The sequence below is a fragment of the Bordetella tumulicola genome, from assembly GCF_054779135.1.
This window is the reverse complement of sequence record NZ_BAAGYU010000007.1, coordinates 1320852-1435151: the sequence shown is the minus strand read 5'-3', so window position 1 is coordinate 1435151 and position 114300 is coordinate 1320852. Positions and strand designations below refer to the sequence as shown.

Here is a 114300-nt window from a genome sequence, read left to right as displayed (position 1 = left end):
GATATCGATTTGGTGGTGTACCAGTCAAGCGAGAATCTTGCTGATGCCGCCATGTTGTTGTCGCAGGTGCAGCGGCGGCTGCCTTGTGTCTATATCGAACACAATCCTCCTGCACTGCTGGCCGCAGAGACGGTCCATGAGTTTCGGCACGAACGGGGTCTGCTGGTGCACGTGACGCCGTACAACGCCGTCATGTGGGACGCGGGCGGCATGCCTCAACGCGTGGTTGAACACGGTTTGCCAGATCCGGGCCTGCTATATCGCGGCGATCTGGCGCGTGGCATTGTTGTGGTCAATCATCTCATGCGGCGGGGCCGCCGCGTCGGCGCAGACCTTTACACCGAGGCAGCGGCGCAGGTGCCCATGGACTTGATTGGCATGGGCTCGGAAGACGCCGGAGGACTAGGTGAAATTCCCAACATGGAAGTGGCCGCGTTCATGGCGCGCTATCGCTGCTTCTTTAGCCCCGTGCGCTATGCCAGCCTGGGCTTGTCGCTGGTCGAGGCGATGCTTTGCGGGTTGCCGGTGGTGGGCTTTGCGGCCACCGAATTGCCCTGCGTCATTACCAGTGGCCGGGACGGTTACGTGGATAGCCGGCCGCAGCGGTTGCACGAAGTCTTGCGGCAGTTGTTGCAAGATCCTGAACTCGCGCGCGAATGGGGCCGGGCCGGTCGGCGTACGGCATTGCGGCGATTTTCGATCAGTCGCTTTGTAGCCGACTGGAACCGGGTGTTTACGACGTTGACGGAGACATCATGAAAGACAACATAAACAACGCGTCGCGAGCGCTTGTCGCCGGCGGGGCCGGATTCCTGGGGTCGCATTTGTGCCAGCGCTTGTTGTTGCAGGGCGCAGAAGTCGTCTGCGTAGACAACTTTCATACGGGACGCAGCGAGAACCTGGCCGAGTTGACTGCACATCCCAATCTGACCATATTGCGTCAGGATATCGCGCTGCCGCTGCCGGACGACATTCAGGTTGATCACATTTATAACCTGGCATGCCCGGCTTCGCCTGTACATTATCAAGCCGACCCTGTGGCCACGCTGCGCACGTGTGTTGAGGGTGCTACCCAATTATTGGAACTGGCGGCCCGCACCGGAGCGCGTATCTTGCAAGCGTCGACCAGTGAGGTTTATGGCGACCCACTAGAACATCCGCAGCGCGAAGCCTATTGGGGGCACGTGAACGCGGTCGGCCCGCGTTCGTGCTACGACGAAGGTAAGCGTTGTGCCGAGACACTGTTTACCGAATACGGCCATCGTCGCGGCGTGACCGTCAAAATCGCGCGTATTTTCAATACCTATGGGCCACGCATGGCTGCCGACGATGGTCGCGTCGTTTCAAATTTTATTGTCCAGGCATTGACCGGCCGCCCGCTGACGATATACGGTGATGGAAGCCAGACTCGATCATTCTGCTACGTGGACGACCTCGTGGACGGTCTGGTTCGCTTGATGGAAAGTCCCGCCGACTTGAGCCAGCCCGTCAATCTGGGCAATCCGTGCGAGATCACGGTCTTGCGCATGGCCGAGCTGGTGTGCAAGCTGACCGAGACACAAGTGCCCATGCAACTTTGCGACCTCCCGGAGGATGATCCCATGCAGCGCTGTCCCGATATCACTTTGGCCCGTGATCGCTTGAACTGGCAGCCTTCTACGTTATTGCACACCGGTTTATTGCGCACGATCGAGTATTTTCGTCGGCATCCGTCAGACGTTGTTCGGGATGCCGCGGCCGTTGTCAGTCACTGAACGGAGTTGCGGATGGACTTGCAGGGCAACACCGTGGTGATATCACCGCATTTTGACGACGCCGTACTGAGTTGCGGCGCCTGGCTGGCGACGTACCCGGGCAGCACGGTCTTGACGGTGTATTCAGGCGTACCGCCCAGTACTGTGCCGTTGCCGGATTGGGACCGACGTTGCGGATTCGAACGCGCTGATCAGGCGGTCATGGCTCGCCATGAGGAAAATCGTACCGCCATGGAAATTCTGGGGGCACGTGGATTGGGCTTGGGTTTACTGGATAGTCAATACGAAGGCGCATCCCGCGAGACCGGCCGGATTACCGGCATGTTGGCCACGGCGCTGACCACGTTGCGGCCCACTGTGGTACTGATGCCGTTGGGGTTGTTTCATGCAGATCATCTGCGGGTGTCGGACGCGGCCTTGACAGTATGGCGGCTGTTTCGGCAGGCCATGCATAACACCTGGCTGGCCTATGAAGAAGCGTTGTATCGCCGCAAGCCCGGATTAGTACAGCAGCGTTTGGCCGATTTACGGGCGCAGCACATCCAGGTCACGCCCAAAGCGGGTCCGCCCTACGACGGCGGGCGTAAAACCCGAGCGGTCGCCGCCTATGCCAGCCAGCTGGAGCCTCTGGGGCTGACGCCAGGGCATGGCGACGACGCGGCACCGGAGTGCTATTGGTCCCTCGATGCGGAGTGAGGGACGCGGCAACGAGTTCGCCGCAACCGGACAGGCGTGGCGTCGCGGTGGGTGGTGGTACGGCAGGCGTCTGCGTGGGTAGATATACCCATTAACGGCGCTAATCTGCCTCAGGCACGAGAATTGCGTACCTATGCGCAACGCCAATGTTCGCTAGCAGGAGGCCATGATGTCATTGATTGTTGCCGCGCGATTCCAGACTTTCGAGCAAGCCGAGGCCGCAGCGCAGAACCTCTACGACTCGGGCTTTCGCGACGAGGATATCCATACGTTTTATGTCGGCATCGCGGGAGAGCATGCGCGGTATCCCATCGGCGGCGATCGTACGGCGGATCCTGATTCGCATGGGGGGTCCGTCGCTGCGGTGATCGGCGCCGCAGTGCTAGGCATCTTATTCGCGGTGATTTGCGGCATTATCGTCTTGCAATTCGATCCTTCGGCGATCGTCGTGACGGCGGCGGGCGGGGTGGGCGCCTATATCGGCGCGCTGGCCGGTGCCCTGTGGGCGGTTGGCAAAGGGCGCCGCCAACGCCGGGGGAATACCGAGCGCGTCAGTCACCCCGAAGTACGCCAGGCCGGTGTGTTGCTGGCGTTGCACATTCGGCCCGACCAAGAATCCCGTGCCGTTGCCCTGTTGCGTGAGGCGGGTGGCACCGATGTAGAACGCGCCAACGGGCGCTGGATGAACGGCAAGTGGCAGGACTTCGACCCGCTGACTCCACCACAGCGCGAGCCGCAGTCCGAGCCTCAGGCCGCCCATCCCGGCACCCCTTGATACGGAGAGATCTTCATGGGAAACGTTCGAAAGCCTGCTCAGGGCACGTCTTCTGAATCGTCCGCCCGGCCAGGTACACCCCGCAAGACTGTTCGTCCTGAATCGTCTGCTGACGGCAAAATACTTCCGCCGCGTGATGTGGTCGACGTGCCGCGCCAACCTGCCGTCCCCGATGCCCGCACACCCAATGAAGCCGCCAAAGACAGTCGGCCCGTACGCGACAATCAGGATGAGTCCAATTGGGCTGACGGCGCCAAACCCAAGCCGCATGCCAAGAATGCGCGCTCGCATTTGTTGTAGCGCCGGGCTACGGTCGATCGGGCTGATAACCGCGCAGAAAATGCCACAAACGTCGTTCGTCGGCATTCAGGCCACGGGGCGTCGTCGGCGCCGGCGTACGAGCCGGCAGCGCGCCTCGCAGATAAGTTTCTAGAATCGCTGGATGGATGTAGCACTTCCGGCAAACCGCCGGCGTATTACTCAGGCGTTCCGCGACTTGCTTTACCACTTGAACCAGCGTGCGTTTTGCTTGTGCCTCATCGGCAGCCGGCTGATCCTGCAGCAGAGCGAAGGCCTGTACTGAACCCGCCCACGTGCGGTAGTGCTTGGCGGTAAAGCCCCCGCCGCCGGCGGTTTTCAAATACGTATTGACCATGTCTGAATCGATCGGCCGGGGCTGCCCCTCGGCGTCGCGGTAATGGAACAGCTGTTGACCAGGCAGGTCCATGCAACGCTTCACGATGCGGGCAATGCGGGCGTCATTGACGGTAACGTCGTGCGCCACGCCGCTTTTGCCCGTGAAGCGCAGCCGCAGCCGCCCGCCGGTCACGGCGGTGTGGCGGCGTTTTAGCGTGGTCAGTCCATAGGAATGGTTGGCGCGGGCATATTCGCGGGTGCCGATACGGATCAGTGTAATTTCCAGCAGGCGCACCAATACGGCCAGTACTTTGTCCTGTGATAGCGCCTGCAGATGCATATCACGCATCACTCGACGGCGGATGCGTGGCAGGCTGGCCGCAAAATCAAGTAATTGATCGTACTTGCCGGCGTCGCGCACGGCCACCCAGTCCGAATGGTAGCGATATTGCTTGCGACCACGCGCATCGCGTCCCGTGGCTTGCAGGTGGCCGTTGGCCGAGGGGCAGATCCATACCTCTGTATAGGCGGGCGGAATCGCCAATGCATCAATGCGCTGGATGACATCGGAATCCACGATGGGCTTGCCCCGAAGATCCAGATAACGAAACTTTCCCGACGGCATGCGCTTACGCGTAAAGCCTGGGCGTCCATCATCGACGTAAATCAGGCCGGTGTCTCGCGGGGGCGGGGTCACGGGTTGCTTCCGATCTGAATAGTTTGGCGGGATTGGCCGACCCTTAATGATCGGCCGCCTCGCCGCCTACCCGAGCGCCGACAATCATTTCGGTGGCCCAGTTCAGCAGAATCGAGGTATAGGCCCGCTGGGCTACCTTGTCGGTCAATGCATGATCGGCACCGTCGACGATGCGATGGGTCAGCGAATGGGCGCGGAGAAAGGCGGAGCGGTAATTCATGATGGTCGAATGCGGAATGAAGGTGTCATGCTGGGATTCCACGATTAACACATCCCCTGTAAAAGCTTCGCACGCGGCCAGCGCGCGATTCTGGTCCGGCGTCACTTGTGTCAGGCGGTACGCCGCCAGGCTGTCTCGGCTGAGCGAGCCTTTCGGGAGATCCCATTCCTCGTCGCGATAGAGCGCCGGCACGTGCAAGGCCAGCCATCTCACAGGACGCATGGTCGATAAGATGGTCGCCAGATAACCACCATAACTGCTACCCACGACCGCTATCTCTTCACTATCTATCGAAGGATGGCGCAATAACTGGTCGTAGGCTGCCACGACGTCGCGCAAGTTGTCGCTGCGCGACACGCGCGAGCGCTGAGACTCCGTGGCGGCATGGCCACGCAAGTCGAAGGTCAGGCAGATGCAGCCCAGGCCGGCAATGTTGCGAGCGCGCACCAAGTCGAACTTTTGGCTGCCGCCCCAGCCATGGATGAACAGCACGCCGGGGATCTTGGTCTCTGGCGACAAGAAGGTGCCGGACAAGTCCACGCCCTCTACTTCGATGGAAATGGGCTCGCTATGTGTCGCCATGCGATACGACTCCGGCTGATTTGCTGATGCGGCCTACATGGGGATCATCATCGTCATAGACGATACTGGCTTCGGGGGGTCTTGAGTCATCGTCGCCGTAGCTTTCGGTCGTGCGCGCGCGGACTCGCTGACGGTCAGGGTCGTGACTGAACACCTCGAGCGCGCAGGCTTCTGCCATGCTCGCGCCACCGGCCCGCCACGACTGCTCCAGCACACCACGCCGACACTCACCCGCCGCGCCCAGGCCTTCGGCGACATCATAGTTGCGACGCGAGGCGAAGAAGTCTGGATAGCATTCCTGTACGACCGCATCATAGCGTCGCGCGAGTTCGATAGCGTGCTGTAGCGGGGCGGGCCAATGCTGTGCCGATAGGGCATCGAAACCGCCACGTACGAACAGCATGTCCGAGCCACCATAGACCGCAGTGCCTTGATTATCGCGGGTCAGTTGCTGCGTGCCGACGTAACTGGCAGACATGCCGGGCAAGCGTACGGTGCCGACGCTGTACGTGACGACATCGTCCAGATGCTCTTCCAGTACCAGTCCGAACTGGGCCGTCTCGAGCTCGTCTTGCGCACGCAACGCCTCGCGTAGCCCGGCTTCGTCAGTTACTTTCACCTGACCGCGGCCTGCCGTGGCCTGCACCGGTTTGATGCGCGCTGCTCCGCTGCGTAGCAGCAGGGCACCGGCATGCAGGGCGTCCTCGATTGAAAATACGGTGTATCCGGCCAGTACGGCATCCTTCAATCGCGCGCCCATCTGGGGGGACCAGCCTGCGGGTGGGGACGCATGCGCTTCGTTCAACATAGGGTGCGTGATGGCTTTGGTGGCGACGAATTCGTAGGGCACGACCCCGCCATACAAGTCCGCTTCGCTATGAATGGAAAGCCGGGCTGCGGCTGAACTGCTTAGCGTCGTATTCGGTACATAGTAGATTTTCTCGTCAGCGCGACGGTGAGACTGTTGGTCAGGCTCATAGTCCACGGCGCATGCACACCCCAGTAAATTGGCCAATTTGCTGGCTAATGCATGATGACTGGCGATTTCGTGTGCGGAAGCGCCCAACCGTCGCGGGTAGGCAACGACTAGATCAGCATGGGAATCGGACTCGGGTGCGGACAGCGTCGGCATGGGCGGACCTTGTGAAGTCGGTGGTCGTCTGGCCCACGCACGTAGCGTGCCTGACGGGTCAACCGTTCAGCCAACGCATGACCAGTGCCAAAGCGGTCAGTAACAAAATTGCGCTGATCCAGGTGACGACAATTTTTCCGATGCGTTTGCGTTCCGCCTCTTTCATTGGTGCCTTCCTCGCTGCAATGGAATGAAGGAATTCCCGCTCGCCGGCAGGGCCAACGGCGTGCCGCAGTTTTCATGCCTGGGGGTTGTCGCGAGGGGCGTGTGCTGCCCAGAATGGTCCTTAAATGTTTTGAGGGGCTTGCAGGTCTGCTGTTGAGTACGCGTCGGCATAAACGTCGTCACCGCTCGAATCTGTCGTCAGATCAGATAGGGGCTAGCGGCAGATCGCCTTCAAGTCATCCCCAACATATCCGCCAAACTCAGTTCCGTCTGATCCTCCACCAATTGAATATGTGACTCCAGTTCTCGCAGGTGGTGATCCATTTCGACCACTGCTTGTGCGATCTTTCCTTGCTCTAGATAGTCCACCACACGCACGTGTTCGTCGTGTTCGCAGTGCGCGTTGCCCGGCGGCTGAAAGATCGCCACGACGAGTGAACAGCGAGAGATGACCTCCATTAGATAGCGCGCCAGGAGCGGGTTGCGTGACAGCTCGCCCAGTTTTAAATGAAAATCGCTAGCCAGGCGCGCCCATTCGGTTTGCGGCACGTCGTGCATGGCACGGTGCTCGTCGCGCAATTGGCGGCGCAGTAACGCGTAGTCGGCTGGCGTGGCCCATTGGGTCACGAGTGGCAGGATGGAGGCCTCTAGCGCGCGGCGGGCTTCGAAGAGCTTGCCGATTTCTTCGCGGGTGGGCATGGCGACGATCGCGCCGCGGTTGGGCCGCAGTTCGACGACGTGGTCGTGAGCGAGGCGATGAAGGGCCTTTTGCACGATGCTGCGACCTACGCCGAAGAGCTCGCACAGTGCAGCTTCCGGCAGCTTGGTGCCGGGACGCAGGCGCTGGCCCATGACACCGCTGACGACGGCTTGGTAGATACGTGTCTCGGTGTCGTCCGAATGTTTTTTCATCGTTTGATTCGTTTCAAAAAATTCACTCGACTTGGGTGCCAACGGCGCCGAGTTGCACACCGATTTCGGTGGCCAGGCTGATGAGCGCCAGGTCGCTGCCGGCGGGACCTAGCAGCGATACGCCGGCGGGCAAACCGTTGACATCGATGAAGGGGATGTTGACCTGCGGTAGCCCTGCAAGGCCGGCGATCGACGTGATGCGAAAGGTATTGGTGCGGATCGTGTCGACGGTGTTGGGCGCCGCCGTACGCGCAATCGCGGCGCTGGAGGCGGAGGGCAGGATGGCAATGCGATCCTCACCCAGGAGCGCGCGAATTTGGTGGCGCAGGCTGGCCTGCGTGGCCTGCGCTTTCTGCGCCGTGTGCGTGCTGATCCGGGCGGCGGCTTGCCAGCGCCCCTCGATGGCGGGGCTAAAGGCAGGGCGCGTACCGGTGATCCAGTCTTTATGTGTTTGCCAGGCATCGTAGGCGGACAGGGTGATATAGGTTTGCCGCCAGATTTCCAGGGGCGTGTCCGACGAGAGTGTGTGACTGACAGGCAGAGAAAAGCGGCCTTTCAGGGCGTCAGCGACCTTGTCGATGAGCGGGGCGAATACCGTGTCTGCCTGGGCGCAGGCATCGGTCAGCACGACGGCGCCACGCCAGGCGCGGGTGTCGGCGCCGGCCAGCAAAGTCTGGCCGACGCGTTTGAATACCGATGCGTGTGCGGCCAACCAGGTCATGGTGTCAAACATCGGAGAAAGGGGAACAACCCCTTTGGCGCTGAGGCGTCCGTGCGTGGTACGCAGGCCCCACAATCCGCAGTAGCTGCCGGGCACGCGGGTTGATCCGCCTGTATCCGTGCCCAGCGCGAAATCGACCAGACCGGCGGCGACCGCGGCCGCAGACCCGCTGGATGATCCGCCGGTGACGCGGTCTGGAGCACGAGTGTTGAGTGGGGCGCCATAGTGGATGTTCTCGCCGTGGATGCTGTAGGCGAGTTCGTCGGTCACAGTCTTGCCGTACAACTGTGCGCCAGCCGCCAGCAGTTGGGCGACGAGCGGGCAATGCTCGGTGGCTGGGTCGTGGGTATCGAGCCAGGCGGGATTGCCCGCGCCCGTGCGTTGGCCCGCCACATCGAACAGATCTTTGGCGGCAAAGTTCAGGCCGTCCAACGGACCGTTACCGGAAGGTGGGACGACGAAGCGCCCATGCGGTACCCAGGCACCGACGGTATCTTCAAAAGGCAAAACGGCGAGTTCAACGGGAGCGGCTGTCATTTGTGATTCCTGATTTAAGCGTATCGACATGGGCGCAGATCGCACCCGGTGTGGTGAACCAGACCTCGCCGCGATCGCGGTGCTCGGCGATGTGGGCCAGGGCGCGGCGCAGATGCCGCAAGCGATAAGGCTGTCCGACGAGATAAGGGTGCAACGCAATGCCCATGACGAGCGGCTGATGGCGCGATTGCTCAAGCATTTCATCAAAGTTGTCGATGATCAGTTGGGCAAAGTCCTTGGCATCCATGTGGCGCGCCACCATCATGGGGATGTCGTTGACTTCCTGGGGGTAGGGCACTGACCAGAGGGGGGATCCATTGCGGGTGCGTAGTGGGGTAGGCTGGTCATCGTGGCACCAGTTCAGGGTATAGCGGTAGCCGGTTTCGGCGAGCAGATCCGAGGTGAGGCGCGATTCGGCAATCCAGGGGGATAACCAGCCGCCGGGGCGTACGCCGGCGACGCGTTCAAAGCGTTCGGCGCAGTGGCGCAGCAGCGCGTGTTCCACGGCCTCGGAGTAGGCGCCTTGCTGTTCGGCGTTGGTGTGCCCGTGCGCGATCAGTTCATCGCCGCGCGCGATGCACGCCTGGATGAGTTCGGGGCAGTGATCGAGGATCGCCGTATTGGCTACGATCCCGGCGGGCAGGCGCAGGCTGTCAAATAACGCCAGGCAGCGCCAGGCGCCGACACGATTGCCGTACTCTCGCCAGCTATAGTTCAGCACATCGGGCTCACCAAAACTGGCTCCCAGTTTCGCGCCCATGCCACTGCCGAATGCGAAGTGTTCCAGATTGAATCCCAGATAGACGGCTAATCGGGCGCCTTGTGGCCAGTCATAGTCAGGTCGGCCGTGGATCGGGGAATAGTCGAAGCGATCATGACTGTTGAGCGGTCCGAATGGGGTATCTGTCGTTGATACGCTGTTCATCGTGAGTAGGAGGATCTGTGTATCGCGGTGTTCACCGCTGGGTGTGCATTGACAGTGGTGTTGGGCGCGTCATTGTGTGGCGAGCCCTGCCCGGACCAACATCCATTCGGCGCTGTCGTTCCAGACGTCCATTTCTGTGATCAGGCCATGGTTGACGACATAGCGGTCGACGTAGCGATTGCCTTCGAAAGGAGTCCCGTCGAGCCATTCTCCATACAACGTGCCGCGGTTGTAGACCACGGCATGTGTGTCGGTGGCGCCGGCCACGACGTCAGTGGATTCAAAACGCTTCTTTACCCATGCATAGCGCGCCTTGTTAAAGGCGGTGCACTCCGAGGGGTCGCGCATGGCGCGTCCACCCGTGAAACGAATACGCAGGTCGGGACTGACATAGCGACGCGCGCCGTCGGGGTCCGGTTTCATGAGCGTGATCAAGTAGGCGTCGACCAGGGCGCCGGGGTCAGTCGTGCTGACGGGCATGTTCGGGTTTGGTGCGTCGTGCATCGTTTTCTCCCACGGATTGCGCCGATGTGGTGCATAGAAACTGAAATCGTGATGGACATCGAGGCGTGATGCGATAGGCATCCACGCCTTATTGTCCTGACGAATTCATTGGATTGTCGTCAATAGAACCCCAGAGATTGACGACAAAAACTCATACGAGAACAAGCAAACACCATGCCAGGATGGCAACAAAATTTTTAATTGGCATGGGTTTTGCTTGAGTGGAGGGCAGGGCGGCTTTCGCGCCTTTGCCATCGACCACTTTTGGGAGCACCCCATGTCTCGCTTTTCTCGTCGCACTTTTGTTTGCTCTTCCCTTGCTTTGTTTTGTGTGGGATTGGGCGCAAGCGCTCAGGCCGCCGAGCCGATCAAGATCGGCTTGATTACTGCGTTGTCCGGGCAGTCGGCTCTAGCTGGGGAAGCCATCACGCGAGGGATGATCATCGCGATCGACGAAATCAATGCACAGGGTGGCTTGCTCGGGGGACGCAAGCTGGAGCTGGTGCGCCGTGACGACGAGGCGAACCCGGCCAAGGGCGTGGTCGCCGCGCGTGAATTGATCTACAAAGAAAAAGTGGCGGCGATTTTTGGCGGGCTGGATACACCGGTCTCGCTGGCGATTGTCCCGCTGGTCAATCAGGCCAAGATGCCATTCATCGGTCCCTGGGCCGCGGGCACGCCGATCACGAAGAACGGCGCCAAATCCAATTATGTATTCCGCGTATCGGCGGTCGATGAGATCGTCGATGTCGGCATGGTGGACTACGCGCAAAAGACCTTCAATAGCGCGAAGTTTGGCCTCATCATGGTGAATAATCCCTGGGGCGAGTCCAACCAAAAGGGCCTGGTTGCCGCGCTGGACGCAAAGGGGATCAAGCCGGTGGGCAGCGAGAAGTTCGAGGGTAGTGACGTAGACGTGGTACCGCAGTTGACACGTCTGAGGGCCGCCGGTGCTGACACCTTGTTGATGGTGGGCAACGTGGGCCCATCGGCCCAGGTCGTGAAGTCGCTGGACCGCATGGGCTGGAAGGTGCCTGTCGTATCGCATTGGGGCCCCGCGGGTGGTCGCTTTACGGAGTTGGCAGGTCCCAATGCCAAAGACGTGCATTTTGTGCAGACCTATAGCTTCTTTGGCAAACAGTCGCCCGTGGGTGAGAAGGTCGTGGCCGCGCTCAAGGCCAAATATCCCAATATCAAGGGACCCGAGGACATCACCCCGGCCGTTGGCGTGGCGAACGCCTATGACGCGATGCAATTGACCGCGTTGGCGATTCAGCAGGCGGGCTCGACCGACGGTGAGGCGATCCGCGACGGTTTTTACAAGATCGGCCACTACGACGGATTGATCAAGCAATACCGGCAACCGTTCTCGCCTGACGTGCATGACGCGCTGACGGCGCAGGACTATGTCTGGGCACAGTTCATTGATAACCGCATTCTGCCCGTCGGGCAGGCGAACTAAGGCCATTAGCGGAGCATGCAATGCAGTTAGTCGCGGCGCTAATCAGTGGCCTGGGCCTGGGCAGTATGTACGGTCTGATGGCACTGGGTTTTCATCTGACCTATTCGGTTTCGGGAACCGTCAATTTTGCGCAGGGCAGCTCCATGATGTTGGGGGCGGTGCTGTGTTTTACCTTTGCTCAGACACTAGGGTGGGGCATGGCACCCGCGATCGTGCTGGCGTTGCTGTGCTGCGCGCTATATGGCCTGCTGGTGGAGTTTCTGGCGGTCAGGCCGTTTGCGTCGCGCGGATCCAACGCATGGCTGATGTCTACCGTCGCCTTGGGCATTGTGCTGGATAACGTGGTGATGCATACCTTTGGCAAGGAACCGCGCAGCCTGCCTTCGCCCCTGGCCGTGGCACCCATTGACGTGGCTGGACTGGGTTTTGGTGTTTATCCGCTGCAATTGCTGATCCCGTTTATTGGATTTGCGCTGGCGGCCGCCTTGCATGGGGTGGCTCGGCGTACCCGCTGGGGCACGGCGCTGTTGGCCGTGGTGCAAAACCGTGACGCGGCGCGCTTGATGGGGATTCCGATCAAGCGTGCCGTGGCGGGGGCCTTTGCGCTGTCCACGTTGTTTGCCGGCGTGGCGGGCATCTTGATCGCACCGCTGTTTAACGTGAATGCCGATATGGGTACGTTGTTTGGCCTCAAGGCGTTTGCAGTCGCGATCTTGGGGGGGATTTCCAGTGCCTGGGGCGTGATGTTCGCCGGTCTGATTTTCGGTATGGCCGAGGCGCTTATCACCGTCACGCTGGGTTCGGGGCATACGCAGATTATTACGTTCGCACTGGTGATTGTGGTGTTGGCCGTCAGGCCCAATGGATTGTTTGGTCGGGCCGAGGTCAAGAAGGTATGAAACTCAAATCTCTTGCGGTGGGGGCGGTGATTGCGGCGCTGACGCTGATGTTGGCGTTTACGCTCAATAGTTACTACGTGTTCGTGCTGGCCAATATTGCCTTGATTGCGATCGTGGGTATCGGCCTGAATGTGTTGTTGGGGCTGACCGGCCAAGTGTCTTTCGGGCATGTGGGATTTTATGCCGTTGGTGCGTATACCGTCGCGATCTTGACGACCAAGGCGGGTTGGGATTTCTGGTCGGCGTGGGCGGCGGGCACCGTGTTGGCGGCGGCGCTGGGGACGGTGCTGGCGTTGCCCGCGTTGCGGGTCAAGGGACCTTATCTGGCAATGGTCACCATTGCATTCAGCTTCATCGTGCAGCACGCCATTGTAGAGATGTCCGATCTGACCGGTGGGCAAAGCGGCATCATGGGCATCATGCCGCCGCTGCTGGTAGCCAGTTGGGGACCGGAGCAAACCGTGACGGTATTGGCGGTGGCGGCGGTGGTGGTGCTGCTGATCGGATATCACCTCTTGTCGCGAGGGACATGGGGGGCGGCGATGCGGGCCGTCAACGATAGCGAGACCGCCGCGCAGTCGATCGGATTGAATCCGCTGGTGATCAAGGTGATTGCGTTTACCTTGTCGGCAGCCACGGCAGGTCTGGCGGGCGGGTTGTTTGCGCCGTTGTCCAGCTTTGTGACCGCCGAGACCTTCAGCTTCATGCAGTCGATCTTGTTCGTCCTCGTGGTGATTGTCGGCGGTGCAGGTACGATCGCGGGACCGCTTGTTGGCGCTTTGATCGTCGGGGTATTGCCCGAGTTGCTCGCTTCGCTGGAAAGCTATCGTCTGCTATTTTTTGGGGCGATGTTGCTGTTGGTGCTATGGGTCGCACCCGATGGTTTGGTCGGATTGTGGCGGCAGGTTTACGGCAAATTTCAGACGTCGATCGAACCCGTGCGCGAGAAGGCCGTTCAGGGTTCGCTGACCTTGCCACGGCGTGCGCGAGCGGTGTTGGCCGCACACGATTTGGGGATCACCTTTGGCGGCGTGCGTGCCGTCAGTGAACTGGAGATGCGGGTACCCAATGGTGCCGTGACGAGTTTGATCGGCCCGAACGGCGCGGGCAAGACCACGGCATTGAATATGTTGAGTGGTTTTTATCGTCCGTCGGACGGCAAGGTGATACTCGGGAATGATGCGCTGACGGGCTTGTCCGCGTTTCGTATTGCCCGCAAGGGTGTTGCACGCACTTATCAGACCTCGCAATTATTCGGCACGCTCAGTGTCGAGGACAACGTGGCGCTGGCGATGAGCCGAGGCCGATTGGGGGGCTTGTTTGCCGCGCGTCGTTTTCGCGGGGATGCGGCTCGTCAGCGCGCGCGGGCGCTCTTGGCCTTTTGTGGGTATCAGGGCTCGTCTCAGATCAGCGCGGCCGCGCTGGCGCACGTGGATCGTCGCTTGGTCGAAATCGCGCGTGCGCTGGCCACGGATCCCGATGTGCTGCTGCTGGACGAACCCGCGGCAGGTTTGTCACGCGAAGACAAAGATCAACTCGCCGCGCTGTTGCGCCGCATTGCGGAGTCGGGCGTGGGCGTTGCCTTGGTCGAGCATGACATGGCCCTGGTGATGTCGATTTCGGATCAATTGGTGGTGCTGGACGCGGGCAAGCGTTTGGCGGTGGGAACGCCTGCCGAGGTACAAAATGATCCGGCGGTCAAGCAGGCCTATCTGGGCGAGTCGCTCGATGCCCGCGTGAGCGAATCGGACCACTCGCGCACGCCCGGTCCGGAATTGCTGGGGGTTGATCGTCTGGTGGCGGGGTATGGTGCGGAGCCGGTATTGCATGGCATTAGCCTGCAGGTGCGTGCCGGTGAAATGGTGGCGCTGCTAGGCGCCAATGGCGCCGGCAAGTCGACCTTGATGCGTACGTTGGCCGGCTTGCATCATAGTCAGTCGGGCGCGATGCATATCGATGGTCATCAATTGGAGGGTCGTGCCGCCGAGGATATTGTCGGCCTGGGTCTGGTCCTGGTGCCTGAAGGCCGACAGGTGTTCCCGGAGCTTTCGGTGTTGGATAACATTCGCCTGGGCGCGTTTCTGGATCCCACGGATCGCGAAGCCCGCGTGGAAACCATGCTGCAACGTTTTCCGCGACTGCGCGAGCGACTGCATCAGCGTGCGGGTCTGCTGTCCGGGGGAGAGCAGCAAATGCTGGCCGTCGCGCGCGGCCTGATGAGTCGTCCTCGTGTGCTGCTGCTGGACGAGCCGTCACTGGGCCTGGCACCGAAAATCATCGCCGAGTTGTTCGCGGCGCTGGATCGCCTGCGCGACGAGAACATGACCATTTTGCTGGTGGATCAAATGGCGGGCCTGGCGCTCGCGTTGGCAGATCGCGCTTATGTCATGGAAAGTGGTCGCGTCGTGGCGCAGGGCACGGCAGAGGAGATCGCGGCAAATGACGAGTTGGCCGAGGCGTATCTCGGCGGGCACGGTTAGGTTTTGGTTTTGTTTGTTCGTCCGGTATGGCCACCGCCCGTCGATGTTTTATACCGACGGGCGGTGGTTATTTAGGGTTTTCCATGATGTAAAGCCACGATCGATATAAGTAGGATGTCCAACATCCTACAAATAACAATCGAGACAACAGTCATGATTTTTGCCCCGCTGGATCGCTTTACCGTGCTTGATTTGTCCCGCGTTCGTTCTGGTCCGACGGCGGTGCGCCAGTTTGCGGACTGGGGGGCGAATGTCATCAAGATCGAAGAGCCGAGCGAGGTTAAGGACGACAAGCCGGGCGGCGCGGCGAAATTCAGTGATTATCAGAATACACATCGCAATAAGCGCAGCCTGACGTTGAATCTGAAGCACCCGGAGGGCAAGGCGATCTTCCTGGAACTGGTCAAGCGGGCGGACGTGGTGGTGGAAAACTATCGTCCGTCGGTCAAACGCAAGCTGGGTATTGATTATGAGTCCCTGCGTCAGATCAATCCGGGTTTGGTTTATGCCAGCATTTCGGGGTTTGGCCAGGACGGGCCCTATGCGGATCGACCCGGTCTGGATCAGATTGCCCAGGGCTTGAGCGGACTGATGTCGGTGACGGGGGAAGCGGGGCGGGGCCCGATGCGGGCCGGGATTCCCATTGCGGATCTGAGTGCGGGCCTGTTCGCCGCCATCGGTATCCTGATGGCGTTGCTGGATCGGGAGCGCACGGGACAGGGACGGTGGTTGCATACGTCGCTATTGCAGGCCCAGGTCTGGATGATGGATTTTCAGGCAACGCGCTGGTTGATCGATGGCGAGGTGCCTGGCCAGTCGGGCAATGATCATCCCACTAGTTCGCCCACGGGCGTGTATCCAACGTCCGATGGTTATATCAACATCGCGGCCATGGGATCCAGTATGTTCGCGCGGTTATGCGATGTGCTGGGCATGCCGGAAATCAATGACGATCCGCGTTTCGCATCGGCGGGCCTGCGCGTCGAGAATCGCGCTGATCTCAATCGGGAGATCATTGCACGCACGATGACCGGTACGAGCGCGCAATGGATTGAGCGCCTGAATGCCGCCGGCGTGCCGTGCGGGCCGATCTTGTCGATGGACGCCGCGTTCGAAAACGAGCAGGTGCGGCATCTGGCGATGACGCGACGGGTGGCCCATCCGCAGCGCGGCGATATCGACATCATGGCGCCACCTGTGGTGTTTGACGGCGTTGAACGGCCGCCGGTGCACGCGGCCCCGGAAACGGGGGCGCATTCGGACGAAATTTTGAACTGGCTAGGTCTGGATGCGGCAGCGTGCGATCGTTTGCGCGCCGCGGGTGCCGTGTGACACCATCAGGCCCCCCGTACGCGACGTTCGACTCGCGGCTTTTCCAGGACTGTCATGGCCAATCCCAAACCTGCATTTGAATCTGCTTTGTTCGATAGCCTGAACAGGCCCGACAACTTGCCCGACGAGATTGCGCAGCAGATACGTCAAAAAATCGTCAGCCAGGCTTTTGAACCTGGCCAACGTTTGCCGACTGAGCTGGAGCTTTCTCAATCGTTCGGCGTGAGCCGTAACGTGGTGCGCGAGGCGATTGCCCGCCTGAAACTGTCCGGCTATATCGAGACCAAGCGCGGGGTGGGAAGTTTTGTCGCGTCGGAACCGGGGCCGCACAATTTCGAGATTTTGCCGGCCGATTTGCTCCACGCCGACGCCCTGGAGCAGGTGTACCAATTGCGCGTGGAGATCGAGGCGGGCGCGGCGGCACTGGCGGCGCAGCAGCGCACGGAGGCCCAGTTGGAGACGTTGCGACAGGCTTTGTTGCGCGTGGATGCGGCCGGTGCGGATTGGCGCCATGGTGCCGATCGCGCTCTGGATTTTCATATGGTCGTTTGTCAGGCGACGAATAATCCGTACTTTGTTCGTTTGCTGTCGCTATTTGGCCGGGCCATTGGTGATGCGGTACGCACGTTGCGGTACGCCAGCGCCGGCACGGATCGCGTGGCGCAGATCGAGGCGGAGCATCATCGCATTTTTGATGCGATCGTGGCGCGTGACAGTGACGCTGCACGCGCCGCGATGCGTGAGCATCTTTCAAATGGTATGCAACGCCGGCGCGCGCTATTGCAAGACGCCGCGACGAAATCTGAATAGTTTTTATAACGTTCTTTCGCCGAGTGTCGCGTGACATGGGGCGCAGATCATCGATCAGGGAAAAACACTCATGAGCACGCAGCGCATTTTGCAAGGCCGCATCACGGAAAATCTGATTGTCGAAAAACGCGGGGCGGCGGGTTGGATTACGTTCAATGACCCGGGACGCCACAATGCGGTGTCCTACGACATGTGGGATGCGATTCCACAAACCTTGCAGGCCCTGAAGGAAGATCCCGAAATACGTGTCGTGGTGTTGACGGGAGCCGGCGAACGCGCGTTTGTGAGTGGCGCCAATATTTCGCAGTTCGACAAGCTGCGCTCGGGCGAAGAGGCGGTGCAGGCCTACGAAAAGGTCGCGGAAACCGCGCAGTTGGCGCTCTACGATTACGACAAACCCACCATCGCGCGTATCAAGGGATACTGCATCGGCGGTGGCCTGAATATTGCATTGTGTTGCGATCTGCGTATCGCGTCCGACGACAGCACTTTTGCCATTCCGGCGGGCAAGCTGGGCTTGGGTTATCGAATGACCGCGATTCGTAATCTGGTGACGGTTGTCGGCCCCGCGCGCGCACTGGAGATTTTCCTGACAGCGGCGCGCTACACCGCCGATGAGGCGCAAGCGCGCGGCTTGCTGCATCACGTGACGCCGGCCAGCGAGCTGGACCAGTCGGTTCAGGACTATGTCTCTCAGATCTCGGTCAATGCTCCTCTGACCCTGTTTGCCGGCAAAAAAATGATTCGCCAGATGCAGCAATTAGGCGCGGAAGTCGATACGCAGGCGATGAAGCAACTGGTCATGGCGTGCTTCGAGAGTAACGACTATCGCGAGGGGCGCAAGGCTTTTGCCGAAAAACGTAAACCAGATTTTACCGGCACGTAAGTCCCCAGGCTGTCGCGTTATCGGTCAGACCTGTTCAACATTCATAAAAAGACATTCGGAGACAACCATGAGAGGAATTTCCAGAAAGGGGATCGCCATCGCGACGATAGCGTTGGCGGGCGTGGTCGCCCAGCTGCCGGTGGCGCAGGCGGCCTATCCCGATCAGCCCATTCGCATTGTGGTGGGTTATGCAGCGGGCGGCACGACCGATATCCTGGCCCGCGTGCTGGGCGAGCAGTTGGGCAAGGAACTCAAGCAATCGGTCATCATTGAAAACAAGCCGGGCGCAGCGGGAAATATCGCCGCGTCATATGTACAGGGTTCTACGCCTGATGGCTATACGTTGTTTATGGCGACCGTCGCCAGCCATGGGATTAATCCCTCTTTGTACAAGCGAACGCTGGGCTACGACCCGATAAAAGGGTTTGAGCCTGTCGCGATGGTGGCATCGATTCCGCTGTTGTTGATTGCAAACCCGACGTTGTCGGTCAAGAGCGTCGATGATCTGGTCGCGTTGGCAAAATCCAAGCCGGGTCAACTGAACTATTCGTCAAGCGGTAACGGTTCGCCTGTGCATTTGGCGGGCGCGATGTTTGCGCAGCAAGCCGATCTGGATTTGGTCCATGTGCCTTATCGGGGCGGGGCGATGGCGAATACGGCGGTGATGTCGGGCGAGGCACAGTTCAGCTTTGCCACGTTGCCCGGCGCGATCTCGCAGGTCAGGGCCAATAATCTAACGGCATTGGCGGTGACGACGCCTGAGCGTTCATCCCAGTTGCCCGATGTGCCGGCGTTGGGGGAGCTCGATGGCTTTAAGGGCTTTGATATCAATACCTGGAATGCATTGATGGCGCCCACAGGAACGCCGCAGACGGTCGTCGAGACGCTGAATGCGGCGGTCAATAAGGCGATGGCGTCGCCCGCGTTGCGCGCGCATTTTGAAAAAGAAGGCGCGATGCCGACTCAGAGTACGCCGGCCGAGCTGCGGGATTTCATCGCGAGCGAAATTGACCGGTGGGCCAAGGTGGTGTCGTCCGTGAATATTCGCGTGGATTGAGGGGCGGGCCTAGTTGCCACCCAGCAAGTCATAGGAATCCAGCAGCGCAAAAACGATTTCGGGGTTCCGGTCCAACCCGCGCCGTATCGCCGCGGGAATCGTCTGCCGGGTCTTGTTGCACAGGCCCGGCTGATTGGCGATCTCGATTTGCAGGCCGCGCACCGTGCGGACCTCGTTCGGACCGGGCGCGACGGTGAGTGAAATCCCCAGCAAGGCGTGCATGCGGTCTTGCATGTGCCGTAGATCATCCAGGCTGCTGAGGTTTTCCAGGCGCGCGACGAGTTTTTTTTCCTCGTCGCGCGTCAGTTTCAGGATACGAATGTCCCCGCCAGGCGCCTCGAGCAATTTGTCACGATCGCAAATACAGGCCCCGGGGGGGCACTCTTGGCGGATGGGGAACGGAACAGTCATCGTACAGGCAACACAAGCGGGCTATTTGGCGTAGACCAGATCCCGCAGCCCCAGCGATAGACCTGGCCAATACGTGATTACCATCAGGCAGGCAATGACGACCAATACGAATGGTATCAAGGGTTTGATCAAGCGTTCCAGTGGTACCTTGGCCACCGCGCATGCGGCGAACAAGTTGACGCCAAAGGGTGGCGTAATCATGCCCAACGCCAGGTTGACCACCATGATGATGCCGAAGTGCACGGGATCGATGCCGAACTGGATGGCAACGGGCAGCAGCAAGGGCGCCAGCACCACGACCGAAGCCGAGGTTTCGATGAACATGCCAATGATGAAAAGGCAGGCGTTGACACCCAGCAGGAACATCGTCTCGTCGTGAAAGATCTGTCCTAGCCAGGTCCCCAGTGCGTTAGGCACGCCCGCGCGGTTGAGCAGAAAGCTGAATACGCCGGCGTTGGCGATAATGAACATGATCACCGAGGTCGAGATCACCGAGCGGTGCAGGGTCTGCGACAGTGTGCGAAAGCTCAGTCGGCCATAGACGAATTTGCCGACGAGGATCGCGTACATGACCGCGACGACCGAGGCTTCGGTGGGGGTAAAGATCCCGCCGTAGATCCCGCCCAGAATGATGACGGGCATCAGTAGCGCCAGCCAGGCGCGCTTGAATGAGGGCCAGAGCGGCAGGCGGTCTTCTCCGTCGCGCTTGCCCAGTCCATTGCGCTTGGCGTAGAGCCAGACGTACACCATCAGGGCGATGCCGATCAGGGCACCGGGCAAGATACCGGCAATGAAGAGTTCGCCGGTGGAGGTGTCGGTCGAGACGGCAAACAGGATCATCGGTACCGATGGCGGGATGATGACGCCGAGCTCGGCGGCACTGGCTTGCAGCGAGGCCGCAAACGGCGCGGGGTAGCCGTGGCGCACCATGGCGGGGATCAGGATGGCGCCCACCGCAAAGGTCGTGGCGACGCTCGAGCCCGCGACCGCCGCGAAAATCATGCAGGTCAACACGCAGGTGCAGGCCAGGCCGCCCTGAATGCCGCCTACGACGCTTTTGGCGAATTCGACCATGCGTTCCGAGATGCCGCCGGCCTCCATGAGGTTGCCCGCCAGGATAAAGAACGGTACGGCAACGAGCGGGTATTTATCGAGCGCGGCGTAGAGTTGCTGGGCGATAACCAGCCAGGGCAGGCCGGCGATGGAGACGCCGGTAGCGCTGGCCAAGCCGATGGCGATCGCGACGGGTACGGATAGCCCGAAGAAGATCAGCATCGTAAGGAGCATTAATTGGGACATGGCAGAAGGCCCGGATACTGTGCAATAGAGGAATGAGGAAGATCAGCCTTGCGCGTCGTTGCGCACGGGGGCCGGTTCGTCGGCGCCGAGCAACCAGCGCGTCAATACCGCGATCGCCGCGAGCGTGCAGCCGATCGGGATCGACACATAAATCCAGGAGATCGGGATGTTGAGGCTGGGTACGTTCTGAAAGCGAACGCGATAGGTCATCTGACCGCCGACCCAGGCAAGGAACACCAGAAAGACCACGCAGACGATCGCGATGACGTGTTCCAGCAGGCGTCGCCGGGGGCCCTGCAGCAGGTTGTGCAGGAGTTCCACGCTGATCATCGCGCCACGGCGAAAGGCCAGCGAGATACCCAGGAACACGGTCCAGATCAGCAAGGCGCGCGTCAGGACTTCGCTCCAGTCGGCGGGCGACTGCAGCACGAATCGGGCGATGACTTGATAGAAAGCGGCCAGTGCGGCGCCGACGAGCAGAATTTGGGCGAGGACCGATACCACCTTGAATAAGGTGCTTTCGGCAAGGCGAAGCATACGCATGGTGAATTCCGAATGCGGACGTGAGGGAAACAAAGTGAAGCAGGCATGGCGCAGATGTCGTGATGACAATCTCGCCATGCCGGGGGGACAGATTATTTCGTATCGCGGATCGCGTCGATCAGCTTTTTGTCGAACTTTTTGTAGTACTCGGGGTAGACCGTTTCCACAAGGGCCGCGAAAGCGGGGCGGTCGACGTCAGTGGTGACTTCCATGCCTTCCTTGCGCAGTTGTGCAACACCTGTTTTTTCGATGTCGTCGACGTAATCGCGCATGGCTTGGGCCGAGGCCTTGCCAGCTGCTTTGAACTTGGCTTTGTCTTCGTCAGACAGGCCGTCGTAGACGCTGGCTGACATGAGTACCAGCGCGGGGCCGTAGACGTGGCCGGTCAGCGACAGGTGTTTCTGGATCTGCGACAGCTTGGCCGAGGTAATCACCGACAGCGGGTTTTCCTGGCCATCGATCGTGCCTTGTTGCAAGGCGGTGGCGACTTCGGGCCAGGCCATGGGGGTGGGCAGGATGCCGATCGCGCGGAAAGCCGCGATATGGATCGGGTTTTCGGTGGTGCGGATCTTCAGGCCCTTGGCGTCCGCCGGGGTCTTTACCGGGCGTACGTTGTTGGTCAAGTGGCGAAACCCTTGTTCGCCCCAGGCCAGGGCTACGATGCCGCGGTCGGGAAATTTGGCGAGCATGTCTTGACCAATCTTGCTGTCGAGCACCTTGCGGGCATGGTCCAGATCGCGCAGCAGGAAGGGAATGTCGAATACCCCGGTCTCTGGTACGAAGTTCAACGTGGCGCCAGTCGAGACGATGGCCATGTCGATGGTGCCGATTTGCAGGCCTTCGATGACCTCACGTTCGCCGCCCAGCGCGCTGTTGGCGAACTGTTCGACTTTGTACTGGCCGTTGGTGGCCGTTTCGATAGACTTGGCAAACGCGTCGGCGCCTGCCCCATAATGGGACGAGGTCGACAGGGCGTAGGCCATTTTCAGAGGGGTTTGAGCAACGGCGGGCAGCGCAGCGGTAGCGGCGCAGGCAGCAAAAATCGTGGCGGCAAGCCAAGTCTTGCGCATGGTGTCTTCTCCTTGTGTTAATGAGATCTAATATTCTCGGTCGCATGTTACGCCCAGCGCGCATCATAGCGGCATTCACCTGACAATCGGCCATTGAAACGCCGATTGGTTACCATTGCGAAATGATGGATTTCCCTGACTCCTCCTCTTCTTTGCCGTCCACCGAGCGCGTTTCCCGTCGGCGCGGTCCCGGTTTTTTGGCCACATTACGCCAGGGCGCCCGCATGATGATGCGCGACACGCGCGCGGGTGAGCTGCGCCTGCTGGTGCTGGCGCTGGTGGTTGCGGTGGCCGCGGTCACCAGCGTAGGATTCCTGGCGGACCGGGTTGGCCGGGCGCTGGAGCGCGACGCCGGCCAGATGTTAGGTGCGGATCTGCTGTTGGATGCGGACGAACCCATTGCGGCGGATTTTTTCGACGCCGCGCGCGAACGGGGGCTGGAGGTGTCCCGCACCTGGCAGTTTCCGTCGATGGCCAGCGTCGGCGATGCCGCACAATTGGTCTCGCTCAAAGCGGTGGAGCCGGGCTATCCGCTGCGCGGCAGCCTGAAGGTCGCCGACGACCCCTATACCGGGGGCGCCGACACGCGCGATATCCCGGCGGCGGGAACGGTCTGGGCGGATGCCCAGTTGCTGGCGCTCTTGGGCATTGAGGTAGGTGACACGATCGGCCTGGGCGATAGCCGGTTGCGGGTGACGCGTGTCATTACCTATGAGCCCGACCGGGGCATGCAGTTCGTGAACGTGGCGCCGCGCGTGATGATGCGCGCCGACGACTTGCCCGCCACTGGCCTGATCGCGACGGGCAGTCGCATCGGTTATGCCCTATTGGCGGCGGGCGAGCCCGACGCGGTGACATCGTATTCCCAGTGGTTGAACGAGCATCTGCAACGCGGACAAAAATTGGCAACCGTGGCGTCCGGTCGCCCCGAAGTCCAGCGCACGATGGACCGCGCGCAGCGGTTTTTGTCTCTGGTGGCCTTGCTGGCGGTACTGATTTCCGCGGTGGCCGTCGCGCTGGCGGCGGGGCGTTTTATGACGCGTCATCGTGATGGCATCGCGATCATGCGCTGCCTGGGGGCGGTTCAGCAGCAGGTGACGCGCATGTTGCTGCTGGAGTTCACGTTGGTCGGCCTGTTCGCGTCGGCCGTGGGCGGTCTGCTGGGATTTGCCGTGCATCAGGGCCTGGTGCTGGCGCTGGGCAATCTGATTGATACCCAACTGCCCGCGCCGTCGGCGATACCTGCCTTGCAGGGCCTGGTGACGGGCGTATTGCTGTTGCTGGGCTTTGCGTGGCCCGCGCTGGCGCAGTTGCGCCACGTCCCGCCGGCACGAGTACTGCGTCGCGATGCCGACATGGTGCGGGCGCGCAGTGCTATCGGTTATGCCTTGGGGGCCGTGGGGTTCGCTTTACTGATCGCGTGGTTTGCCGGTGATGTCCGCTTGGGTGCCGTGGTGGCCGGTGGTTTCCTGGGGGCGTTTGGCGCCTTTGCGCTGGTCGCCTGGCTTTGTGTCCTGGGCCTGGCGCGGCTGCGCGGCCTGGTAACGGGCATGCCTACCCTGCGTTTCGCACTGGCGGGGGTCGTGCGGCGACGCGCGGCAACGATCACCCAAGTCTGCGCACTGGCGATCGGCTTGATGGCCCTGTTGCTGTTGACCATGACGCGTACCGACTTGGTCGCAGGCTGGCAACGCACCTTGCCCCCGGATGCGCCCAATCGATTTCTGATCAACATCCAACCGGATCAGCGCCAGGCGGTGCAGGATTTTCTCAGCGCACATGACTTAAATAACGTGACGCTCTGGCCGATGATCCGTGGGCGCCTGATAGCTGTCGATGGTCGCCCGATCGGCCCCGACGACTACGAAGACCCGCGTGCGAAACGGCTCGTCGACCGCGAATTCAATCTTTCATACGGGGAAAATCTGCCCGCCGCGAATCAGATCGAGCAGGGCCGCTGGCTGAATCCGGATGCCCCCGAGGTGTCGCTGGAGTCGGGTCTGGCGGAGTCTTTGCACTTGGCGGTGGGGGATGTGCTGACCTTCGATATTGCCGGCCAGCAGGTCGAGGTCACCGTGGCGAGCACGCGCAGCGTGGACTGGGATTCCATGCAAGTGAATTTCTTCGCCGTGCTGTCACCCTCGGCGCTCGAGGGTATGCCACAAAGCTGGATCACGTCCTTTCATTTGCCACCCGAGCAGGCCACGCTGCCACGCGAGCTCGTCCGGCAGTTCCCGAACCTGACCGTGTTCGACGTGGGATCCATCCTGAATCAGCTGCAGTCTGTGCTGGATCAAGTGATTACCGCGGTACAAGTGCTATTCATCTTTACGCTCGCGGCGGGCATCCTGGTCCTGGCGGCAGCACTGACCGCTACCCGCGACGAACGTATCCGCGAGGCTGCCGTCTTGCGCTCGCTGGGCGCCACACGTCGCCAATTGGCGCGTACCCAACGACTGGAAGTGCTGGCCGTGGGCGGCCTTGCGGGCCTGCTGGCGGCCGCCGGGGCCAGCGCCATCGGTTGGGCGCTCTCTGTCTATGTGTTTGATTTCCAGATCACGCTGAGCCTCTGGCCCTGGCTGGTCGGTATCGGTGTCGGCATGCTGGCCGCTTGGGGCGGTGCCGCCTTGGCCCTGCGCGGCGTGCTGCGTACGCCGCCCCTATTGACGCTGAGAGAGGCCTGATGGAGATCTATCCTGTTCTGAATTGTTGCCGGTGGGACTATTGCCTTGTGCCGGCTCTGCGAGAAATCTGATGACTGCCAGTCGTGTTCAACCGAAGGCCGAGACGCTCGAGACCTCCGTTACGCTATTTGAAACGCTGGGCGGCGAGCCCGCGATTCGGTCTCTGGTCGATCGTTTTTACGATTTGATGGACATGGAGGCCGATTTCGTTATTTTGCGGGGCGTCCATGGCCCCAGCCTGGACTCGGCCCGCGACAAGCTATTCCTGTTCCTGTGCGGTTATTTTGGCGGTCCCAATTACTACATAGAGCAGTACGGCCATCCCAAGCTGCGAGCACGTCATTTGCCATTCTCTATCGGCCGGGTCGAGCGAGACCAGTGGGTGGCCTGCATGGGACGCGCGATGCAAGACGAGGGATTTTCGCCCGAACTAGTCGATCGTCTGCTCGAGGCGTTTTATGGCGTGGCCGACTGGATGCGCAATCGTGACGATTGAACACGATCAAGATGCGTCCGGTGCCCAACGCCTGGCGTGGCAAAACGCACCGTCCACAGGCGCGATGCTGTGTGACCCGCGCCTGGGCCCCCCTGATCCGCATTTACTTGATCCCGCCAGTTACGGTGACCGAGCCCGCCCCGTCGATGCGGGTGGCCGCCAGGCCGCCTGGTTTGTCGACGGTGAGGGCTGGCAAGGCGTGTTACGTGGCTACCGGCGCGGCGGCCTGGCCGCTCGCGTCAGCCGGGACGCCTATTTGTGGCAAGGCGAGTCCCGCACCCGCAGTTTCCGCGAGTACCGTTTGCTGGCGTCGATGCGAGCAAGGGGCCTAAAGGTCCCGACGCCGCTCGCGGCGGCTTATTGGCGCGAGGGCCTGACATATCGGGCCGCAATCATCGTTGAACGCATTCCTGATGTCCGCCCGCTAGCTCATCTCTTGGAGGAGCCCGTCTGGGAGCCTGTGGCGACTGCGATCGCCGCGATGCACCGCCAGGGTGTCTGGCACGCGGATTTGAACGCTTTTAATGTTCTGCTTGATCCGCAGGGGCAAGTTTGGCTTATCGATTTCGACCGCGGTACAGAGGGCGGTGTCTCTGATCGGCAGCGTCGTGGGAATTTGCTGCGGTTAAAGCGCTCGCTTGAGAAGGTTGGCGCGGATCGTGGGAATGCGCTGTGGGGGCGCATTGATCAGGCTTATCTTGCTTGTATGCGGGGGATGGCTAAGTCGTAGAGGGTGTTGGTTCTTAATGCACCGAGGTCCGTCGTGTGTAGGCGGCGCCGGCGTAATCGAAACGGCTCGGCCCAACCAGGGGCCTCGGCCCCGCTGCGCGGGGCTGCCCGTTTCTCAAAACGCCGGCGCCGCCTACACACGACGGACCTCGGCTCGCGTTATCTTCCCATTCACACTGGTGCTGCCACGTTGACTTGTCATGGTCATGCCTTACTGGACTTGACCATGGGCATTCGGCATCGAGGGCAAGCTACTGCTGTGAGTCCCTGTCCGGTGGTATGGCCACGTTGGCCTGATCGGCTCGACTCGGCCCATAAGCACGGGCCGAGGTCCCGCTGCGCGGGACTGCCCGATCCTCAAACAGGCCAACGCGGCCATGGCACCGGACAGGGACGTCTCAATAGCGCTACGCCGCATCAACGTATATCAGCCTGTCAGATCAAGGGATTAATCCGGCCAGTTCCTGGCGGCTAAGCTCATGGCCGATTCTCTTCTTCAGGTCTAAGAGCGTCGGCGCATACTGCCGCTCAATGGATGAGGCGGTTTCGGCTGTAATAAGGCTTAAATTCAGCGCTAGCGGCTGCCCACCAGGGGTTTCTAGCGGCGTGGACAACGCAATGACTCCTGGTTGCCAGGATGCTTGGCAATAGCCAACAGAGGCGATTTTTTCGATCGCCCTTTCAATCTCTGCGCGAATCGGCTTCCAAGACGCGCTGCGATAGCCGCGCATTATTCCACCCAGCAACACGCTGCGGGCTGCCGCGTCTAGCGTAGCCAGATAGGCGCGCCCAAGCGAGGTGAGTTCGATAGGGACACGCTGGCCAGCGACGATGGTGCGTAGGGAAGCTCTGACGTTGTAGCGGATAGATTCCAGATACACCATTTCACTGCGGTCTGCGCTGGCCAGACCAACATTCACGCGAAGCTTGTTGGATGCGTCACGCATCAGTGGTGTGGCGCCTTTCAGAATAGGGGACGCCGCACGCATTGCGTGGCCGAGGCTGAGCACCGGCGCAGCAAGCCGATATGCGCGAGCTCGGCGATCGTGTTCCAGAAAGCCGCTGACGACTAGCGTTTGCGTAAGGCGGCTGACCGTAGCCGCCGCCAGCCCGGTGCGTTCCGCAATGTCTCCATTTCCCAGCAGATCAGTGCCCGGCTTGAAGGCACGAAGGATCTCCAGACCACGCTCTAGCGAGCGATTCTGGCTGACGCCATCGAAGCGTTGGCGAGCGTCGTCGGGCGGATGTTTGGATTGGCGGACGGTTTTCATGCAATTCCATTCTATGGAAATGGGGTGATGTTTGCGCACACTGTAACGCTTACTGTGTCGTCATATCCAGCACAAGAAACGTAACGATTGTGGCTGGCAAACTCACGGAGGCGGAGCCTAGAAATGGCGGACTACGAATTCATTAAGCTTCAAACGCAAGAAGGAGTGGCGACACTGACGCTGAACCGGCCGGAAAAGCGCAACGCGATCAGCGACCCGATGCGTGCCGAGTTGATCCACGCGTTGGAGGCCGTTGCGCAGGATCGTGCTGTCAAGGCCCTGGTGTTGACCGGCGAGGGAAAGGGATTCTGCGCCGGTGGCGACATTGCTGGGATGCAGCGCCGCATGGATGCGCCGACAGGTGAGGTGGCGTTTAATGGCTGGTCTCGACAACAGCGCGTGCATCATGCCGTCAGCCTGCTGTATCGCATGCCCAAGCCGACGATTGCGGCGGTAAACGGTGCTGCTGCCGGACTAGGTGCAGACACTGCATTGAGCTGCGATTTCATCGTGGCATCCGAGAATGCAACGTTCACTTGGAGCTACATCGCCCGAGGCCTGATTCCCGATGGCGGCGGCATGTATTTCCTGCCGCGCCGAGTCGGCCTTGCCCGGGCCAAGGAATTGATCTATTCCGGCCGGAAAGTGCAAGCCGAGGAAGCGCTCAAGCTGGGTATTGCTGATCGGCTTGCGGTCGCTGGTGATGAGCTAAACGCCGCACAAAGTTGGGCCAATGAACTTGCGCAAGGTTCAGCTACGGCCCTTGCATTGAGCAAATCAATTCTTGACCAGAGTTCTGAACTGACGGCGGATCAGGTCTTTGCCATGGGTAGCCAGGCGCAGGGCATCTGCTACACCAGCAGCGAGCATCGTGAGTCTGTGACGGCATTCCTGGCGAAGATGGCCCAGGCAAAAAAGGAATCCAAATGAGCGGCCTGCAAAAATTGCTGCAGCCTCGCAGTGTGGCGGTCGTTGGGGCCTCGGCTGATCCGGCAAAGACGTCAGGGCGGCCGATTGCTTACTTGCGTAAGCACGGTTTCCAAGGGCGGATCTATCCCGTTAACCCCAGGGCAACTGAGATCGATGGCCTGCCTTGCTACCCTGAAGTGGGTGCCTTACCAGAAGCGCCGGACGTGGCCATTGTGCTGTTGAGCGCAGAGCGCACGCAGCAAGCCATTCGCGAGCTGGCCGCTATCGGTACCGGTGCCGCTATTGTTCTTGCAAGTGGCTACTCAGAGATTGGCGAAGACGGCGTTCGCAGACAGCGCGAGTTGCGCGCAGCGGCCGGCAGCATGCGAATACTGGGACCCAATACGATTGGTTTGGTCAACCTGACGGACCGAATCACGCTGTCAGCCAGTGGTGCGTTGGAGGTGGATCAGTTTGTGAGCGGCGCCATTGGGCTGGTGTCTCAAAGTGGTGGAATTCTGGGTGCGCTGTTGTCGCGGGCGGCGGCGCGCGGCGTCGGGTTCTCCAAGCTGATATCCACCAGCAACGAAGTCGATTTGGATCTGGCTGATTTTATCGATGCGCTGGCTGACGACCCCGCAACCCGCGTGATTGCGCTCTATGTCGAGAGCATCCGCAATCCGAGTACGTTCCGCGCCGCAGCACGCAAGGCCGCCCGTTTGGGCAAACCGATTGTCGCGTTCAAAATCGGCCGGTCAGAGTCTGGCGCCCAGGCCGCCGTGTCGCATACGGGCGCGCTGGCGGGTTCCGACGGCATGTATGACGCGCTATTCGAAGAAACAGGGATTATTCGAGCGCAGACGTTTTCCGATTTGCTGGATATTCCTGTCGCCCTGGCCAATGAGCGTGAGCTTGGCGGGCGCCGGATGGCGATCCTGACATCTACGGGAGGTGCAGGTACGTTGGTGGCCGATTGCCTAGGTGTGGCGGGTTTCGAATTGCCTGCGCCTGATACGCGTACCGGTGAGGCATTGCGGGCGCTGCAAACGGGCGACCATGCCGCACTGGATCGAAACCCAATCGATGTGACGCTGGCGGGCTTGCAGCCAGACTTATTGCGTAGCGCGATCCGTATTGTGTTGGAGAGCGATCAGTACGATGCGATGGTGGTCATCGTGGGGTCGTCCGCAGTCGCACAGCCGGAGTTGATGGCCGGTGCGTTGAAGGATTCACTCGCGCTGAGCGGTAAGCCGCTGATGGCCTACATTAGTCCGCACGCGCCTCAGGCGGCCGAGGTGCTCAGCCGCTACGGCATTCCCGCGTTTTACTCACCGGAGAGCGTCAGCGCTGCCTTGTCGGCCATGTGGCAGGTCCATACACGCCAGTCATTGCCTGAACCGGATCCTGTCACGTCCGCGGCGCAGGCGCCTCTGATTTGTGCCGAGCACGGCTCGCTGGACGAAGTTCAGGCCAAGACGCTTTTCGCCAGGTTTGGCGTGCCGGGTGTTAGGGAAATCGTTGTGCACTCCGAAGAGCAGGCCGCCGAGGCTGCGAAACGGTTTGGGTCTCGCGTCGTGTTGAAGCTGTTGTCTAGCGAGATCACTCACAAGAGCGACGTTGGCGGTGTGGCTGTCAATGTTGCGCCGCAGGACGTCATACCGCGATTGCGACAGATGGCTGCTGATGTGCAGCGACATACGGGTCACTCGCCCACTGCCTTTCTCGTACAGGAAATGGTGACCGGAGCTGCCGAAGTGATCGTGGGTGTCCACAAGGACCCGCTGGGAACCGCGATTTTGTTGGGCATGGGAGGCGTGGTCGCTGAATTGGTTCGTGATACCACGCTGCTGCTACTGCCGGAGGCCGGCGTGGCGCTGACAGCGGGGCAGGTCAGGGCGGCATTACAGCGCTTGAAAACCTGGCCTTTGCTCAATGGTTATCGCGGCCGCGAGCCCGCCGACGTCCCGGCACTGATCGAGGCTGTGCTTGCCTTTGCCCATATGGCACAGGCATTGCAGGCCCAACTGATCGAGGCGGAGATTAATCCCTTGTTCGTCAAGCCCCTGGGGCAAGGCGTATGCGCTGCCGACGGCATCGCGGTTCTCAAACAGGCAGCAGACTAATTCCGTCAGGTGAAATTGCCAGGGTGGCAGGCCGTCCTGTCATTCCTACACTTTTCTTATGCGCTGCGATCAAACGGCGCAAAATAATCAGGAGACAACGCATGAAAACCGACCAAACTTCGGCGCGACGAGTTCGAAGCCTTGCCGCTGCCCTATTGACAGTCGCCGCCATGGTGGCCCCCCTGGCGCAAGCTGCCTTCCCGGAACGACCTTTGCGTATTGTGGTGCCGTTCACGCCAGGAGGGGGTACCGACATCGTCGCTCGTCAACTGGCCAAGGGTTTGACGGACGAGTTGGGTCAGTCCGTTATCGTCGAGAACAGGCCCGGGGGCAGCACTATCATCGGCACGGAAAATGTCGCGAATAGCCCGCCAGATGGCTATACTTTGCTGATGGCGACATTTGCCCACGCGGTGAATCCTGCCATCCAAAAGACATTGCCCTACGACACGGACAAGGCGTTTGCGCCGGTGGCGATGATCGGAAAATCGGCCAACGTCCTGGTGGTGTCGCCCCAGTCCAAGTTCAAGAGCGTGCAGGATATTCTGGCTTATGCTCGCGCCAATCCAGGCAAACTGACGTTCGGGTCCTACGGAAATGGCACCTCCGCGCACTTGGCGGGTGAGCTTTTCAAAAGCCTGGGCAAAGTCGACATTCTGCACGTGCCGTATAAAGGAGCGGGCCCAGCGATCAACGATTTGATGGGGCGGCAGATTGACATGATCTTCTCGACATCGGCAAGTGTCAGCGGCCACGTCAAGAACGAACAATTGCGCGCGCTGGCGGTGACGAGCAAAGATCGTTCGCCATCCTATCCTGGTGTGCCGACCGTCGCGGAGTCGGGCGAGCCAGGTTACTTTGTCGATAGCTGGTACGGCGTATTTGTTCCGCAAAGCACGCCCAAGACCGTTGTCGATCAATTGAATGCCGCCATCAAGAAGGTCTCCGACAACAAAGATTTTCAGGCAGCGTTAGCGCTCGAAGGGTTGGTCGCTAATGTGGGCTCACCTGACGCGTTGGGAGAATATGTGAAACAAGAAGAGGCGCGCTGGACCAAGATCATCCAAGAAGCGGGAATCTCCGGCAAGCTGTAAAAGGAGCGCCCGCACGACAAGGCAAGTCACCATTCCCAAACAACACGTCAGGTGGTGAAAATGCCTTGCTGGTATCGTTCCAGATTAAGCAGCCGGTGGTTTTGTTTCCGCACGCGTGGCGCCCCCGACGTTTCCAACCCTTTTCGAGAGACAACTGACATGCAAACACAGCAATCCCAGCTCGCGTCTTTTACGAATTTCATTGCAGGGCAACAGATCCCTTCGCAAAGCGGGCGCACGTTTACCAGCATCAATCCCGCGAATGGCCAGGAGTGGGGCACGTTTGCCGAGTCTGGCAGCGAAGACGTCAACGCAGCGGTACAGGCGGCCCGCGAGGCACTGGAAGGCCCGTGGGGAAAACTGTCGGCGACGCGGCGCGGACGTTTGCTGATGGCGTGGGGTGACAAGATCGCCGGTCAGGCCGACGCGATCGCGCGCATGGAGTCGGCACAGAACGGCAAGCTGCTGGCCGAGATGAAGGCGCAGGCGACGGTGGTGAAAGAATGGCTGTATTACTTTGGCGGCCTGGCCGACAAGATCGAAGGCCGTGTCATTCCGCTGGAGCGCGCCAGTGTGCTGAATTACACGTTGCGCGAACCCCTGGGTGTGGTGGGGGTGATCGTGCCGTGGAATTCGCCGACGTTTCTGACCATCATGAGTTGCGCACCTGCTTTAGCCGCGGGCAACACCATCGTGTTGAAGCCGTCGGAGGTGACGTCGGCCTCGGCGTTTGAGTTGGCCCGGTTGGCTGGAGAGGCAGGCATACCGCCGGGGGTGATCAATGTGGTGACAGGCGCACGCGAGGCCGGTGCGGCGCTTGTCGACCATGAGGATGTCGCCAAGATTTGTTTTACGGGCAGCGATGCAGCGGGACGTCACATCGCGTCTCGCGCTGGCGCGCGCCTGGCCAGTTGCACGCTGGAGCTGGGCGGAAAAAGCCCGAATATCGTGTTTGGCGATGCCTTGATCGATAACGCGGTCGTCGGGCTGTTGGCCGGCATTTTTGCGGCCGCGGGGCAGACTTGCATTGCGGGGTCGCGCGCCTATGTGCATGACAGCATCTATGAGCAGGTCCTGGACCGCCTGGTGCAGCGTGTCAAGCAGATTCGCCTGGGCGATCCCCTGGCTGCCGATACCCAAATGGGTCCGGCCGCGACGGCGGCGCAGCTACAGAAAAATGAAACGATGGTAGCCAGTGCTTTGCAGGCCGGCGCCGAGGCCCTGCATGGTGGCCGGCGCACGTCCGTGGCGGGGCTGGAGGGAGGTTACTTTTTCGAGCCCACCATTTTGCATCGCCTGAGCGCGAATAACCCGATCATGCAGGAAGAGGTCTTTGGGCCCGTGCTGGCTGTCACGCCTTTTCATGACGATGACGAGGTCGTGGCTTTGGCCAACAGCACGAAATTCGGTTTGGCCGCGGGCGTATGGACGCAGAATCTCAGTCGCGCGCATTCGATGGCCAAGCGATTGCAGGCAGGGACGGTTTGGGTCAACACCTATCGGGCATTGGCGTTCAATTCGCCCTTTGGCGGCTATAAGGATAGTGGTATCGGCCGCGTCAACGGGATGGAATCGGTGGACCAATTTCTGCAGACCAAAAGCGTGTGGTGTGAGACCAGCGACGAGATTCAGGATCCCTTTGTCATGAAGGTCTAGCGGGCTCGCCCAACCTGGGCGGCATCGCTCTCCCCGCCGAGGCAAGTCACCATCGCGAGTTCCTGTTAGCGCGCTGTGGCCCGGCCGGCCCATCACCTCGGCTCGGGCGCATGCAGGCGCCCTCGACGCCGCTGCGCGGCGTTTCCCTCGGTTCAAAGGGCCGGCCGGGCCACAGCGCGCTGACAGGAACGCCAGAATAGAGACGCGCCCCCGGTAGAGACGCAATTGCCAGCCTAGTCACAAAAAAGGCTTTATCATTTTGCCCTCTAGCGAATTTCGCATCCGTAAAGAACGTAGCAAAGGGGGGCTCGCATGAAAACAATGGCGGGAATGCATTGGATATTCGGCCTGGCGCTAAGCGCCGCCGCATCCTGCACCTGGGCGCAAGATCAAGTCGTCAACGTCTATAACTGGGCGGAATACACCGCGCCCGACACGATTTCCGGCTTTGAACGCGAAACCGGCATCAAAGTCCGGTACGACGTCTACGACACCAACGACACCCTGCAGGCCAAACTGCTGACTGGCAAATCCGGCTACGACGTCGTCGTGCCCTCTACCCACTACGCCTCTCGCCAGATCCAGGGCGGTCTTTACCAAAAACTCGACAAGACCAAAATCCCCAATTGGTCCAATCTCGACCCCGACATCATGGCGCTCGTCGCGACCATCGACCCCGGCAACGAATACGTCATTCCCTGGGGCTACGGCACCAACGGCCTGGGTTACAACGTCACCAAAGTCAAAGAGATCATGGGCGAGGGCGTCGACCTCGCCAACTGGGACATGCTCTTCAAGCCCGAAAACGCCGCCAAGCTGAAAGACTGCGGCATTTCGATGCTCGATGAAGCCGCACAGGTCTTTCCGGCCGTGCTCAAATACCTGGGGAAAGACCCCAACAGCGAGAACGCCGACGACTACCAAGCCGCGCTCGATCTGCTCAAGCAGATTCGTCCCTACATCCGTCAATTCAGCTCGTCCGGTTACATTGACGAACTGGCGGTCGGCGATCTCTGCATGGTCTACGGCTTTTCGGGCGACGTCATGATCTCCCGCAAGCGTGCCCAGGATGCCAAAAAACCCTACGACATCAACTACTTCATCCCCAAGGGTGGCGCCCCGGCGTGGTTTGATGTCATGGCGATCCCCAAAGACGCACCCCATGTCGATGCCGCGCACGCATTCATTAACTACATCGAGACCCCCAAGGTTCACGCGGCCATCACCAACACCATGTTCTATCCCAACGCCAACAAGGCGGCGCGCGAGTTCGTGATCAAGGACGTGGCTGACAATCCAATGATTTACCCGCCGCCCGACGTGGCCAAGACACTCTATGTGATCAAGGCCCAGCCGATGAAAATCCAGCGCCTGCAGACTCGCATGTGGGCGGAACTGAAATCGGGGCGATAAGCATCATGAGTGACAGCCGTTACGCGGCACAGCATTCCGGTGATCCAGACGAGTTCGTCCGGATCACCGATCTGGTCAAGATCTTTGGCGACGTCGTCGCGGTCCAATCCGTCAATCTGGCTATCAAACGCAACGAGATCTTTGCCTTGCTCGGCAGTTCGGGTTGTGGCAAATCGACCTTGCTGCGCATGCTGGCCGGCTTCGAAGACGCCACGTCCGGTCAGATCATGCTCGATGGCGAGGACATCACCAATGTGCCGCCGTACCGGCGTCCGGTGAACATGATGTTTCAGTCATATGCGCTGTTCCCGCACATGACGGTCGAAGCCAACGTGGCGTTCGGCCTGAAACAAGAGGGTGTCGCGCGCGCCGAGATCAACGATCGGGTGTTCGAGGCCCTGAATCTGGTGCAGATGGCCGGCTATTCGCGCCGTAAACCGCATCAGTTGTCGGGGGGCCAACAACAGCGCGTGGCCCTGGCGCGCAGCCTGGTCAAACGGCCCAAACTGTTGCTGCTGGACGAACCCATGTCAGCGCTCGATAAGCAGATTCGCCAGAAAACGCAGATCGAACTGGTCAAGATTCTGGAGCAAGTGGGCGTGACCTGCATGATGGTCACGCACGACCAGGAAGAAGCCATGACGATGGCACACCGCCTGGCCGTCATGACCGAGGGCCAGATCGTGCAATGCGGAACGCCACAAGACGTCTACGCGTTTCCCAACTCGCGTTTTGTCGCGGGCTTTATCGGCTCGGCGAATTTATTTACGGGCACGATCGTGGTCGATGAGCCCGATCACGTCGCCATCGAGAGCGAAGACCTCACGCGGCCGTTGTATGTGAGTCATGGCGTCAACGAACCCCTCGGGATGGAAGTACACGTTTCGATCCGGCCCGAGCGACTGGTTGTGTCAAAGGTGCAACCCCAGGGGGAATACAACTGGGCGCACGGCATGGTCAGTCACATGGCGTGGATGGGCAGCTATGCGCTTTACCAGATACGACTGGACTCCGGAAAAATCGTTGAGGCCAGCGTGCCCAGCCTGCAACTGGCCCAGGCCGACGCGCCCGGCATTGACGAGGAAATCTACGTCAGCTGGAGCGCAGACAGTGCGACGGTGCTGGCGTCATGAAGCTGTCCGCGCCCCGCGACTGGATCCCATCAGGGCGAACGCTGGCCATCGTGCCGCCGTTTTTGTGGCTGACGCTGTGCCTGTTAGTCCCATTTTTGCTGGTGCTCAAGATCAGTTTTGCTGAACTGCAGTTCGGCATTCCGCCGTATACGGCGTTAACGGAGTTCAAAGACGAGGCGGTGCAATTCAGCTTGCACCTGGCCGGCTATATCCGCCTGTTTACCGACAGCCTGTATCTGCACACGTACCTGAGTTCGCTCAAGATGGCGGCGGTGACGACGGTGTGTTGCGCGTTGATTGGCTATCCGATGGCGTACTACATCGCACGCTCGTCGCCCGCGGTACGCAATCTCCTGCTGCTGGGCGTGATTTTGCCATTTTGGACGTCACTGCTGTTGCGCGTGTATGCCTGGGTAGGCATTTTGCGTAACGACGGCTTGTTGAACAAGTTCTTGATGAGTCTGGGCATTATTTCCAGCCCTCTGGAAATTTATCGTACCGATCTGGCGGTCTATATTGGCCTGGTCTATGCGTATTTGCCCTTTTTCATCCTGCCGCTGTATGCCACGCTGGTGAAGATGGATTTGCGCTTGCTTGAGGCGGCTTACGATCTGGGCGCGCGTCCGTGGCAGGCGTTCTGGCGCATAACCCTGCCGCTGTCGCGTCCGGGCGTGATCGCAGGTGCCATGCTGGTGTTCATCCCCACTGTCGGCGAGTACGTCATCCCCGAAATGCTGGGCGGCGCCGATACCCTGATGATGGGTCGCGTCATGTGGACCGAGTTTTTTAATAATGCCGATTGGCCGATGGCATCTGCCGTGACGTGCGTCATGGTGCTGCTGTTGTTGGTGCCGCTGGCACTCTTTCAGTACAGCCAGGTGCGTCAGCAGGAAATGGCCACGCGGGGGGCGGCATGACAGCGCCCAACAACACCGCGCGCGGTCTGGCGTTGGGGCTGGGCTATTTCTTTCTGTATGCCCCCATCGTCAGCCTGATGGTTTTTTCGTTCAACGATTCGCCTCTGGTGACCTCGTGGAGCGGCTTTTCGTTTCGCTGGTATACGGCGCTGTTCAACGATAGCGCCTTGCTGAGCGCGGCCTGGCTATCGTTCAAGATTGCCGGATTGACCGCGACGGCGGCCGTTATCATCGGAACCTGGGCGGGCTATGTGTTGGGCCGCATGGGGCGGTTCAGGGGCTTTACGCTGTATTTGGGAATGCTCAGTGCGCCGCTGGTGATCCCTGAGGTGGTGTTGGGGATTTCGCTGCTGCTGATGTTTGTGGAAATGCGCGGCTTGCTGGGTTGGCCCGCCGACAATGGCATTTTTACTATCTGGGTGGGCCATGTCACACTATGCGTGGCCTATGTGGCGGTAGTGATTCAGGCCCGGATTCGGGATCTGGATCGTTCACTGGAAGAGGCCGCGCTGGATCTGGGGGCGACGCCGTTGACGGTGTTTTTCCGTATCACGTTGCCCTTGATCACGCCGGCGTTGATATCGGCCTGGTTGTTGGCCTTTACCCTGTCGCTCGATGACGTCGTATTGGCGTCGTTCTTGTCCGGCCCTGGGTCCACGACCTTGCCCATGGAAGTTTTTTCGCGCGTACGCCTGGGGCTCAAGCCCGAGGTCAACGCGCTGGCGACGTTGTTTATCCTGGCGGTAGGCATTTGCGTCATCGTGCTCAATCGTCTGCAACAGCGCAAGGAGTCAGATTCCACATGAAGCACCAGGCAACTCTATATGGCTTGAATAAATGCAGCACCTGCGTCAAGGCACGCGATTGGTTATCGGCCCAAGGGGTCGAGCACGAGTTTATTGATTACCGCGATCATCCCGTGCCGGCCGCTACCTTAAAGGCCTGGTCGAAAAAGGTGGGCGGCTGGGAAAAGCTGGTCAACCGTGCCTCGATGACTTGGCGCGGCCTGTCTGATGAGCGCAAGGCCGCACAATCCGATGCCGAGTGGACGCAACTGATCGCCGATTATCCGGCCTTGGTGCGCCGGCCCGTTACGGTGACCCCCGATGGCGAGGTGTCCGTCGGCTTCTCGGAAAAACGTTACGGCGAGCGCTTCGCCTGAGTATGTCGGGGCATCCCGGGCCGGCGCTGCCCGACGCGTTCTTTGACCGCGATGCGAGCCAGTTGGCGCGTGAACTGTTGGGCAAGGTGATTCGCCGCCGTCTGAATGGGGTGTGGCTGTCGGCCCGCATCATCGAGACCGAGGCGTATTACCTGGCAGAGAAGGGCAGCCACGCGTCACTGGGCTATACCCACAAGCGCCGTGCCTTGTTTATGGGTGGCGGCACGGTGTACATGTACTACGCCCGTGGCGGCGATTCCCTGAATTTCAGTGCGGGCGGGCCAGGCAATGCGGTGCTGATCAAATCGGCGCATCCGTGGGTTGATACGGTCTCCGGACCCGATGCATTGGCCGTCATGCAAGCACTCAATCCCGACGCTCGTGGGCAGCCTCGGCCGCAAGGACGATTATGTGGGGGACAAACCCTGCTGTGCCGTGCCCTGGGGTTGAAAGTCCCGGAGTGGGATGCACGGTCTTTCGACCCGACCGTGTTTTTCGTCGAGGACGTGGGATCGTCTCCCGAGCGGCTGATCAGCACGACACGTCTGGGTATTCCGGCGGGCCGTGACGAGCATTTGCGTTACCGCTATGTCGATCCGTCCTATGCGGCCTTTTGTACCCGCAACCCGTTGCGTCGTGGGCAAGCGGTCGGTGAACATTACGACTGGACGGATCGTTACGGCGTGATCCTGGCCTGAGCCGTCGCCCGGGCTTCGTCGTATTGGCGCTGTATGCGGGCCCGCCACGCGGTGTATTTGCGGCGCATGCGCTGCGCATTCAGCCGCTTGCTCCAGGCGTATAGCGGGATCAACGGCAGCACGCCGAACCCATCGATCAGAAACATTCCTTCTTTGCCATCCGCGTTGCGGCCCAGGGCGATGTTCTTGGTCGACAAATCGTTGATGACGATATGCGAGTCGATCAGGTCGGCGAAAAAGGCATCCAACTGCGCACTCAGGGCGGGAGAGATGCCCTCGCGGGCGATGATCTCGGCCAGCGTGGGGGCGAGTTGGCCGTCGTCACCCGTGATTTTTTCGACGAGTTGACCCAGCCCCAGCGTGGTTTGCGCCACACCGACGACGCGGGACATCGGGATGCTCCATACCCCGGAGGGCACTGTCGTCGTTGTGACGTATTCGGACAACTCGTTGAGATATACCCGATAGGCGCTTTCGCGTTGGAACTGCTTGTAGAACCGCTTGAGCGGTTTGCGTTCCAGATAGGCCGCGTAGGCCTCCATGTTGATGACTTTAATCAGCAGGGAGGGCTCGTGAGGGTGTTGGAAAACGTAGCGATCTGCGCCCCGGGCGAGGACCTGCGCGCCGGCGAGGTCCAGCGGACCGAACACGGTGGCAAAGTTGCCGGGGCGCAAACAGGAGTCGATCACGCCTGCATCGAGCGGTGAAAAGGACTGGCCTGTGCCAAACGGGGCATCGACTGTAGACAAAATTTGTTGCAAAACGATGATAAGAAATATTTCTGCTATCCGGATTGTCGAAGTTAAGCGAAATTTTCGCAACTTGGGGTAATGCTTTGGGGGAAAACAGGGCGGGCGTGTTGTCAAAACCGACCGCCTCCTAAGGGCCCGGGCGGCGGCATGCCCCGGCCTACAATGATGTTTTCGGGAGATTGCCCTTGATCGACGCTTTCCCTTGGGTGGATGCTTTGCCCTGGATGACCGCTATCGTGGCGGTGCTGGTGTTATTGATTGTCTTGCGTCTATGGTTGCGTCCGTCTGGCGACGCGCAGATGGAACAATTGATGGATGGTCTGGATCGCCTGGAGCGTGCGCTGCGTTCGGATCTGGATGAGAGCCAGCGTGGGCTGCGAACGGAATTTTCGGAGTCGACGCGGGGCCTGCGCACCGAACTGGCCCAAGGCCACGAGGCGCTGCGTACGGTGCTGTCGCGCGATGCCCAGGCGGCCCGCGTCGAGTATGCGGAATCATTGACGCGTTTTTCGGCGCAGTTCAGCGAGCGTCTGGAGGGTCTGGTCGCGCTGAATGACCGTCGGATGCAGGACGTGCGCCAGACGGTTGATCAACGACTGCAGGCGTTGCAGGCCGACAACAGCAAGCGGTTGGACGAGATGCGCCGCACGGTCGACGAAAAACTGCATGCCACGCTGGAGCAACGTTTGGGCGAGTCGTTCAAGCTGGTGTCCGATCGGCTCGAGGCGGTTCACAAAGGGCTGGGAGAAATGCAGTCGCTGGCTGCCGGCGTGGGAGACCTGAAGCGGGTGCTGACGAATGTGAAGTCGCGAGGGACGTGGGGAGAGGTGCAACTGGCGCGCCTGATTCAGGACGTCATGACCCCTGACCAGTACGCCGCTAACGTCAAACCGGTGCCAGGTAGCGACGCCGTTGTGGAGTTCGCGATTCGTTTGCCCGGGCGCGAGACCGGGGCTGAACCGGTGTGGCTGCCGATCGACGCTAAATTTCCCAAAGAAGAGTACGAGCGCTTGATGGACGCGTATGACGCGGTGGATCCCGAGGGCGAACGGGTGGCCGGAGCGGCGTTGGCGCGAGCGGTGGAGTTACAGGCCCGCCAGATCGCCGCCAAATATGTGGCGCCACCGCATACGACGGATTTCGCGATCATGTTCCTGCCCACGGAGGGGCTGTATGCTGAGATCCTGCGGCGTCCCGGTTTGCTGGATAAGCTGCAGAGCCTGAGGGTAAATGTGGCCGGGCCGAGCAATCTGGCCGCCATGCTCAACAGTCTGCAGATGGGCTTTCGGACACTGGCGATTGAACAGCGTTCGTCCGAGGTGTGGCAGGTGCTGCGCGCGGTGAAAACCGAGTTTGCGAGGTTTGGCGATTCATTGGCAAGCGTGAAAAAGACATTAGAGACCGCCAGCACCAAGCTGGGACAGACTGAGGTCCGTACTCGGGCGATGTTGCGCAATCTAAAGACTGTCGAGGCGTTGCCGGACGAAGATGCGCAACGGGTATTGGGCGACGAGGGCTGATTTCAGGCCTGGTTCAAAGGAGAGGGTATGAGGTCGAGAGCGGGGAAGTCGGCTTTTCAGACGCATGCTGTGTTGAATCAAGTGGCGCCGCTAGAGGATTATTCCCTCTACGAGACAGATGTCGTCCTGCAGCAGGCGGTGCAGCGCGAGGGGGCGGGCGAGTGGGTTGCGGCGTTGCGCGAGCACGGGGCCTGGCTGGGGCGCGCGTCTACCTTGGCGGCCGGAGAGCAGGCCAATCGTTACTCACCGCGCTGGCTCGGGTACGACCGCAATGGCCATCGTGTCGATCAGGTGGAGTTTCATCCGGCGTGGCATGGCTTGATGTCGGGGATCGTGGCGCGCGGTTTACATAGCCATGCCTGGCGACAATCGTCGGCAGCGCCCTCGACGACCGCGAAAGCACCGATACGGCCGGGAGCACACGCTGCCCGCGCAGCCGCGTATTTGATGCAGGGGCAGGTCGAAGCCGGTACGTTGTGCCCCACGACGATGACATTTGCCGCCGTACCGCTGTTGCAGGGCGAACCGCCGGGAGCCATTGATTTTTCGGAGCACTGGTTACCCGCCCTGTTTTCCCAAGAGTACGACCCGGTCGACGCCCCGATATCCGCCAAGAAGGGGGCGTTGATCGGAATGGGATTGACCGAAAAGCAGGGGGGATCGGACCTCAGCGCGATTACCACTGAGGCCGTGCGACAGCGTCGGGGCGGCCGCGGCCGGGTGTACCACTTGACGGGTCATAAATGGTTTTTTTCGGTGCCGCATGCCGATGCGCACTTGGTGCTGGCCAATACGGAGGAGGGGCCAGGGTGTTTCTTTGTGCCTCGCTGGATACCGGAGGGGCCGCGCAACCCTGTGCGACTGCGCCGATTAAAGGACAAATTGGGGAACCGAAGCAACGCCAGCGGCGAGGTGGAGTTCGAACGTGCCTGGGGCATGCTGATCGGTGAACCCGGCCGGGGGTTGCCGATGCTGTTACAGATGGCGGCGACGACGCGGCTGGATTGTGTGCTGGGAAGTGCGGCGCTGTTGCGGCAGGCAGTCGTGCAGGCCGCCCATCATACTCAGCATCGGCAAGCGTTTGGCCAAGCCCTGGCGTCACAGCCCTTGATGCGTCAGGTGTTGGCGGATATGGCCCTGGAGAGCGAGGCCGCGACCGCGTGGGCCCTGCGCCTGGCACGCGCGGTCGATCAGCGTGACGACGCACTGGATGGGCCGGGCGCACGGGCGTTGGTGCGGGTCGGAACCCCGGCCGCCAAGCTCTGGGTGTGCAAACGCGCCATTACGGCGATCGCCGAATGCATGGAGGTCCTGGGCGGCAATGGGTATGTCGAAGAGGGCCCGCTGGCGCGCTTGTACCGAGAGGCTCCCGTGAATTCAATTTGGGAGGGGTCGGGCAACATCATGGCGCTGGATGTCTTGCGTGCGTTGCAGCGCGACCCCGGGTGCCTGGCGGCGTTGCGGGCGGAGCTGGAGCCCTCGAGGGGGGAATGGCCCGCCTATGATCATGCACTGGATGAATGGTTGACACAGGTGGGGGGCCAACTGCCTCGGGGGACGTCGGCGTCGGCCCCTTCGGCCGGTGATGCCTCGGCGTCCGTCGACCCGGCGCAGGCGCGTCACATCACCGCCGGGCTGGCCCGACTGTGGCAGGCGGCCTTGTTGATTCAATCCGCGCCCGCCGCCGTGGCAGATGCCTATGTGCGCAGTCGGGTTATCCAGCGCGGCGGAATCATTGGCGAATTGCCCGCGGGCCTGGACCTGAAGGTGATTTTGGCCCGGGCATGGCCAGGTATCTGCTAAATTGCAGCGCTGGCATTCACCTTATTCATTGGTATCTGCGGATACCGGTTTTTTCATTGACTTTTCGCGTGCTTTGGCACGCTGACGCATCATGCTTACGCAGCAAGAACTTAAGCAGCAGGCCGCCGACGCGGCGCTGGCCCTCATTGAACCCCTGGTCGGCCCCGACGTGATTATCGGGGTGGGCACGGGATCGACCGCCGACCTTTTCATTGACGGATTAGCCCGGTTTCGGGGGAAATTGGGGGGGACGGTGGCCAGTTCCGAGCGCAGCGCGGCCCGCTTGGCGGGCCATGGGCTCAAGGTACTGGATCTGAACGACGTGACGACCATGCCGGTCTATGTGGACGGCGCTGATGAGATCGATGCCCGTTTGCAGATGATCAAAGGCGGTGGCGCGGCGCACACACGCGAGAAAATCGTCGCATCGGTGGCCGAGCGATTCATCTGTATCGCGGATGAGTCCAAGTTGGTCGAACGTCTGGGCCGTTTTCCGTTGCCGGTCGAAGTCATCCCGATGGCCCGTGAGTCGGTGGCGCGCTCGTTGGCCGCCCTGGGTGGGCAGCCCAAGCTGCGTGAGGGCGTGACCACGGATAACGGCAACCTGATCCTGGACGTGTCGGACCTGTACATTGACGACGCGCCCGCCCTCGAGATCCTCGTCAATAACTTGCCAGGGGTCGTGACTTGCGGGCTGTTTGCCCGGGTAGGCGCCCATGTGGCGCTCCTGGCGACCCAGAACGGTATCCAGCGGCTCGAACGCCCTTGACGGGCTATTTTTCGTCTCGCCGCGTCGGATTCGCGTAGCGGTTTGCCGTAGGACGGTACCCGATTCATAATCTTGTCACATTCAAGTCATATGCTTCGCAGTCGGTACGCCCCTTATGCATCGCGAACAAACGGTAAAGTTATGAATACACCTACGCATGGAGCCCGGATGACCGAGCACACCAACAAGCAATTTGACGCCGATCTGCAAAGCGTCCGTTCGCAATTTCTGCAAATGGGCGGTCTGGTCGAGGCGATGATCCAGGAAGCCATCGACTCGGTACCTACCGGCGACATGGATCTGGTGGACAAGGTTCGCGAGCGCGAGAAACAGGTGAATCGCTTTGAAGTCGAGATTGACGAGCGCATTGGCCTGATCCTGGCGCGCCACCAGCCGACCGCGATTGATCTGCGGACCATGCTGGCGGTCTCCAAGATGCTGACCGATATGGAACGCTGCGGCGACGAGGCCGAGAAAATCGCCAATACCGTGCGCCGCATGTACGAGGCGGATCAGCGCTTTATGCCGGTGATCGAATTGCGCCATATGGCCAACAGCGTGGGCCGCATGTTGCATGATGTGCTGGACGCCTTTGCGCGTTTGGACCCCATCCTGGCCGCGCACGTCGTGCGCAGCGACAAGGAAGTCGACCGTGAGTGGAAGGGCGCGCTGCGTAACCTGATTACCTACATGATGGAAGACCCGCGCACGATTTCGCGCGCTATTGACATGGTGTTTATCGCCCGTGCGCTGGAGCGTATCGGCGATCATGCCAAAAATATGGCGGAACGGGTGATCTATCTGGTTAGAGGGGCGGACGTGCGCCACACCGGCGCCAAGAATGCCGAGCGCGAGGCGCGCGGTGAAACTGATGCCGACGAGTCGGCGACGTCGGCCTCGAACAGCGAAACGACCTCCGCCTCGAGCAGCGACGCGTAATCGTTATTGAGCTTGGCTGAATGAGCCCACCGCAACACGCGGTGGGCTCATTTTCATGTTGCGGCTTATTCTGACGGCGGGACAAAGCCCTGGGCTTCGACGCTGCCATCTTCAAACAAAAAGCGCTCCATCTGCTGTTGCAGGTATTTGCGGGCGCGGGCATCGGCCAGATTCAGGCGATTTTCGTTGACCAGGCGCGTCTGGACCTGTTTCCATTCTTCCCAGGCTTCTTTCGAGATGCTTTGCCAGATACGCGTGCCCATTTCGCCAGGATAGGGCGGGAAATCCAGCCCTTCGGCTTCGCGTTTCAGTTTTACACAGTTGACGGTACGGGACATGGTTGACTGCCGATTTCAATAGTAGACCCGCCATTTTAGCGGGCATGGCGCTTCAGTGGGGCGGGGGGCGTCATGATGACGCCTGTCCCGCGCCGTAGCTTATAGTTTTTTGATGAATACCAGGCTGTTGCGCGACCGGTTGTAGTGGTTTTGCTTGTCGCGCGGCAGATCCGCGATGCCGCCCTGTACAAAACCGCGCTTGATGAACCAGTGCGACGTACGTGTGGTCAGCACAAACAGTCGGCGCGCACCCATGGCGCGGGCGCGCGACTCCATGTGGCGCAGCAACATTTCGCCTTCGCCCGAGCTTTGCCACTCCGGGTGCACAATCAGGCAGGCCATTTCGGCCATGTGCTCTTCCGGATACGGGTGTAGCGCGGCACAACCGTAAATAACGCCGTCGTGCTCGAGCACAGTGAAGTGTTCGACTTCGCGCTCGATGACGCTGCGGGGGCGCGGCACGAGAGTGCCATCGGCCTCGAGCGGTTCGATCAGGCTCAGAATGGCGCCGACGTCGTCCAGGGTGGCCGGGCGCAGATCGTCCAGGGTGTCTTCGACCACCATCGTGCCCACGCCATCGTGGGTAAAGATCTCGAGCAGCACGCTGCCGTCCAGCGCATATGGCACCAGATGAGCGCGGGCGACGCCACGTTTGACCGCTAAGGACGCATGGCGCAGATAAAAAGCCGTGTCCTCGTCCAGATCGCCTTCTTGTTGCAGCAGGGTATCGGCGTCAATGCGCGCCAATTCCGTATCGACCGAGCCGTCGGGCGCCAGCACGCCTGGCGAACCGGACAGAAAAATCAGCTTTTCGGCACGCAGGGCAACTGCGACGCTGGTGGCCAGGTCTTCCATGGCCAGGTTGAAGGCATCGCCCGTAGGGGAAAAACCCAGCGGCGACAACAGCACGATCGTGCCTTTTTCGATGGCGAACTTTAGGGCGTCGACGTCGATTTTGCGTACTTGCCCGGTGTGTTGGTAGTCGACGCCGTCAAGCACGCCAGTGGGGCGGGCGGTGACAAAATTGCCCGAAATCACCCGGATATGCGAATGCGACATCGGGGTGTTGGGCAACCCCTGGCTGAAAGCGGCCTCGATATCGAGCCGGATTTCGCCCGCGGCCTCTTTGGCGCACTCTAGCGCGGCGGGGTCCGTGGGCGCCAGGCCGCGATCGAATTGCTGGGTGTAGCCTTTCAGGCGCAGTTGCTCATTGACCTGGGGACGCGATCCGTGCACCAGGACCAGCCGTACACCCAGCGCCGACAGCAGCGACAGGTCTTGCACCAGGGTGTTGAGCGCGCCGACCTGCACCAGATCTCCGCCAAAGGCGACCACGAAGGTCTTGCCTCGGAACGCATGAACGTATGGCGCCACATCGCGGAACCATCGGACGAATTGTGCGGCGGCGAATTCGGGGGCATCTTGGGCGGAGACGGTATCGTATTCCTGGTCGGACATGATGGGCGGTCGTTGTTCCTGTATGACGAGGGCACGCGGGGTGGGCGTGGTTGGCGCTGCAGAACGCGGCGCTGCGCGAAATTATATGACCGCGAGCGGGTACGCGCGGTGGATCAATTGGGCTCAGCAGCACGCGAGCAACAGTTTTTTATAATAGGGGATCAAAGGACAAATCTTACATGCCTGAAGTTTCCCCTGCGCCCGCGCGCGGCAAGACGCCGCGCCCCGAGCGGCCCATTCCCGTCATCACCTATCCTGAGGATTTGCCCGTCAGTGCTCGACGCGAGGAAATCGCGCGTGCGATCGCGGGCCATCAGGTCGTGATTGTCAGTGGCGAGACCGGGTCCGGCAAGACGACCCAGTTACCCAAGATCTGTCTGGAGCTGGGTCGGGGCCGTCAACGCATGATCGGCCATACCCAGCCGCGCCGTCTGGCCGCGACCTCGGTTGCCAAGCGGATCGCCGAAGAGCTGAAGACCTCGTTAGGGGAAATTGTCGGCTATCAAGTGCGATTCAACGATCGCACGGGCCCGAACGCGTCGGTCAAGTTGATGACCGACGGTATTTTGCTGGCCGAGTCGCAGCGCGACCCGCTATTGCGCCGCTATGACACCCTGATCATCGACGAGGCGCACGAGCGCAGCCTGAATATCGACTTTCTGCTCGGTTACCTCAAGCAACTGCTGCCGCGGCGCCCCGATCTAAAAGTCATCATCACCTCGGCGACCATCGACGCTGAGCGTTTTGCCCGCCATTTCGCCGCCTCGGAAGACCGCCTCGCGCCGGTCATCGAGGTATCGGGACGCCTGTATCCCGTCGAGGTACGCTATCGTCCGGTGCGCGACGAGACAGACGACGAGCAAGCCCCCAACAGCAACAAGCCGAACCGCGAGCGTTTGGCGGGCGACGAAGAGCGCGACCTGATCGATGCCATTGTTGACGCTGTCGACGAATGTGCGCGCCACGGCCCGGGTGACGTGCTGGTGTTTCTGCCCGGTGAGCGCGAGATTCGTGAATCGGCCGAGGCCCTGCGCAAAAAGCATCCGGCGGGCACCGAGGTTCTTCCATTATTTGCCCGGCTCTCACAGGCCGAGCAAGAGCAAATCTTTCATCCACGCACGAATGCGCGTCGCATCGTCCTGGCCACCAACGTCGCCGAGACCTCGTTGACCGTGCCCGGTATTCGTTTTGTGATCGACAGCGGGCTGGCGCGTATCAAGCGCTATTCGTGGCGCAACAAGGTCGAGCAACTGCGCATTGAGCCCATTAGTCGCGCCTCGGCCAATCAGCGCGCCGGCCGCTGCGGCCGCGTGGGTCCGGGCGTATGTATTCGGCTCTATGATGAGTTGGACTTCAACGGGCGCGCGGCGTTTACCGACCCCGAAGTGCTGCGTTCATCGCTAGCCTCGGTGATCTTGCGCATGAAGTCCCTGAAACTGGACGACATCGAGCAGTTTCCGTTTGTCGAGGCGCCACCGGGACGCGCTATCGCGGATGGCTACCATCTGCTGCAAGAACTCGGCGCGATCGAGTTGGCCTCGGCGTCTGAGGATGACGAAGCCACTGAAGCCGGTGATGCGACCCGCACGGGGTCCTCATATGTGCTGACAAGCATCGGGCACGAGCTGGCCAAGCTTCCGGTCGACCCCCGCATCGGTCGCATGATCTTGGCCGCGCGCGAGCAGCAATGTCTGGCCGAGATGTTGATCATCGCGTCGGCCCTATCCGTACAAGATCCACGTGACCGCCCCATGGCCGAGCGCGAAGCCGCCGAAGCGGCACACGCCAAATTCGCGGACGACAAATCGGAGTTCATCTCCTTTCTGAAACTCTGGCGCTGGTACGGTGAACAGGTGCAACACAAGGCGTCGCAACGTAAGCTGGTGGCTTTGTTGCGCCAGAACTTCCTGTCGCCTATCCGCCTGCGCGAATGGCACGACGTGCATACGCAATTGGCCGCCGTCGTGGGCGAGCAAGGGTGGCGCGTCAACCAAACTGAAGCCACCTATGAACAGCTGCATATGGCGCTGTTGGCCGGCTTGCTGGGCAATATCGGTTTCAAAAGCGACGAAGGGGGGCATTACCGCGGTGCACGTGATATTCGGTTTCACATTCATCCCGGCTCGCGAATGGCGAAAAAAGGCGGACGCTGGATTATCGCCGCCGAGCTGGTCGAGACCACGCGGCTATACGCTCGCTGCGTGGCGCGCATCGAGCCCGTCTGGCTCGAACGCGTGGCCGCACATCTGTTGCGTCGCAATTGGTCGGATCCGCGCTGGGAAAAGAAAGCAGGGCAGGTGGTCGCGAACGAACGCGCCACGCTGTACGGACTGATTATTTATGCCGGCCGCCGTATTCATTACGGCCGCGTCAATCCGCAACACGCGCGCGAGCTCTTCATCCGGCAGGCTCTGGTGCCGAGCGAAATCGACACACGCTTGCCCTTCGTCGCCCACAATCGCAAGCTTATCGCGGGCATCGAAAAACTGGAGCACCAGACACGCCGCCCCGATATCCTGGTCGACGAAGAACTGATCTACGCGTTCTACGACCGCCAGTTGTCAGAAGGCATCTCGCAAACAGCCACCCTGGAAAAATGGGTCCACGGCCTGGACAAACAAGCGGCTGCCGCCTTGATGCTGACCCGTGACGAACTCATGCGTCACGAGGCCGCAGGCGTCACCACCGATGTGTTTCCCAAACAGGTCGAATGGCAGGGCGTCGTCATGTCGCTCGACTACCATTTCGAGCCCGGTTCCGCGCGCGACGGCGTCACACTGTCCGTCCCGCTGTTCGCACTCAACCAGATCGACCCTGCCCGCTGCGAATGGCTCGTGCCAGGCATGTTGAAAGAAAAGGCACACCTGCTGCTCAAGTCGTTGCCGCAAAAACTGCGTCGCCATTGCGTCCCCTTGCCGGACTATGCCGCCGGCTTCTACGACCGCTGGTATGAGCGCCAGGCCGACCCGCAACGCGGCCTGGTCGATGCGCTGATCGCCGACATGTGGGACCAGGTACAGGTACGCCCGGCCGTCGGTGACTTTAAGCTCGAAACCTTGCCCGCCCATCTGTTCATGAACTTCAGGGTGGTCGACGAACATGGCCGCATGCTGGCCGCAGGCCGTAATCTGGCCCAGCTAAAAGCCGAATTCGGCAAACAGGCACAAGCCACTTTCCAGCAACTGGCCGTACGCGATGCCGGCGTCGCTCAAGCCCTGGCCCACGAAAACCTGACCTCTTGGTCCTTCGGCCCCTTGCCCGAAATCATGGAGATCAAACGCAAAGGCCAATCCGTAATCGGCTACCCAGCCCTCATCGACCGTGGCACCCACTGCGATCTGGACGTCTTCGACGATCCCGACGAAGCCAAGCGCCACCACCGCGCTGGCTTATTGCGCCTATTCCGTATCGGCCTGCGCGAACAGGTCAAGTTCCTGGAAAAGAACTTGCCCGACCTTACCAAAATGAGCATGCTGTATATGAATCTGGGAACCCAGGACGACCTGCGCGACCAGATTATCGACTGCGCGCTTGCCCAGGCGTGCCTGACGGACCCGTGGCCCGCCAATGAACAAGCCTTCGAAGCCCGCCGCCAAGACGGCAAAGGCCGCCTGGGCCTCCTGGCCCAAGAGGTCGCCCGCCTGTCTCACGCGGTGCTGATCGAATACGCAGCCCTGCAGCGCAAACTGCCGCAGGCCAAGCCGCACGCAGCCGCCTATGCCGACTTACAACAGCAGATCGGTACCTTAGTGCCCAAGTGGTTCATCCGCGATACTCCGTACACACACCTCACGCATTTCGCACGCTACCTGAAAGCTGCCGTGGCACGCATAGACAAATTACGGATCGATCCCACACGAGACGCGCGCCTGATGTCCGACATGGCGCCACTTCTCACCCAATACCAACGCACCCGCTCAGCCCTCAAAGGCGCACCGGACCCCGCATTGGACGAATTCCGCTGGCTACTCGAAGAACTGCGCGTCGCCTTATTCGCACAGGAATTACGCACGCCCATGCCGGTGTCAGTGAAGCGGCTGATGAAATCCTGGGAGTCCTTACGGCGATAGCTCGTTCGTCACGGTTGTTGGTTCTTGCGAGCGTTGTTTATGCTTTGCCACGGATACCAACATTCGGCCGCTGACAAGCAAACAAATCGCCAAACGCAAATGCGCCCAACACGCTATGCATAATGATATTGCGAGCAGAGGGCCGGTGCGTGTGAGTGACGCCGGCCTTTTGAACCGCGGGTAGTCCCGCGTAGCGGGGCCGAGGCCCCTGGCTGGGCCGAGCCGCGGTGATTAGGCCGGCGTCACTCACACGCACCGGCCCTCTGCGTCTAAAGTACAAACACCGAGGCAACAAGCAACCTTGCCGCGCAAAAACGCGATACCTGCTACATCAGAACTTAAGCCTGTTCGCCAGAACCAGACCCAGATTCCTTAGCCGCCGCGGCGATCTCTTCGTGAACCTTCGCCATATCGACAGACTTGATCTTCTCCAGCAGCTCCGCAAGCTGCCCGGCAGACAAAGCCCCCGGTTGCGAAAACAACAGTACCTGTTCGCGGAAAACCATCAGCGTAGGAATAGAACGAATTCCCAGTGCGCCCGCCAGCTCCTGCTCAACATCGGTATTGACCTTGGCGAACATGACATCTGGATGCTGCTCGGCCGCTTGGTCAAACACCGGTGCGAAACCCTTGCACGGACCACACCAGGGAGCCCAGAAATCGACAATCACCGTATTGTCCGGCTTGATCGAGTCCTGAAAAGAAGCTTGCGTCAGTTCAACAGTATTACTCATGTCAGATTCCTTCATTTTTCAGAGAGGCCAGGATTTCATACGAACGCAGACGGTCCTCGTGACGGAAGAAGTCCGACACAATCATGACCTCGTCGGCCTCAGTGCGCGCGATAAGAGATTGCAGTCCTTGTTTGACCGTTTCGGGGCCGCCCACAATAGACGCGGCCAACTTTTGATGCACAGCTTGGCGTTCCCACTCGTTCCAGAGGCCCTCCATGCTTTCCACCGGCGGTTGCAACTGCAGGCGATTGCCGCGAATCAGCGACAAGAACTTCAACTGCTGCGTTGTCGACAAATGGTGTGCCTGCTCGTCCGTATCTGCCGCAATCACCGGCACGCCGATCATCGCGTACGGACGGGACAGTGTCGCGGAGGGCTTGAACAAATGTCGATACAAGCGCATCGCGGCCATGCCTTCCGGCGAAAAATGGCCGGCAAACGAAAAGGGCAGGCCTAGTTCCGCAGCCAGTCGCGCGCTGAAATCACTCGACCCCAAGAGCCAGATCGGGACGTCCAGGCCGGCGCCCGGAATGGCGCGTACCGCCTGATCCGGCGCGGCCGGTGCGAGAAAAGCGCGCAGTTCGGCCAGCAACTCGGGGAAATCAAAACCGCTGCGGGGGCCGCGACGCAGCGCTTGTTGCGTTGCGCCGTCACTGCCGGGCGCGCGGCCCAGGCCGAGGTCGATACGGCCGGGAAACAGGCTTTCCAGCGTGCCGAACTGCTCTGCGATGATCAGCGGCGCATGATTCGGCAGCATCACGCCGCCCGAGCCGACACGCAGGGTCTTGGTATGCGCGGCGACGTGGCCAATGAGGACCGCCGTGGCGCTGCTGGCAATGCCATTAATGTTGTGATGCTCGGCCAACCAGAATCGCTGGTAGCCCCAGCGCTCCACGTGTTGGGCCAGGTCGACAGTATTGCGGAACGCGCTGGTCGGATCACCGCCCTGAACAATCGGGGCGAGATCCAATACGGAAAAGGGTACGCGAGCCAACTCGGTCATGTAGAAAAACTCCAGAAGTAACGGGCGAGGCGCGCCGCTGGGCTACGCGTTTAACTAATATTTGGGGAGTGTATAGGCGAAATCAAGGGAAAACCCGATCAACCTTGCGGTCGATCGGGTTGATAGCTAACGTCAATCGGTGTTTTTGCCTTGGGGCGGCCCGGCGGCAAAAAGCCCAACCCTGGCTCGCGTCAGTCTTGATATGAGCGATCGCGACGGTCCAGCATGCGCAGCATCGCCGGCCATTCCATCACCCCATAGGGGCGTCGCGTTTCAGGTCTATACAAATGAGCGGTTTTTGCAATCACTTCTTTCGAGGGGTAACGCAGATCGGTATTGCACGCCATGGCGTCGATTTGGGCGCGGCAGGCCATCTCGAGCCAATACATCGTATTGAAGGCTTGTGCGATGTCCACCGCCGCGACGAGCAAGCCATGGTTTCGCAAGACCATGGCGTCATTTTTACCGAGATCTTTTGTCAACCGTACTTGCTCGTCGGTGTCTACCGCGGGACCCTCATATTCATGATAGGCAATGGCGCCAAAGCGCATCGCGGTTTGTGTTAACGGCAGCAAGCCACAGTCCAGCGCGGAAACCGCCATGCCGGCACGCGAGTGCGTATGAATCACGCACTGGACATCATGGCGGGCCCCGTGGACGGCGCTGTGAATAACATAGCCAGCCAAATTGACATCGTAATGGTCATGCGGATTCAGGAGCACATCCCCGGCCAGATTGATAGTGATCAGACTGGACGCCGTGATCTCTTCATACATGAATCCGTAGGGATTGATAAGCAGTCGGTCCTCATCGCCCGGCACGCGTGCCGTGATGTGGTTATAGACGAGGTCACTCATGCCGAACATGGGCATCAGGCGGTAGCAGGCGGCCAGGTTGACTCGAGTTTCCCATTCTGCGTCGGAAACCGAGGCACGTACGTTCAACTTCGAAGTGTTCATGACGAAACCCTTTGTTTAGCGGTCAATGAAGCGGGTATATAGCGGGCAAAACCAACGTGTCTCCGCGGCGCACATCAAGTGAGTCATCGGACGAAATACAAAGAAAATGCGGGAACATAGGTCACCAGGATCAGGACCAGAACCATCATCACGATCTGGGGCCAAATCGCTCTGGCTATGTTGATCAAGCGCTCTCCACTGATGGCGGCCCCGACGAAGAGGCAATATCCAATCGGGGGAGCCGCCATGCCGATGGCCACATTCGTGACGATCATCGCCCCGAAATGAATGGGGTCGATTCCAAATTGGTGGCCAATGGCAATGAGCATGGGCCCAAAAATCAGCATGAGTGCGATCTCGTCCATGACCGCGGCCAGCAAGAAAAATCCTAGATTGAGGATCATCAACATGATCCATTGCTGGTGAATCGACGCATTCAGAAAGGTCGCCAAACGGGTGGCAAATTGTTCCTGGGCCACCAGGACGCCCATACCCCCTGATACGGCAACAATGCCCATGACGATAGCGCTGATCGTCATGGCTTTCAGGAACACGGTGGGGAGTTGAGCAAAGCGCAGCCGCTTTTCAATAAAAAGGCCGACCACCAGGCTATATAGACAAACGACCGCGGCCGCTTCAGTGGGCGTAAAGATACCCCCGTAGATCCCGCCCAGCACAATGACGGGGGCCAGCAATGCCCAAACGCCTTTGCGCAATGCGCTCCTGACTTCGGCTGCGCTGGCGCGGGGGAGTCGCGGTATCTTGTCGCCATGAGCCCGCCACGCCACGAGCGCTGACAGTCCCAGCGCCATCAGCAGTCCCGGAATAATGCCCGCAAGGAAAAGCTTCGAGATGGATTGCTCCGCGATCACTCCCCAGATGATGAATGCAATGGAGGGGGGAATCAGAGGGGCCAATACGCCCGCGCTGACCGTTAGCGACGTGGCGTAGGATTTCGCATAGCCGCGCTCGGCCATCGCCGGGATCATGGTGCTACCAATGGCAGCGGTCGTGGCAGGCGCTGAGCCCGAGATCGCCGCAAAAATGCACGCCGCGACAATGGTGACGTGCCCGAGCCCACCCAGTAAATGTCGAACGCACACATCAGCGACGGCGATCAGCCGGCGTGACAATCCGCCTGCGGACATCAGCTCTCCCGCGAGCATGAAGAACGGGATACCCAAGAGACTGAACGATTGCGTACCCGCCACCATGGTCTGCGGAAGCAGCATGAGCGGAATGTCGGCGACAACAATGACTGCGGTCACCGCCAGGCCGATTGCAAAGACGAACGGGACGCCGAGCACCACCATGCCGGCAAAGCCCACTGTCAAAATCCAGGCGCTCGTGCTCATGCGCTGTCTCCCGGCGCGACGAAAGACAGCAACCTTTCAAGGCTGAACAGGCAGATCAATCCGCCACAGACGGGCGCCGCGCTATACAGCAACGCGATCGGATATCCCATCGCGGCAGAGCTGGATCCGCGCATTTCGCGTACATAATCAACGCCGGCTATTGCGAGATAGACGCCAAACGCTAACGTTGCGACGCAGATTAGAGATTCCAGCCACTGACGGCCACCTGCCGGCATTCGCTCAACGAGAATATCCATGCGGACATGAAATGCCTCTCTGACGCCCACCGCCAACATGAGCAACATCGACCAACTGAATAACAGCAGGGCGAATTCCTCTGTCCAGGAGGGAGGATCATTGAAGGCAAAACGCATCGCGACTTGCCAACAGATCGTGATCACCATCAGGAAGGCCAGGCCAACCACGACGGCTTTCACCACCTGGCTAATGATGGCGTTACATAGCTTCAGTACGCTGATCACGCCACGCACTTAGTTCACTTGCGCTAAGGCGGCATCAAGAATGTCGCTCCCTATGCGAGGCTTGAACTCTTCGTATACCGGCTGGACTTTCTTGCGGAACGCGGCGGGGTCGGTAATGGTGTTGAGCGTCATGCCTTTCTTTTCGAGAGCGGCCGCGAGTTTTTTCGAGTTTTCCTCCGTGACTTGCCGCTGTTCGAGCGTGGCTTTCCTTGCCGCGCTGATAACGGCATCACGCTGAGCAGGCTCCAGTTTGTCAAGCCACCGTTTGTTGAAAACAAACTCTATGATGGAGAACGTGTGCTGAGTCAGCGACAGGTACTTGGTGATCTCATAGGACTTCGTGGAGTCGATCACCGAAAGCGGGATTTCCAATCCGTCCAGCGCGCCCTGTTGTACTGCGGTATACGTCTCGCCCCATGCCATCGGAACGGGGCTGCCGCCTAGCGCCTTATACATGCCGATGTAGATGGGGCTTTGCATCACGCGATACTTGACGCCGACCACATCTTCGGGCGTTTTGACCGGTCGGACGTTGTTGATCATATTGCGAAAACCGCCGCCCATATAGCCCAACACCGCGATGCCCTTGTCTTCAAGCTTCTTGGTTAATTTTTTTCCGACTTCGCCCTCCATCAGTTGATAGGCTTGCTCGGAGGAGGAGTAAAGGAAGGGCAGATCATTGAGCTGATACGCAGGCTCGATCTGTGCCACTACCGCGTTAGTGATGATACCGGCCTGCGCCATTCCCATTCGAATCCCTTCTAGCAGCGGCTTTTCGTCTCCGAGCTGGCGATTGGGATAGAGCTGGACATCAAAGTTTTTTCCGTTTGGCTCCGCCTCAAGAGCGGCCTTGAACGCCCGGGCCCCAATGGCATAGGGATCCTCTACGCCATCCGTCGTGGTCCAACCGAGTTTGATGATTTGTTTGTCTTGTGCAAGGACTGGTGAAGCGGTAATCCAGCTGGCGAGAGCGATGCATGCAACTATCCAAGAGGCTCTCATTACCGAAGGTGAACAGGCGATAAGCATCGCCCGCAAGCTGTGGCTGCAGTTGCGCATCTATGTCTCCGATTTATCGTTATCGGGTCATTTTCAACGCAGTCGAAGTGCACTTCAATTAATCAATTTAGAACGCGGGGTTCCAGTCAGTGAAAGGGTCCCCGTCGTCGGCGTGAGAAGACAAGGTCGGGTTAACCCGGAAAAAACGCGTAGCGTATGACGAACAACACCGCCACCAGCCAAGTCGCGGGATGCACAACACGGATCTGGCCGGTGGCTGTTTTCAGGACGACATAGCTGATAAAGCCAAAGGCGAGGCCATCGGCGATGGAGTACGTGAAAGGCATGACCAGCGTGGTCAGGGCGGCCGGCGTCGCCTCGGAGACGTCGCTCCAGTCGATTTCGACCAGCTCGCGCATCATCAGGCCCGCGACATACAGCAACGCGGGTGCCGTGGCATAGCCCGGCACAGAACCCGCCAATGGCGAGATGAACAGGGCGGCCAGGAACAGCAGTGCCACCACCAGGGCGGTCAGCCCGGTGCGGCCGCCCGCCTGTACGCCCGAGGCGCTTTCGGCATAGGCGGTGGTGCTGCTGGTGCCCAGTAGCGAGCCCGCCACAATCGCCGTACTATCGGCGAACAAGGCGCGGCCCAGACGGTTGGGCTTGTTTTCGGGCACCAGGCCCGCACGCTTGGCAACCCCCATCAGGGTGCCCGTCGCGTCAAAGACCTCGACCAGGACAAAGACCAGAATGACGTGGACGAAGCCCGTATGCAGGGCGCCGAGGATATCCAGTTGCAGGAACGTTGGCACCAGGCTGGGCGGCGCCGAAAATACCCCGTGGAATTCGTTGTAGCCCAGGGCCATCGACAGCAGCGTGATGATCAGGATCCCGATCAGGATCGCGCCTCGCACACGCAGGGCATCCAACGACGCGATAATGAAGAAGCCCAAGATGGCAAACAAGGGCCCGGGTTCGCGCAGATCGCCCAGCGTTACCATCGTCGCCGGATGCGGGACGACGATCTTGGCGGTGGACAGCGCAATGATCGCGAGAAATAGCCCGATACCGGCCGCGATGGCGCTGCGCAACGAATGCGGAATGCCCTTGATCAGCCAGGAACGCACGCCGGTAACGGTCAACAGCAGGAAAATCACGCCCGAGATAAAGACCGCGCCCAGGGCTTGCTCCCAGGTGTAGCCCATGGTCTTGACGACTGTGAAGGCAAAGAAGGCGTTCAAGCCCATCCCTGGCGCCATGCCGATGGGCCAGTTGGCCGCCATGGCCATGATGAATGACCCCAGCGCCGCGGCCAGGCAGGTGGCCACGAAGACGGCGTTGCGATCCATGCCGGTGGACGACAGAATGTCCGGGTTGACGAAGATGATGTAGGACATCGTCAGGAATGTCGTTAAACCCGCAACGACTTCGGTACGGACGTTGGTACCGTGTTCGCGCAATTTAAATAGCTTCTCCAGCATCGTCTGACCCCGGTAGTTGATCTTGTGGGTGGATAACGCCGCCATTTTCGCACCAGATGTAAACTCGCGGCCATGATCATTCTAGGTTTTGAAAGCTCGTGCGACGAAACCGGCGTTGCCGTCGTGTGTACCGAGCGTGGCTTGCTTGCGCATGCCTTGCATTCTCAGATCGCCATGCACCAGGAATACGGGGGCGTGGTGCCGGAGCTCGCGTCGCGCGACCATATCCGCCGCGCGGTGCCGCTGGCGCGACAAGCGCTCGCCGAGGCGGGGTTGACGCTGCAGGATGTGAACGCCGTTGCCTATACCGCCGGCCCGGGGCTGGCGGGGGCCTTGTTGGTAGGCGCGAGCGTAGCCCAGGCATTTGCCTGGTCGCGCGGGCTGCCCGCCATTCCGATTCATCACCTCGAGGGGCACCTGCTGTCGCCCTTGCTGGACGATCCTCGGCCCAAGTTCCCGTTCGTTGCCCTGCTGGTGTCCGGCGGGCACACACAATTGATGCGGGTCGATGGCGTGGGGCAGTATGCCTTGTTGGGCGAGACACTGGATGACGCGGCGGGGGAGGCTTTTGATAAGTCGGCCAAGCTGTTGGGCCTGGGCTATCCCGGCGGTCCCGCGCTGTCGCGCATGGCGGCCCAGGGCGACGCACAGCGCTTTAGTTTGCCGCGTCCCATGTTGCACAGCGCGGATCTCGATTTCAGCTTTAGTGGCCTCAAAACGGCGGTATTGACCCGCGTCAGAGAGGCCGAGCGCTCAGGCTCGGGCTTGGACGAGCAAACACGCGCCGATTTGTCCGCCGCGACGCAGGCGGCGATTGTCGACGTGCTGGTCTCCAAGGCGGTCAAGGCGCTCCGGCAAACCGGCCTGAAAAGGTTGGTCGTCGCCGGTGGCGTGGGAGCCAATGCATTGCTGCGCGCCCAGTTGGCGCAGGCCATGCGGCCCTTGCGCGCGCAGGCTTATTTTCCGCCGCTGGCCTTGTGTACGGATAACGGCGCGATGATTGCGTTCGCAGCCTCCGAGCGCGTCAAAGCCGGACTGGTGTCATTACAGGCTGGTGACCATGCCTTTACCGTACGCCCGCGCTGGGATCTGGCCGATATCTGCGTGAGCACGCCGGCGTAGGCAGCGTGCCGCGAGGTGGACAGTAAGCCTACGGCGCCGCGTGGGGGCCTTTTTGCCGCCGGGCCGGCCCAAGGCAAAAAACGCCCCCTTGGGGGGCAGCAAGCCTACGGCGCCGCGTGGGGGCCCTTTTTCCCGCCGATGCGGCTTTCTTTGCCGGTCAATAAGCGGCCGATATTGGCGCGGTGGCGATAAAACAACAGCAGGCTGATGACGGCCAGGGCAATGCCTACGGGGGCCTGGGCATACCAGGCGACGCCCGAGCCAAACAGGTAATACACCGGCGCAAAAAAGGCTGCCACCAGAGCGGCGAGCGACGAGTAGCGCGAGAAAACGGCAATGATCACCCAGGTCAGCGCCGTGGCCAGCGCCAGCATCGGATGTATGGCCAAGAGGATGCCCAGCGCGGTGGCCACGCCCTTGCCGCCCTTGAATTTCAGGAAAATCGGGTACAAATGGCCCAGGAACACGGCCAGCGCCACGAAGGCGTAGCCATTCCACGATAGGCCCGGCGCCAGTTTGTGGGCCAGCCATAGCGCAAACCAGCCTTTGGCGGCATCGCCCACCAAGGTTAGCGCCGCGGCCACTTTATTGCCGCTGCGCAGCACATTCGTCGCGCCGGGATTTTTCGATCCGTAGCTGCGGGGGTCTTGCAACCCCATCAGCTTGCTGACGATAACGGCGAATGGAATCGAACCAATCAGATACGCCAGCGCAATCAGCGAGGCACTGAACAGGAACGAGGGAGCGGTCTGCACCATGAGAAAGCATCCATTGCATAAGGGTCGTGGCTGCGGATTCTACCGCGCGAGCGGCACGGGCGCGTCTGCGGGTTATCCATATGCGTCAAGACCAGGCACAATCCGCATGCCGCTTTCGGGCGGACATTCTCCAGCGGTACAATCGACGGCGTTTTACTTCGTGTGATTTTTTTGGATACACAATGCGAATTCTGGTGTCGAACGATGATGGTTATAGCGCCCCTGGGCTCGAAGCGCTGGTTGACGCGCTGCAAGGGCTAGGCGAGATCACCGTCGTCGCTCCCGAGACCAATCACAGTGGCGCGTCAAATTCCCTGACCCTTAACCGCCCCTTGACGGTGCGCACCGCCTCCAATGGCTTTGTCTGCGTCAATGGCACGCCCTCCGATTGCGTTCACGTGGCATTGACGGGGTTGGTAGATGCCCGGCCCGATCTGGTGGTATCGGGGATCAACAATGGCGCCAACATGGGCGACGACACCCTGTATTCGGGCACCGTTGCGGCCGCTGCCGAGGCCTATTTGTTCGGGATTCCCGCGATTGCCTTTTCGTTAGTTGAAAAAGGGTGGGAACACCTGGAATCTGCCGCGCGCGCCGCTCGTGTCGTGGTGGAACGACAAATCGCGCAGCCGCTGGCCGCGCCAGTCTTGCTTAACGTCAATATTCCGTGCCGGCCTTTCGAGCAGATGGGCGGCTTGCAAGTCACCCGCCTGGGCAAACGCCATCCGTCAGAGCCCGTCGTTCGCACAACGACACCCTATGGCGATACGGTGTACTGGATTGGCCCCGTCGGCTTGGCGGCTGACGCCTCGCCAGGAACGGATTTTCACGCGATTCTCCAGGGGCAAGTGTCGGTAACACCCTTGCGCCTGGACTTGACCCAACACAGCCAACTGGACGAGATCCGAGGCTGGGCGGAGCCACTATGCGCAAGCCTGTAATTCCGCCAGATCAGCCGGGTCGTCCCAGGACGACCGCGAGTTACAACAAGACGGGGTTGGCGCCCGGCTTTACCGCGACCAATAGCAACACGCGTATTTCGCCCGCCACCCTGGTTCGACCTGCGCCTGCCGGCCAACCTGCGGGCAAGGCCAGCAATCTGGGCCTGAATTCCGATCGTTTGCGCCAGGCCATGGTGCAACGCCTGCGCGATGGCGGGATCACCGACGAGCGTGTGCTCAACGCGATGGCGGCAGTGCCGCGCCATGTCTTTGTGGATGAGGCTTTGGCGAGTCGTGCTTACGAAGACGCCGCGTTGCCGATCGGGCACTCGCAAACGATTTCTCAACCGAAGATCGTGGCGCGGATGATCGCCGCCGTGTGCGAAGACCGCGAGCCGACCCGTGTGCTGGAGGTCGGTGCCGGTTGCGGCTATCAAGCAGCCGTTCTCGCCCAGTTTGTCCGGGAAGTGCACGCGATCGAACGCATTCGCGGGCTTTTTGAATTGGCTCGCAGCAATCTGCGTGCTTTGCGTTTGGCCACGCGCGTACGCTTGATTCACGGCGATGGCATGATAGGGTTACCCGGCATCGCGCCGTTCGATGCTATTGTTGTGGCTGCGGCCGGGCTGGCTATCCCCCAGGCGTTGTTGACACAGTTGGCGCCGGGCGGCCGTCTGATCGCTCCCGAGGGCACGTCCAACCAGAGATTGGTGTTGATTGAACGCACTGGTACTTCGGCTTGGAAGCGCACCGAGTTAGAGGCGGTACGTTTTGTACCGCTTCGGGCCGGAATACAATCTTGAGCAACCAGGAGAACTACATGCTCAACCGGCAGTTATCACTGACCAAACAATCATTTCCCCAGGTGTCGTTTGCTCGGCTGACGCGTCGCGCGGCATGGGTAGCCGGTGTCTTTGGCTTGGCGTTGATAGCGGGGTGCTCGAGCACCACGACGCGCGCGCCGGTCGTCGATTTGTCCAAGGGCGGATCGTCCGGCGGCGTCGGCACCGCGCAACCCGGCCAGACCTACGTGGTCAAGCCCGGCGATACGCTGTACCAGATCGCTCGCAGCTACAATCTCGACGTCAACACGCTCAAGAGCCTGAACAACATCAACGATGCGAATCAACTGAGCGTCGGACAGGTCCTCACGCTGACGGGCACGACGACCGCGAGCGCCGCGACCTCGACGACGCCATCGTCGTCCGCGCCGTCCTCGTCCACCACTACAAAGCCGGTGCCCCTGCCGGACAGTGCCACGGGCACGACGTCGCCGACCACTCCGTCCGATACGACACCCGGCACGACACCGCCGGATACGACGCCTCCTGTTGTGACGCCGCCCGCCACGGCGACGACACCCTCCACGCCGCCTGCCAGCACCGAACCCCCGCCTCCGCGTGCCGACGATGCCAACCTGATTAGCTGGGGATGGCCCGCCAGCGGCCCGATCACGCAATCCTTTACCACCGCCGCCAAGGGCATCGACATCGGCGGCTCGCTGGGCGCTCCCGTGGTCGCCGCGGCCGACGGCAAGGTGATGTACAGCGGCAACGGCGTGCGTGGTCTGGGTAACCTGATCATCATCAATCACCAAAATGGGTTTATTACCGCCTACGCACATAACCAGACTCTGTTGGTGAAGACGGGTGCGGCCGTCAAGCGCGGCTCCAAGATCGCCGAAATCGGCCAGAGCGACACCACGTCGCCGCGACTGCATTTCGAGATCCGCCGTCAGGGCACCCCGGTTGACCCGCTGAAGTACCTGCCGGCGCGATGACCCCGACACTCGTCTTTGACCTGGAAACGCTGCCCGACATAGACGGGTTGCGCAAGCTCAATGGATGGGGGCCCGACGTGCCCGACGATGAGGTCGCCGAGCGTGCCTTTCAGGCGCGCCGCGAGGCCGTCGGGCACGATTTTCTGCCACTGCATCTACAACGCATCGCCGTCATCGGCTGCGTGTTTCGCGATGACCAGGGCTTTCGTGTCAAAACCCTGGGGCAACCCGACGACCCCGAGGCCACCCTGATCAATGGCTTCTTTAAAACCATCGAGCGTTATACGCCCAGGCTGGTCAGCTGGAACGGCTCGGGGTTTGATTTGCCGGTGTTGCACTATCGTAGTCTGATTCATGGTGTGCCCGCGCCGCGCTATTGGGATACCGGTGACGAGGACCGCGACTTCAAGTACAACAACTACATCAGTCGTTATCACAACCGTCATATCGACCTGATGGACCTGCTGGCCAAGTACAACGGGCGTGCCAATGCGCCACTCGACGAGCTTGCCAAGCTTTGCGGTTTTCCCGGCAAACTGGGCATGGACGGCGGACAGGTATGGCCCGCGTGGCAAGCCGGTCGCGCAGACGAGGTCCGCGCGTATTGCGAAACCGACGTCGTCAACACCTGGCTCGTGTATTGCCGATTCCGTTTCTTGCGCGGCGAGCTCGACACAGCGTCCTATCAAGCCGAGATCGACCTGGTACGCGAGACCCTGCAGGCCAGCAATGCGCCGCACTGGCAGGAATACCTGGCGACCTGGGACGCGACGCCCTCGACGCCCTGAGCCTGCGCTGTGAGCCTGTCCTGAGACTGCGCTAGCGGGCAGGGCGGTACAGCGGGGTGGTGCCAGACCGCGGCGTTTTGTCAAAGCCGCGTGCCATGTCAAACCAAAGCGACTCTGCCGCGCAATCGACTGAAATATTCCCCGCCGATCCGAAATTCGCTTGTAACGGCTCAAACCGGACAATGGCTTCGCGTTCCACTCTTTCAGGAGTTCACAATATGTCCCGATACGCGATCCGTTCCTCTCTGGCTGCCCTGGGTTTCATCGTTGCCGCTACCGGCATGTCCGGTACCGTCATGGCCGCGTCCGAAACCGCACCGACTGCGGCTGAGACTAAACAAAATACCGACAAGCTTGGCGAGCGTCATGGTCATTATGGTGATAAACACGGCCATCGTCATGGTGGCAAGCATGGCTATCATCACCGTGCCGAAATGCGCGACGGGTTTTTTGTGCCTGGTGTAGGCCCGCTGTCCAAGACGCAGGTCGAGTCGCTTAAGCTCGATGCCAAGCAACAAGCGTCCTTTGACGAGGCCAAGCAAGCGCAGACCGACATGTTCAAAGCCATGCGCGAACATGGTGGCAAGCGTCACGAACTGCTGTCGACACAGCTCCAGGACGGCAAGCTCGATCCGCATGCCCTGATCGCCGACGAAGACGCTCGCCGCGAAAAATTCCGCGAGCAATCCACCGAAGTCCGCGGCAAATGGCTGGCTGCCTGGGATAGCCTCAACAGCACCCAGCATCAGCAAGTGACCGAGTGGGTCAAAGAGCGCCAAACCAAATTGGAAGCGCGCAAGGCCAAGCGGCAAGAGCGGCTGGCGCAACGCCAGGCCCGCCACGACGCCAAGGCGGCAGATGAAGCCAAACCCGCTCCGGCTACCTCAGCCAATTAATGCCTGATTAATTACCCTTGATCTGGTAGCCCGTACGGGGCAGTTGCTTAACAGCGACTGCCCCGTTTGTCGTGACTGCACGGGCCGTGGGGTATATGGGTGAAGGCAGCACTGATGTCGCAGCGATGGAGCTCATCCGTTCGGATTCTCATGTCCACGCCGGGAGTCGAAGAGGCATCGTTGTCAGTGCGTAGGACAGGTCTGATATTTTTATATAACTGGCTAAATATCCAGTATTTCGCCTGGCGACGATAGCATCAACGACATGAACATCAACACGGAACGCGGTCGCGACACCGATGCGGTAGGTAATGTTTTAGCGAGTAAGGTTTTAGCGAGTAAGCCTTCTGCCTGGTCTTCAGCCTATCCAGTAATTCGATCTGATTGACTGTTATTCGTTAATAAACGAAAATGACTTCCTACCGAATTGAACATTATCTGACCGCTAACGAGCAGCACGATCATTATTTGAATTGGGGCTGTGAGTTATTGGCAGGACTGGCAAGGGAGAAATGACGATGAGAAGCAGGGGACATGATGAGGCGATGGCCGAGCTGTATCGCAGCGATCCGGCCCTTGCTCTCGATGTGATCAATGGCGTGCTTGAAGACGACAATCAGGCGGAGTTGCTGACTGTGCTGCGACAGCTTGCGCAGGCGTTCGGCGGCGTACAGATGGTGGCGGAACAGGCACACCTGAACCCGACACAGCTTTATCGGACGCTATCACCCAAGGGGAATCCCGCCTTGAGTAGCCTGACGGCTATTCTCAAGGCGATGGGACTACGGTTGGCGGTGCGGCCGATACACTCATCGGCCGCTGCACACGCAACTTAAAAGCGCCACCGTGAGGAGGCCGCCTTCTTACTCTGACGGACGCGTGGCGGTCAGCCCCGTTGGGGCGCCGTCGATCGCTGTCCAGCCACCATCGACGGCCAGCGAAGTGCCGGTGATGTAGCTGGCCGCGTCCGATGCCAGGAAGGCCACGGCCGAACCAACTTCCGAGGCCTGGCCCCAACGGTTGAACACGGTATGGGATGCGTAGGTGTCGTAGATGTCGCGGCGTTCTTTCAGGGGCGCGGTGAGCCGTGTTTCGATAACGCCGGGCATGACGGCGTTGACCCGTACACCATAGGCGCCGGCTTCGGCGGCGAATCCCTTGATCATCTGGGCAATACCGGCCTTGGATGCCGCGTAGATGCCCAGGCCCGGCTCGATCGTGACTGCGCGCATCGACGAGCACAGCACCAGGCTGCCACTGCCCTGTTTCATCATCGGCGCGCCGAACGCGCGCAGAAAGCGAAACGCGCCTTTGAGATTCAGGTTCATGACCTGGTCGAATTCATCTTCGGTGTAGTCCACGATCAGTTTGCGGATATTCAGCGCCGGCGTGGTGACCGCAATGTCGACCCGGCCGTGCGCGGATAGCGTGCGCGAGGCCAGCTCGGCAATGTCGGCACCGCTGGCCCCGTCTGTCGTATGCCATTCGGCTGAACCCGATAGAGCGATTTGTTCCGCGGTGGCCTGCACGGCCTGCGCATCGCGATCGGCGCACACCACATGCGCACCCAGTGCACCCAGTGCATGGGCCGATGCTTGGCCGATGCCTGATCCGGCGCCCAGCACGACGGCAATCTTGCCGGTCAGATCAAAAAGTTGACGGTAGTTCTGCATGATCGATACTCGTATGGCGGATAAGGTAAGGAACGGGTAGCAGGCCTTGGACCTGGCCCGTTCGCGGTCAGGCTTTCGGGGTAAAGAAAGACACCGGCGTCATCAGTTGATTGCGCTGTGCCAACAGGCAACCGGCTTCGGCACTGCGGATCAGGTACTGGGCCCACTCGGGATCGGACTGCAGCGCGGCGCGCTTGCGCGCGCGATCGGCGGCGTCTTCGTAAACCCAGATGTGCACGTAGCTATTGACGTCGCCGGTTTCGGTCTGCATGTAGGCCAGGGGTTCGCCCAGATGGCGGCGTTGCACATCAAAGCCGTGCTCGGCATATAGCGCCAAGTGTTTCTTGATCTTGCCGGGATGGCACGTATAGGTTCTGACGTCGTAAAGCATAGAAACGCTCCGGTGTTGGGGGGATGAAATCGATCTGCGCCGGCTACTGCAGGCGTGTCTCGGTGACGGTTGGGGCTGGTTTGGGCGATGTGGCCCGAATGGCGAGCCAGACGTCGCGTAGTGCATATAGCGTCATCAGCAGGCCAGCGATCGGCAGGCAGGCATAGGCCCACGCCTGCGGTAACTCGAGTACGGGCGTCGTCGCGGCCGTGCGGGCAACGAAGCGGGCGCCATACACCAGCAGCACGCCGGCAAATAGCAGTCCCACCAGTGCGACGATCAGTCGATGCAGCCGTTGCCCGGACTTGCCGGCCAGATAGTCGGGTAGCAAGGTGATCGTGAAGTGATCACACTCACGCCAAAGCGCGCTGGCGCCGATAAAAACCATCCAGGCAAAAAGCGTGGTGACGACTTCGTCAAACCAGGCGATTCCGAACCAGCCGGTTGCACGGCCGATGATATTGATAGCCAGTAAAACTGTCAGGCTGACCAGGCAGGCGATGGTAAAGAGCCGTAGCGTCGCGCCGATGGCGCGATCCAGGCGAATGAGCAACGTGTCTTTCATAGCAGCGTCCTCGGCAGCCACAGTGAGACGGCGGGCCAATAGGCCACCATCAGAGTGATGGCCGCAATGGCGATCAACAGTGGCCACAATTCAGCCACGATCTCTCCCACTTTGACCCCCGACACACTGCTGACCGCAAACAGCAAAATACCGACCGGTGGTGTCAGCAGCCCGATCATCGAACACATGACCATCAACATGCCGAACTGAACTGGATCCATGCCGATCTGGGTGATGATGGGCATGAAAATGGGTACCGTGATGATGATGACGGCCACGCCCTCGAGGAACAGACCGAGGGCTATCAACACCAGGACGACCAGCGCAGTGATTTCCCAGGGTACCGTCGACACGGACATGATGGCCTGGATCATCGCGTCGGGAATGCGTTTATGCACCAGGAACCAGGTCAGGAAGCCGGCCGAGGCGATGATAAACAGCACGCGCAGCGTGTGCTGCAGCGCCGTCCAGATGATGCCTGGCAGATCGGACACGCGGAATTCTTTGTAGACGAACAGTCCCAGTGCCAGGCAATAAAGGACGGCGATGACGCCGCCTTCGGTGGGCGTGAAATAACCGCTGGCCAGACCACCGATGATGATGACCGGCGCCAGCATGGGAAGCAGCGCGCCCATGAACGATTCGCGCAATTCACGCAGACTGGCGCGGCGTTCAACGGGGTACCGCCGATGCCGCGAGATGAACCAGATCGCAATCATCAAGGCGGCAGTCAACAACAGGCCGGGTACGATGCCCGCAATAAACAGCTGCACGACCGAGACGCCCGTCAGGCCACCGAAGATCACCATGGGAACACTGGGCGGAAAGACTGGGCCGATCGTTGCCGACGCGGCCGTGACGGCGGCCGAGAACTTGGGCTCGAAGCCCGCATCGTTCATTGCCTTTATCTCGACCTGACCCATCCCGGCGGCATCGCCCACGGCGGTGCCCGACATGCCCGAGAAAATCAGGCTGCCCACGACATTGACCTGCGCCAGTCCACCGGTGAAGTGGCCAACGAGGGCATGTGCGAACCGGAATATCCGGTCGGTGATGCCGCCCGTGTTCATCAGCGAACCGGCCAGAATAAAGAACGGAATGGCCAGCAATGTAAAGCCCGATGAGGCAGAGTACATGCGCTGCGCAATCATGGTCAGGGCTTGTAGCTCGCCTGCCAGCATATAGCTGATGATCGCGGTGACACCCAGCGCCATCGCGATGGGCACTCCGAACATGATGAGGGCCAGGAGGCCGCCCACGACGAATACGGCTTGCATAGGATTTCCCTTTGTGTTGCGGCGAGGCGGATCGGCGCTGCGTGCGCCGTCCGCGCGACGCACTTATTTCGACAACATGTCCAGGAAAGTCTTCATGTTTTCTTGACCGGCGTAGTCGGCCACCCGGTCATAGGCGGGTTGCATGAGCGCACGGAACTTGGCGATGTCGGGGCGTGTGACCTTCACGCCCGCGGCCTCGATCTTGGCGATTTCGGCGGATTCTTGTTCGGCGACGAGCTTGCGCATGAGCAGGCCGGCGGATCGGCTTTCTTCACGCAGGATGGTTTGTTGCTCAGGTGTCAGCTTTTCCCAGCTTGAACGACTGATCACGTGTGTCATGCTGTTGTAGACATGCTGAGTCAGCGCCAGATTTTTCTGCACTTCGTAGAGCTTGAAGTGATAGATCACGCCGATGGGATTCTCCTGGCCGTCGACAACGCCCTGGTTCAGCGCCGCCACCAGTTCCGGAAAAGCGATCTGCGTGGTTGTGGCGCCTGCCGCCTCCAGTGCCGCCATGATCTGCAATTCCGGAGGGGTCCGCAGCTTCAGGCCTTTCATATCCTCGGGCGTATTGATCGGGTGCTTCGAATTGGTCACATTGCGAAAACCGTATTCCCAGGTCGACAGCAGCACCAAACCCTTTTTCTCGAGGCGCGGCGCGACCCAATTATAGAAGGGGCCATCCAGCACCCGGTGTGCATCGGCGTAGCTCGAGAATGCATACGGCGTCATGACGGTCGCGAAGGCTTTCTCGTACTTGTCCAGGGCGCCCTGCGTGGGCAGATTCATGTCAATGACGCCCATCGTGGTTTGCTCCAGTTGATCGGGCGGCGAACCTAATTGATTGGCGGGATACAGTTCGATCAATACGTCGCCGTTCGTGCGTGCCTCGACGTTTTTCTTCAGTTGCAGCGCGGCGGTATGGGCGGGATGTGATTCGGCCGCGAAATGGGCTAGCTTGAGTGTGGTGGCGGCCTGTGCCCCCGCCAGTGATGTCAACGCCAGACTTGCCGTCAGCATCAGACGGATAAGTGGGTGAGCTGAGGTCTTGTGCATTACTGTCTCCTTTTTTGTGGTGGTTATATGCCGCTTGTTACGGCTTTTCTACGGTGGCCCTGTGGGGGCGCACACGTTGTTTACACGGCGGCGCGCAACGCGCGTTCGCGAAGTTCGCTCAAGGTGGCGCGCGGCGTCAGGATCTCGGGCTCGATTTCAAGCTCTATCAAGGTTGCACCAGATGAGGCCAGCGCGCGCTGCAATGCCGGCGCGAACCCGGCGCTATGGCTCACCCGTTCGGCCTGTAGTCCGAACGATTGCGCGTACATGACGAAATCCGGGTTGCACAGATCGGTTCCGATGGGGCGGCCGGGGTAATTGTTCTCTTGATGCATGCGGATCGTGCCGTACATGCCGTTGTTGAAGACGATGAACACGATGGCCAGGCCATATCGGCGTACCGTAGCCAGTTCTTGCGAGGTCATCAAAAAACAGCCATCGCCCGCCAGACAGACGACCTGCCGATTGGGGTGATGCAACTTGGCAGCGATCGCCGCCGGCACACCATATCCCATGGCACCGCTGGTGGGAGCAAGCTGGCTGTGCGGGTGCGAGAATGGGTAGTAGCGATGTGCCCAGGCGCTGTAGTTGCCAGCGCCATTGGTCAGAATCGCATCCGGTGCCAGAGTATCGCGCAACGTCACGATGACCTCGGCCGGGTCCAGCCGCGCGTCGCGAGGCGTCGGTACGACATAGCGTTCGTAGTTGCCGCGCAACGTCTCGCGCCATGCCCGGCGCGGTGTCGAGTCGACCGAGGGCAGGGCGGCCGCGGCTTGTGCGAAGGCATTCATGTCACTTTGCACCAGGACTTCCGCCTGATAGACGCGGCCCAGTTCTTCGGCCGCCGTCAGCACATGGACGAGCCGCTGACGCGGCACAGGTACGTCGAGCAGCGTATAGCCGCTGGTCACCATTTCTCCCAGCCGCGTCCCGACGGCGATCAGGACATCGGCCTCGCGCACGGCATTGGCCAGCGCCGGATTGACGCCGATGCCAACCTCGCCGACGTAATGGGAATGACGGTTGTCAAACAGGTCTTGTCGACGGAATGCGCAGGCCACGGGCAGATCGTTCCGTATGGCAAATTGCGTGATGGCTTCGCGCCCGGACAGATCCCAGCCTGTGCCACCGAGCAGCAGTAATGGGCGCTGGGCCTGCGCCAGGCAGGCGTGCAGGCGTTGCATGGCGTCGGGCGCCGGATGTGCCTGCGGTACGATGGCCACCGCGGTGTCGATCGGGAATGCCGATTCCGTCAGCATGTCTTCGGGCAACGCCAGCACGACAGGCCCGGGCCGACCGGACTGCGCGACCGCGAATGCGCGGGCCATCAATTCAGGGACGCGCGCCGCATCGTCTATCTGGGCCACCCACTTCACAAAGGGGCCGAACATGCGCCGATAGTCGATTTCCTGAAAGGCCTCGCGTTCAATCATATCGCGGCCGACCTGGCCCACGAGCAGGATCATCGGCGTAGAGTCCTGGAAAGCGGTGTGCACGCCGATGCTGGCGTTCGTGGCGCCCGGTCCCCGGGTCACCATGCAGACGCCGGGCCGGCCCGTCAGTTTTCCGTGTGCCTCGGCCATGAAGGCGGCGGCGCCTTCGTGGCGGCAGGCGACGACACGTATCGCGTCCTGATGGGAATACAGCGCGTTCAGGACATCGAGATAGCTCTCGCCCGGCACGCAGAAGACCGTATCGGTATGTTGTGCAAGCAGGGCATCGACAATCAGTTGTCCGCCGGTGCGCAGTCTGGAATGGTCGCTCATTATTTATCCGTCAGTTGACCGAAGCGCCAGAGGCTTCTACCAGCGCGCGCCAGCGCTCCACTTCCTGTTCCACATAGGGTTGGAACGCGGCATGGCCGTCACCGATGGGATCGGCGCCCAGGCTCTTGAGTTTGTCTTGCACGGCGGGTGCGGCCACACTTTCGGTAATGGCGGTGGATAGGCGTTCGACGACATCGGGCGGTGTGCCGGCGCGCACGAACAGACCAAACCACGAGCGCGCCGTCATGTCAGCGAAGGGCGTTTCGCTGAAAGCGGGCACGTCAGGCAGTGCGGTGTGCCGCTGTTTGCCCGTTACGGCGATGGGCTTGAGGCGTCCCCCCTGTACCTGCGACAGGACTTCGGGCAGGTTGGCGAACATGAACTGGACCTGTCCGCCAATCAGATCATTGAGCGCGAGCGCGCCACCCTTGTAAGGAACGTGGATGGCGTGTCCATCGGACAGCGAATTGAATTGTGCGCCGGCCAGGTGCGCAGCCGTTCCGGTGCCTCCCGAGGCGTAGGCGATTTTGTCGCCCTGGGACTTCACGTAAGCCGACATCTCGGCGGCGGTGCCGGCGGGCACCTGGGTATTGACCACCAACAGCAAGGGAACGGACGCCAGGTTGGACAGGCCAGTCAGGTCTTTGGTCAGGCTGTAGTCCAGGTTACGGTACAGGGTGGCATTGATGGCGTGACTGGACGTCGCCATCAGTAGCGTATAGCCGTCCGCATCGGCACGGGCTGCCGCACTGGCACCTATATTGCCGTTGGCGCCCGCGCGGTTTTCCACAATAACGGGTTGTCCGAGCTTGTTGGCCATTTCGTCGGCCACGGTCCGGGCAATGACATCGGTGGCGCCACCGGCCGCGAACGGGACGATAATGCGAAGCGGTCGTTCAGGGAAGGCGGCGGCAGCAACACCGCAGGACATCGCCAGCGTCGTCGCCAGCAAGGGGCGCAACAGGCGCGCAAGGGTCTGGTTCATATATGTCTCCGATTGTGCCCGGCCATTCGAGGGTGGCCGTGGGTAAGCGGTCATGGATGCCACGCCGCGTGGCGGCAGGCATTCGGCTTGAAGACACTGTACGCAGGATAGGAAGATGACCGTTAGGACGGATCAGTGCTTGAATTGCACTTTTTCGCGGCGTCAGTCGCGCAGGCTGAGAAAGGTGCGGCGAAACTCGCCCGGCGTCAGCGACGTGTGCTTTTTAAAGAAGCGGGTGAAGTAGGCCGGATCCTCGAAATTCAGATGAAAGGCGACCTCGGCAATGCCGGCTTCGGTATTGCTCAGCAAGCGCTTGGCCTCGAGTACCACGCGATCCTGGATCAGTTGGCCGGCAGTGCGGCCCATCGTACGCTTGACGGCTTCGTTGAGCTGGCGTTCGCTGACAAACAGGGCATCAGCATAATCGCGGATGCTGCCGAATGTCAGATAACGTTCTTCGATCAGCAAGGTGAATCGCTTGACCAGCGAATAGCTGGGGCCGGCGGTGAGCGTGCGTTCATCCACCGGATACAAGCGGCGCAACTGAGTCAGCAAGATAAGCAGGTACGAGCGCACGACGTCATAGCGGCCCAATTGACGTGCTTGCACTTCCTGCTCCATGGCCTGCAACAGCGGCAACATGTCGTCGTGTTGTTCCGCGCTGAGATACAGCACCGGGTGGCCGCTGGTGGGGTGGAAAAAGGGAAACTTGGCGATATCGTCGGCACGCGGAAACATATGCGTAAAGAACGCCGTGCTGATATTCAAGACATAGCCTTGCGGCGCCACCGACGAACTCCAGGCGTGCAGTTGTCCCGGCGCCAGGAAAAATACCGAGCGATCACGCACATCGAGATGCTGAAAATCCAGCATGTGCGTACCGTGAGCCTGCGTCATCCACAAGATGTGATAGTAGGCGTGGCGGTGCGGAAAGCCGCGCGGGATCTCCGGTCGGCTTTGCAGTCTGACCAAATCGAAATAAAACGATCCTTCGCCCGCAAAATCCGTGGATTCGAATGTGGGAAAGTCCGCTGTGTGGCCATGGTCGGCATCAAGCGCCCGGGTCATATCGGTATAGGCTCAGGTTGATTATGGTCGTGCCTTCGAGGTGAAAACTTTACCACTGTCGTCGTGCACTGCGTCCCAAGGCGGTGCTATTCGTGCTGGTTTGCAGTGAATACACGCCGACGCGGTTATTGGCCGCGCGATCTGCGGGATTTACGCAGAATTTACGCAAAAAGCCCTTCCTTGAATAGAGAATTTACGGGACTTAGTTGAATACTTGAGCATGGCTATTTCGCCATTTATTAGCGAAGAACAAGCATGCTTTTCAAGAATACTCGGCCGGTTGGCCCTGGGGCATATGAACAGCGCGAGGCTCGGCGGCACCCACGGCGCCGATGTGCTGCGCCGCGCACGCCCATCCGGCACATAGGTGTCGACGGAGTTTCCCATCATGATTGAGTTCTTATTGTTTCTGGTGCTGGTGATTGTCCTGGGGTGGCCTCTGGGCCGCTACCTGGCGGCGGTCATGCGCGGCGCACCCATGCGCAGTGACTTCCTATTTCGCTGGATCGAGCGCCCCATTTATGGGCTGCTGGGCACTCGCTCTGAGACCGGCATGAGCTGGCGCGGCTATGCCAGCGCCTTTCTGTTGAGTAATTTGTTGCTTGCGCTGGCGGTCTGGGTGATTTTCATGACCCAAGCCTGGCTGCCGTTGAATCCGGACGGCATCCCCAACATGAGTTGGGACTTGGCGCTGCACACGATGGTGTCCTTTCTGACGAATACCAATCAGCAGCACTATTCTGGTCAAGCCCAACTCTCCTACTTCTCGCAGATGACGGGAATCGTCGGCCTGCAGGTCATCACGCCCGTGATGGGATTGGCGGTGGTCGCGGCTACCTTGCGTGGTTTATTCGGTGGTCGTCAAGCCGGCATGTCACAGGTTACGGGTGATTCCACTGTCGCGATCGATGTCGGCAACTACTGGACAGATGTGACGCGTGCGACGCTGCGCTTCGTGTTACCGCTGTGCCTGATTCTGTCGGTGCTGCTCACTTCCCAAGGCGTGCCGGCCACGCTGCAGGCGGGCCCCGTGGCCAGTCCGATCGATGCGCCCGCGGAGTTCAAGGAACAGAAAATCCCGCTCGGTCCGGTGGCGCCGATGGTGGCTATCAAGCAGTTGGGTAGCAATGGCGGGGGATGGTACGGCCCAAACAGTACGGTTCCCCTGGAAAACCCGACGCCGCTATCGAATTTTCTGGAACTGCTTGCCATCGCCCTCATTCCGGTATCGATCATTTTCATGATCGGCGCCTTTACCGGTCGCAAGAAGTTCGGCGCCATGGTTTTCGGGACGATGTTGACCCTATCCGTGGTCTCCATGGGATTGTCGCTGTGGTCGGAGGCTTACAACACCGCGTCGGACAGTGCCCTGATGGAGGGTAAGGAGGTGCGCCTGGGGGCGGATGCCTCCGCTTTGTGGGCCGCTGCCACCACCCAGGTCAACAACGGCTCGGTCAACCTGATGCTGGATTCGGCGGCGCCGCTGACGGGCATGGTGGCGATGTCCAATATGTTGATCAACGCCATTTGGGGCGGTGTCGGTTGCGGGCTGCAGCAATTCATCGTGTATCTGTTGCTGAGTGTGTTCATCGCGGGGTTGATGACGGGCCGAACGCCCGAGTTGTTCGGTCGAAAAATCGAGGGACCGGAAGTCAAGCTCCTTGCCGTCCTGGTGCTCTGGCAGCCATTGGTGATCCTGGGCTTTACCGCCGTCACGCTGGCGGTGCCCGGCCTGGCGGGCAATTCCAACCCCGGGTTCCATGGCATCAGCCAGGTGTTCTATGAATACACCTCTGCCTTTGCCAACAACGGCTCCGGCTTTGAAGGCCTCGGCGATGCGACCCTCTGGTGGAACGTCACCTGCGCCTTTGTGCTGGCCGCGGGGCGCTATCCCGCGCTGGTCATTCCACTGGCGATTGCCGCCATGCTGGCGCGCAAGCGTCGCGCACCCGAGAGTTCGGGCAGCCTGCAGGTGGAAACGCCCACCTTTGCCATCACGCTGATTGGCATTGTCGTCATTCTTACGCTGTTGCAGTTCATGCCCGTGCTGGTCCTTGGCCCCGTTGCCGACCATCTGGCCCTGATGCCGCTACTGGCACGTTGAAGGAACCCAAATTGAATACGACAAACGATAACGAACGCTTCAATCGTTCGGGTAAAACTATCGAGCCTAGTCTCAAACCGGCGTTGATCGACGCATTCGTGAAACTCGCCCCGCAGCACATCGTTAAAAATCCGGTGATGGCCCTGGTCTGGGCCGGTACGGTGCTGACGGCAGGTGCGACGTTGGCGGGTTTCGCGACGCCCGGTTTCGGTTGGGCGGTGACGGTCATTCTGTTCATCACGGTCTTGTTCGCCAACTTTGCCGAAGCGGTTGCCGAGGCTCGCGGTCGAGGCCAGGCGGCATCGCTGCGACGGGCGCGCAAAAACTTGATGGCGCGCCGCATCGACGAGTCGGGCAAAGAAACGAGTATTCCGGCGTCCGACTTGCGCGCGGGCGACCAGGTGCTGATCGAAGCGGGGCAATTGATCCCGGCCGATGGCGAGATTGTGGAAGGCCTGGCCACGATCAACGAAGCGGCCGTGACAGGTGAATCCGCCCCGGTGCTGCGCGAAGCTGGCACCGATCGCTCGGGCGTCATCGGCGGCACCACGGTGCTATCGGACCGCATCGTCGTGCGTATCACGGCCGAACCTGGCAACAGTTTTCTCGATCGCATGATCGCGCTGGTCGAAGGCTCTAATCGGCAAAAAACGCCTAACGAGATTGCGTTGGGCATCCTGCTGATGGTGATGACGCTGACTTTCACGATCGTGGTAGTGACATTACCGTTCATCGGTGGTTTTGTGGGCGTGGAGGTCAACATCGTGTTGCTGATCGCGCTGCTCGTCTGCCTGATACCCACGACCATCGGGGGCCTGCTGCCGGCCATAGGCATTGCGGGTATGAACCGCGCCCTCAAGGCCAATGTGCTGGCCAAGTCAGGCAAAGCCGTGGAAGTCGCGGGCGACGTGGATGTGCTGCTGCTGGACAAGACCGGCACTATCACCTACGGTGACCGCCAGGCCGTTGCCTTTCATGCATTGGCCGCAACGGATGCTTCCCAATTGCGCCAGGCCGCGCTGCTGGCGTCGCTGGCCGACCCTACGCCCGAGGGCAAGTCCGTCGTTAAGCTCGCCCGCGAGCAGGGCGAGCAGATCGCGGATCCGGACAACGCCCGCTTCGTGCCGTTCTCGGCCCAGACTCGCATGTCAGGCGTGGACCTACCGGGTGAGCGTGTGATCCGCAAGGGTTCTCTGGATGCGATTGCTCAACATGTGCAATCCCTGGATGGGCACATTCCCGCCGAACTGCAAGCTCGCGTGACGCAGGTTGCCCGCACCGGCGCCACGCCGCTGGTGGTCAGCGATGGTCGCCACGTACTGGGCGTCATCGAACTGTCCGACGTGATTAAACACGGCATCAAAGAGCGCTTTGCACGATTACGCGAGATGGGAATCAAGACGGTGATGATCACCGGCGACAATAAACTGACCGCGGCCAGTATTGCCGCCGAGGCGGGGGTGGACGACTATATCGCCGAGGCCCGGCCCGAGGACAAGCTCGGCCGTATTCGCGCCGAGCAAGCGAGCGGGCGACTTGTAGCCATGGTGGGCGACGGCACCAATGATGCACCGGCGCTCGCTCAGGCCGATATCGGTTTAGCGATGAACTCCGGCACACAGGCGGCCAAAGAGGCCGGCAACATGGTGGACTTGGATTCCGACCCGACCAAGCTGTTGGCGGTGGTCGAGATTGGCAAACAGCAACTAATTACCCGCGGCGCGTTGACCACCTTTTCGCTGGCCAATGATGTCTCAAAGTACTTCGCGATCCTGCCTGCCTTGTTCGCGGTCGCGATTCCGCAAATGGCCGTCCTGAACGTCATGCGCCTTTCCAGTCCGACCAGCGCAGTGTTATCCGCGTTGATCTTCAACGCCGTGATCATTCCGTTGCTGATTCCGCTGGCGCTACGCGGTGTGCGCTTCAAGCCCGCGAGCGCAACAGCGCTGCTGCGCAACAACATGTTGGTCTACGGTGTGGGTGGCATCCTGCTTCCCTTCATCGCCATCAAACTGATCGACGTCGTGCTGTCGGCGCTGTTCAATGTCTAAGGAGAATGTCATGACGACTTCAACGACTCCCACCGTGTTCACGGCTTCGTCAGCGGCGTCCGGCGTTTGCGACAAGGGTGTGCTTCGGGCCGCTATGGGGCTGACGGTGATTGTCCTCGTCGGATTCGGTTTCGTATATTCGCTCGTGGGTGTAGGGTTGGGCCAGGCATTTTTCCCCAACGCCGCCAACGGCAGCCTGATCGAACTTAATGGCAAGGTCATCGGCTCCGCTTTAGTGGCGCAGCCATTCACGAGCGATCGCTATTTTCAACCTCGTCCTTCCGCCTCCAGCTATAGTGCCATGTCGCTGGCGGGCAGCAACCAGGCGCGCACCAACCCCGATATGCGCAAGCGACTCGATGAGACCCGGGCTGCCGTTGCACAAAGGGATGGCGTGGCGCCGTCCGTCGTCCCCAGCGACCTGGTCACTCAGTCCGGCGCCGGGATCGATCCGCACGTAAGTCCGCAGGGCGCAGCCATCCAGATCGACCGCGTGGCACGTGCCCGAGGCATCAGTCCTGCGACGGTCGTGAAACTGGTCGGGCAGCACACCGAATCGCGCCAGCTTGGCGTGTTGGGTCAGCCGCGTGTGAATGTGCTCGAACTCAACATCGCACTGGATAGCCTGCCGGCCAATACGCCCGTCCGGTTACCGGCACGCACCCAATGAGCCCGCTGAGCGCATACTTGCCGTCACCTGTGGCGGCAAGACCTGCCTCGGGGCCCGTATCGTCGGCAAGGCGTAATCTATGGGTGATGAGGGGTTCGGTGAAAAAACCCCGGAACGCGGCAGCAAGGTGCAAGTGGCAACGGGTGAGAGGCGATGGGATCTGAACGTACAGAACAGGCGGATGCCTTGATCGGCGAGTTGCGCCGACAGGCGGCGGGCAGGCTTACCGTGTTTCTCGGCGCTTCGCCCGGGGTCGGGAAGACCTACGCCATGTTGACCCGTGCGCGCGAATTGCAACGCCAAGGCATGGACGTCGTCATCGGGATCGTCGAAACGCATGGGCGCAGTGAAACCCAGGCATTGATCGACGGTTTGCCTTCGATTTCAAGAAGGCAGATCGAGTATCAAGGCCGGCCTCTCGACGAAATGGACCTCGACGCGCTGCTGGCCCGCAGGCCCGCCGTGGCGCTGGTGGACGAGTTGGCGCATCGTAATGCGCCGGGCAGTCGCCATGAGCGGCGATGGCAGGATGTCGATGAACTACTCGACGCCGGCATCGATGTGTACACCACCGTTAATGTCCAGCATCTGGAGAGTCTGAACGATGTGGTGCACCAGATCACCGGCATCCGCGTCAGCGAGACCGTGCCGGACGCCGTATTCGAGCGGTTACGCGACATTCGGTTGGTGGACCTGCCCCCGCGTGAGCTGATTGAGCGCCTCAATCAGGGGAAAGTCTATATGCCGGAGCAGGCCAATCAGGCACTGCGGTCCTTCTTTTCACCGTCCAATCTGACTGCATTACGAGAGTTGGCTATGCAGACCGTGGCCGATCACGTTGATTTGGATCTGAGGGAAGCCCGCACAGCCCGAGGGCTAGATGACATTGCCATTCAGCGTCACGTGCTGGTGGCTATCGACGGTCGAGGCCAATCCGAATATCTGGTACGCGCCGGCTGGCGGATCGCGGAACGGCGGGGCGCACCGTGGTCGGTGGTCAACGTCGAGACAGGCAAGTCCGTGGCAGCCACACAACCCAGCGACCTCGATCAGATTTCCAGCCGTCGGAATACGGCCAAACGCGCCGCGCAGGCGCGCCAGATGGAGTTGGATAAGGCGTTCGCACTGGCTCGCAGCTTAGGAGGGGCTACCGAGATCCTGCACGGCACGGACATTGCGCAGGCACTGCTGGACGCGGCGGCGGCACGGGGAGCCCGCTCCATCGTGATCGGCCGCACTCGGGAGCGGCCGATCGCACGCATTTTCAATCGCACGCTCACGCAGCAACTGCTACAACGTGGCGCGCGCTACGAGCTGACGATCGTCAGCACGCCTCAGATCAAGCAGCGGTCATGGCATTTGCCTGATTTCAACCGTGAACGCCTGGCGCGCCGAGAGCCTGCTCTAGTGCTTCTCGCGACGGCGGGAGCCATTGGTGCCGCGGCGCTGGGCAAACGCTTCCTTGACCTGGAAGACCTGTCCATGGTGTTCTTGGTCGCGGTTCTGTTGGTTGCCTCCCGCACTCGAATGATCACGGCGTTTGCGACGGCGGTGCTCTGTTTCCTGGCGTATGACTTTTTTTTCATCGAACCTTTTTTTACGCTGTTCATCGGTGCGCAGCGCGGTGTGGCGACGGTTCTCTTGTTCCTCGCGGCAGCCCTCATCGCGGGCCGGCTCGCGTCTCGACTACGCATGCAGGTGGTGGCCCTGCGCGCGGCCAACACTCACGCGACGGCCATGCAGAACCTGGGCAGGCAGTTGTCCACGGCTGCCGATCTTGGGCAGGTCATCGGGGCAGGGGCCGCTGTCCTGCAAGCGACGTTGCAAGCAGAGGCGTGGATACGCATCAACGGCGAATCCGGCCCGCAGGCTTGCGAGCGGAACATCAGTGAGAAGGACAAGGCCGCGATCGACTGGACACAACGGCATGGCCAGCCCAGCGGTCGCTATACCGACACCCTCACGCAGTCGGCCTGGTGGTTTCTACCTGTGCTCTCGGGCCAGGACTCATTCGGTGTCGTGGCCTTGAGGTTTCCGTCGGCGATGACACGCCTGACCTTTGAGCAGCGACGTTTGGCTGAAAGCATGGTCGAGGACATCGGACAGGCCGCCCTGCGCACGCGTTTGGTCTCCGACCTCGAGGTGGCGCGGGTGACCGGCGAGACCGAGCGTCTGCGTTCAGCTCTGCTATCCTCGGTCTCACATGATCTGCGCTCCCCATTGTCATCAATGATCGGTGCGGCAGATAGTCTGGCTAGCTATGGCAAGGACATGAGCCAGGAAGATCGACAAAGCCTGTTGGAAACCATCAGTCTCGAGGGTGAACGACTGGATCGCTACATCCAGAATCTGTTGGACATGACACGCCTGGGCCAGCAAGGATTGACCTTGACACGCGACTGGATCGGCGTCGACGAACTGATCGGGGCCGCCTCTCGTCGTCTGCAACGTTACGTATCACATGCCAAGGTCGACGTCGACATTGCGCCAGACTTTCCTCTGGTACACGCGCATCCCGCTCTCATTGAGCAGGCGCTTTTCAATGTCATGGAGAACGCAGTCAAGTTCTCACCCGAAGGCGAAGCCATTCGGGTGGCTGTCCGGCGTAACGGCGAGGGGCAGCTTCAAATCGATGTCTCCGACAACGGTCCGGGTATTCCTGAAGACGAGCGACGCAGGATATTCGACATGTTCTACAGTGTCGAACGTGGCGACCGTGGGCGGCATGGAACCGGCTTGGGATTGACCATCGTACAAGGCATCGTCGGTGCGCACATGGGAAAAGTCGATGCCTTGCCGGGGCCAATGGGCCGGGGTACCACCATTCGCCTTACTCTCCCTTTGGCAGAACAGCCCACATTGAAGAGCACTTGAAATGCATCCCGTGAACGACTCATCGGTGACAACGCCAGCGGCGCGCGTGCTCATCATTGATGACGAGCCGCAGATCCGAAAATTCATCGACATCAGCGTGCGATCGCAAGGTTATAGAACCTTTTTGGCCGAAAACGGAGAGCAGGGGCTCTCCATTCTGGCCAGTCAGGGCGCCGATCTTGTGATTCTGGACCTGGGTCTGCCCGACCGAGATGGGCAGGACGTACTGAAGGAATTGCGGCAATGGTCCCGCGTCCCGGTCATTGTGCTGACCGTCCGATCGGACGAGCGGCAAAAGGTCGCGCTACTGGATTGTGGGGCAAACGACTATGTGACGAAGCCTTTCGGTATTGAAGAGCTGATGGCCCGCATCCGCGTCATTCTTCGTACTGCGGGTTTTAGCGGCGAAGCCACGCCGATCTACGATGACGGTGTCCTCAGAATAGACCTCGCAAAGCGAGCGGTGCATCTGAAAGGCGCGCCGGTGCAACTCACCCGCAAGGAGTTTTCGCTGTTGTCGTTGCTGGTCACGCAACCCGGCCGCCTCATCACACAGACGCAGCTCCTGCGAGAAATGTGGGGACCGACCCACGAGGAGGACGCGCATTACTTGCGCATCCTGGTGGGTAAGCTCAGACGCAAACTCGACGACGACGCCGCTGCGCCACGGTACATCATCACGGAGCCCGGGGTCGGACTACGATTTCTGTCCAGCGAACGGTAAAAAAAAGTCGTGATGAGCGTGACGCACGCTTAGGTGTATCCGGGTGCACGGTATTGCGCCCCAAGTTGGCGCCATCCTGAACCGACATTGCATCGAATGTGTGCCGACGTCCGTATTGGCTGCACATCAACGGTGCAGAATCCCGCCCCTACCGGGGCACATCAACGGCTGGGCATCACCTCGGAAATCTTGGCACGAAAAGTGCTTGATGAGAAGTGCGCTGCTGTCATCTTTTTGAAATGACCCGGCTCGACACACCGGCAGTCCTCCTAATCGTTCCTTTCCCGCACAGGATTTTCATCATGAAACGCACGCTGCTTGCTTTGCCTCTCGTGTTGTCTACCGCTCTTACCACGACTGCACAGGCTGAACCGACGGAGTTGGGGGCCGGGTTCTCGCTGAGCGGCAATGCCGCCATCGTCAGCGATTACCGGTTTCGTGGGTACTCCCAAACCAACTTCCGGCCCGCCATCCAGGTAGGCTTTGACTTGTCGCATACGTCCGGCTTTTATCTAGGTAACTGGAATTCGAATGTTTCGGACTTCGTCTTTCCGGAAGGCAATCTGGAAATGGACTTTTACGGTGGTTGGAAAGGGGATATCGGCGGTGGGTTTGGCCTGGATGTCGGTGCCTTGTATTACTACTATCCCGGTTCGGATTCGCCCAAAGACGGCAACTACAACAATACCGACCTTTACGTTGGCCTGAGCTATGACAGTTATTCACTGAAGTATTCGTATACCCCCAGCGATTTCTTTAGTACGCCAGACAGCAAAGGTACTTGGTACCTGGACGGCACCGCGAATTTTGACCTGGGCGACGGCTGGGGCCTGGTGGCGCACGTGGGTTACCAAAAACTCAAGAAGCAGGTAGACATGGACGGCGATGACATTGGTCATTACGTGGATTACAAACTGGGCGTGACCAAGGACCTGAGCGGCTGGGTATTGGGTATAGCGGCTGTCGGGGCCTCGAAAGACAACTGGCTACCCACCAAAAATGGCCATCCGTCCGGCCGCCTCGGGGCTGTTTTCTCGGTCGCGCGGGCATTCTGAGGCTGCACGGCAGGCGTGCTTTGCATTCCTCTTTTACAATGCCCGGTTGCCCGTATCAGCCTGGATTGCTAAAAAATGGCCGAAGTACTGAATATCGAGTCCCTGGACCTAGAGGCCCGGGGAATCGCCCGCCGCGACGGCAAAGTCGTCTTTGTCGAGGGCGCATTGCCCGCCGAGCGCGTGACCGCGCACACTGTGCGCCGTAAACCGTCGTATGAAATCGCTCGCGTCGAAGAAATCTTGCACCCGTCGCCCCTGCGCGTGACGCCGCGCTGCCCGCATTTTGGCGTCTGCGGCGGCTGTGCCATGCAGCACCTGGAGCCCAGCGCGCAGGTCGCGATCAAACAGCGTTCATTGGAAGACACGCTATGGCATGTGGGCAAGCAGCGGCCGCAACGCGTGTTGCCCCCGCTGCATGGCCCCACCTGGGGCTATCGATTCCGCGCGCGCCTGTCAGTGCGCGTTGTCCCCAAAAAGGGCGGGGTCCTCGTCGGCTTTCACGAACGCAAAAGCAGTTACGTCGCCGACATGCGTGAGTGCCATGTCTTGCCCCGTCATGTCAGCGATTTGTTGCTGCCCCTGCGCGAGATGATCGGCGCCATGTCCCAGCCCACGCGCTTGCCGCAAATCGAAGTCGCGCTGGGCGAGGGCGTGACGGCGCTGGTGCTGCGCCATATGGAGCCTTTGACGGACGGCGATATTGCGATCCTGCGGCAATTCGCCGCTAAACACGATGTGCAATGGTGGTTGCAATCCAAGGGCCCCGAGACCGTCCACACGCTCGAGCCCGAGCATGCCGATGCGCTGGCCTACACCTTGCCCGAATTTGGTCTGCGCATGCCTTATCGGCCCACTGACTTTACCCAAGTCAACCACGACATCAATCGCGCCATGGTGTCGCGCGCATTGATGCTGCTGGACGTGCAGCCGACCGATCGTGTCGCGGACCTGTTCTGTGGACTGGGCAACTTCACCCTGCCACTGGCCACCAAGGGCCGCGAGGCCGTCGGCGTGGAGGGCAGCAAGGCCCTGACCGATCGCGCCCTCGAGGCCGCCGAGCGCCACGGCCTGGCCGATCGCACAAGCTTTGCGACGTTGAACTTGTTCGAGGTCGACGTCCAGTGGTTGCGGGGCCTGGGATACTTTGATCGCATGTTGATCGATCCGCCTCGCGAGGGCGCGCAGGCCGTGTCCCAGGCACTATCGCTCTTAACGCCCGAGGAACGTCCGCAACGCATCGTCTACGTATCCTGTAATCCCGCGACGTTGGCGCGCGACGCTTCTATTCTGGCTCAGGAAGGCGGTTACGTACTCAAGAGCGCGGGCGTCATCAATATGTTCCCGCACACCGGGCATGTGGAGTCGATCGCGGTGTTTGAGTCGCTGCCAGCCGAGCAAGTGCTGGCGGCGCAAGAACAAACACGTCTGGCGAAAGCGCTGGCCGCCGAGGAGGCCGCGGCGGCGTTGCGCGCTAAACAGGCAGCGGCTGCGGCTAGCGCGTCAGAGACGACCTAACGGCTAATGGTTATCGCAAACAGGAGAATGCGGCGCTTAAGGTCGAGGCGGGCGTTAGACTGGCGGCGCGGGAGTTAATCTGTCAGCGCCACACCTGCAACGTTCTCAGTGTGAAGACACATAAATAGAAGCTGCATGCGCGGGCGGCACGGCGAACTCCGCCTTCATCCGCCTCACTTCTTCAACCGGACTGCGTCCGAAGAGGCGCTTGAATTCCCGGCTGAATTGCGACGGGCTGTCATAGCCCACTTCGGCACTGGCCGCCGCGGCTGTCACGCCGTTGCGCACCATATGCAAGCGTGCCTGGTGCAGGCGTATCGATTTCACGTACTGCACGGGGGATGCCTTCGTGACCGACTTGAAGTGCGTATGGAATGTGGGCACGCTCATTCCGGCTTCCCGCGCCAACTGCTCGACACTGAAATCGGCATTGAATGATGCATGAATGCGACGAAGCGCACGAGCAATTTTGCCAAACTGTCCGTGCATGGCCAGCGCCGCCCGCATCGATGCGCCCTGTTCTCCGGTGAGCACATGGAAATAGATTTCCCGAACCAGTGCCGGCCCGAGTACTTGGGCCTCGAGAGGGTCGCTCATGGCCTCCAGAAAACGAACCAGAGATTCGCATAACCGGTCGTCCATCGGCGTGGACATCAGGCCGCGTGGTTGGGCGGGTTCCATCCCGCCATGCTGGTCGATCTGCAACATCAAATCCGCGGCCAGCTTGAAGTCCAGGTGCATATAGATCGCCAGCAGTGGCTCGTCGGCGCTGGCGTCTGTCTCCATGGTGAACGGTACAGGAACGGAGACCGCCAGATAGTGCTGGTCGTCGTAAACGTAAAGCTGGTCACCAAAAAACCCGCGCTTTCTGCCCTGGCAAACGAACACGATGCCGGGATCGTACAGCACCGGGACGGCGGACAACGGGCGGTTCGAGCGCAAGAACCTGACGTCGGGTAGGGCAGTCAGGTTGTATCCCTCGCAAGGCGCCAGGCGTTCCAGGATTGGCACCATTCGCCCTTTCAGCGCACGCGTGCTGCGCGCCGCATCATTGTCAGTGGCATCCAAGACGACATCCTTTGTGTGAAACGTCTGACAGCTTACTCGTGTCACGTCAGATTATGGCAGGTCATAGGATCAGGCAAGAATATGAGGCTAGTAGCCATGGATACGTCGGTCACATTATATCTATTATTCAATGACCGGGCCCAGCCTCATTTCTGATGGCCCAAGTATGAAAATCCACAGGAGTCACCCTCATCATGATCAACGTCATTAATCCTGCCGACGGATCCGTCGTCGGGCAAGCCCCCGAAATGGACGCCGCTCAGGTAAAGACAGCGATAGACAGGACGTGCAGCGCCTTTCCCGCTTGGTCGCGCAAACTGGCGAAGGAACGCGGCGACATACTGCGCCGCTGGTTCGATCTCGTAAAAGCCGACAAGCAAATCTTCGCTGAGATCATGGTCAGCGAAAACGGCAAGTGCCTTGCCGAAGCGCTGGGCGAAATTGACTACGGGCTTGGTTTCATCGAGTGGTACGCCGAGGAAGCCAAACGCGTGTATGGCGACACCATTCCGTCGCACGCGGGCAACGCCGCCATTCTGGTCACGAAAGAGCCCGCCGGTCCGACCGCGGCCATCACGCCCTGGAATTTTCCTTTCATGATGATCACGCGCAAAGTGGCAACCGCGTTGGCGGCGGGTTGCACGATGGTGATCAAGCCGTCTGAAGAAACACCGCTGACGGCATACAAGCTGTTGGAATACGCACGCAAAGCGGGCATTCCTGAAGGGGTTTTCGAGATGGTGACAGGCAATCCGCAGGCTATCGGAACGCTGTTCACCCAAGACGACCGCATCCGTAAGATCTCTTTCACGGGGTCGACCGCGGTGGGCAAGTTGCTGGCCGCTGCCAGCGGCCGGGCGCTCAAGAAAATGACGCTTGAGCTGGGTGGCAACGCGCCATTCATCGTCTGCGATGATGCGGATTTGGACCAGGCCGTGGCAGGCCTGCTGGCCGCCAAGTTGCGAAATTCCGGGCAAGTGTGTATTTCGCCTAACCGCATCTATGTGCAAGAGGGCATATACGACCGCTTTGTTGCCGCCGTGGTTGAAAAGGTTGCTCAAGTCCGCGTGGATCACGGAATGCAACAGGCGTTCGTCGTGGGCCCGCTCATTAACCAGACCGGCTTTGACAAGGTGGTGCAGCTGGTTGATGACACCAAACGGCAGGGCGCGTCGGTGCTGTTGGGAGGCAAACCGCACGCCCTGGGCGGGCTATTTTATGAGCCCACCGTCCTGAGTGAACTCAACGACGATATGGCGATCGCCAAGACCGAAATCTTCGGGCCTGTCTTTCCCATCTACCGCTTCCGTGACGAGGCGGAGGTAGTGGAGAGAGCAAACAACACCGAGTACGGGTTGGTGGCTTATGCTTATACGCGAGATGTCGGGCGGGCGTTTCGTCTCTCGCGCGATATCCAGGCAGGCATGGTGATCCTGAACGCCGGTTCGGTGGGCACGGCCTCGGTGCCATTCGGCGGTGTTAAACAATCCGGCTATGGGCGCGAGGGCAGCTATTACGGAATCGAGGAATACGTAGAAGTGAAGTACGTCCTGATGGGCGGCCTGGACACCTGAGTCGATCGACGAGTGCGGCGTTATAGTAGCGCTGCATCCGCGTACGACTCTACGAACCATGGCCCGCCGCGATTTACTTCCGCCACTGTTTCTCATCCCTATTGCCGAACCGCGTCTCCCTCTAACTCCTGAATAATCGGGCAATCGGGCCGGTTATTCCCTTTGCAATGCTGCGCCAGATGCCGCAGCGTATCCGCCATTTGTTGTAGCTCTGCCGCCTTGCGTTCCAACCCCTCGACGTGGCTGAGCGCGATGCGTTTGACGTCGGCGCTGGCGCGATCACGGTCGCGCCAGAGAGCCAGCAACTCATGCATTTTCTCGACCGAAAACCCCAGATCACGTGCCCGGCGGACAAAGCGCAGCGTGTGCAATTCCTTGTCGCCATAGACGCGGTAACCCGCCTCGGTGCGCGTGGCCGAATCGATCAAGCCAATACTTTCGTAATAGCGAATCATCTTGGCCGAGATGCCCGTCGCGCGGGCGGCTTCTCCAATATTCATGATGAAAATCTCCTAGGCATTGGCCAAGCGCGGGGTCGGATGAAAACGCCGCAAGCGTAGCGCATTGCCCAACACAAACACGCTCGACATGGCCATCGCGGCTGCTGCAAAAATGGGCGACAGCGAAATCCCGAATGCGGGATATAGCGCCCCGGCCGCCAGCGGAATCAGCGCGACGTTATAAGCGAAAGCCCAAAACAGGTTCTGGCGAATATTGGTCAACGTCGCGCGGCTGAGTGCCATCGCGTCGGCCACGGCATGCAGATCGTCCGCCATGAGAACGACTGAGGCGGCTTCGATCGCCACGTCCGTGCCCGTCCCAATCGCAATCCCGACGTCCGCCGCGGCGAGGGCGGGCGCATCGTTAATGCCATCGCCCACAAACGCCAGCCGGCGTCCCCCTTTGCGCAAGTCATGGATCGCCGCCACCTTGCCATCGGGCAGCACCTCCGCGCGGACTTCGGCGATCCCGAGTTGGCGTGCCACACCCCGCGCCGTGTGCGGGTTGTCGCCGGTAATCATCGCGGTTTCGATGCCCTGGCGATGCAATGCTTCGATGGCATGGATGGCCGACGGCTTGATCGGATCGCTCACCGCCATGATGGCGGCGGCCTTGCCGTCTATTGCCACATACACGGGTGTCTTGCCCGCTTCACCCCACGCCGTGACGCGATCACTCAATGCCGCGACGTCCACGCCGTGTTGGGCCATCAGGCGACCGCTGCCGGCCAGGATCGCGTGTCCCTCGACCATGGCTTGCACGCCCGCGCCCGTAATGGCGTCGAAATTCTCTGCCGAAGGGATGTTCAGGCCGCGTTCGTTCGCCGCGGCGACAATCGCTAGCGCGATAGGGTGTTCTGAACGTGTTTGTACGGCGGCCAGCCAGCGCAAAACCTGCGTCTCTTCAAATGGCGCCACCGCATGGCTATCCGTCAGCGCGGGTTTGCCCAGCGTCAACGTACCCGTCTTGTCGAACGCGACAACGTCGACATCACGCAGTCCCTGCAACGCATCGCCCTGACGAAAGAGAACGCCCAGTTCCGCCGCGCGGCCAGTACCCACCATGATCGACGTTGGCGTGGCCAGGCCCATCGCGCAAGGGCACGCAATAATCAACACCGCGACAGCATGAACAATCGCCATTGGCAACACCGGAGCACTACCCCAGATCAACCACGCCCCAAAAGTCAGCAGCGCCGCCGCCATGACTGCCGGTACAAACCACGCCGTTACTTGATCCACGAGAGCCTGTATCGGCAAACGGGCACCCTGGGCCGCCTCGACCATACTGATAATGCGCGCCAACATCGTGTCGGCGCCCGTGTGCGTCACGCGCGACGTAAAACTGCCCGACGTATTCAGCGTGCCACCGGTGGTTTGCATGCCCACGGTTTTTTCCACGGGGACGGGCTCGCCGGTCAGCATCGACTCGTCCACAAACGACCGGCCCTCAATGATCTCGCCATCAATGGGGATCTTTTCCCCGGGACGCACGACCACGTGATCGCCGGCCTGGACTTGCTCAATGGCGATGTCTTGCAATTGGCCCTGGCGCAGCACACGCGCCGTGCGCGGTTGCAGGCCGATCAGGCGTTTGATCGCGGCCCCCGTACGTCCCTTGGCGCGGGCCTCCAGCATGCGTCCCAACAAGATCAGCGTGACGATGACCGCCGCCGCCTCGAAATACACATAGCGCGCATTCTCGGGCAACCAGTCCGGCATAAACGTCGCGACCGTCGAGTACGCCCACGCCGTTCCCGCGCCCATGGCCACCAGCGAATTCATCTCGGGCGCGCGCCGCCACAACGCTGTCAGTCCCTTCACGAAAAACACTCGGCCTGGCCATGCCAGTACCAGCGTCGTCAACACGAACTGCAGTAACCAACTGTTCTGCGTGCCCAGATTGGCAGTAATCCAATGATGAAACGCCGGAATCATGTGCGAGCCCATCTCCAGCACAAACACCGGCAACGTCAGGAGGAGGGCGATCGTAAACGAACGACGCAGCGCCTGCGCCTCGTCCGCACGCGACTGCGCCTGCCGCGCCTGATGTCCATCATCCACGGTGATCGGCGTCGCCTCATAGCCCACACGCGCCACCGCCGCGACCAACGCCTGTGCGTCCGCCGACCCCAAGTCATACGCCACCCGCGCCCGCTCCGTGGCCAGGTTCACACTGGCCTCATTCACGCCAGGTACGGCGGACAATGCCTTCTCGACACGCTTGACGCACGACGCACACGTCATGCCGCTAATAGCGAACTCAGTTTGGGTAAGGGCAGGGACACTCATCTCGAACTCCGACAAAATCGATCACAGCCCATAGTCTCATCCTTGACATCATGGGAAGGTCAAGCTTAATTGTAGGCTTTACTTTCCCATGATGGGAAGGTTTATGCTGGTCATAAGTTCTGTGAATTCAGCAGGTTATAAAGACTGCTGACGCAACAGACCGCATATGCTGTGAACTCAGCATCTCTTTTCCCATACGACTCAGGAGCATCTATGTCTATCCAATTCAACGTCCCCGACATGACTTGTGGTCACTGCGTAAGCACGATCACCAAAGCGATCCAGCAGGCCGTGCCGGGCGCCAACGTGACTACCGACCTACCAGGCCACCGTGTGATGGTCGAGGGCACCTCCGACCTCGAAGTCGTGCGCCAGGCTATCGCCGACGCTGGCTACGAGGCGCAAGTCGGCTGATCTACGTTACCCGATCCCTCTGACCGCCTCCTGCGGGTCTGATCGAATGACCAATCTATACGATCAGATCCCAGTGATCCGTCCCTGGTGAACTTTTTCATCAAAACAATGGCTGAGTGTTATTCGGCTATTGTTTTTATATTTTCTAAATTTCAATTTGATTGAATTTAACTATCAATCAATTAAAATAATTAAATTAGACTTATTAATAGTAAATATTTATCATCTTTACATGGTCGCTCGAGACCACCCACTACATCAGGAGATGATTGAATGTTGCAAAATCGTGAAGGCCAACGTGTTCCTAACGCCACTTTTCCCGTTCGTGAAGGCAATGAATGGAAGCAAGTGACGACCGATGATATCTTCAAGAACAAGACCGTTGTTGTCTTCTCCCTGCCGGGCGCGTTCACGCCCACCTGCTCGTCCACCCACCTGCCGCGTTATAACGAACTGGCTCCCGCCTTCCGTGCCGCCGGCGTCGACAGCATCGTTTGTGTCTCGGTCAACGATACCTTCGTCATGAACGAATGGGCCAAGGACCAAGAATCCGCCAACATCACCTTGCTGCCCGACGGCAATGGCGACTTCACCGAAGGCATGGGCATGCTGGTCGACAAGCGCGACCTTGGCTTTGGCAAGCGCAGCTGGCGCTACTCCATGCTCGTCAAGGACGGCGTGGTTCAAAAGATGTTCATCGAGCCGGAAAAAGACGGCGATCCGTTTGAAGTCTCCGACGCCGACACCATGCTGGCCTACTTCGCCCCGGACGCCAAGAAACCCGACCAGGTCGTGGTGTTTTCCAAGCCCGGTTGCCCCTTCTGCATAGAAGCCAAGGAACTGCTGACCGCCAAGGGCTACGACGCAGTTGAAATCCCCCTGGAACACAAAGTTCGTGGCCGTGTCATCGGCGCCGTCGCTGGCAAAGCCACCGCTCCCCAGGTATTCATCAACGGCCAACTGATCGGCGGCCTGGAAGACCTGAAGGCGCACTTCGCCTAACGTGCCGGCGAGTCTCGGGGAAATATCCCGAGACGGCCAAGACACCATTCGTCTGTATCACCACGCCCGCGCTGCCCATCATGGCGGCTGTGCGGGCGTTTGTTTTCGGCGCGCCTGCGTCATGCGTGCGGCGCCTGTCTCGTAGCAGGAGAAAAAATGAAAATTCAACATACCGACATCGCCGTCATTGGCGCTGGCACCGCCGGGCTGGCGGCCTATCGTGCGGCACGCGCCGCCGGCAAACGCGCCTTGTTGATCGAAGGCGGCCCCTACGGTACGACATGTGCCCGCGTAGGATGCATGCCCTCCAAATTGCTGATCGCTGCCGCCGAAGCCGCCCACAGCGCTGCCCACACAGCACCCTTCGGCGTTCACGTCGACGGCGCCATCCGCGTAGACGGCCGCGAAGTCATGGCCCGGGTGCGCAGCGAACGTGATCGCTTTGTTGGCTTCGTACTCGAAGGCGTCGAAAATATCCCCGCCGAAGACAAGATCCCCGGCTACGCAAAATTCGTCTCCGACACGGTCTTGCGCGTCGATGACACGCTCGAAATCCACGCCCATAGCATCGTCATCGCCACCGGCTCGCGCCCGGCCATCCCGCAGCCATTCCTGGCCCTCGGTGACCGCCTTGTCGTCAACGACGATGTCTTTTCCTGGGACGACCTGCCGCGTAGCGTCGCTGTATTCGGCCCCGGCGTGATCGGCCTCGAACTCGGCCAGGCCCTCGCACGTCTGGGCGTCAACGTCCGCGTATTCGGTGTCAGCGGCAGCCTCGGTGGCCTGAGCGATCCCGCCGTACGCCAACGCGCACGCCGCACTTTCCAGGACGAGTTCTACCTCGATCCCGACGCTCGCGTTCTCTCCACCACTCGCGTTGGCGATCAAGTCGAAATCCGCTACATCGCCCTCGACAACACGGAGCGCACCGAGCGCTTCGACTACGCTCTCATCGCCACCGGCCGCCGTCCTAACGTCGATCATCTGGACCTGCAAAATACCAGCCTCGTGCGAGACGCCCGTGGCATCCCCGAGTTCGACCGCAACACCCTGCAAGCAGGCAATTCGTCGATCTTTATCGCCGGCGACGCCAACGCAGATGTGCCCCTGTTGCATGAAGCCGCTGACGAAGGGCGTATTGCAGGCCAAAACGCCGCCCAATATCCCAACGTACAACCCGGTCTGCGTCGCGCCCCACTTGGCGTCGTTTTCTCCGACCCGCAGATTGCTCTCGTCGGTACGCCCTATACCCGCCTGCCCAAAAACAATTACGTCACCGGCGAAGTCGACTTTGGCGACCAGGGCCGCTCACGCGTCATGCTTAAAAACAAAGGCATGCTGCACGTCTACGCCGCCGTCGATACCGGTCGATTCCTCGGCGCCGAAATGGTCGGCCCCGCTGCGGAACACATCGGCCACTTACTCGCCTGGGCCGTCCAACAAGAACTCACCGTCGCGCAGATGCTCGACATGCCGTTCTACCATCCCGTCATCGAAGAAGGCCTGCGCACCGCACTGCGCGACGCCGCGGCACGACTGCAGCGTGCGAAGCATGAAGCACCGTTGAAAGCCGTGGCGTAAACACCGGCAGTATTTGCTGATGGGGGGCGCTTTCTATTGAGACGTCCCTGCGATGTGCCGGGTAGGCCCCGCCGGGTGGATCGCGACGGCTCGGCCCATGACCAGGGGCCGAGGTCCCGCTGTGCGGGACTTCCCGCCGCTCTAACCACCCGGCGGGGCCTACCCGGCACATCGCAGGGACTCACATTAGTGCATTGCCCCGACGACCATAGGCTGACGTCCAGCTCTCTAGGGAGCACCCGTAGTGATAGGCTCAATGCAGCCCGCGTCCGGTGTGTGTAGGCGAGGCTGGCCAATTTGAGCGCCGGGCAGTCCCGCGCAGCGGGACCTCGGCCCCTGATCATGGGCCGAGCCGGTGCGATATGGCCAGCCTCGCCTACACACACCGGACGCGGGCGTCAATAGAACTACACACCCTCCCGCAACAGCAAATGCCCCCACCTACAACCGCATATTCTGCGGCAGCCAAGTCGCAATCCCTGGCACAAGATAAAGCAGGAACACCGCCACGATCATCAGAAAGAACATCGGCAACGACACCCGCGCGATGTACGGCAACTCGCGGCCGGTCATGCCCGATAACACGAACAGGTTGAACCCCACCGGTGGCGTTATCTGCGCCATTTCCACAACGAAGACGACGAAGATACCGAACCAGATCAGATCGATGCCTGCTGCCTGTACCGTGGGCAACAACACTCCCATGGTGAGTACCACGATCGAAATGCCGTCCAGGAACGCACCGAGCACGATGAAGAACACCATCAGCGCCATGATCAGGCCGAGCTGAGACAGCCCGAGGCCGCCGATCCATTCCGCTAGTGCGCGGGGCAGACCGATGTAGCCCATTGATAGCGTCAAGAACTGTGCACCCGCCAGAATCAGCGCAATCATGCAGTACAAGCGCGTCGCGCCCATCAGCGATTGGTAAAAACTGCTTTTTGTCAGCGAGCCTTGCAGTCCTGATAGGACGAGTGCGCCGACTACGCCGATCGCGGCCGCTTCCGTTGCGGTTGCAACGCCGGCGTAAATCGAGCCGAGTACCGCGGCGATCAAGATGAGCACGGGAATCAAATGCCGGGACTGTTTTAGCTTTTGTGTGAATGTTAAATGCTCGTCGGCGATCGGTACTTCCTTGGGATTGCGCAACGCCCACCACATGATGTAGCCCATGAACAGCGCCGCCAGCATAATGCCGGGGATGACGCCCGCGATGAACAGGCGGGCGATCGAGACGTTCGCCGATACGCCATATACGATCATGATGATGGATGGCGGAATCAAGAGCCCGAGCGTTCCCGCGCCTGACAGGGTGCCCAAGATCTTGCTTTCTGGATAGCCGCGTCTCGTCAGTTCGGGAATCGTCATTTTGCCTACTGTCGCGCAGGTCGCGGCTGACGAGCCAGATACTGCGGCGAAAATTGCGCAGCCAATCACATTGGTGTGCAATAAGCGGCCTGGCAGGCGGTTCAACCACGGTGCCAATCCTTTGAACAAGTCCTCCGATAGGCGCGTGCGAAACAGGATTTCGCCCATCCACAAGAATAGAGGCAGGGCGGTCAGCGTCCAGCTCGAGGCAGCCCCCCAGATGGTGACTGCCATTGCGTCGCCAGCGGGTCGACTGGAAAAGATTTCCATGCCGATCCATGCGGTGCCCGCCAGTGTCAAACCTACCCAGACACCGCAGCCCAGCAGTGTGAAAATCGAGATGACCAAGAGGGTAATAACGAGAACTTCATTCATGGGTTTGCTGTGAGGAGGGGGCGGGCAGGCCGCGCAGACGACGGAACAGTTCATCGACCAGCGAAACCAGGAATAACACCGTACCGACTGCCATGCTGATCTGTGGAATCCACAGCGGCGTCGCGTCGTTGGCGGTCGAGACATCGTTATACGTATGCGAATCGAGCATCAGCTTGATGCTGAAAAACGCAAACGCGGCAGCCAGCAAGGTGCCGGCGCACAGCGCGAAAACATCCAGTCGCTGGCTGCTGCGCTTTGCGAGTGAGTTCAGCAGCAGCGTGACGCGGATGTGTTCGCCGTGTTTAAACGTGCTGGCCAACGCCAGAAAGCCTGCCGCGGCCATGAAATAGCCGGCATAGGCATCCGTGCCAGGCACATTCCATCCCAGTTGGCGGGCAATGATGGCGGCCAGTACAGAAACCAGCACGCCTATCATGCACAAGCCGGCCAACAGGCCGGCCGCGCCGTACAAAGTATCAAGAAAACGGCGCATGGAGCTTACATCTTGCGGTAAGAGTCGAGGATGGCTTTACCGTCATCGCCCGCGCGCTCTTCCCATTCCTTGATCATCGTTTCGCCCAGCTTGGTCATGCCGGATTGCAGCTCGGGCGTGGGCTTGATGATTTGCATGCCGTTCTTGGTCAGCTCGGCCTGATACCACTTGCTCTTTTCTTGCGAGAGCGCCCAACCGCGTTTCTCGGCTTCGGCGCCGGCTTTTTTCAGGGCTTCCTGGGCGGCCGGGTCTAGCGCGTCAAACGCTTTCTTGTTGACGATGATGGCGTTCTTGGGCAACCAGGCTTCGGTGTCGTACCATTTTTTGATGTACTCGTAGGTCTTGGTGTCATAGCCCGTCGAGGCCGACGACATGTACGAATCGATCACGCCGGTGGCCATGGCTTGCGACAGTTCGGCCGCTTGTACCGTCACCGGTTGTGCGCCCGCCAGTTCGGCGATCTTGGCCGTCACGGGGCTATAGGCGCGCCACTTCAGGCCCTTGAGGTCCGCGACGGTCTTCAGGTCCTTGTTGGCGTAGATTCCTTGAGGAGGCCAGGCCACCGTAAACAACAGGGTCATGCCTTGTGCGGCCAGTTTCTTTTCCAGGTACGGTTTTTGTGCCTGATACAGCTTGAACGCGGCATCGTAGCCCGTGGCCAGGAACGGCAGGCCGTCCAGTGCATAAATCGGATCTTCGTTGGCGTAGTTCGTCAGCAGGATTTCGCCGATCTGGGCCTGGTTGCCTTGTACGGCGCGCTTGATTTCGGGGGCCTTGTACAGCGACGCATTGTTGTGCAGTGTGATTTTCAGTTTGCCCTTCGACAGCGACTCGACGTCTTTCGCGAACGTGGTCAGGTTCTCGACGTGGAAGTTGCTGGCGGGATAGGCGCTGGGCAAATCCCACGTGGTTTGTGCCATGGCGCTCGTGCTGAAGGCCAGGACAAAGCTGCCGGCGAGCAAGGGGAGGGTCTTTTTCATGAGAGATCCTTCTTGGTGTAAAGGAGGGCGAGTAGCCCCGCATATCACAGAAACACAGCGAGCAAGCTTTGCGGTGCCATAAGGGTTGCAATTCTACGGGTCTGAACGCCCTCCGATACTCGAGAACACCCTACATACGGGAAAGTCCTAGTGTGACGCTAACGCGTCTGTCCCGGCATACACGGCCGCCGCGCCTAACTCTCGCTCGATTCTCAGCAGCCGGTTGTACTTTGCCGTGCGCTCGGAGCGCGACATCGAACCCGTTTTGATCAGTCCCGCATTGCACGCCACCGCAAGATCGGCGATGAAGGTATCTTCGGTTTCGCCCGAGCGATGCGAAATCACGGTGCGATAACCGTGCCGGGTCGCCAGGCGCAACACTTGCTGCGTTTCCGTCAAGGTGCCAATCTGGTTGATCTTCACTAGGATCGCGTTGCCGGTGCCTTGCTCAATGCCCTGTTGGAAGAGGGCGGGGTTCGTACAAAACACGTCGTCACCGACCAATTGGCAATCCGCGCCGAGTCGTTCGGTAAGCAGGCGCCAACCCGTCGGATCATTCTCGGCCATTCCGTCCTCGATCGAGACGATCGAGTACGCCCGTGTGAGGGCGGCGAGATACTCGACCTGTTCTTCGGAATTCAGATGGCGATTCTGCCCTGCATAAAAATAGCCTGCCGTGCTGTGCAATTCGCTCGCGGCGGGGTCCAGCGCCAGCGCTATATCCTGCACGGGTTTTAGGCCCGCCTGTTCGATCGCGGCCAAGAGAAAGTCCAACGCATCCTCGGCCGAACGCAAATCCGGCGCAAAGCCTCCCTCATCGCCCACATTGATGGCATGGCCCGCCCGTTTCAGTCCGTCCTTGAGCGCGTGAAAGACCTCCGCGCCCATGCGCATGGCGTCGGCGAAGGTATCGGCTCCCACCGGCAAGATCATGAATTCCTGAAAATCCAGCGGATTATCCGCATGGGCGCCGCCGTTGATCACATTGATCATGGGCACGGGCAACACGCAAGCCTGCGACCCGCCCAGGTAATGCCAAAGCGGACGCCGCAGGCTATCGGCTGCGGCGCGCGCCACGGCCAGCGATACGCCCAGAATGGCATTGGCGCCGAGGCGATGTTTATTGTCCGTGCCGTCCAGGGCAATCATGGCGTGATCAATGGCGGCTTGTTGATCCGCATGCATGCCGATCAACGTGTCGCGGACTTCCGTGTTGACGCTATGGACAGCGCCCAGCACACCCCGTCCGGTCAACCGGCCAGGATCGCCGTCACGCCGTTCGCACGCTTCTCGAGCGCCTGTCGAGGCGCCGGACGGCACCAGGGCGATCGCTTGGGTACCGTCGGATAGGGAGACTTCGACTTCAACTGTTGGGTTGCCGCGGCTATCGAGCGCTTCATGGGCCTGGATGTCGACGATATGCATGCCGGATTCCTTTATGTGAGTTAATTAAACGAAGATCGTCTGAGATTTCGATGTGGTATTTCTGAAAATAGCTAAAACAGAGAGAAATTCTAAAAATATTGTTAGCATTCGAATATCGATTTATTTTGGCCATTAGTCAGTTTTTCTGACAATGTCCCTGGCGATATTTCTGACAGCGATCCCTGATGAGAAAACTTCCTCCGCTGGCCGCTTTGCGTGCGTTCGAGGCCGTTGCCCGCACGGGGTCCGTGACACGCGCGGCCGACGAGTTGGCTCGCACGCATGGCGCGGTCAGCCGGCATATCAAACTGTTAAGTGACGATGCGGGGACGGCGTTGTTTGAGCGGGACGGCACCGGCCTGCGGATGACGCCCGCGGCCGTTGATTTCTATGGCACGACGCGGTCCGCATTTGACCAGCTGGAAAGCGCTTACCAGCGCTTGGTGAATCACACGGCGGGGCCGGGCGTACATGTCGCGTGCAGCGCCACATTTGCCATGCGTTGGTTAGTGCCGCAGTTGGCGGTGTTTTACCGACAACATCCGCAGATCCAGATCCGGCTCTCCATGACGTCCGCGCGCGAGATGCGCAACGAAGGGGCGGATATCCTGGTGGCGTGGGACATGTCCCACTACGCGCAGGCGGATCGACAGCGCGCGATTTTCCTGGCGCCGGTGCGTTTTGCGGCGGTGTGCGCGCCTGCCTGCGCCAAGCTGCCGGCCACCAAGCGCGTGCGCATCGCCCATGAGTACACTTCTAGCGCCTGGAATCAGTGGGAAATCAAAACGGGCAAGTCAGTGGCACGCGCAGACGTTCTGGAGTTCCCGCACAGCCATCTATGCATCGAGGCGGCATTGTCTGGTCTGGGTGTCGCTCTGGTCGAGCAGCGCCTGATCGCGCGTGAGCTGGCCGAGGGTACCTTGGTCGCGCCATTTGGCACCGTCGAGTTCGACGGTGGCCTGTGCGCGTTACCCGCGGCGGGCCGACGCCTGAGCGATCAGGCGGTCGCCTTTGTCGATTGGTTGCGCGGCGCACTTTCCGACGGTGGTACCTGAACGTGGTGATTGCCGTGCGGGTTAGGCCGGGCTTGCACCCGTGCGGTGAGATTGTGTCGCGACAAAGAGCGTCACGGCGCTGCGGGATGTGTTGTCAACGATAAACAAAGCCACGCGGCGCGCCGTCAGGATCTCACTTGATGGCGATGCGTTGTGCCACGGTTTTCTTGCGGTCATAGATCCGCAGGTTGACGTGTTCGTCGTCCAGTTCAAACACTGCCGTGGCCAAGGTGTTTTCCTCGTCGGGATCATTGGCCGCACAGCGCAGGATGGGCAGTGGGCCGTCAGTGTCGTGCAGTGCCGCGACAATATGTGTTTCGTCGGCTCCGCTATGCCAGCCATCGAGCAGGCCATCGACACGGGTCTGGCGCGCGCGTGACGAGTCGGTGATGATCTGGGCGACGTCCTGGGACGCGTCGTGAATCATGTGATTGGCGTGTCCGTAGCGGCGCGCGATGGGTTTCATCGAGCACAACCCCGGCATGGCTTCGATGCTGAATAGACGTTCGTCGCCCGATGCGCCCAGCATGTGATGAAACGAGCCGGCACGCGGCGTATCGCGCAACAACTCAACCGCCTGATCCAGGGTCTCGCAATCCAGCACCGCGCGCGCCAAAAACATGCGCGGCACGCCGGTGCGTCGAGCGCGCGTGCGCAGATTGTTGATCGTCTGCACGATCCCGCTGCGGTTCGCTGCAAAGGTATGGCCAGGCAACGAGCCGGGGTAATAAAAGCTGACATAGCCCGGCGCATCATCGGGCCGCACGTCAACGATGGGGCAGCGGCCATACAGATAGGGATCGCCATCCTCGTTGTGCGCGATCCAGCGCACGCCCTCGGCACCCTGTATCGTGATCGAGGTGCAGCCATCCGTGGTCTGGTGCAGCAGGTCGCCCCGGCAATTCCACAGCAGCAGATCGTCGGCGGGCAATCGTAGGCCTTCGGCCATGCCTTCGAACTCTTCCCAGAGCTCGGGCAAATAGTGCTGGATATTTCCTGCCAGTTCTTGCAGGTAGACGTGGCCACGCCACGGGCGTAACGTTCGCCAGGTCGTACTTTGATCCAGATAGGCCGACATTAACGGGCGGGCCAGTTTGCCCAGGGCCACGCCCACTTGCCGGCGGGTACCGGTGATAGCGACAGGTTTAAACGACATCAGAGGCCTCCTGCGTGAATCCCTATTGTAGATTCCCGTTTTTCCGTTTTGATGACTAAGGATATATCAGGGACGGATTCACGGGCAGGGTTGCCGCGTATACGCCTATGGGGACGCATGGGTTAAGATAAATTACCGGCTTCGGGTTTACCGGAGCTCGTTGCCTCTACAGGAGCATATCGATGATGAAACGCAAGTTTGCCGCCGTACTGGTGGGCTTGAGCCTGATCGGCGCCGTCACGACCGCCGCAGCCCAGGACAAGGAATTGGTCGTCGCGACCGACACGGCCTTTATCCCTTTTGAGTTCAAAAAAGGTAATACCTATACCGGATTCGATATCGATCTGTGGGATGCCATTGCCAAAGAGCTCAAGGTCAAATACAAGCTGCAACCGATGGATTTCAACGGCATTATCCCGGGCCTGCAAACCAAAAACATCGACGTCGCCCTGGCGGGTATCACCATCCGTGACGATCGCAAAAAAGTCATCGATTTCTCTGATCCCTATTACGAAAGCGGTCTGGCCATCCTGGTCCCCGAGAGCAATACCGATATCAAGACCGCAGCCGACCTGGCGGGCAAGGATGTCGCGGTCAAGACCGGTACGGCCACGGTGGACTTCATGAAAAAAGAAGTCCCGGACGCCAAGCTGCGCTTGTTCCCCAACATCGACAACGCCTATCTCGAATTGGCCACCGGCCGGGTCGATGCCGCCGTGCATGACACTCCCAATGTCCAGTACTACGCCAACACGGCCGGCAAGGGCCGGGTCAAAGTCACCGGCGCACTCAAGAGCGGTGACTTTTACGGCATCGCATTCCCCAAGGGTAGCGACCTGGTTCCCCAGGTTAACAAGGCCCTCGCGACGCTCAAGTCCAACGGTCAGTACGACGCCATCTATACCAAGTGGTTTGGTAAACAGCCCTGAGAGTGGCCCCGCCCATCATGGGTAGGGTGTTGACGCGAGCCCACGCTCGCGTCAACACCCGCATCAGCATCGCTTGCGCCTGGCAGAGTGTGCCCCGCACAAGTCAATCACCGAGGGGAAGACCGTGGATATCGACTGGTCTGTCGTTCTAGACGCCTGGCCCAATCTGATGGATGGCATGTTCATGACCATCCAGATCACCCTGGCGGGCCTGGCGGGTGGCTTTGTCCTGGGGGCGCTGGCGGGCGTGGCGCGTGCCTATGGGCACGTCGTGTTATCGATCATTGCACAAGTCTATATCGGGGTCATTCGCGGCACGCCGATCGTGGTGCAGGTCATGTTCATCTACTTTGCCTTGCCCCTGCTTGTGCCCGGCTTGCGGGTCGATCCGGTGTGGGCGGCGATCGCGACATTGATCATCAACTCGGGCGCCTATATCGCCGAGATCGTGCGCGGCTCGCTGCTCTCGGTGCACAAGGGCCTGAAAGAGGCCGGGCAGGCGATGGGCCTGCCGTTCTACAAAATTTTGCTGCATATCATCGGGCCCGTCGCATTTCGGCGCATGATCCCGCCGTTGGGTAACCAGTGCATCATCAGCCTGAAAGACTCCTCGCTGTTTATCGTCATCGGGGTTGCCGAGCTCACCCGCCAGGGTCAGGAAATCATGGCGGCCAATTTCCGTGCCGTCGAGATCTGGTCCGCGGTCGCCCTCATCTATCTGGCGCTGACGGGGGCGATGGCTCTGGGGCTGCGCTGGGTTGAAAAAAGGATGCGCATACTATGAGCATGGTCGAATTTCACGAGGTCACCAAGCGCTTTGGTGACGCGACGGTGCTCAATGGCATCACCCTGAATATCGACGCCGGCGAGGTCGTTGTTGTGGTCGGGCCATCGGGGTCGGGCAAGTCCACCTTCCTGCGTTGCATCAACGTCCTTGAAACCATCGAGGGCGGCGACCTGCTGGTCGATGGCGTCAGTGTCAAGGGTAGCCCCGCCCAGGTGCGCGAAATCCGCCGAGAGGCCGGGATGGTGTTTCAACAGTTCAATCTGTTTCCACAGATGACCGCGCTCGAAAACGTCATGTTCGGCCCGCGCCACACGCGTGGTGTATCGCGTGCCGAAGCCCGAGCGCTCGCCGAAGAAATCCTGCGCAAGGTCGGGCTGGCCGACCGCATGAACCACTATCCCGCCGAGCTATCGGGTGGCCAGCAGCAGCGCGTTGCCATCGCGCGCGCCTTGGCGATCAAGCCAAAACTGATGCTGTTCGACGAGCCGACCTCAGCGTTGGATCCCGAGCTGCGCCACGAGGTGCTCAAGGTCATGCGCGACTTGGCCGAGGAGGGCATGACCATGGTGGTGGTAACCCACGAAATGGAATTCGCGCGCAAGGTCGGCAGTCGATTGATCTTCATCGACGGTGGCGTCGTCGCACATGACGGGCCACCCCAGGAATTGCTGTTGAATCCACCCAGCCAGCGGTTGAAAGACTTTTTGCAGCACGTGAGCTGAATACTTCGAACCCCTGCAAAGAGACGCCCCAAAAGTTGGATATCTATCCTGACTTTTGGGGCGCAGCGCACCGTGGATGTCGGGGCGCTTTTATGGCGATCAGCTATTGACCTCGGCATTCAGCTGTTCCGCTGTTAGACCGTAGTCCTTCAGCAGGTCGGCCTCGTCAATATAGCCATTGGCCAAGTCGTGGCGAAGCGATTCGCGATCACGCTCGGCCGGCGCACCAAACCCCCCGCCACCGGGTAATTCCAGCACCAGACGTTCACCCGGCGGGACATGCTGCGTGCCCTTGCCGCGCAAGATGGTGCCGTCGCTAAGCGAGACCTTACCCGGTTTACCCGATTGGCCGTTGGCCCGGCCACGTGCTGGATTACCGATGCGGTCGAACATGGCATTGAAGCGAAAGACATAGCCGTCGCGCGGACCCAGCTCCATTACTTGGCCCAGGCCGCCACGGTACCGGCCGGCGCCACTGGAATGCTCGCGCAATTCCTTGCGCCAGACGACGATGGGTCCCGTCTGCTCGGTGGCCTCGGCCGACATTGCGTGCACGCCACTGGGAAACGCGGTGGACGACAAACCGTCCAGCGTCGGACGGGCGCCGGTGCCGCCGCTGTTGAACATCAGAATCTCGGCCGGTGGAAGGTTCGCGTCGGGGTTTGCGGCGCGCGCGCTGACGTGCAGGTTCCATAGCGCGCCGGATCCTTCGGCAGGGATGCGTTCGGGCAGGAAATGGTGAAGCGCGCCCAGCACCAGGTCCGGCACGAAATGGCCCAAAACATGGCGTACCGCGACGGGGCTAGGGCGTTGCGCGTTCAGGATGCAACCCTCCGGCGCAATGGCGGAGAAGGGTGCCAGGGAGGCGGTGTTATTCGGCACCTCGGGTGCAATGACACACTTCAGACCGTAGCAGGCGTACGCCTTGGCATAGGCGAGAGGCACGTTAATACCGAAAGGGCTGGCGGGCGACGTGCCGTCGAAGTTCGCGACCAGGCCGTCGGCACCGACCTCCAGTTCGACCTTGAGGGTCACGGGCTGATCGTAGCCGTCCAGCGTCATTTCATTGGCGTATTTGCCTTTCGGCAGCGCCGCGATGCGCTCCAGCGTGGCGCTCAGGCTGCGTTCGAGGATAAAGCTGCCGATGCCTTCGAGATCGTTCAGCTCGAATTCGCGCAGCATCTCGAGCAGGCGGCGATGGCCGGTATCGTTGCACGCGGCCAGGGCATACAGGTCACCCACCACCTTGTCGGCCTCGCGGACATTGCTGCGCAGTATGGTGACCAGGTCACGGTTGATTTCGCCGCGCGTGGCGAATTTCATGATCGGTATGCATATGCCTTCCTCGTAAACCTCGCGGGCATCCGGTCCAAAACCTCGCCCACCGACGTCGACGACGTGTGCCGTCGCGGCGAAGTAGCCGATCAATTGGCCATTGAAAAAAGAGGGCGTGACGACGGTGAAGTCATGGAGATGGCCCGTGCCTTTCCAGGGGTCGTTGGTCAGGTAGACATCGCCTTCGAAGATGTTGTCGGGGCCGATGTCGGTGATAAAGGTGGGTACGGCGTCGGCCATCGTGTTGACGTGGCCCGGCGTGCCTGTCACGGCCTGCGCCAGCATGCGTCCCTGTTGGTCGAAGATCCCGGCCGACAGGTCGCCGGCCTCGCGTACGCTGGTGCTGAAGGCCGTTCGTATCAGTGCCAACGCCTGTTCTTCCACGACCGAGATAAGGCGGTTCCACATGACTTGCATGTGGATATTCTGCAGATTGTCGGTGCTCATGATCGGCTCCTTAGGCGGCGGTGTGTTTGCTTGAAACCAGGAGGCATCCGTCCGCTTGGACGATGGCTTCGAAAGACGCGGTGATCAACGTCGAGGTTTCACGCTCCACGACGATGGCCGGGCCGGCGATGCGCGTGCCGGGCAACAGGCCTGCGCGCTCAACGATGGCGGCATCCACCATTTGACGCAGCTTGGCATCGAAGATACGGCGCTGGCCGATGACGGTAGCCGTGGCGTTCGCATCGAGCAGCGCCAGGCGCTCAACCGGCGGCAGCGGCGAGCTGGCCTTGACCGCCCAACTGATGGCTTCGATGTCCAGTCCATCGATCGGGCGCCCAAAATAGCGGGTATAGGCAGCCTCGAAATCGGTGCGAAGCTGTGCCACATCATGTTCGGCAAATTCCGTGGTGTGCAGCATCACGGGGATTTCCCAACCCTGTCCGACATAGCGCATGTAGACCTTGGCCTCGACCACGGGGGACTCACTGGAGTCGCCTTGCCGCGCGAAGGTCATGGCCTCGTCGCGCAATTGCGCCAGCAGTTGATTGACGGCGGCGCAATCAAATTGCGTCAGGCGAACATTGGCGCTGCGTACGCTTTCATAACCGAAGGGTGATCGCAGAAAGCCAATGGCGGAGCCCACGCCCGCGCCAGGCGGCACCAGAAAGCGCTCAATGCCGGTCTTTTCGCACAAACGGGCGGCGTGCAGCGGACCCGCGCCGCCGAAGGTGATCATCGTGTACTTGGAGATCTCTCGGCCGCTTTCCACCGTGTGCACGCGTGCGGCATTGCTCATGTTCTCGTCCACGACCTCGGCGATACCGTACGCGCCGTCCTGAGCGGACAGCCCAAGCGGTTGCGCGACGCTGTTCAGCACGGCGGTCTGCGCGAATTCTGTCGACAAGGAAAACGATCCGCCGGCAAAGTTGTCGGGATCCAGTCGCCCCAGCAACAAGTCAGCGTCGGTGACAGTGGGATGTTCGCCACCGCGTTGGTAGCAGGCCGGGCCGGGCTCGGAGCCCGCACTTTGCGGACCCACGCGGATCTGGCGCATCACGTCCAATCCGGCGATGGACCCGCCACCCGCGCCGATCTCCACCATTTCGACGACGGGAATGGAGATTGGCATACCGCTGCCCTTTTTAAAGCGGTAGGTGCGCGCGACCTCAAAGGTGTTGGCGGTCTTGGGCGTCTGATCGTCGATCAGGCAGATTTTGGCAGTGGTGCCTCCCATATCGAAAGACAGTACCGAATCGAGCTGATAGCGTGCGGCAATGTGGGCGGCAAAGATGGCACCGCCAGCGGGGCCCGACTCCACCAAACGCACCGGAAAGCGCGACGCACTATCCACGGAAATGATGCCGCCGCCGGAATGCATGATAAAGACGGGGCAAGTGGCGCCGGCTTCGTGGATCTTGTGTACCAGCCGGTCCAGATAGGACTGCATCAGGGGCCGCACATAGGCGTTGGCGCAAACGGTATTAAAGCGTTCGAATTCGCGTAGCTGCGGTGATACCTCGGACGAGATCGAGATCGACAAGTGCGGCAGGCGCCGACTGAGCGCCTCGCGCATGAGATGTTCGTGCGCATCGTTGACATAGGCATGGATGAAGCCGATCGCCACGCTCTCGTAGCCGCCGGCCTCGATCCGCTCGACCAAAGCCTGGACGTCGGCCTCGGCAGGCGCGATCAACACATTACCGGATGCGTCGATGCGTTCGCGCAGCGTCAAGCGATCACGACGGTCGATCAGCGCAGGCGGCAGCTTGATATCCAGATCGTATTGTTCGAAACGGCTTTCCGAGCGCATCTCCAGCACATCGCGAAAACCTTCGGTCGTGATAAAAGCGGTGCGGGCACCACGACGCTCGATCAGCGCATTGGTCGCGAGGGTCGTACCGTGAATAATCAATCCCATATCCGACAGCGAGATGCCTGCGGCCTCGGCCACGTCTCGCAGGCCTTGAACGATAGCGCGCTCGGGGGCTTCGTAGTCGGTCAAGATCTTCGTGGAGTAGAGCTTGCCTGCAAGCTCGAGGGCAACATCCGTAAACGTACCCCCGATATCGACCCCCACACGGGCTTTCTGTTGCTGTGATGACACTGCGTTCTCCTGTGCACACAAGAAATTATGGCCATGGCACCGGCGCGGGCGTCCCGGGTCGGATGACATGAGCAGACACTAAAGCGACACTACATATGATGATACCTGTCATACAGGTGGTCAATCGGCGATTGTCTGAAAACAGAAAACGCCCTACGTTTCACCTTCGGCTTGCGGGTGGGCTGCTTGTCAAGGCTTGGTGGTCAGTCGCTTGCGGTAGCGGGCAACGCTTTCGCCGAGATGGCGGGCCATGGCGGTGCGTGCCGCCGTCGTATCGCCGCGCATGATGGCGGACATGATGGTGCCGTGCTCGCGGGCCGCGCGCTTTTCGTAATCACGCAGCTCTTGCTCGGATTTTCCCCGGTGCTTGATCTTCATGTCCAGTTCCATTTCTTTGACCGCGGATTTCAGCAGATGTGCGAAGTGCGGATTATTCGAGGCGCGAGCGATGGCCAGATGGAAATTGACATCCGCCTGCACGGCGCACGCAGAGTCATTTTCCGCGGCATTGAATTCGTCGAATGCCCGCACGATATCGGCCATATCCGTTGGGGTACGTCGTTCCGCAGCCAATCCGGCGGCCTCTACCTCCAGGCCGACCCGGACTTCCATGATGTGCAGCGCACGGCGATTGTCGGCGGGGCTTTGAATATCAAAGTGGATCGGCGGGTCATGGTCTTCGGCAACAAACACGCCCAGGCCTGGGCTGCTGATGACGCGGCCACCCAATCGCAGCGACGACATGGCCTCGCGGATCACCGTCCGGCTGACGTTGAACTCTTGGCATAGCGCTTGCTCGGAGGGTAGGCGCTCGCCGGGGCGGTAGGTCTGTGTGTCCAAGCGTTCAGACAGGGCCCGGATAACGACGTCGGTGAGTCGTGTGCGGGGCTTGCTTTGCTTTTTGCTATTCAAGTCACGGGCTCCGTGAATGCGGCGAAAAAGTACCCACTATAGGGAAAAACATGGTGCATTAAATCCTAAATTTGCACCAAACAAGTGATGTTAATTTTGAGTTGTATGACGGGAGGTGTATGAATACAATGAATCGCGAGTCGCGTTCAGCGCGCTGGGCGGCACATTGGAAACAGTATCTGTTCAAGATCAACTCATAAGGGGATTTCCATGCAGTTCTTACGCAAGCTCTTGGCCGTGGCACTCTGCGCTGCGCCCATGGTGGCCGCTTCCGCGGCAACGACCTGGACCATGGCCTCCGGCTATCCGGAGTCCAGTTTCCTGACCCAGAATATCCGCCAGTTCATCAAAGAGGTGGAAACCGAAAGCCAGGGCCAACTGAAGATCGACTTGCGCTCGAACGACACCCTGATCAAGCACGATGCGATCAAGCGCGCGGTTCAGGCGGGCCAGATCCAGGCTGGCGAAGTCCGCCTGGGTGTGTACGGCAATGAAAACCCGATGTATGCATTGGATGGACTGCCCAATATCGCCGCCAATTACGAAGAAGCTGCATTACTGACCGAAGCGCAGAAGCCGTACTTCGACAAACTGCTCAAGAAAAATGGTCTGCGCGCCATCACCTATGTGGCGTGGCCGGGGCAGGGCTTTTACACCAAGACACCGATATCGGGCCCTGAGGACTTCAAAGGGAAAAAGCTGCGCATCTATTCGCCGCCCACACAAAAAATGGGCGAAATGCTCGGCTTTCAGGCCACTATTCTGCCGTTCGCCGAGATATCGCAGGCATTTGCCACTGGGCTGATCGATTCGCTGTTCACCAGTGCACAAACCGGAATCGATACCCAGGTATGGGACAACTGCAAATACTTCATGTACACAGGTACCTTGCATAACAAGAACGTCATTCTCGTGAACGAGCGTGCGTTCCGTGCGCTGGATCCAGAGCTGCGCAAGATCGTGTTGGCAGCCGGCGAGCGCGCCACCAAACGCGGCTTCGAAATGAGCGAAAAGGCCGGCAAGGAAACGGTTGAAACGTTAAGCAAGAACGGCATGACAGTGACTGAGGCCGGCCCGGAGGTCCAGAAGGTATTGGCCGACGTGGGCAAGACCATGATGGACGATTGGCGCAAGAACGCCAGCCCCGAGGAACAAGAGGTGCTGGACAATTATTTGGCGGCCAAGGCCAAGGCGGCCAAATAGACCCATAGATGTTAAGCCCTGCCTGCGGCCCATTAACGGCACGCAGGGCTTAACAGCATGCGAAGCGCCATGCTTCGCTCGTCCCGCATCTTCTGGAGCTGTACAAGATTATGTTGAGGAAAATACTAGACGGCCTGTATACGGCTAGCGGCGTACTGGCCGCCGCGTTCCTGGCCGGCATCGGCATCTCCATCATTACGCAGATCGTCGGTCGCTCGCTCGGCTACACGGTCGATTCGACAGAGCTGTCGGGATTGTTCATGGCGGCTTCCACTTTCCTGGGGCTGGGCTATACATTCAAGGACGGTGGCCACGTACGTGTTGGCCTGATCATCAGTCGTCTGACCGGTGGTACGCGCAAAGCACTTGAGCTGTGGTGTTGCGTGGGTACCGCTTTGCTGATGGCGTTTATCGCGTGGCAGGCCGTGCTGTTTACCTGGCAATCGTACGAGTTTGACGATGTCAGTCCGGGGTTGCTTGCCATTCCGTTCTGGATCCCGCAATCCGCACTGGCGCTGGGGCTCATCATTCTGACGATTGCGCTCGTTGATGCCGCACTGGCTGTTGCTCGCGGCGAAGAGCCGAGCTACGACAAGAACAGTGACGCGGCGCTGGAATAGCGCATTCGCGGCCCTTGGTCGCGCGACCTGGCTCACACTCTTCACGCGGGAATAAAGCATGGATCAATATTCGACGGTGATCGCATCCGGGACGCTGCTGGTGGTGTTACTGGCGCTCTTGGCTAGCGGTGTTTGGGTAGCGGTTGCGCTATTGGCAATCGGCGTGGTGGGCCTGGCGGTATTTACTACCGCGCCAGTGGGGTCGCTGATCGTCTCCTCGATGTGGGACGCCAGCTGGGGTTGGCCGATGACTGCGTTGCCGCTCTTTATCTGGATGGGGGAAATCCTGTTCCGCACGCGCCTGTCCGAAGATATGTTCAAGGGGCTCGGCCCCTGGGTCAGTTGGCTGCCGGGCCGCCTGTTGCACGTGAATATCCTGGGCTGCGGCATCATGGCGGCGGTGGCCGGGTCTTCGGCTGTGACCTGCGCCACGGTGGCACGAATGAGCCTGCCCGAGCTAAAGAAACGGGGCTACGACGAGAAAATGATGATTGGCACCCTGGCCGGTTCCGGCACACTGGGCCTGATGATTCCGCCCTCCATCATCATGATTGTCTACGGCGTCACGGCCCAGCAATCGGTGGCGCGTCTGTTCATGGCCGGCATCCTGCCGGGCCTGTTGCTGATCGCCCTGTTCATGGGTTATGTGATGGTGTGGTCGTTGCTGAATCCGTCCAAGATTCCGCCGCGCGACCCCGCGCTGAGCCTTGGCGCCAAGCTACGGAACTCGCGCCGACTGATCCCCGTGATGCTGCTGATCGTCGCGGTTATTGGTGCGATCTACGGCGGGGTGGCCACACCCACAGAGGCCGCTACGGTCGGTGTGCTAGGTGCGATGGCATTGGCGAAACTGGGTGGCACCTTGTCACTCAAAAGCCTGGGCGACAGTCTGATGTCGGCGATGAAGATTTCGTGCATGATCTCCTTCATCGTGGCCTGCGCCGCCGTGCTGTCGATTTCGGTGGGATACCTGAACATCCCGCAGGTGCTGGCCGCCAAGGTCGAAAGCATGGCATTGTCGCCCTATATGCTGCTGGCCGTGCTGACGCTGTTCTTCCTCGTACTGGGCTGCTTTCTGGAAGGGATATCCATCCTCGTGCTGAGCAGTGCCGTGATCTTGCCGATGGTGCAGGCCGCTGGTATTGATCTGATCTGGTTCGGTATCTACATCGTCATCATCATCGAGATCGCGCAGATCACGCCACCCCTGGGTTTCAACCTGTTTGTGCTGCAGTCCATGACAGGGCGCGATATCTGGCAGGTTACCAAGGCATCTATACCGTTCTGCCTGCTCCTGGTGATCGCGATTTCGTTGATCACGATCTTTCCGGGCATCGTTACGTATCTGCCGAGCCTGATGCAACACGGCTGATCGATGAAATAAGGCTGACGCCTGAGACCCAGGCTGTCAGCCGCGGCCCAAGCGTCAACCTTTGACGCGAACGATCTTTTGCACCTGTGGCACGTGCCGGATGGCACGAATAACTTGCGCCAGGTGCTTGCGACTTTCGACCTGGACGGTCAGGTGCAGCGATACGGTGGAGACCGCATCGTCGTGCATGGTGATCTGCACGATGTTGGCATCGGTGGCCGTGACCTCGGCGGCCAGTCGGCCGAGCACGCCGCGCTCGTTGCGGGTGATGATATCCAGTCGCGTCGAGAAGTGCTTGGCCGTGTGGACATCCCAGGCCACGTTGACCCAGCGCTCGGGTTCCCGGGCACGCAGACGCACCGCAGTGGGGCAATCGGTCGTATGGACGACCAGGCCTTGACCCAGGCGCAAGCCGGCGATGATGGGGTCTCCCGGCAGGGGGCCGCAGCATGACGCCAATTGCACCGCCTGGCCCTCGCTGCCCTTGATCAGGATCGGGGCGCTGCGAGCCGAGGTGATTTCATCGACCGCGGCGGCCGTGGTCGCGACGATCTGATGTTCGGGTGCAAAGCGGCGCGCGACGACAGCGGCCAGGCGTTTGCCCAGGCCGATATCCGCCAGGATCTCTTCGCGCGAGGTCGCGCCCGTGCTGCGGGCGAGTTTCTGCCAGGCCGGGTCGTCCTTGGATGGCAGATTCAGATGCAGCTCTTGCAGGGCGTGCTCGAGGAGACGCTCGCCAAAGGCGACCGATTCTTCGTATTTGACCGTGCGCAGGTAATGACGAATCTCCGAGCGCGCACGACCGGTGCGGACGTAGTTCAGCCATTGCGCATTGGGTCGTGATGCGGGCGACGTGACGATCTCGACCACATCGCCGCTACTGAGCTCGGTGCGCAGGGGCACGAACTCGTTGTTGACCTTGGTGGCGACAGCCTGATTGCCGATGTCGGTGTGAATCGCATATGCAAAATCCACCGGTGTCGCGCCGCGCGGCAGCGAGATGATCTTGCCACGCGGGGTGAACACATAGACTGCGTCGGGAAACAGATCGACCTTGACGTGCTCCAGGAACTCGCCCGAGTCGCCGGTCTGGCTCTGGATGTCCAGCAGCGACTGCAACCATTGGTGCGTGCGCTTTTGCAGATCGTTGAGTGTGATGTCGACACCCTTGTACAACCAGTGCGACGCCACACCTGCCTCGGCGATGTGATGCATATCGCGTGTACGAAACTGGAATTCGACGGGCGTGCCATACGGACCCACCAGTGTCGTGTGCAGCGACTGATAGCCGTTGACCTTGGGGATCGCGATATAGTCTTTGAACTTGCCCGGCACCGGGCGGTACAACTGATGCAGGGCGCCCAACGCCAGATAACATTCGGGCAGCGTATGCACGATGACCCGGAATCCGTAGATGTCGAGCACTTCGGAAAACGATTTTTTCTGGTCGACCATCTTGTGATAGATGCCGAACAGGGTTTTCTCACGACCCGAGACCTCTGCCTCGATACCGGCAGCGGGCAGGGCGGCACGCACAGCATCGCTGATCTTGCCGATGACCTCGCGCCGATTGCCGCGCGCGGCAAGCACCGCTTTGTAAAGCACCTGATAGCGGTTGGGGTACATGGCCGCGAAGCAAAGATCCTGCAGTTCGCGAAACAGCACATTCAGGCCCAAACGATGTGCAATGGGTGCGTAGATCTCGAGGGTCTCACGCGCCACGCGGCGGCGCTTTTCCGGATTGACTGCTTCCAGCGTGCGCATGTTGTGCAGGCGGTCGGCCAGCTTGATCAGGATGACGCGGACGTCGCGCGCCATGGCCAACAGCATCTTGCGAAAGCTCTCGGCCTGCTGGTCGGCCTTGGTCGCGAAATCGAGGCGGTCCAGTTTGGATAGCCCGTCAACCAGCTCGGCCACCTCAGGGCTGAATTTTTCGGCCAGTTCGTGTTTGGGGACGTCCTGGTCTTCCATGACGTCATGCAGCAGCGCCGCGCATAGCGCGTTAGCGTCGAGTTTCCAGCCCGCGCAGATTTCCGTGACGGCGATCGGGTGTGAGATATAGGGTGCGCCGCTCGAGCGGAATTGACCCAGATGGGCCTGGTCGGCAAAGCGGTAGGCTTCGCGGACGAGCTCAACGTCTTTTTTGTCGAGATAGCTGCCGAGGATCTCGGTCAGGGGGGCGAACGAGGCGACGATCGAGGTCGGATCGGCCAGACTGACGTCGCCTCTCGTGTGGGAGAGTTCGACGGGTGAGTTTTTCTTGTCGGAGCGGCGTCCGAGTCGCGACCCTGCTCGCAACGCGGCGAGCAGGCCCGAAGAAGCGTACTTCAGCCGGGGAAAAGCCATATTGCTGCCCCCCAGGCCTGGATCAGCTCGGGACTTTACGCAGCATTTCCAGGCCGGTGTGACCGCTTGCGATTTCGCGCAAGGCGGTGACCGTGGGCTTGTCTTTGCTGTCGACACGCGGCGCGTGGCCTTGTGCGAGCTCGCGGGCGCGATAGGTCGCAGCCAGAGTGAGCTTGAAGCGATTGGGAATTCTATTCAGACAGTCTTCGACAGTGATGCGAGCCATGAATTACACCTGAAACGTGCTGTGAAAAGGGACGACTCAGTGGTCACCCGAAATGCCGAGCTGGGCAAACAGCTTTGCATGGCGGACAGTCTGAGACGAAAAACGTAGCCGGGCGGCGCTGATAATCTGAGACAACTCCGCCAAGGCTACGCTAAATTCTTGATTAATAATAACATATTCGCATTCAGGCGCATGGGCGATTTCCCCGCCTGCCGCCAGCAATCGGCGCGCGATAACGTGGGGTTCGTCCTGGCCACGCGCCTTGAGGCGATGCTCGAGTTCCTCGATGGAGGGCGGCAGAATAAAGATGCCGATGGCCTTGGGATAGCGCTGCCTGACCTGGCGCGCGCCTTGCCAGTCGATCTCAAGCAGGACGTCGTTGCCGAGTTGCGTGGCCTGATCGATGCGGTCGCGGGGCGTGCCGTAAAAATTGCCATGTACCTCAGCCCATTCCAGCAGAGCGTCGTCCGCGCGCAGTTGTTCGAATTGCTCGACAGTGATAAAGCGGTATTCGCGGCCATCGACCTCGCCGTTGCGCGGCGGTCGGGTCGTGCACGAGACTGACAAAACGATCGCGCTGTCACGGTCGAGCAGGGCCTTGACCAGGCTCGATTTGCCAGCGCCGCTGGGCGCTACCACCATGAACACATTGCCGGGGTGTTTTGACATAAATCGGTCACGCAAGCTGAGTAGGGAACGAAGAATAACAAATTCGCTCTATTATATTGACTCTCTGAGGCCGAGTCCCTGTGCCTGCGGACTTGGAGACTAATACGGAGAACAATATGCAGTCGAATGATCAGACAAGCGTTTCACCAGTCGCGTTGGTCACCGGAGCAGGCAGCGGTATTGGCCGTGCGGTCGCGCTCGAGTTTTTAGCGCAAGGCTTTCGGGTGGTGTTGGCGGGTCGCCGACGCGAGCAACTCGAGCAGACGCGTACCGCGGCGGGCGAAGATAGCGCGCGCGCGCTGGTTGTACCCACCGATGTCACCGACGAGCAGGCGGTGCGCGAGTTGTTTGACGAAACCCAGCGAGAGTATGGCCGGCTGGACGTGTTGTTCAACAACGCCGGTCGCAATTCTCCCGCCGTCCCCATCGAGGACCTGTCCGTGGAGCACTGGCGCGAGGTCGTCGATGTCAACCTGACGGGCATGTTCCTGTGCGCCCAGGCCGCCATTCGGTTGATGAAAGCCCAGCAGCCCGGCGGTGGACGCATCATCAACAATGGCTCGATTTCGGCGACGGCGCCAAGGCCGTTTTCGATCGCCTACACCGCGACCAAGCACGCCGTGACGGGCCTGACCAAATCCATTTCGCTGGACTGCCGCAGCTATGGCATTGCGTGCGGCCAGATCGACATCGGCAACGCGGCCACCGAAATGACGCAGCGCATGGCCGATGGCGTATTGCAGGCCGACGGTACGCGTCGCGCCGAGCCGCGCATGGATGTCTCGCATGTCGCGCATGCGGTCGTGTCGATGGCGAAACTGCCGCTGGATGCCAACGTGCAGTTCATGACCATCATGGCGACCAACATGCCGTTTGTGGGACGAGGCTGAGTTTCGCGTCGGGGCGCATCAGGCGCCAGAAACCCATCAGGGAGCCGATGGCTCCCTGATGGGTTTTTATGGCAAACAACTGGCGCGTCGCATGACGCGCGGGGTCGTTATTGATCGAATTACTGATCGATATTGACGTTTGCAACCAGACGGCCGACCGGCGCGGGTATCGGCGTATCGGGCGAAATCGCCTCGTCCATCTCGATATAACGGCGCGCCGTCACGTAGTGGCGTGACCAGTATTTATTGTCCAGGCTGTCGACGCGAACGGTAGAGCCACGCGTGGGGGCATGCACAAACTGGTTTTGACCAATATAGATGCCGACATGCGACACGCCACGACGACCGCGTGTCGCAAAAAACACCAGGTCGCCGGGCTGCAGTTCTTTTTTATTGATGTTCGAGCCCTCGCGGCGCTGTTCGCGCGCGGTGCGGGGTAATTCCAGACCCGTGATCTCTCGATACACAAACTGGGTCAGACCACTGCAATCAAAACCTGACTCCGGATCCTCGCCACCCCAAACATACGGGGTGCCCAAGGTGTCCAGGCCCGCGCGCACGACCATGTCGGGCAGGCTGGGCACCGTCAAGGGGTCGACCATGCGCAAACCCTGCACCGAAGCAAGAGCCTCGAGAGGCGTGCTGGCATGAGCGGGGGGGAGCCAAGACAGGCCAAGCGCTAAAAGCGGCGCGGCCAGGAATGAGGATAGAGCGGATAAATTCGGATGGATTTTTCGCGTCGGTGGAGTCATTGCGACACTTCAACTTTCGGAGTGGGGCGGGATGGCTGAGGGCATCAAGCCGGCGGAAAATGTGGTACGCAAACAACGCGACCGTGTGGCATTGTAACGCATTAACGGTTTTTTGCATTCCAGGGTTATTACTAACAAAATGCAGAAAGATTAAAGAAAAATGACAGCGGCTTCGCGGAGGATTGCGCT

The 114300-nt window shown here is 60.3% G+C and carries 102 protein-coding genes (1 of these 102 cut by a window edge); 56 read left to right on the top strand and 46 right to left on the bottom strand.

The genetic code is table 11. The features are described from left to right. The 5 genes from ACYVDM_RS14920 to ACYVDM_RS14900 form a co-directional block, all read left to right on the top strand. Positions 1-759, top strand: partial view of a glycosyltransferase gene (locus ACYVDM_RS14920; RefSeq protein WP_415792934.1) — the 3' portion only. 204 nt of this gene lie to the left of the window's left edge; only the last 759 of its 963 coding nucleotides appear in the window; its start codon lies off the left edge, out of view; it ends in the stop codon at positions 757-759. Beyond that, positions 756-1754: a UDP-glucuronic acid decarboxylase family protein gene (locus tag ACYVDM_RS14915; RefSeq protein ID WP_415792933.1), complete on the top strand. Its 999-nt coding sequence runs from the start codon at positions 756-758 to the stop codon at positions 1752-1754. The genes ACYVDM_RS14920 and ACYVDM_RS14915 overlap by 4 nt, the downstream gene beginning before the upstream one ends. Positions 1755-1766: 12 nt before the next feature. Continuing rightward, entirely contained in the window at positions 1767-2450 is a 684-nt protein-coding gene (locus ACYVDM_RS14910) for a PIG-L deacetylase family protein (protein ID WP_415792932.1), read from the top strand. A 169-nt stretch (positions 2451-2619) separates the two neighbouring features. Then, a complete protein-coding gene (locus tag ACYVDM_RS14905; RefSeq protein WP_415792989.1) occupies positions 2620-3225 on the top strand; it encodes a hypothetical protein in 606 nt (201 codons plus the stop codon). Between the two features lie 15 nt (positions 3226-3240). After that, on the top strand, positions 3241-3525 hold the full coding sequence (locus tag ACYVDM_RS14900) for a hypothetical protein (protein WP_415792931.1): 285 nt from the start codon (positions 3241-3243) through the stop codon (positions 3523-3525). 7 nt (positions 3526-3532) lie between these two features. Here the strand turns inward: ACYVDM_RS14900 and ACYVDM_RS14895 are convergent, their stop codons facing one another. The 7 genes from ACYVDM_RS14895 to ACYVDM_RS14865 all read right to left on the bottom strand — a co-directional run bounded on the left by ACYVDM_RS14895 (position 3533) and on the right by ACYVDM_RS14865 (position 10256). After that, positions 3533-4558 carry a DNA topoisomerase IB gene (locus ACYVDM_RS14895; RefSeq protein ID WP_415792930.1) on the bottom strand — a complete coding sequence of 342 codons (1026 nt, stop codon included), beginning with the start codon at positions 4556-4558 and terminating at the stop codon, positions 3533-3535. A 43-nt stretch (positions 4559-4601) separates the two neighbouring features. Further along, entirely contained in the window at positions 4602-5360 is a 759-nt protein-coding gene (locus tag ACYVDM_RS14890; RefSeq protein ID WP_415792929.1) for an alpha/beta hydrolase family protein, read from the bottom strand. Continuing rightward, positions 5347-6492, bottom strand: a complete 1146-nt coding sequence (locus tag ACYVDM_RS14885; RefSeq protein WP_415792928.1) for a DUF3182 family protein — start codon at positions 6490-6492, stop codon at positions 5347-5349. The genes ACYVDM_RS14890 and ACYVDM_RS14885 overlap by 14 nt, the downstream gene beginning before the upstream one ends. A gap of 396 nt (positions 6493-6888) precedes the next feature. Next, positions 6889-7569: a GntR family transcriptional regulator gene (locus ACYVDM_RS14880; RefSeq protein ID WP_415792927.1), complete on the bottom strand. Its 681-nt coding sequence runs from the start codon at positions 7567-7569 to the stop codon at positions 6889-6891. Positions 7570-7591: 22 nt separating this feature from the next. Beyond that, entirely contained in the window at positions 7592-8827 is a 1236-nt protein-coding gene (locus tag ACYVDM_RS14875; protein WP_415792926.1) for an amidase, read from the bottom strand. Continuing rightward, the gene (locus ACYVDM_RS14870; protein ID WP_415792925.1) at positions 8808-9752 is read right to left on the bottom strand and encodes a polysaccharide deacetylase family protein; all 945 of its coding nucleotides are present in this window, start codon (positions 9750-9752) and stop codon (positions 8808-8810) included. Before ACYVDM_RS14870 ends, ACYVDM_RS14875 begins: the two co-directional genes overlap by 20 nt. Before the next feature lie 69 nt (positions 9753-9821). Then, positions 9822-10256, bottom strand: coding sequence for a nuclear transport factor 2-like protein (locus tag ACYVDM_RS14865; protein ID WP_415792924.1), 435 nt, complete (start codon positions 10254-10256; stop codon positions 9822-9824). A gap of 277 nt (positions 10257-10533) precedes the next feature. On the opposite strand from ACYVDM_RS14865, the gene ACYVDM_RS14860 reads away from it, so the two are divergent. From ACYVDM_RS14860 to ACYVDM_RS14830, 7 genes are all read left to right on the top strand, one after another. Beyond that, positions 10534-11718: an ABC transporter substrate-binding protein gene (locus tag ACYVDM_RS14860; RefSeq protein ID WP_415792923.1), complete on the top strand. Its 1185-nt coding sequence runs from the start codon at positions 10534-10536 to the stop codon at positions 11716-11718. Between the two features lie 20 nt (positions 11719-11738). Then, positions 11739-12617 (top strand): branched-chain amino acid ABC transporter permease, encoded by an 879-nt coding sequence (locus ACYVDM_RS14855; RefSeq protein WP_415792922.1) that lies wholly within the window; start codon positions 11739-11741, stop codon positions 12615-12617. After that, positions 12614-15097, top strand: a complete 2484-nt coding sequence (locus tag ACYVDM_RS14850) for a branched-chain amino acid ABC transporter ATP-binding protein/permease (protein ID WP_415792921.1) — start codon at positions 12614-12616, stop codon at positions 15095-15097. Before ACYVDM_RS14855 ends, ACYVDM_RS14850 begins: the two co-directional genes overlap by 4 nt. A 153-nt stretch (positions 15098-15250) precedes the next feature. Continuing rightward, positions 15251-16429: a CaiB/BaiF CoA transferase family protein gene (locus ACYVDM_RS14845; protein WP_415792920.1), complete on the top strand. Its 1179-nt coding sequence runs from the start codon at positions 15251-15253 to the stop codon at positions 16427-16429. A gap of 54 nt (positions 16430-16483) precedes the next feature. Further along, positions 16484-17239 carry a FadR/GntR family transcriptional regulator gene (locus ACYVDM_RS14840; protein WP_415792919.1) on the top strand — a complete coding sequence of 252 codons (756 nt, stop codon included), beginning with the start codon at positions 16484-16486 and terminating at the stop codon, positions 17237-17239. A 70-nt stretch (positions 17240-17309) separates the two neighbouring features. Next, a complete protein-coding gene (locus tag ACYVDM_RS14835) occupies positions 17310-18125 on the top strand; it encodes an enoyl-CoA hydratase (RefSeq protein WP_415792918.1) in 816 nt (271 codons plus the stop codon). Positions 18126-18192: 67 nt separating this feature from the next. Further along, entirely contained in the window at positions 18193-19182 is a 990-nt protein-coding gene (locus tag ACYVDM_RS14830) for a Bug family tripartite tricarboxylate transporter substrate binding protein (RefSeq protein ID WP_415792916.1), read from the top strand. Between the two features lie 9 nt (positions 19183-19191). On the opposite strand, the gene ACYVDM_RS14825 is transcribed toward ACYVDM_RS14830, so the two are convergent. The 4 genes from ACYVDM_RS14825 to ACYVDM_RS14810 form a co-directional block, all read right to left on the bottom strand. Beyond that, positions 19192-19593, bottom strand: a complete 402-nt coding sequence (locus ACYVDM_RS14825; protein WP_415792914.1) for a hypothetical protein — start codon at positions 19591-19593, stop codon at positions 19192-19194. Between the two features lie 21 nt (positions 19594-19614). Beyond that, on the bottom strand, positions 19615-20892 hold the full coding sequence (locus ACYVDM_RS14820) for a TRAP transporter large permease (protein WP_415792913.1): 1278 nt from the start codon (positions 20890-20892) through the stop codon (positions 19615-19617). A gap of 42 nt (positions 20893-20934) precedes the next feature. Then, positions 20935-21435: a TRAP transporter small permease gene (locus tag ACYVDM_RS14815; RefSeq protein ID WP_415792912.1), complete on the bottom strand. Its 501-nt coding sequence runs from the start codon at positions 21433-21435 to the stop codon at positions 20935-20937. A 92-nt stretch (positions 21436-21527) separates the two neighbouring features. Then, complete coding sequence (locus ACYVDM_RS14810; protein ID WP_415792910.1) at positions 21528-22505, bottom strand: TRAP transporter substrate-binding protein; 978 nt, start codon at positions 22503-22505, stop codon at positions 21528-21530. A 122-nt stretch (positions 22506-22627) separates the two neighbouring features. Here ACYVDM_RS14810 and ACYVDM_RS14805 point away from each other — a divergent pair, with 122 nt between their 5' ends. From ACYVDM_RS14805 to ACYVDM_RS14795, 3 genes are all read left to right on the top strand, one after another. Continuing rightward, positions 22628-25189: an ABC transporter permease gene (locus ACYVDM_RS14805; RefSeq protein ID WP_415792909.1), complete on the top strand. Its 2562-nt coding sequence runs from the start codon at positions 22628-22630 to the stop codon at positions 25187-25189. Between the two features lie 70 nt (positions 25190-25259). Continuing rightward, positions 25260-25685, top strand: coding sequence for a group II truncated hemoglobin (locus ACYVDM_RS14800; RefSeq protein ID WP_415792908.1), 426 nt, complete (start codon positions 25260-25262; stop codon positions 25683-25685). Beyond that, entirely contained in the window at positions 25681-26415 is a 735-nt protein-coding gene (locus ACYVDM_RS14795) for a 3-deoxy-D-manno-octulosonic acid kinase (protein ID WP_415792988.1), read from the top strand. The genes ACYVDM_RS14800 and ACYVDM_RS14795 overlap by 5 nt, the downstream gene beginning before the upstream one ends. Positions 26416-26854: 439 nt before the next feature. Here the strand turns inward: ACYVDM_RS14795 and ACYVDM_RS14790 are convergent, their stop codons facing one another. Further along, entirely contained in the window at positions 26855-27685 is an 831-nt protein-coding gene (locus ACYVDM_RS14790; RefSeq protein ID WP_415792907.1) for an IclR family transcriptional regulator, read from the bottom strand. Between the two features lie 123 nt (positions 27686-27808). On the opposite strand from ACYVDM_RS14790, the gene ACYVDM_RS14785 reads away from it, so the two are divergent. From ACYVDM_RS14785 to ACYVDM_RS14740, 10 genes are all read left to right on the top strand, one after another. After that, a complete protein-coding gene (locus ACYVDM_RS14785) occupies positions 27809-28615 on the top strand; it encodes an enoyl-CoA hydratase/isomerase family protein (protein WP_415792906.1) in 807 nt (268 codons plus the stop codon). Beyond that, positions 28612-30717, top strand: coding sequence for an acetate--CoA ligase family protein (locus tag ACYVDM_RS14780; RefSeq protein WP_415792905.1), 2106 nt, complete (start codon positions 28612-28614; stop codon positions 30715-30717). Before ACYVDM_RS14785 ends, ACYVDM_RS14780 begins: the two co-directional genes overlap by 4 nt. Before the next feature lie 101 nt (positions 30718-30818). After that, positions 30819-31811 (top strand): tripartite tricarboxylate transporter substrate binding protein, encoded by a 993-nt coding sequence (locus tag ACYVDM_RS14775; RefSeq protein ID WP_415792904.1) that lies wholly within the window; start codon positions 30819-30821, stop codon positions 31809-31811. A 159-nt stretch (positions 31812-31970) separates the two neighbouring features. Beyond that, positions 31971-33467 carry an aldehyde dehydrogenase gene (locus tag ACYVDM_RS14770; protein WP_415792903.1) on the top strand — a complete coding sequence of 499 codons (1497 nt, stop codon included), beginning with the start codon at positions 31971-31973 and terminating at the stop codon, positions 33465-33467. A gap of 312 nt (positions 33468-33779) precedes the next feature. After that, on the top strand, positions 33780-34880 hold the full coding sequence (locus ACYVDM_RS14765) for a polyamine ABC transporter substrate-binding protein (protein ID WP_415792902.1): 1101 nt from the start codon (positions 33780-33782) through the stop codon (positions 34878-34880). Positions 34881-34885: 5 nt separating this feature from the next. Further along, positions 34886-36013 carry an ABC transporter ATP-binding protein gene (locus tag ACYVDM_RS14760; protein WP_415792901.1) on the top strand — a complete coding sequence of 376 codons (1128 nt, stop codon included), beginning with the start codon at positions 34886-34888 and terminating at the stop codon, positions 36011-36013. Beyond that, positions 36010-36930, top strand: coding sequence for an ABC transporter permease subunit (locus ACYVDM_RS14755; RefSeq protein WP_415792900.1), 921 nt, complete (start codon positions 36010-36012; stop codon positions 36928-36930). The genes ACYVDM_RS14760 and ACYVDM_RS14755 overlap by 4 nt, the downstream gene beginning before the upstream one ends. Then, a complete protein-coding gene (locus ACYVDM_RS14750) occupies positions 36927-37736 on the top strand; it encodes an ABC transporter permease subunit (RefSeq protein WP_415792899.1) in 810 nt (269 codons plus the stop codon). Before ACYVDM_RS14755 ends, ACYVDM_RS14750 begins: the two co-directional genes overlap by 4 nt. Beyond that, on the top strand, positions 37733-38092 hold the full coding sequence (locus tag ACYVDM_RS14745) for an arsenate reductase (protein ID WP_415792898.1): 360 nt from the start codon (positions 37733-37735) through the stop codon (positions 38090-38092). Before ACYVDM_RS14750 ends, ACYVDM_RS14745 begins: the two co-directional genes overlap by 4 nt. 2 nt (positions 38093-38094) lie before the next feature. After that, a complete protein-coding gene (locus ACYVDM_RS14740) occupies positions 38095-38790 on the top strand; it encodes a DNA-3-methyladenine glycosylase (protein ID WP_415792897.1) in 696 nt (231 codons plus the stop codon). Here ACYVDM_RS14740 and ACYVDM_RS14735 read toward each other — a convergent pair. Then, the gene (locus ACYVDM_RS14735; protein WP_415792987.1) at positions 38769-39479 is read right to left on the bottom strand and encodes a YrbL family protein; all 711 of its coding nucleotides are present in this window, start codon (positions 39477-39479) and stop codon (positions 38769-38771) included. The genes ACYVDM_RS14740 and ACYVDM_RS14735 overlap by 22 nt on opposite strands. A gap of 287 nt (positions 39480-39766) precedes the next feature. Here ACYVDM_RS14735 and ACYVDM_RS14730 point away from each other — a divergent pair, with 287 nt between their 5' ends. The 4 genes from ACYVDM_RS14730 to phoU all read left to right on the top strand — a co-directional run bounded on the left by ACYVDM_RS14730 (position 39767) and on the right by phoU (position 44573). Then, a complete protein-coding gene (locus tag ACYVDM_RS14730; RefSeq protein ID WP_415792986.1) occupies positions 39767-41062 on the top strand; it encodes a DNA recombination protein RmuC in 1296 nt (431 codons plus the stop codon). Between the two features lie 27 nt (positions 41063-41089). Further along, complete coding sequence (locus ACYVDM_RS14725; RefSeq protein ID WP_415792896.1) at positions 41090-42865, top strand: acyl-CoA dehydrogenase family protein; 1776 nt, start codon at positions 41090-41092, stop codon at positions 42863-42865. Between the two features lie 91 nt (positions 42866-42956). Continuing rightward, complete coding sequence (gene rpiA, locus ACYVDM_RS14720; RefSeq protein ID WP_415792895.1) at positions 42957-43634, top strand: ribose-5-phosphate isomerase RpiA; 678 nt, start codon at positions 42957-42959, stop codon at positions 43632-43634. Between the two features lie 168 nt (positions 43635-43802). Next, positions 43803-44573: a phosphate signaling complex protein PhoU gene (phoU, locus tag ACYVDM_RS14715; RefSeq protein WP_415792985.1), complete on the top strand. Its 771-nt coding sequence runs from the start codon at positions 43803-43805 to the stop codon at positions 44571-44573. Positions 44574-44638: 65 nt separating this feature from the next. Here the strand turns inward: phoU and ACYVDM_RS14710 are convergent, their stop codons facing one another. Beyond that, on the bottom strand, positions 44639-44911 hold the full coding sequence (locus ACYVDM_RS14710; RefSeq protein WP_415792894.1) for an oxidative damage protection protein: 273 nt from the start codon (positions 44909-44911) through the stop codon (positions 44639-44641). 99 nt (positions 44912-45010) lie between these two features. Further along, the gene (argA, locus tag ACYVDM_RS14705) at positions 45011-46369 is read right to left on the bottom strand and encodes an amino-acid N-acetyltransferase (protein WP_415792893.1); all 1359 of its coding nucleotides are present in this window, start codon (positions 46367-46369) and stop codon (positions 45011-45013) included. Between the two features lie 179 nt (positions 46370-46548). On the opposite strand from argA, the gene hrpA reads away from it, so the two are divergent. Further along, positions 46549-50439, top strand: coding sequence for an ATP-dependent RNA helicase HrpA (hrpA, locus tag ACYVDM_RS14700; RefSeq protein WP_415792892.1), 3891 nt, complete (start codon positions 46549-46551; stop codon positions 50437-50439). 338 nt (positions 50440-50777) lie between these two features. On the opposite strand, the gene trxA is transcribed toward hrpA, so the two are convergent. The 7 genes from trxA to ACYVDM_RS14665 all read right to left on the bottom strand — a co-directional run bounded on the left by trxA (position 50778) and on the right by ACYVDM_RS14665 (position 57455). After that, a complete protein-coding gene (gene trxA, locus ACYVDM_RS14695) occupies positions 50778-51173 on the bottom strand; it encodes a thioredoxin (protein ID WP_415792891.1) in 396 nt (131 codons plus the stop codon). 1 nt (position 51174) lies between these two features. Continuing rightward, the gene (locus tag ACYVDM_RS14690; protein ID WP_415792890.1) at positions 51175-52176 is read right to left on the bottom strand and encodes an LLM class flavin-dependent oxidoreductase; all 1002 of its coding nucleotides are present in this window, start codon (positions 52174-52176) and stop codon (positions 51175-51177) included. Between the two features lie 191 nt (positions 52177-52367). Further along, a complete protein-coding gene (locus ACYVDM_RS14685; protein WP_415792889.1) occupies positions 52368-53135 on the bottom strand; it encodes a class II aldolase/adducin family protein in 768 nt (255 codons plus the stop codon). An 83-nt stretch (positions 53136-53218) separates the two neighbouring features. Then, positions 53219-54490 (bottom strand): TRAP transporter large permease, encoded by a 1272-nt coding sequence (locus ACYVDM_RS14680; protein ID WP_415792888.1) that lies wholly within the window; start codon positions 54488-54490, stop codon positions 53219-53221. Beyond that, a complete protein-coding gene (locus ACYVDM_RS14675) occupies positions 54487-54972 on the bottom strand; it encodes a TRAP transporter small permease (protein WP_415792887.1) in 486 nt (161 codons plus the stop codon). The genes ACYVDM_RS14680 and ACYVDM_RS14675 overlap by 4 nt, the downstream gene beginning before the upstream one ends. 9 nt (positions 54973-54981) lie before the next feature. Next, positions 54982-56031 carry a TRAP transporter substrate-binding protein gene (locus ACYVDM_RS14670; protein WP_415792886.1) on the bottom strand — a complete coding sequence of 350 codons (1050 nt, stop codon included), beginning with the start codon at positions 56029-56031 and terminating at the stop codon, positions 54982-54984. Between the two features lie 131 nt (positions 56032-56162). Further along, positions 56163-57455: an NCS2 family permease gene (locus ACYVDM_RS14665; RefSeq protein WP_415792984.1), complete on the bottom strand. Its 1293-nt coding sequence runs from the start codon at positions 57453-57455 to the stop codon at positions 56163-56165. 72 nt (positions 57456-57527) lie between these two features. Between ACYVDM_RS14665 and tsaD the strand changes: the two genes are divergently transcribed. Next, the gene (tsaD, locus tag ACYVDM_RS14660) at positions 57528-58577 is read left to right on the top strand and encodes a tRNA (adenosine(37)-N6)-threonylcarbamoyltransferase complex transferase subunit TsaD (RefSeq protein WP_415792885.1); all 1050 of its coding nucleotides are present in this window, start codon (positions 57528-57530) and stop codon (positions 58575-58577) included. A 104-nt stretch (positions 58578-58681) separates the two neighbouring features. On the opposite strand, the gene plsY is transcribed toward tsaD, so the two are convergent. After that, the gene (gene plsY / locus ACYVDM_RS14655) at positions 58682-59335 is read right to left on the bottom strand and encodes a glycerol-3-phosphate 1-O-acyltransferase PlsY (RefSeq protein WP_415792884.1); all 654 of its coding nucleotides are present in this window, start codon (positions 59333-59335) and stop codon (positions 58682-58684) included. A gap of 182 nt (positions 59336-59517) precedes the next feature. On the opposite strand from plsY, the gene surE reads away from it, so the two are divergent. From surE to ACYVDM_RS14625, 6 genes are all read left to right on the top strand, one after another. Beyond that, entirely contained in the window at positions 59518-60276 is a 759-nt protein-coding gene (surE, locus tag ACYVDM_RS14650; RefSeq protein WP_415792883.1) for a 5'/3'-nucleotidase SurE, read from the top strand. After that, the gene (locus ACYVDM_RS14645) at positions 60261-61079 is read left to right on the top strand and encodes a protein-L-isoaspartate(D-aspartate) O-methyltransferase (protein WP_415792882.1); all 819 of its coding nucleotides are present in this window, start codon (positions 60261-60263) and stop codon (positions 61077-61079) included. The genes surE and ACYVDM_RS14645 overlap by 16 nt, the downstream gene beginning before the upstream one ends. 17 nt (positions 61080-61096) lie before the next feature. After that, positions 61097-62056 (top strand): peptidoglycan DD-metalloendopeptidase family protein, encoded by a 960-nt coding sequence (locus ACYVDM_RS14640; RefSeq protein WP_415792983.1) that lies wholly within the window; start codon positions 61097-61099, stop codon positions 62054-62056. Further along, positions 62053-62844: a 3'-5' exonuclease gene (locus tag ACYVDM_RS14635; protein WP_415792881.1), complete on the top strand. Its 792-nt coding sequence runs from the start codon at positions 62053-62055 to the stop codon at positions 62842-62844. Before ACYVDM_RS14640 ends, ACYVDM_RS14635 begins: the two co-directional genes overlap by 4 nt. 218 nt (positions 62845-63062) lie before the next feature. After that, the gene (locus tag ACYVDM_RS14630; RefSeq protein ID WP_415792880.1) at positions 63063-63740 is read left to right on the top strand and encodes a hypothetical protein; all 678 of its coding nucleotides are present in this window, start codon (positions 63063-63065) and stop codon (positions 63738-63740) included. 518 nt (positions 63741-64258) lie between these two features. After that, on the top strand, positions 64259-64576 hold the full coding sequence (locus tag ACYVDM_RS14625) for a helix-turn-helix domain-containing transcriptional regulator (RefSeq protein ID WP_415792878.1): 318 nt from the start codon (positions 64259-64261) through the stop codon (positions 64574-64576). 27 nt (positions 64577-64603) lie between these two features. Here ACYVDM_RS14625 and ACYVDM_RS14620 read toward each other — a convergent pair whose 3' ends face one another. The 8 genes from ACYVDM_RS14620 to ACYVDM_RS14585 all read right to left on the bottom strand — a co-directional run bounded on the left by ACYVDM_RS14620 (position 64604) and on the right by ACYVDM_RS14585 (position 72521). After that, positions 64604-65413, bottom strand: a complete 810-nt coding sequence (locus ACYVDM_RS14620) for an SDR family NAD(P)-dependent oxidoreductase (RefSeq protein ID WP_415792877.1) — start codon at positions 65411-65413, stop codon at positions 64604-64606. A 67-nt stretch (positions 65414-65480) separates the two neighbouring features. Then, on the bottom strand, positions 65481-65804 hold the full coding sequence (locus ACYVDM_RS14615; RefSeq protein ID WP_415792876.1) for an NIPSNAP family protein: 324 nt from the start codon (positions 65802-65804) through the stop codon (positions 65481-65483). A gap of 43 nt (positions 65805-65847) precedes the next feature. Continuing rightward, positions 65848-66369, bottom strand: a complete 522-nt coding sequence (locus ACYVDM_RS14610) for a TRAP transporter small permease (protein ID WP_415792874.1) — start codon at positions 66367-66369, stop codon at positions 65848-65850. Next, positions 66366-67646: a TRAP transporter large permease gene (locus ACYVDM_RS14605; protein WP_415792873.1), complete on the bottom strand. Its 1281-nt coding sequence runs from the start codon at positions 67644-67646 to the stop codon at positions 66366-66368. The genes ACYVDM_RS14610 and ACYVDM_RS14605 overlap by 4 nt, the downstream gene beginning before the upstream one ends. Before the next feature lie 63 nt (positions 67647-67709). Continuing rightward, positions 67710-68702, bottom strand: a complete 993-nt coding sequence (locus ACYVDM_RS14600) for a TRAP transporter substrate-binding protein (protein ID WP_415792872.1) — start codon at positions 68700-68702, stop codon at positions 67710-67712. Positions 68703-68782: 80 nt separating this feature from the next. Beyond that, positions 68783-70468, bottom strand: a complete 1686-nt coding sequence (locus ACYVDM_RS14595) for a thiamine pyrophosphate-binding protein (protein ID WP_415792871.1) — start codon at positions 70466-70468, stop codon at positions 68783-68785. 10 nt (positions 70469-70478) lie between these two features. After that, entirely contained in the window at positions 70479-71453 is a 975-nt protein-coding gene (locus ACYVDM_RS14590; protein ID WP_415792870.1) for a tripartite tricarboxylate transporter substrate binding protein, read from the bottom strand. A gap of 162 nt (positions 71454-71615) precedes the next feature. After that, positions 71616-72521 carry a helix-turn-helix domain-containing protein gene (locus tag ACYVDM_RS14585; protein ID WP_415792869.1) on the bottom strand — a complete coding sequence of 302 codons (906 nt, stop codon included), beginning with the start codon at positions 72519-72521 and terminating at the stop codon, positions 71616-71618. Between the two features lie 388 nt (positions 72522-72909). On the opposite strand from ACYVDM_RS14585, the gene kdpA reads away from it, so the two are divergent. From kdpA to rlmD, 7 genes are all read left to right on the top strand, one after another. After that, positions 72910-74625 carry a potassium-transporting ATPase subunit KdpA gene (gene kdpA / locus ACYVDM_RS14580; RefSeq protein ID WP_415792868.1) on the top strand — a complete coding sequence of 572 codons (1716 nt, stop codon included), beginning with the start codon at positions 72910-72912 and terminating at the stop codon, positions 74623-74625. A gap of 11 nt (positions 74626-74636) precedes the next feature. Then, positions 74637-76676, top strand: a complete 2040-nt coding sequence (gene kdpB, locus ACYVDM_RS14575; RefSeq protein WP_415792867.1) for a potassium-transporting ATPase subunit KdpB — start codon at positions 74637-74639, stop codon at positions 76674-76676. Positions 76677-76686: 10 nt separating this feature from the next. Further along, entirely contained in the window at positions 76687-77346 is a 660-nt protein-coding gene (kdpC, locus tag ACYVDM_RS14570) for a potassium-transporting ATPase subunit KdpC (protein ID WP_415792866.1), read from the top strand. A gap of 153 nt (positions 77347-77499) precedes the next feature. Further along, a complete protein-coding gene (locus ACYVDM_RS14565; protein ID WP_415792865.1) occupies positions 77500-80220 on the top strand; it encodes an ATP-binding protein in 2721 nt (906 codons plus the stop codon). A 1-nt stretch (position 80221) separates the two neighbouring features. Then, positions 80222-80944 carry a response regulator gene (locus tag ACYVDM_RS14560; RefSeq protein ID WP_415792864.1) on the top strand — a complete coding sequence of 241 codons (723 nt, stop codon included), beginning with the start codon at positions 80222-80224 and terminating at the stop codon, positions 80942-80944. A 302-nt stretch (positions 80945-81246) separates the two neighbouring features. After that, complete coding sequence (locus ACYVDM_RS14555) at positions 81247-81999, top strand: TorF family putative porin (RefSeq protein ID WP_415792863.1); 753 nt, start codon at positions 81247-81249, stop codon at positions 81997-81999. Positions 82000-82074: 75 nt separating this feature from the next. Beyond that, on the top strand, positions 82075-83514 hold the full coding sequence (rlmD, locus tag ACYVDM_RS14550) for a 23S rRNA (uracil(1939)-C(5))-methyltransferase RlmD (RefSeq protein WP_415792862.1): 1440 nt from the start codon (positions 82075-82077) through the stop codon (positions 83512-83514). Positions 83515-83619: 105 nt separating this feature from the next. Here the strand turns inward: rlmD and ACYVDM_RS14545 are convergent, their stop codons facing one another. Next, complete coding sequence (locus ACYVDM_RS14545; protein WP_415792982.1) at positions 83620-84528, bottom strand: AraC family transcriptional regulator; 909 nt, start codon at positions 84526-84528, stop codon at positions 83620-83622. A gap of 248 nt (positions 84529-84776) precedes the next feature. On the opposite strand from ACYVDM_RS14545, the gene ACYVDM_RS14540 reads away from it, so the two are divergent. Then, positions 84777-86156: an NAD-dependent succinate-semialdehyde dehydrogenase gene (locus ACYVDM_RS14540; protein ID WP_415792861.1), complete on the top strand. Its 1380-nt coding sequence runs from the start codon at positions 84777-84779 to the stop codon at positions 86154-86156. Positions 86157-86254: 98 nt separating this feature from the next. Here ACYVDM_RS14540 and cueR read toward each other — a convergent pair whose 3' ends face one another. After that, positions 86255-86656, bottom strand: a complete 402-nt coding sequence (gene cueR, locus ACYVDM_RS14535) for a Cu(I)-responsive transcriptional regulator (protein ID WP_415792860.1) — start codon at positions 86654-86656, stop codon at positions 86255-86257. A gap of 12 nt (positions 86657-86668) precedes the next feature. Beyond that, the gene (locus ACYVDM_RS14530; protein ID WP_415792859.1) at positions 86669-88948 is read right to left on the bottom strand and encodes a heavy metal translocating P-type ATPase; all 2280 of its coding nucleotides are present in this window, start codon (positions 88946-88948) and stop codon (positions 86669-86671) included. A gap of 213 nt (positions 88949-89161) precedes the next feature. Between ACYVDM_RS14530 and ACYVDM_RS14525 the strand changes: the two genes are divergently transcribed. The 3 genes from ACYVDM_RS14525 to ACYVDM_RS14515 all read left to right on the top strand — a co-directional run bounded on the left by ACYVDM_RS14525 (position 89162) and on the right by ACYVDM_RS14515 (position 91945). Continuing rightward, positions 89162-89362, top strand: a complete 201-nt coding sequence (locus tag ACYVDM_RS14525) for a heavy-metal-associated domain-containing protein (protein ID WP_415792858.1) — start codon at positions 89162-89164, stop codon at positions 89360-89362. Between the two features lie 273 nt (positions 89363-89635). Further along, entirely contained in the window at positions 89636-90364 is a 729-nt protein-coding gene (locus ACYVDM_RS14520; RefSeq protein WP_415792857.1) for a glutathione peroxidase, read from the top strand. A 156-nt stretch (positions 90365-90520) separates the two neighbouring features. Next, positions 90521-91945: a dihydrolipoyl dehydrogenase gene (locus ACYVDM_RS14515; RefSeq protein ID WP_415792856.1), complete on the top strand. Its 1425-nt coding sequence runs from the start codon at positions 90521-90523 to the stop codon at positions 91943-91945. 441 nt (positions 91946-92386) lie between these two features. On the opposite strand, the gene ACYVDM_RS14510 is transcribed toward ACYVDM_RS14515, so the two are convergent. The 4 genes from ACYVDM_RS14510 to eno all read right to left on the bottom strand — a co-directional run bounded on the left by ACYVDM_RS14510 (position 92387) and on the right by eno (position 96586). Then, on the bottom strand, positions 92387-93688 hold the full coding sequence (locus ACYVDM_RS14510) for a TRAP transporter large permease (protein ID WP_415792749.1): 1302 nt from the start codon (positions 93686-93688) through the stop codon (positions 92387-92389). Next, positions 93681-94181 (bottom strand): TRAP transporter small permease, encoded by a 501-nt coding sequence (locus ACYVDM_RS14505; protein ID WP_415792750.1) that lies wholly within the window; start codon positions 94179-94181, stop codon positions 93681-93683. The genes ACYVDM_RS14510 and ACYVDM_RS14505 overlap by 8 nt, the downstream gene beginning before the upstream one ends. 5 nt (positions 94182-94186) lie before the next feature. Then, positions 94187-95161: a TRAP transporter substrate-binding protein gene (locus ACYVDM_RS14500; protein ID WP_415792751.1), complete on the bottom strand. Its 975-nt coding sequence runs from the start codon at positions 95159-95161 to the stop codon at positions 94187-94189. A gap of 147 nt (positions 95162-95308) precedes the next feature. Further along, positions 95309-96586 (bottom strand): phosphopyruvate hydratase, encoded by a 1278-nt coding sequence (gene eno / locus ACYVDM_RS14495; protein ID WP_415792752.1) that lies wholly within the window; start codon positions 96584-96586, stop codon positions 95309-95311. 185 nt (positions 96587-96771) lie between these two features. Between eno and ACYVDM_RS14490 the strand changes: the two genes are divergently transcribed. Beyond that, positions 96772-97641 carry a LysR substrate-binding domain-containing protein gene (locus ACYVDM_RS14490; protein WP_415792753.1) on the top strand — a complete coding sequence of 290 codons (870 nt, stop codon included), beginning with the start codon at positions 96772-96774 and terminating at the stop codon, positions 97639-97641. 133 nt (positions 97642-97774) lie between these two features. Here the strand turns inward: ACYVDM_RS14490 and ACYVDM_RS14485 are convergent, their stop codons facing one another. Further along, on the bottom strand, positions 97775-98797 hold the full coding sequence (locus ACYVDM_RS14485) for a C45 family autoproteolytic acyltransferase/hydolase (protein ID WP_415792754.1): 1023 nt from the start codon (positions 98795-98797) through the stop codon (positions 97775-97777). 182 nt (positions 98798-98979) lie between these two features. Between ACYVDM_RS14485 and glnH the strand changes: the two genes are divergently transcribed. The 3 genes from glnH (at position 98980) to glnQ (ending at position 101235) form a co-directional block, all read left to right on the top strand. Further along, on the top strand, positions 98980-99726 hold the full coding sequence (glnH, locus tag ACYVDM_RS14480; RefSeq protein WP_415792755.1) for a glutamine ABC transporter substrate-binding protein GlnH: 747 nt from the start codon (positions 98980-98982) through the stop codon (positions 99724-99726). A 124-nt stretch (positions 99727-99850) separates the two neighbouring features. Further along, positions 99851-100510, top strand: coding sequence for a glutamine ABC transporter permease GlnP (gene glnP, locus ACYVDM_RS14475; RefSeq protein WP_415792851.1), 660 nt, complete (start codon positions 99851-99853; stop codon positions 100508-100510). Continuing rightward, positions 100507-101235 carry a glutamine ABC transporter ATP-binding protein GlnQ gene (glnQ, locus tag ACYVDM_RS14470; RefSeq protein ID WP_415792756.1) on the top strand — a complete coding sequence of 243 codons (729 nt, stop codon included), beginning with the start codon at positions 100507-100509 and terminating at the stop codon, positions 101233-101235. The genes glnP and glnQ overlap by 4 nt, the downstream gene beginning before the upstream one ends. 99 nt (positions 101236-101334) lie before the next feature. Here glnQ and ACYVDM_RS14465 read toward each other — a convergent pair whose 3' ends face one another. From ACYVDM_RS14465 to ACYVDM_RS14455, 3 genes are all read right to left on the bottom strand, one after another. Then, positions 101335-103017: a hydantoinase B/oxoprolinase family protein gene (locus ACYVDM_RS14465; RefSeq protein WP_415792757.1), complete on the bottom strand. Its 1683-nt coding sequence runs from the start codon at positions 103015-103017 to the stop codon at positions 101335-101337. Between the two features lie 10 nt (positions 103018-103027). Then, positions 103028-105121, bottom strand: coding sequence for a hydantoinase/oxoprolinase family protein (locus ACYVDM_RS14460; RefSeq protein ID WP_415792758.1), 2094 nt, complete (start codon positions 105119-105121; stop codon positions 103028-103030). A gap of 189 nt (positions 105122-105310) precedes the next feature. After that, entirely contained in the window at positions 105311-106033 is a 723-nt protein-coding gene (locus ACYVDM_RS14455) for a FadR/GntR family transcriptional regulator (protein ID WP_415792759.1), read from the bottom strand. A 210-nt stretch (positions 106034-106243) separates the two neighbouring features. Between ACYVDM_RS14455 and ACYVDM_RS14450 the strand changes: the two genes are divergently transcribed. The 3 genes from ACYVDM_RS14450 (at position 106244) to ACYVDM_RS14440 (ending at position 109228) form a co-directional block, all read left to right on the top strand. Further along, on the top strand, positions 106244-107236 hold the full coding sequence (locus ACYVDM_RS14450) for a TRAP transporter substrate-binding protein (RefSeq protein ID WP_415792760.1): 993 nt from the start codon (positions 106244-106246) through the stop codon (positions 107234-107236). A gap of 110 nt (positions 107237-107346) precedes the next feature. Continuing rightward, on the top strand, positions 107347-107856 hold the full coding sequence (locus tag ACYVDM_RS14445; protein WP_415792761.1) for a TRAP transporter small permease: 510 nt from the start codon (positions 107347-107349) through the stop codon (positions 107854-107856). Positions 107857-107914: 58 nt separating this feature from the next. Beyond that, positions 107915-109228 carry a TRAP transporter large permease gene (locus ACYVDM_RS14440; RefSeq protein WP_415792762.1) on the top strand — a complete coding sequence of 438 codons (1314 nt, stop codon included), beginning with the start codon at positions 107915-107917 and terminating at the stop codon, positions 109226-109228. Positions 109229-109282: 54 nt separating this feature from the next. Here the strand turns inward: ACYVDM_RS14440 and ACYVDM_RS14435 are convergent, their stop codons facing one another. Genes ACYVDM_RS14435 through gmk form a run of 3 tightly spaced genes read right to left on the bottom strand, consistent with a single transcriptional unit; the run spans position 109283 to position 112469 of the window. After that, positions 109283-111574 carry a RelA/SpoT family protein gene (locus tag ACYVDM_RS14435; RefSeq protein WP_415792763.1) on the bottom strand — a complete coding sequence of 764 codons (2292 nt, stop codon included), beginning with the start codon at positions 111572-111574 and terminating at the stop codon, positions 109283-109285. Between the two features lie 22 nt (positions 111575-111596). Beyond that, the gene (rpoZ, locus tag ACYVDM_RS14430) at positions 111597-111800 is read right to left on the bottom strand and encodes a DNA-directed RNA polymerase subunit omega (protein WP_415792764.1); all 204 of its coding nucleotides are present in this window, start codon (positions 111798-111800) and stop codon (positions 111597-111599) included. A gap of 36 nt (positions 111801-111836) precedes the next feature. After that, complete coding sequence (gene gmk / locus ACYVDM_RS14425) at positions 111837-112469, bottom strand: guanylate kinase (protein ID WP_415792765.1); 633 nt, start codon at positions 112467-112469, stop codon at positions 111837-111839. A 116-nt stretch (positions 112470-112585) separates the two neighbouring features. Here gmk and ACYVDM_RS14420 point away from each other — a divergent pair, with 116 nt between their 5' ends. Beyond that, a complete protein-coding gene (locus tag ACYVDM_RS14420; RefSeq protein WP_415792766.1) occupies positions 112586-113359 on the top strand; it encodes an SDR family oxidoreductase in 774 nt (257 codons plus the stop codon). A 119-nt stretch (positions 113360-113478) separates the two neighbouring features. Here ACYVDM_RS14420 and ACYVDM_RS14415 read toward each other — a convergent pair whose 3' ends face one another. Next, a complete protein-coding gene (locus tag ACYVDM_RS14415) occupies positions 113479-114111 on the bottom strand; it encodes a C40 family peptidase (RefSeq protein WP_415792767.1) in 633 nt (210 codons plus the stop codon). Between the last annotated feature and the right edge of the window lie 189 nt (positions 114112-114300).

Bases quoted from the DNA above. Each gene is read 5' to 3' on its own strand.
- ACYVDM_RS14915 (WP_415792933.1), top strand. From the start codon at position 756: ATGAAAGACAACATAAACAACGCGTCGCGAGCGCTTGTCGCCGGCGGG.
- ACYVDM_RS14910 (WP_415792932.1), top strand. From the start codon at position 1,767: ATGGACTTGCAGGGCAACACCGTGGTGATATCACCGCATTTTGACGAC.
- ACYVDM_RS14905 (WP_415792989.1), top strand. From the start codon at position 2,620: ATGTCATTGATTGTTGCCGCGCGATTCCAGACTTTCGAGCAAGCCGAG.
- ACYVDM_RS14900 (WP_415792931.1), top strand. From the start codon at position 3,241: ATGGGAAACGTTCGAAAGCCTGCTCAGGGCACGTCTTCTGAATCGTCC.
- ACYVDM_RS14890 (WP_415792929.1), bottom strand. From the start codon at position 5,360: ATGGCGACACATAGCGAGCCCATTTCCATCGAAGTAGAGGGCGTGGAC.
- ACYVDM_RS14885 (WP_415792928.1), bottom strand. From the start codon at position 6,492: ATGCCGACGCTGTCCGCACCCGAGTCCGATTCCCATGCTGATCTAGTC.
- ACYVDM_RS14880 (WP_415792927.1), bottom strand. From the start codon at position 7,569: ATGAAAAAACATTCGGACGACACCGAGACACGTATCTACCAAGCCGTC.
- ACYVDM_RS14875 (WP_415792926.1), bottom strand. From the start codon at position 8,827: ATGACAGCCGCTCCCGTTGAACTCGCCGTTTTGCCTTTTGAAGATACC.
- ACYVDM_RS14870 (WP_415792925.1), bottom strand. From the start codon at position 9,752: ATGAACAGCGTATCAACGACAGATACCCCATTCGGACCGCTCAACAGT.
- ACYVDM_RS14865 (WP_415792924.1), bottom strand. From the start codon at position 10,256: ATGCACGACGCACCAAACCCGAACATGCCCGTCAGCACGACTGACCCC.
- ACYVDM_RS14860 (WP_415792923.1), top strand. From the start codon at position 10,534: ATGTCTCGCTTTTCTCGTCGCACTTTTGTTTGCTCTTCCCTTGCTTTG.
- ACYVDM_RS14855 (WP_415792922.1), top strand. From the start codon at position 11,739: ATGCAGTTAGTCGCGGCGCTAATCAGTGGCCTGGGCCTGGGCAGTATG.
- ACYVDM_RS14850 (WP_415792921.1), top strand. From the start codon at position 12,614: ATGAAACTCAAATCTCTTGCGGTGGGGGCGGTGATTGCGGCGCTGACG.
- ACYVDM_RS14845 (WP_415792920.1), top strand. From the start codon at position 15,251: ATGATTTTTGCCCCGCTGGATCGCTTTACCGTGCTTGATTTGTCCCGC.
- ACYVDM_RS14840 (WP_415792919.1), top strand. From the start codon at position 16,484: ATGGCCAATCCCAAACCTGCATTTGAATCTGCTTTGTTCGATAGCCTG.
- ACYVDM_RS14835 (WP_415792918.1), top strand. From the start codon at position 17,310: ATGAGCACGCAGCGCATTTTGCAAGGCCGCATCACGGAAAATCTGATT.
- ACYVDM_RS14830 (WP_415792916.1), top strand. From the start codon at position 18,193: ATGAGAGGAATTTCCAGAAAGGGGATCGCCATCGCGACGATAGCGTTG.
- ACYVDM_RS14825 (WP_415792914.1), bottom strand. From the start codon at position 19,593: ATGACTGTTCCGTTCCCCATCCGCCAAGAGTGCCCCCCCGGGGCCTGT.
- ACYVDM_RS14820 (WP_415792913.1), bottom strand. From the start codon at position 20,892: ATGTCCCAATTAATGCTCCTTACGATGCTGATCTTCTTCGGGCTATCC.
- ACYVDM_RS14815 (WP_415792912.1), bottom strand. From the start codon at position 21,435: ATGCGTATGCTTCGCCTTGCCGAAAGCACCTTATTCAAGGTGGTATCG.
- ACYVDM_RS14810 (WP_415792910.1), bottom strand. From the start codon at position 22,505: ATGCGCAAGACTTGGCTTGCCGCCACGATTTTTGCTGCCTGCGCCGCT.
- ACYVDM_RS14805 (WP_415792909.1), top strand. From the start codon at position 22,628: ATGATGGATTTCCCTGACTCCTCCTCTTCTTTGCCGTCCACCGAGCGC.
- ACYVDM_RS14800 (WP_415792908.1), top strand. From the start codon at position 25,260: ATGACTGCCAGTCGTGTTCAACCGAAGGCCGAGACGCTCGAGACCTCC.
- ACYVDM_RS14790 (WP_415792907.1), bottom strand. From the start codon at position 27,685: ATGAAAACCGTCCGCCAATCCAAACATCCGCCCGACGACGCTCGCCAA.
- ACYVDM_RS14785 (WP_415792906.1), top strand. From the start codon at position 27,809: ATGGCGGACTACGAATTCATTAAGCTTCAAACGCAAGAAGGAGTGGCG.
- ACYVDM_RS14780 (WP_415792905.1), top strand. From the start codon at position 28,612: ATGAGCGGCCTGCAAAAATTGCTGCAGCCTCGCAGTGTGGCGGTCGTT.
- ACYVDM_RS14775 (WP_415792904.1), top strand. From the start codon at position 30,819: ATGAAAACCGACCAAACTTCGGCGCGACGAGTTCGAAGCCTTGCCGCT.
- ACYVDM_RS14770 (WP_415792903.1), top strand. From the start codon at position 31,971: ATGCAAACACAGCAATCCCAGCTCGCGTCTTTTACGAATTTCATTGCA.
- ACYVDM_RS14765 (WP_415792902.1), top strand. From the start codon at position 33,780: ATGAAAACAATGGCGGGAATGCATTGGATATTCGGCCTGGCGCTAAGC.
- ACYVDM_RS14760 (WP_415792901.1), top strand. From the start codon at position 34,886: ATGAGTGACAGCCGTTACGCGGCACAGCATTCCGGTGATCCAGACGAG.
- ACYVDM_RS14755 (WP_415792900.1), top strand. From the start codon at position 36,010: ATGAAGCTGTCCGCGCCCCGCGACTGGATCCCATCAGGGCGAACGCTG.
- ACYVDM_RS14750 (WP_415792899.1), top strand. From the start codon at position 36,927: ATGACAGCGCCCAACAACACCGCGCGCGGTCTGGCGTTGGGGCTGGGC.
- ACYVDM_RS14745 (WP_415792898.1), top strand. From the start codon at position 37,733: ATGAAGCACCAGGCAACTCTATATGGCTTGAATAAATGCAGCACCTGC.
- ACYVDM_RS14740 (WP_415792897.1), top strand. From the start codon at position 38,095: ATGTCGGGGCATCCCGGGCCGGCGCTGCCCGACGCGTTCTTTGACCGC.
- ACYVDM_RS14730 (WP_415792986.1), top strand. From the start codon at position 39,767: ATGACCGCTATCGTGGCGGTGCTGGTGTTATTGATTGTCTTGCGTCTA.
- ACYVDM_RS14725 (WP_415792896.1), top strand. From the start codon at position 41,090: ATGAGGTCGAGAGCGGGGAAGTCGGCTTTTCAGACGCATGCTGTGTTG.
- rpiA (WP_415792895.1), top strand. From the start codon at position 42,957: ATGCTTACGCAGCAAGAACTTAAGCAGCAGGCCGCCGACGCGGCGCTG.
- phoU (WP_415792985.1), top strand. From the start codon at position 43,803: ATGACCGAGCACACCAACAAGCAATTTGACGCCGATCTGCAAAGCGTC.
- ACYVDM_RS14710 (WP_415792894.1), bottom strand. From the start codon at position 44,911: ATGTCCCGTACCGTCAACTGTGTAAAACTGAAACGCGAAGCCGAAGGG.
- argA (WP_415792893.1), bottom strand. From the start codon at position 46,369: ATGTCCGACCAGGAATACGATACCGTCTCCGCCCAAGATGCCCCCGAA.
- hrpA (WP_415792892.1), top strand. From the start codon at position 46,549: ATGCCTGAAGTTTCCCCTGCGCCCGCGCGCGGCAAGACGCCGCGCCCC.
- trxA (WP_415792891.1), bottom strand. From the start codon at position 51,173: ATGAGTAATACTGTTGAACTGACGCAAGCTTCTTTTCAGGACTCGATC.
- ACYVDM_RS14690 (WP_415792890.1), bottom strand. From the start codon at position 52,176: ATGACCGAGTTGGCTCGCGTACCCTTTTCCGTATTGGATCTCGCCCCG.
- ACYVDM_RS14685 (WP_415792889.1), bottom strand. From the start codon at position 53,135: ATGAACACTTCGAAGTTGAACGTACGTGCCTCGGTTTCCGACGCAGAA.
- ACYVDM_RS14680 (WP_415792888.1), bottom strand. From the start codon at position 54,490: ATGAGCACGAGCGCCTGGATTTTGACAGTGGGCTTTGCCGGCATGGTG.
- ACYVDM_RS14670 (WP_415792886.1), bottom strand. From the start codon at position 56,031: ATGCGCAACTGCAGCCACAGCTTGCGGGCGATGCTTATCGCCTGTTCA.
- ACYVDM_RS14665 (WP_415792984.1), bottom strand. From the start codon at position 57,455: ATGCTGGAGAAGCTATTTAAATTGCGCGAACACGGTACCAACGTCCGT.
- tsaD (WP_415792885.1), top strand. From the start codon at position 57,528: ATGATCATTCTAGGTTTTGAAAGCTCGTGCGACGAAACCGGCGTTGCC.
- plsY (WP_415792884.1), bottom strand. From the start codon at position 59,335: ATGGTGCAGACCGCTCCCTCGTTCCTGTTCAGTGCCTCGCTGATTGCG.
- surE (WP_415792883.1), top strand. From the start codon at position 59,518: ATGCGAATTCTGGTGTCGAACGATGATGGTTATAGCGCCCCTGGGCTC.
- ACYVDM_RS14645 (WP_415792882.1), top strand. From the start codon at position 60,261: ATGCGCAAGCCTGTAATTCCGCCAGATCAGCCGGGTCGTCCCAGGACG.
- ACYVDM_RS14640 (WP_415792983.1), top strand. From the start codon at position 61,097: ATGCTCAACCGGCAGTTATCACTGACCAAACAATCATTTCCCCAGGTG.
- ACYVDM_RS14635 (WP_415792881.1), top strand. From the start codon at position 62,053: ATGACCCCGACACTCGTCTTTGACCTGGAAACGCTGCCCGACATAGAC.
- ACYVDM_RS14630 (WP_415792880.1), top strand. From the start codon at position 63,063: ATGTCCCGATACGCGATCCGTTCCTCTCTGGCTGCCCTGGGTTTCATC.
- ACYVDM_RS14625 (WP_415792878.1), top strand. From the start codon at position 64,259: ATGAGAAGCAGGGGACATGATGAGGCGATGGCCGAGCTGTATCGCAGC.
- ACYVDM_RS14620 (WP_415792877.1), bottom strand. From the start codon at position 65,413: ATGCAGAACTACCGTCAACTTTTTGATCTGACCGGCAAGATTGCCGTC.
- ACYVDM_RS14615 (WP_415792876.1), bottom strand. From the start codon at position 65,804: ATGCTTTACGACGTCAGAACCTATACGTGCCATCCCGGCAAGATCAAG.
- ACYVDM_RS14610 (WP_415792874.1), bottom strand. From the start codon at position 66,369: ATGAAAGACACGTTGCTCATTCGCCTGGATCGCGCCATCGGCGCGACG.
- ACYVDM_RS14605 (WP_415792873.1), bottom strand. From the start codon at position 67,646: ATGCAAGCCGTATTCGTCGTGGGCGGCCTCCTGGCCCTCATCATGTTC.
- ACYVDM_RS14600 (WP_415792872.1), bottom strand. From the start codon at position 68,702: ATGCACAAGACCTCAGCTCACCCACTTATCCGTCTGATGCTGACGGCA.
- ACYVDM_RS14595 (WP_415792871.1), bottom strand. From the start codon at position 70,468: ATGAGCGACCATTCCAGACTGCGCACCGGCGGACAACTGATTGTCGAT.
- ACYVDM_RS14590 (WP_415792870.1), bottom strand. From the start codon at position 71,453: ATGAACCAGACCCTTGCGCGCCTGTTGCGCCCCTTGCTGGCGACGACG.
- ACYVDM_RS14585 (WP_415792869.1), bottom strand. From the start codon at position 72,521: ATGACCCGGGCGCTTGATGCCGACCATGGCCACACAGCGGACTTTCCC.
- kdpA (WP_415792868.1), top strand. From the start codon at position 72,910: ATGATTGAGTTCTTATTGTTTCTGGTGCTGGTGATTGTCCTGGGGTGG.
- kdpC (WP_415792866.1), top strand. From the start codon at position 76,687: ATGACGACTTCAACGACTCCCACCGTGTTCACGGCTTCGTCAGCGGCG.
- ACYVDM_RS14565 (WP_415792865.1), top strand. From the start codon at position 77,500: ATGGGATCTGAACGTACAGAACAGGCGGATGCCTTGATCGGCGAGTTG.
- ACYVDM_RS14560 (WP_415792864.1), top strand. From the start codon at position 80,222: ATGCATCCCGTGAACGACTCATCGGTGACAACGCCAGCGGCGCGCGTG.
- ACYVDM_RS14555 (WP_415792863.1), top strand. From the start codon at position 81,247: ATGAAACGCACGCTGCTTGCTTTGCCTCTCGTGTTGTCTACCGCTCTT.
- rlmD (WP_415792862.1), top strand. From the start codon at position 82,075: ATGGCCGAAGTACTGAATATCGAGTCCCTGGACCTAGAGGCCCGGGGA.
- ACYVDM_RS14545 (WP_415792982.1), bottom strand. From the start codon at position 84,528: ATGGTGCCAATCCTGGAACGCCTGGCGCCTTGCGAGGGATACAACCTG.
- ACYVDM_RS14540 (WP_415792861.1), top strand. From the start codon at position 84,777: ATGATCAACGTCATTAATCCTGCCGACGGATCCGTCGTCGGGCAAGCC.
- cueR (WP_415792860.1), bottom strand. From the start codon at position 86,656: ATGAATATTGGAGAAGCCGCCCGCGCGACGGGCATCTCGGCCAAGATG.
- ACYVDM_RS14530 (WP_415792859.1), bottom strand. From the start codon at position 88,948: ATGAGTGTCCCTGCCCTTACCCAAACTGAGTTCGCTATTAGCGGCATG.
- ACYVDM_RS14525 (WP_415792858.1), top strand. From the start codon at position 89,162: ATGTCTATCCAATTCAACGTCCCCGACATGACTTGTGGTCACTGCGTA.
- ACYVDM_RS14520 (WP_415792857.1), top strand. From the start codon at position 89,636: ATGTTGCAAAATCGTGAAGGCCAACGTGTTCCTAACGCCACTTTTCCC.
- ACYVDM_RS14515 (WP_415792856.1), top strand. From the start codon at position 90,521: ATGAAAATTCAACATACCGACATCGCCGTCATTGGCGCTGGCACCGCC.
- ACYVDM_RS14510 (WP_415792749.1), bottom strand. From the start codon at position 93,688: ATGAATGAAGTTCTCGTTATTACCCTCTTGGTCATCTCGATTTTCACA.
- ACYVDM_RS14505 (WP_415792750.1), bottom strand. From the start codon at position 94,181: ATGCGCCGTTTTCTTGATACTTTGTACGGCGCGGCCGGCCTGTTGGCC.
- ACYVDM_RS14500 (WP_415792751.1), bottom strand. From the start codon at position 95,161: ATGAAAAAGACCCTCCCCTTGCTCGCCGGCAGCTTTGTCCTGGCCTTC.
- eno (WP_415792752.1), bottom strand. From the start codon at position 96,586: ATGCATATCGTCGACATCCAGGCCCATGAAGCGCTCGATAGCCGCGGC.
- ACYVDM_RS14490 (WP_415792753.1), top strand. From the start codon at position 96,772: ATGAGAAAACTTCCTCCGCTGGCCGCTTTGCGTGCGTTCGAGGCCGTT.
- ACYVDM_RS14485 (WP_415792754.1), bottom strand. From the start codon at position 98,797: ATGTCGTTTAAACCTGTCGCTATCACCGGTACCCGCCGGCAAGTGGGC.
- glnH (WP_415792755.1), top strand. From the start codon at position 98,980: ATGATGAAACGCAAGTTTGCCGCCGTACTGGTGGGCTTGAGCCTGATC.
- glnQ (WP_415792756.1), top strand. From the start codon at position 100,507: ATGAGCATGGTCGAATTTCACGAGGTCACCAAGCGCTTTGGTGACGCG.
- ACYVDM_RS14465 (WP_415792757.1), bottom strand. From the start codon at position 103,017: ATGAGCACCGACAATCTGCAGAATATCCACATGCAAGTCATGTGGAAC.
- ACYVDM_RS14450 (WP_415792760.1), top strand. From the start codon at position 106,244: ATGCAGTTCTTACGCAAGCTCTTGGCCGTGGCACTCTGCGCTGCGCCC.
- ACYVDM_RS14445 (WP_415792761.1), top strand. From the start codon at position 107,347: ATGTTGAGGAAAATACTAGACGGCCTGTATACGGCTAGCGGCGTACTG.
- ACYVDM_RS14440 (WP_415792762.1), top strand. From the start codon at position 107,915: ATGGATCAATATTCGACGGTGATCGCATCCGGGACGCTGCTGGTGGTG.
- ACYVDM_RS14435 (WP_415792763.1), bottom strand. From the start codon at position 111,574: ATGGCTTTTCCCCGGCTGAAGTACGCTTCTTCGGGCCTGCTCGCCGCG.
- rpoZ (WP_415792764.1), bottom strand. From the start codon at position 111,800: ATGGCTCGCATCACTGTCGAAGACTGTCTGAATAGAATTCCCAATCGC.
- gmk (WP_415792765.1), bottom strand. From the start codon at position 112,469: ATGTCAAAACACCCCGGCAATGTGTTCATGGTGGTAGCGCCCAGCGGC.
- ACYVDM_RS14420 (WP_415792766.1), top strand. From the start codon at position 112,586: ATGCAGTCGAATGATCAGACAAGCGTTTCACCAGTCGCGTTGGTCACC.
- ACYVDM_RS14415 (WP_415792767.1), bottom strand. From the start codon at position 114,111: ATGACTCCACCGACGCGAAAAATCCATCCGAATTTATCCGCTCTATCC.